Genomic DNA, 115,343 nt, shown 5'->3' with positions numbered 1-115,343 from the left:
GGTCTACCGGGCGGAGATGGGCTTCTCCCCGGTTCTCGCGCTCCGGGCGGGCGAGCTGGGCGGCACCGGGCGCGTCCAGTCGCTGCTGTACGCCGTCCAGGTGGGGCTCGCCGCGCTCTGGCGTTCCGCCGGTGTCCGGCCCTCGGCCGTGATCGGCCATTCGGTGGGGGAGATCGCCGCCGCCGTGGCCGCCGGGGTGCTCGACGCGGCGGACGGGGCCCGGCTGGTCTGCCGCCGCTCGCGGCTGCTGTCCCGGGTCGCCGGGCGCGGGGCGATGGCCATGGTCTCGCTGCCGTACGAGGAGGTGGGCCGCCGGGTGGCGGGCATCGGCGCGGTGTCGCCGGCCGTCGCCGCGTCGCCGTGCTCCACGGTGGTGGCCGGCACGCCGGAGGCGCTGGAACGGCTGGCAGCGTGCTGGGCGCGCGACGGCGTCGAGGTCCGGCGGATCGATTCCGACGTCGCCTTCCACAGCCCGCAGATGGACCCGCTCCGCGCCGATCTGCGCGCGGCGGTCGACGGCCTCCGCCCGGCGGACCCCGCCGTCCCGCTCTACACGACCGCGCTGCCCGACCCCCGCGACCCGGCCGCGCGCGACGCCTCCTACTGGGAGACCAACCTGCGCGACCCGGTGCTCTTCGCGAACGCCGTCCTCGCCGCGGCCGAGGACGGCCACCGGACGTTCCTGGAGGTCTCCGCGCACCCGGTGGTGTGCCACTCGATCGCCGAGACGCTCGAATTGGCGGGAGTCCGGGACGCCGTCGTGGCGCACAGCATCCGGCGCGACGAGGACGGGCCGCGCGGCATGGCGGGCAACATCGCCCTGCTGCACTGTCACGGCGTACCGGTGGACTGGCCCGCGCTCCAGGGGGAGGGCGAGCTCGTCGACCTTCCGGCGAACGCCTGGCTGCACGTACGCCACTGGGCCGAGCACGAGCCTCCCGGGACGGCCGGGAGGCCGCACGTCCCGGAGAGCCACACCCTGCTGGGGGCGCGGACGGTGGTGTGCGCCACCTCCCGGGCCGACGTGTGGCGGACGGCGCTGGACCACCCCACCCGGCCGTTCCCCGGCGCCCATCCCGTGCACGGTACGGAGATCGTGCCCGCCGCCGTGCTGCTGAACACCTTCCTCGCCGCGGCGAGGGCGGTCCGGGAGACCGGACAGGGGGCCGGGCGGGACGGGGCGGAGACCCTGCGCGAGGTGGAGATGCGGGTCCCCATCACCACGGCCGTGTCGCGCGAGCTCCAGGTCGTCCACCAGGACGGGACGCTCAGGCTCTCCTCCCGCCTCATCGCGGGTCGCGGGGAACACCCCGCGGAACCCGGCGCGGACCACGACCGCCGTGATCCCGGCGAGGGGTGGCTCACCCACTGCGTCGCCCTTCTCGGCGACGGGTCCGCGACGTTAGGCGACGTGGAGACGGCCGGACGGGGCGGCGCGACGGACGCCGGCCCGGGTGGCGGGCAGGTGAGCGCGCCGGGTGGTGAGCCGGACGGCGGACCGGAGGACAGGACGCACGGCGAGGCCGTCGATGCCGGCTGGGTGGTGGACACGCTCGCAGGGGCCGGCGTGGCGGCCATGGGCTTCCCCTGGCGGATCGAGGAACTGCGCCGCGGGCCGGGCACGCTGACGGCGCTGGTGGCGGCGGACCCGGCGGGCACCCTGCCCCGGCCGACCTGGGCGTCGATCCTGGACGCCGCGTTCTCGGCCGGGGGCGTCGCGGCCATCGCCCTGGCGGGCCGCGCCGAGCTGCGCATGCCGGTGCGGATCGCCGAGGCGACCCTGTCGCAGGACCCGCCGGAGGGGGGAAGGGCCCTGGTCGGCGTGGTCGCCGCCGGGCCGGACACGGTCGACATCCGCGTCGCCGCCCTCGACGGGCGGACGGCGGCCGTCCTGCGCGGGGTGCGCTACACCGCCCCGGAGCCCGAGCCGGACCCGGCGGCGGGAACGGGGGCGGACGGCCTCCTGCACGAGGTGATCTGGAAACCGCTCGGCCTGCCGGAGGAGGGGCCGTCCGGCGCGGTGCCGTACCGGGTGGTGCTGGTCGGAACGGGCACGAGCGCGGTGCCGCGCGACGGGAACGGCCTCGCGCACGTTCTCGGCGGCCTCCTGACGCAACGAGGCGTCCGGGTCGACACGGTCCCCGGACGTGACGGGCATGGCGCGTACGACGAACCTGGTGAGCGCGGTGAGCGCGGTGAGCGCGGTGGGCATGACGGGCACGACGCGCTCAGGGAGCTGCTTTTCGGGCTGACGGAAGACGACGCGGTCGTCCTGCTGCCGCCGGAACCGTCCGTGACGGACGTGACGGACGGCTCCGGCGAGGACGTCGCGGAGACCGCGACCCGGCTGGCCGCGCGCCTGGCCGAGACCGCGCGGCTGGTGGGTGAGGCGGGCCGGGCCCGGCTGTGGTGCGTCACCTCCTCGGCCAGGGAGCCGGAGGGTACGGCGGGGCTGGCGCAGACGGCGCTGTGGGGACTGGCGCGGGTGGCCGCCACGGAGTACTCCGAGGTGTGGGGCGGTCTCGTCGACCTGCCGGAGAAACCGGGCGACGACGACCTCTCGGTCCTGATCCGGCTGCTGGGAAGCCGGTGCCGGGAAGACGTCGTCGCCGTCGAGCACGGCGCAGCGAGCGGCTCCCGCCTGGTGCCCTGCCGTCCCGGCCCGGCGGAGCGGGCCACGGGGCCGCTCTGCCGGGCCGGGGCCACCTACCTGGTCACCGGAGGTCTGGGCGCTCTCGGCCTGCGCGTCGCGGGGTGGCTGGCCGACCGGGGGGCCCGCAGGCTCCTCCTGCTGGGCCGTACCGCCCTGCCCGCCAGGAACCGGTGGGACGCCGTCCGCGAGCCGGGGACGCGGCAGGCGATCGACGCGGTCAGGTCCCTGGAGGCGAGGGGCGTCACCGTGCGGACGGTCGCCGCGGACGTGGGGAACGCCGCCGGCCTCGCCCGGCTGGCCGACCCCGGCGCGCTCGGCATGCCGCCGGTGCGCGGGGTCGTGCACGCGGCGGGCGTGGTCGACAACCGGCTGCTGCGCTCGTACGACGAGGAGTCGCTGCGGGCGGTGATGCGGCCCAAGGTCGCCGGGGCGCTCGCGCTCCACGAGGTGTTCCCGCCGGGGACGCTGGACTTCCTGGTGCTCTTCTCCTCCGCCGGACAGCTTCTCGGCCTTCCCGGGCAGGCCTCGTACGCGGCGGCGAACGCCTTCCTGTCCGGTCTGGCCAGGCACCGGCGGGCCGGGGGAGACGACGCGGTCCTCTCCCTCGCCTGGACGAGCTGGCACGGCCTGGGCATGTCGGCCTCCTCGGAGGTCGTCGGCGCGGAGCTGCGCGCCCGGGGCACGGCGGACATCACCCCCGCGGAGGCGTTCCTGGCGTGGGAGTCGCTGGTCGCGGCGGGGCCGGCCGCCGGCGCCGACCTGGCGGTGCTGCGGGTCCTGCCCCTCACCCCCGGAATCCTCCGGCCGCCGCTGCTGCGCGACCTGGCCGGCGACCCCGGCCCGCCCCCGGCCCCCGGCGCGGACGAGGGCCCCGACTGGCGGAACCTGTCCGGCGCCCCCCTCACCGACCTGCTGCGGGGCGAGGTACGGCGAGCGGTCGCGGCCACCCTGCGTACCGACCCCGAGGCGGTGGACGTGCGGCGCCCGCTCGCGGAGATGGGCGTCGACTCGCTGCTGGCGGTCATGCTGCGCCGGACGCTCTCCGAGCGGTTGCGCGTGGGCCTGCCGACGGGTCTGCTGTGGAACCGCCCCACGGTCTCCGACATCACCGACTATCTGGCCGAGCAACGAAGGAGTGACGTATGACGGCGGACACCGAGGTGCGCCTGTTCGCGGAGGATCCCGTCGGGTTCTTCGGACCCTCGCGACGGCGGATGCACACGCTCGCCCCCGACCGGCTGGCCGCGCTGCAGCTCGCCGCGCTGCGGATGCGCTACGCCGAGCTTCGTGACCGGATCCCGGTGCTGCGCACCATCGCCGACGAGCAGCGCATCGGGGAGATCGGGACGCTGGACGACGCGGCGCCCCTGCTGTTCCCGCACACGGTCTACAAGTCGTATCCCGTCTCCCTGCTCCTGGACAACCGGTTCGACCAGCTGGCGACCTGGCTCGGCAGGCTCACCACCGTCGACCTCGGCGGCATCGACTTCTCCGGCTGCGACTCGATCGACGCGTGGCTGGACCTCCTCGACGCCCGGACCGACCTGCGGCCGGCCCACTCCTCCGGCACGTCCGGCACGATGTCGTTCGTCCCGCACACCCGCCAGGAGTACGAGGCCCTGTACCGCACGGTGCGCCTGGACGCGCTCCCCGACGGAGTGCCGTGGCGAGAACCCATGGACGTGGTCTGGCCGGGGTTTCGCGCCGGGCGGAGCGGGATCGACCGGCACGCGGGCGCGATGGCCGAGCAGATGGCGGAGACCCCCGGCCGCTTCCACGCCCTGCACCCCGGCTCGCTCAGCGCCGACGTCATGTTCCTCGCCGGACGGTTGCGCGCGGCGGCGGCCAGGGGCGAGGTCGACCGGCTGGAGATCCCGCCCGCGCTGAAGGCGCGCCGCGCGGAGTTCGAGGAGGCGCAACGGGCCACCGGCGCCGGGATGGCGCGGTTCGTCGAGGAGCTGGCCGACACGCTCGGCGGGCGCCGCGTGGCGTCGCTCGGCCTGTGGAGCGTCCACCACGCCATGGCGACCGCCGGGCTGGTCCGGGGCATCGAGGCCGTCTTCGCCCCGGACTCGTTCGTCTTCTCCGGCGGGGGAGCGAAGGGCACGGCGCTGCCGGCCGACTGGGCGGAGCCGGTCGGGCGCTTCTTCGGCGTGCGCCGGCCGCGGCTCTGCTACGCGATGACCGAGGTGATGGCGGTCAACCTGCTCTGCGAGGCGGAGCGCTACCACATCGAGCCCTGGGTGATCCTCTACGTCCTCGACCCGGAGACCGGGGCCCCGCTGCCGCGCGACGGGGTGCGGACGGGCCGGGCGGCCTTCCTCGACCTCATGGCCGACGTGCACTGGGGCGGTTTCGTCTCCGGCGACGAGGTCACGGTCGACTGGTCGGCGTGCCGGTGCGGACGCACCACGCCCGGCCTGTCCACCGCCATCGGCAGGTTCGGCGGCAGCGGCGGCGACGACAAGATCACGTGTGCCGCGACCCCCGAGGCGCTCACCGAGGCCCTCGACTTCCTCAACGGGGCGCTGGCATGAGCGCGAGATCTCCCCAAGGGGGCGCCGGCATGAACTCGAGATGGGACAAGACCCTCGCCGGGAACGACGGCCCGGTGCGGCGGGGGGCGCGGGCCGCGGACGATCGGGGACGGCAGGAGGCGCGAACCGGTGACGACCCGGTGCGCCGGGAGGCGCGGGCCGGGGACGACCGGGGACGGCAGGAGACCGCGGGAGCCGAGCTGACGATCCCCGCCTTCATCCGGGGCGAGACGGTCGCCACCGGCCTGGTCCCCTTCACCGGCCGGGGACAGGAGGCCTCCTTCCTCGCCCCCGACCCCGCGGGCCTGCTCGACCGGCTGCCGCTGGGCGACCCGGCGCGCATGCGGGACCTGAACGCCCTGCGCGTCGACGACGTCGTCGACTTCCTGGCCGAACTCGGGCCGCGCCTCGCGCTGTCGCGCAACACGCCGCTGAGGGAGGCCCTCGAACGGTCGGCCGCGTGGTCGGACATGACCCCGCCGCCGCTCGCCGCCTCGTACGAGCAGCTTCCCGGCCTGTTCCGCCCGGAGGCGGTGCGGGCGGTGGTGGAGCGGACCGTCGGGGCCGGGTACCTCGACGGGTGGCACGAGGTGCCCACCGCCGGCGGGGGCCGCGCGGCGGTCCGGGCGCTCGGCGCGCGGACCGTGCACATCATCGCCGGCAACAGCCCGGTCATCGCCGCGCTCACCGTGATCCGCAACGCCGTCACCCGCGGCGACGCCATCGTCAAGACGCCGTCGAACGACCCGCTGACCGCGCTCGCGATCGCGCGGACCATGGCCGAGATGGCCCCCGACCACCCGCTCACCCGCCATCTCTCGGTCGTCTACTGGAAGGGCGGCTCCGAGGCGTTCGAGCGGCGGCTCTACCAGCCGGCCCACGTCGAGAAGATCGTGGCCTGGGGCGGGCTGGCCTCCATCCGGCACGTCACCGGCTACGTCAGGCCCGGCCTGGAGCTGGTCTCCCTCGACCCGAAGCTGAGCGCCACCGTCATCGGTCCCGAGGCGTTCGCCGACGACGAGCGGATGGCCGAGACCGCCCGGCTGGCCGCGGTGGACGTCGGCGCCCTCAACCAGCTCGGCTGCTTCAACGCCCGCGTGGTCTACGCCGTCACCGACCCCGGCCGGGCCGCCCGCTGGGGCGGGTTGCTGTACGAGGAGATCCTCCGGCTTCCCGAGCAGGTCAGCACGGCGGCCAGGCGGTTCGATCCGGGGCTGCGCGCCGACCTGCTCGCGATCCGGGCGAGCGCCGACTGGTACGAGGTGATCGGCGGGCGCCGCGACGAGGGCGCGGTCATCGTCTCGCGGCTGCCCGAGCCGGTGGAGTTCCACCCCTCGCTGTCGGGCCGGGTGGTCAACGTGGTGCCCGTCGGCTCGGCCTGGGACGCGGTGCGCGGCATGAACGCCTACACGCAGACCGTGGGCGTCTACCCCGAGGCGCTCAAGCGGGAGCTGCGCGACGTCGTGCCCCTCTACGGCGCCCAGCGGCTGGTGTCCCTCGGCTACGCCACCCGCGTGCGGCCCGAGCTGCCGCAGGACGCCATCGAACCGCTGCGCCGGATGGTCAAGTGGATCGTGGACGAGACCTACGACCCCGCCGACGTCCATCCCCTCGGCCACCTGCACCCCGGGGCGCCCTCGTGGGACGCGCGATGAGCCCTCCTTACCTCGCGGCAGGCGTCTCCGGCTCCTGTACCCGACATTCGGTGATCTTCGACCACAGGGAGCGGCAGTGAGGGCGGAGCGGGAAGAGGACGTCGTCGAGCAGCTGATCTCCGATTTCGACCACCACCACCCGAGCTTCGACCCGGACCTGGCCTGCCTGGTCCACCGCGGCATCCGCGGCCGGTCGCGGGTCGCCTTCTCCCGCGCGTACGGCGGCCTGTGGATCCTGTCGCACTACCGCGACGTGGAGGCGGCGCTGCGCGACCACGAGACCTTCAGCTCGGCCTCGGGGGTCTTCTTCCCCCGAGCCGCGGGCACGCCGCCGTTCGCGCCGCTGGAGTACGACCCGCCCCGGCACACCGCGTTCCGCGCCCTGATGAGACCCCCGTTCTCCCCGGCGCGGGCACGAGAGCTCGAACCCGGGCTCCGCCGCCTGGTCGCGGACATGGTCGAGCCGATCGTCGCCCGGGGCTGCGGCGACCTCGTCGCCGAGCTCGCGGTGCCGCTGCCGCTCGCCGTGGTGTCGCTCGCGGTCGGCTTCACCGACGCGGCGCGGGACCGCATCCGCGACCTGACCAGCAACACCTGGGCGCGCATGCCGAGCGACGAGAGCGCGGAGGGCTTCTGGCCGCAGTTCGCGGAGCTGTTCCAGGGGGAGATCCGCCGGGCCAGGGAGCGGCCGGGCGACGACTACCTGTCCACGCTGGTCCGCGAGACGATCGACGGGCGGCCCGTCACCGACGAGGAGCTGCACGTCATGATGGTCGGCTTCGCCGTCGCCGGTCACGAGACCTCGATGAACGCCCTGTCGCACCTGCTGTGGCAGCTGGCCCGCGAACCCGGCCTGCAGGACCGGCTGCGCAAGCGGCCCGAGCTGATGCCCGCCGCCGTCGAGGAGACGCTGCGGCTCTGGACGCCGGTCGACCACGGCACCCGGCTCACCACCCGCGACGTCGAGATCGGCGGCGTCGTCATCCCCCGGGGATCGCGGGTCGTCCTGCTGGCCGGGGCCGCCAACCGCGACCCCGCCGAGTTCCCCGACCCGGAGCGGTTCCGGCTCGACCGGGGACAGGTCCACCACCTCGGTTTCGGGATGGGCGTGCACTTCTGCATCGGCGCCCAGCTCGCGCGTACCGAGTTCCTCGTGGTCCTGCGCGAGCTGGCCCGCCACCCCGGCTACGAGCTCATCGGCGAACCCCGCCGCTTCTACGAGAACGGCCGCCACATCTGCCTCGACCGGCTGCCCGTACGGTTCCGGACCTCGCTCGGCCCGCGCCGGTAGAGCGGCCGTCCGCGTCCCGGACATCACCGAACGAAAAGCCCGGCGGCACCGTCACAGCTGAACGACCGCCGGGCGGGCGTCGACCGGGCCGTAGGCCATGATGCGTCGCAGGGCGAGCCGGAGCTGGTCGATCACCTCGTCGTCGACTTCGAGGACCGCTTCGATCTCGGGGTCGTCAAGACCCAGCTCTTCCAGCGCGTGCGGAGCGATGACGACGCGAAGCACTCCATCGCGAAGGGTGATCTCGCTAACGGCCCCATATGCGGTCGCCTGGCCGGTGATGACCAAGCAGTGGCTGTCCGTCTCCGGCTCCTCGACGCCTTCCTCTTCGTCTTCTTCTCCCTCTTCGTCCTCAAACAGGCCGCACTGGAAGATCAGCTCCATGCCGTCGCCGTCGTCGCTCTTGGCGACACCGGCGGACAGGCATTCCAGATCGTGGTCTTCCGCCACTCCCGCGACCTGGGCCGTGAACCGAATAGTCATGCCGCGGAGCGTAACGGGCCGTTGCGACAATTCTGGCGTATTGACCACCGCTGGAGAGGTCAGCAGCGAGTTCGCCTTTTGAGGAGGTGTTCTCCGATCCCGCGCGCATCACTCTCGGGGACCCTGGGCTTCGGGGCCTGAATGCCTTTCCGATCTCCGGACCGGTCGAACCGCTATCGTGGTGCCGCCGGTTTCCTGGTGGGACGCGGGTAGGCGCCGGTCACGGCCGCCGCCACAGGACAGATCGACATGGCGGGGGTGTGATGGGGCAGGCCGTACCGTTTCTGCGACGCGTGAAGGTGGAGAACTACAGGAGCATCGCGTCGTGCGATGTCACCTTCACGCCCCTCCTGGTCCTGCTCGGTCCCAACGCGGCGGGGAAGAGTAATTTCCTCGACGTGCTCAGGTTCGTGGTGGACGCGCTGGAGACGACACCCGCCGATGCCCTGATGAGACGCGGTGGCCTGGACGAGGTGAGTCGACGGGGCCAGACGGACACGAAGGGTTTCGGTGTCCTGCTGGAGTTCTTCATCCAGCCGGACGAGGAGCCGTTGTCGGTCACGTACAGCTTCACCATCAGCGGGGATCCCGCCGGTCGCCGTCCGCTTCTGGTGCTCGGAGAGCAGTGTTTCGTCCGCGGCACCCAGCCGCGGTCGAGTTTCGAAGAAGTCAGCTTCGTCATGACCCATGGTTTCTTCAACCAGACAGGTGAGGGTGGTATCGAGCCGGATCGGCTCTATCTCCCGCTGGCCGCCACCCAGGGCGTTTTCAGCGAGGTCTACCGCAGCCTGCGCCGCATGCTCTTCTACCATCTGGACGCGGGCTTGATGCGGCAAATTCAGTCCAGGTCCGCCGGGGCCACCTTGGATGACGCGGGAAGGCGGCTGGGATCGGTGCTCGGGGCCCTCGCGCAGCGGTATCCGGCGTTCAAGGCACGAATCGACGACTACATGGGAGCCATCGTTCCCGGAGCCGTCAGTGTCGATCAGCGGCTTCTGGACACCTATTCCACCGTCGAGCTTCTTACTCATCACGCGGATCGGGAGCTGGTGTTCGGTCCCGAAGCGATGTCCGAGGGAACGCTGCGCGCGGCGGGGCTGCTGGCCGCGTTGTTCCAGCCCGCCGTACTCGAAGGCGAGGCGACCCTGCTGGGAATCGAGGAGCCGGAGACGTCGCTGCACCCGGCGGCCGCCGGGGTGCTGTTCGACGCGTTGAGCGAGGCGAGCGAGCACGTCCAGGTGGTGGTCACCACGCAGAGCGCGGACCTGCTCGACCGCGACGACTTCGATCCGGCGTCCGTACGCGTCGTGACCATGACGGGTGGGCTCACGACGATCGGTGAGATCGACGACGTGAGCCGTCGCCTCGTCGACGACCGGCGGGCCACCATCGGGGAGTTGATGCGCGGTAACCAGCTCGGGCCCGGCATCGGGGAGGCCGAATGACCGAGGCGGTCACCATCGCCGCCATCGTCGAGGGGGAGGGAGAGGTCGCCGCGCTTCCCGTCCTGCTCCGCAGGATCGCGCTGGAACTCTCGGTCTGGACGATACGGATTCCGACGCCGCGCCGGGTTCCGCGTTCCAAGCTGGTCGCTCCGGGAGGGATCGAGAGCGCCGTGCTTCAAGCCTCCTACCAGGTCGACGGGCGAGGCGGGATCCTGCTGCTGATCGACGCCGACGACGACTGTCCCGCGACGACCGGCCCCGCGCTCCTGGAGCGGGCCCGGCTGGCACGCGGTGACCGGGAGATCTCGACGGTCCTCGCCAACCGGGAGTTCGAGGCGTGGTTCCTCGCCGCCGCCCCGTCGCTCGCGGGCCAGAGGGGGTTGGCGAACTCTCTCGAACCACCCGTAGATCCCGAGGGGCCTCGCGACGCGAAGGGCTGGCTCTCGGCTCGTAAGATCGACGGCACCTCCTACCGCCCGACGGCTGATCAGGCGGCCCTGACCGCGATCTTCGACATGGCGCAGGCACGCAAGAACGCGCCCTCCTTCGACAAGTTCTGGCGAGACGTCGAACGCCTGATGCGGGCCGCCCGGGCGTGAGCGGTCAGCGGCGGTAGACCTCCTGGCCGTCGACGAAGGTCATGGCGACCTTGGTGCGCCAGATGTCGGCGGCCGGTTCGGTGAACGGGTCACGGTCCAGGACGACGAGGTCGGCGCGGTTGCCGGGGACGATGGTGCCCGCGTCGTCGTCGTGGTTGATCCGGGCCGAGCCCGCGGTGTAGGCCGTCAGGGCGGTGGCCAGGGTGAGGCTCTGGCCGGGCAGGAACGGGGTCTGCGCCGTCGGGTAGCCCGCGTGTATCGAGCCGCCGGGTTCGGTGCGGTTGACGGCCACGTGCATGCCCTGGATCGGGTCGGCGTCGGAGACCGGCCAGTCGCTGCCCGCGCAGAACAGGGTGCCGTTGCGCTGCAGGTCGGCGAAGGGGTACTGCCAGGCGGAGCGCTCCTCGCCCAGGAAGGGGAGGGTGAGCTCGTCCATCTGGGCGTGGTGGGTGGCCCACAGAGGCTGCAGGTTGGCGGTCACGCCGAGTCCGGCGAAGCGCGGCAGGTCGGACGGCTCGACGATCTGCAGGTGCGCGATGTGGTGCCGGTTGGCCGGGTCGGTCCCCTCGAAGCTGTCCAGCGCCTCGCGGACGGCCCGCTCGCCGATGGCGTGGAAGTGCACCTGGAAGCCGTGCCGGTCCAGCTCGGCGACGCACTCCTTCAGCAGCACGGGGTCGACGTACGACAGGCCGGTGCCGCCGCAGCGGCAGTAGGGCTCGATCACCGCGGCGGTGAAGTTCTCGGTGATGCCGTCCTGCATGATCTTCACCGAGCCGGCCCGGAACCGCTCCAGGCCCTCGGCGGAGCGGCGCCGTTCCAGCAGCTCGGGGATCTGCTCGGCGCCGCGCGCCCGGTCCCACCACAGGGCGCCCACGACGCGGGCCCGCAGCGCGCCGGAGGCCGCCGCCGAGACGTAGGTGGGCAGCTGGTCGTCGTAGCCCGCGTAGGAGCCGACGATGGCGTCCTGCCAGCCGGTGACGCCGAGGGAGAACAGGTGCCTCTGGGCGTCCATCAGCGCGTCGTCCAGGTCCTGGGCCGTGGGGCGGGGGGTGAGCAGGCCGACCAGGTCCATCGCGCCCTCGTGCAGCACGCCGCTCGGCGTGCCGTCGGCGTCGCGCTCGATCCTGCCGTCGGCGGGGTCGGGGGTGTCGCGGGTGATCCCGGCCACCTCCAGGGCCCGGCTGTTCACCCAGGCGGCGTGGTGGTCGCGCTGGATCAGGTAGACCGGGCGGTCGAAGACGTCGAGCTGGGAGCGGTGCGGCAGGCCGCCGGGGAAGGCCGACATGTCCCAGCCGCCGCCGTCGATCCACTCGTGGCCGGGGTGGGAGTCCGCGTAGGCGGTGATCCGCTCCAGATACTCCGGCAGGCCGTAGACCCCGGACAGGTCGCACCTGGCCCGCTCCAGGCCCGCCTGCACCGGGTGCATGTGGGCGTCGGTGAACCCGGGGGTGAGCAGCCCGCCGTCCAGGTCGACGGTGTCGTGGCCGGGGGCGGCCAGTCGCGCGACGTCGGACTCCGTGCCCACGGCGGCGACGCGGCCGTCCCGGACCAGTACCGCCTCGGCGAAGGCGTCGGCGGCGAGGAAGACCCTGCCGCCCCGGAAGAGCAGGTCGCTCACTGGTGCACCATCCTTCTGTCGGTGGCCCGGATGCCGCTGACGCCCCGGGGTGCCGCTTGATCACTTACATTGCACGCTCGACCGGTCGAGGTCCAGCGTGAGTTTCTCCCGGCGTCTCCCGGCGTCGGGCGTACGGTTGTCGTCCGGGCCCGTTTCCCCGGTGCCCGGCGTCCGGTGATCCCGGCGCTCAGCGGCCGGTGATGGAGTCGGCGACGCGGGCCAGCACCGAGGTGCGGCCGAGCCCGGCCTTCTCCCTGGCGTCGGCCCGGCGGTAGAGGTCGTACATGGTGTGCACGCCGATCCACCGCAGCGGTTCCATCTCCCAGCCCCGCACCTTGCGGTCCACCCAGGGCAGGGAGGCGAGCTCGGTGTCCTCGCGCAGGATCAGGTCGCGCAGGGTACGGCCGGCGAGGTTGGTCGTGGTCACCCCGTGGCCGGTGTAGCCGCCCGCCCAGCCGATGCCGGTGGTGTGGTCGACGTGCACGGTGGCGCACCAGTCGCGCGGCACGCCGAGCACCCCCGACCAGGCGTGCGCCACCCGGGAGGCCCGCAGCGCGGGGAACATCCCGGTCAGCAGCTCCCAGAGCGCCTCGATCGTCCACTCGTGGGTGTGGCCCCGGTCGTCCACGCGCGAGCCGAACAGGTAGGGCTTGCCGCGCCCGCCGAACGCGATCCGGCCGTCGGCGGTGCGCTGGGCGTACATGTAGTAGTGCGCCATGTCGCCGAGCAGCTCGTGGCCCGCCCAGCCGATCTCGTCCCACAGCGCGCCCAGCGGCTCGGTGACGATCATCGAGCTGTTCATCGGCAGCCACGCCCGGTGATACTGCTTCAGCTCGGCGGTGAAGCCCTCGGTGGCGCGGATGACGTACTCGGCGCGGACGGTCCCGTGCGGCGTGCGGGCCTCGCGCGGGGCGATCTCGGTGACCGGGGTGCGCTCGAAGATCTCCACCCCGAGGTTCCGCACGGTCTCGGCCAGGCCCCTGGCGAGCTTGGCGGGCTGGATCCTGGCGCAGTGCGGGCTCCAGATCGCGCTGATCGCGCCGTCCACCCGCAGGCGTTCCTCGCGCTCGGCGGGGTCGAGCAGCCGCACGTCCTCCTCGGTCCAGCCCCAGTGGCGCTCGTGGGCGAGCAGCTGGTGCAGCCGCCGGTCCTGGGCGGTGTTGGTGGCGACCGTGGTGACGCCGCCCTTGACGATGTCGGCGTCGATCTTCTCGTCCTCGGCGACCGCGACGACCTCGTCGATCGTCTCGAACATCACCCGCTGCAGCCGCCTGGCCGCGTCCGCCCCGTGCGTCCTGGCGTAGCGCTCGGGGGTGCCGGCCAGCTCGCCGACCAGCCAGCCGCCGTTGCGCCCGGAGGCGCCGTAGCCGGCGAACTCCTTCTCCAGCACGACGATCCGCAGGCCGGGGCTCGCCTTCTTGAGGTAGTAGGCGGTCCACAGGCCGGTGTATCCGGCGCCGACGATGGCCACGTCGGCGTCGAGGTCTCCGGCGAGGGGGGCGCCGGGGGTGGGGATGCCGAGGGAGCGATACCAGAAGGAGACGTCTCCGTTGACGAAGTCCCCGGTCAGGGGAACGCGCGTGCTCATGGCCTCATATCCTGCTATATCCGTCTATCGGGGTGTGCCTGCCAACGGAAACCGTTGCAGAAACGCCGTACTGCCGCGTAATGAGTGATCTTCCCAGACGTAACGATGGGCTCACTCATGTGTAGCAGTCCCGTAACAGTGCCAGGAAAGGCTATCCCCCAACAGAGGGAGCATTCTGATGGGGTTTCTGAGGATTCGTACGACCGTTGACGAGCGGCCCGGCCGGCTCGCCTCGCTGGCCGCCGCGCTCGCCGCCAAGGGCGGCAACATCCTGGGTCTGAGCGTGCAGACCGACGCGGACGGCACGGTCGACGAGTTCGTCACGGACATCCCCGCCGGGGCCGAGGCGGTGCGCGAGGCGCTGGAGGCCGCCGGGGGGCGCCGGGTCCAGGTCGTCACCGCCACCGCCCACGAGCTGACCGACGAGCCCACCCGCGTCCTGCTGCTCGCCTCCCGGCTGCGCATGACGCCCTGGCGCCTGCCCGAGCTGCTGGGAGAGCTGCTGCGCGCCGACGACTCCCGCTGGGTCTACGGTTCGGAGATGAGCGATCTTCCGGACCCGACCCTGCTGACCGTGCCCGTGGCCCCGCGCCGCGCGATCAGGATCCGCCGGGCCGAGCTGCCGTTCACCCTGACCGAGGCCGCCCGCGCGGCCTCCTTCGTCCGCCTGGCGCAGCCCGCCGTCGAGCAGTCCGGCGCCGAGCGCGACGTCACGCTCTCCGACGGCGTCGAGGTCAAGGTCCGCCCGCTCACCCGGCTCTACCGCGAGGCCGTACGCGACCTGCACGACCGCTGCTCGCCCGAGGCCCGCAGGTTCCGTTACTTCACCTCGATGCCGGTGCTGCCGCCGAAGGTTTTCGACCGGCTCTGCGACCGCACCCACGGTCAGTCGATCGTCGCCGGGCACGACGGCCAGGTCGTCGGGCTCGCCAACCTGATGTTCACCTCGGATCCGGGCATCGCCGAGATGGCGTTCCTGGTCGAGGACCGCTGGCAGGGCAGGGGGCTGGGCACCGCCCTGGCCGGGATGCTCGTCCACCAGGCCCGCGACCTGGGCTTCGCCGAGGTCAGGGCGACCCTGCTGTCCGACAACGTCCGGATGCGCAGGCTCCTGGTCTCGCTCGGCGCGACCCTGAGCTACACCGAGGACCCCGGCGTGGTGGAGGCCAGGCTGGCCGTGGGTGTGATGGCGACGGCATCCCCGAGCTGACCCCATCGCGTGGCCTCCCCGTTTCGAGATCGCTCAGGGGTCCCGAAGCGGGGAGGCCGCACTCTCCCGCGTCCCCGCCTCAGGAGGCCTGTCCCTCCTGGGGCGGGGGCGCGTCGTCGTTCTTCCGAGGGGCGGCGGTGTCGTCACCGTCCTGGCCGTCCTGGCTGTCCTGGCCGTTCTGCGGTGCGGTGGCGTCGTCACTCTGCGGGGCGGTGGCGTCGTCACGTGAGGCGTCGGCGGTGTCACGGGAGGTCTCGATGGCGTCCAGCCTGCGCTCGATCCGGTCCAGGCTCTCCTGGATGCGCTCCAGCCTGGCGGAGAACGCCGCCCCCGTGACGTGGAAGCCCTCCTCCGCCGTCGCCGCGCGCTCGGGGCCTCGCCGCCCGAGCAGCGCGATCACCTGGGCGCGTACGGCCTCGAGGCGCGCGCCCTGCCTCGTCAGCACCTGGGCGGCCACGCCCTCGCCCTCGCGGAGCAGGCCGAGCAGGATGTGCTCGGTGCCGATGTAGGTGTGGTGCAGGCCGAGCGCCTCGCGCAGGGACAGTTCGAGCACCTTCTTGGCGCGCTGGGTGAACGGGATGTGGCCACCGGGGCTCCTGTCGCCCCTGCCGATGATCTCCTCCACGTCGTTCCTGACGCGCTCGCCGCTGATGTCGAAGGCCCGCAGGGCGCGACCGGCGACACCGTCCTCCTCCAGGATCAGCCCGAGCAGGATGTGTTCGGTGCCGATGTGGCCGTGGCTGAGCCGCCTGGCCTCCTCCTGGGCTAGGACCACGACACGGCGGGCACGGTCGGTGAAGCGCTCGAACACGGGAAGCCTCCGTGAGGGGTGTCGAGGTGCTTGCCCCCACTATGCGCCAGACGGCCGTTCAGCGGGAGGAGATCTCCCCGGGCAATTCCCGCCCTCTTGTCGAAGGAATCTTACATTTTTGAGTTAGATTCATCGGAAATGGCTTTCGTGTCCGGGGGTGGCGTGCGTAGGGTCCCCGCATGACGACCGACGACTTCATCGACGCCCTGCCCAAGGTCGAGCTCCACGTCCACCTGATCGGCTCCGCCTCGGTCCCCACCGTGCTGGAACTCGCCCGCCGCCACCCCGACGGCGGCGTCCCCACGAACGAGGAGGAGCTGCGCGCCTTCTACAGGTTCACCGACTTCCCGCACTTCGCCCGGATCTACCAGGCGGTCAACGCCCTGGTCCGCGAGCCGGAGGACGTGGCGACCCTGGTGCTCGGCCTGGCCGCCGACCTCGCCCCGCAGAACGGCCGCTACGTCGAGCTGACCGTCACGCCGTACGCCCACCACGTCGTGGGCATGCCGATGCGTGAGGTCACCGAGGCGCTCGACCTGGCCGCCCGGCGCTCCCGCGAGGAGCACGGGGTGCGGATGGCGTACGTGTTCGACATCCCCGGCGAGTACGGGGCCGAGGCGGCCCGGGTCACCCTGGACCACGCGCTGCGGGAACCTCCCCAGGCGTTGGTAGGTTTCGGGCTGGCCGGGATCGAGCAGGAACGCCCGAGGTATCGCGACGTCTTTGCGGACGCCTTCCGGGCCGCCGTCGCCGCCGGGCTGCGCAGCCTGCCGCACGCGGGGGAGATGACCGGCCCCGAGACCATCTGGGAGGCCCTCGACCTGCTGGGCGCCGAGCGGATCGGCCACGGCACCTCCTGCGTGCAGGACCCCCGCCTCGTCGCCCGCCTGCGCGAGACCCAGATCCCCCTGGAGGTCTGCCCCACCTCCAACGTCTGCACCGGCCAGGTCGCCCGCGTCGAGGAGCACCCCCTGCCCCGCATGATCGAGGAGGGCCTGTTCGTCACCCTCAACAGCGACGACCCGCCCATGTTCGCCACCACCCTGAGCCGCGAGTATCACGTCGCCGCCGACCGGCTGGGCCTGGATCGCGAGACCCTCACCACCCTGGCCCGCAACGCGGTCGAGGCCTCGTCCATGGACCAGGCGGACAAGAAGGAGATCCAAGACGAGATCGACACCGTCGCCGCCCGGCACTCCGGGACGGTTTCCTGACGCTCACCGCGACCCGGTGGCCGTCAGGTCACGCCGATTCGCGATAGGCACGCTGTCGCCGCGCGGCCTCACGGAGCCGGGGTGCCTCGTCAGGCTCGTCGAGGGAGGCGACCAGCTCGTCGAACTGATCGGCGGGCATCGGCGTGACGTCAGGTGACATGAAGGTCATCCCCTCACCTCTCGGCGGTCGTGCGCCATCGTTCCGGATCGAAGGCCACGGTAACGGTAAGGGGCCGACCGCACAGCGTGATCGCGCCGGTCGGTGTGGATCGGAACCCGGCGACGGCGAGGGGCCGCCCTCAGACAGACCTCAGGGCGAGGAGATCCGGCCCAGGGACGAAGGGATCTTGGAGGCCGCCGCCCTGTCCAGCAGGAAGAGGGTGCGCTGGCGGCCTCTGGCGCCGGCGGCCGGGACCTGCATCGTTCCCGAGTCCGACAGGGCCAGCCGTACCGCTCCCGCCTTCTCCTCGCCGGCGGCGATCACCCACACGTCGCGGGAGTTCTGGATGACCGGCAGCGTGAGCGAGATGCGGGTGGGCGGGGGCTTGGGCGAGCCGTGCACCGCGACCACCGGGCGGGTGTCGTACAGGGCGGGCATGCCGGGGAACAGCGAGGCGATGTGGCCGTCGGGGCCCATGCCCAGCATCGTGAGGTCGAACGAGGGGGCCGGGCCGTGGTCCTCGGGGCGCGCGGCGCGGCGCAGCTCCTCGGCGTAGGCCTCTGCCGACTCCTCGGCGGTCATGCCGGAGTCGGGGCCGCGCATCACGTGGACCCGCTCGGGGTCGAGGTCGAGGTGGTCGAGCAGGGCCTTGCGGGCGCCGGTCTCGTTGCGCTCGGAGTCGCCGTCCGGCAGGAAACGCTCGTCACCCCACCAGATGTCCACCTTGCGCCAGTCGACGGCGTCCCTGGCGGGGGAGGCGGCGATCTCGGCGAGGGTGGCGATGCCGACGGTCCCGCCGGTCAGGACCAGGTGGGCCGAGCCCTTGGCCGACTGGGCGTCGACGGCTCGGACGATCACCCGCGCGGCGACGGCCTTGGCGAGCACGTCGGCGTCGCGATGGATGATCACAGTGGGAACGCTCACGGGACTTCTCTTTCGAAAGGAGGCACCCCGCGGCCACGGCCGCGGGGTGCCCACGGCTCAGGACTTGTGGGTCCGGGCGAGTCGCTGGATCGCGGCCGCGTAGATCTCGTCGGGGTCCAGCCGCCGCAGCTCCTCGGCGAGCAGCTCCGACGTCGGGCGACGGGTCAGGGCGACCCTGCGGTCCGGCTGGCCGGGACGCGACAGCATGGCTATGCGGCCGTCGCCCCGGGTGATGGTGATGTCGCCCTCGGCGGAGGTCAGCTTGACGGCGGTCAGGCCCGGCCCGGTGGACTCGGAGACCTTCACGGACGCGCCGAGGCGCTCGCTGAGCCAGGCCGCCAGCAGCAGGGCGCTGGCGTGGTCGGGCGCGGCCTCCACGGTGCCCCGCTTGACCTTGCCCACCGGCTGGTCGAACGCGGCGGCCAGCAGGCTCCGCCACGTCGTCAGCCGGGTCCAGGCCAGGTCGGTGTCACCGGGCACGTAACCGCGGGCCCGGCCGGTGATCGACTTGACCGAGTCGTCCGCCGACCGCGCGTCGATGATGCGACGCTGGGCCAGCATGCCGATCGGGTCCTTGGACGGGACGTCAGGACAGTCGCTGGGCCACCAGGCCACCACCGGGGTGTCGGTGAGCAGCAGCGGGCTGACCACCGAGTCGGCGTGCCTGGTCAGCTCCCCGTACAGGCGCAGCAGGATGACCTCGCCCGGGGTCGACTCGCCGAACCGGATCTCGGCGTCGAGCCGGTTGGGCTCCTCCGAGTCGCGGGGGATGACGACCAGGATCCGGGAGGGGTGCTCCCTGGCGGCCTCGGTCGCGGCCCGGACCGCGTCGTACTGGTCGCTCTCGCCGCAGACCACCACGAGGGTCAGCACCATGCCGACCGCCGGGGTGCCCATCTGGTGACGCAGGTGGGTGAGCTGCGAGGAGATCTTCGAGGCGGTCGTGCCGCTGAGCATGAAGCTGGTCATCTACAGCCGCCTCCAGACGCGCCCGTCGCGGGCCATCATCTCGTCGGCCGAGGCCGGCCCCCACGTGCCCGCGGGATACTCCTCCGGCGGGCCCTGGGAGCTCCAGAACTCCTCGATCGGGTCGAGGATCTTCCACGACAGCTCGACCTCGCGCTGGTGCGGGAAGAGCGGCGGGTCGCCGATCAGCACGTCCAGCAGCAGCCGCTCGTAGGCCTCGGGGGAGGACTCCATGAACGACTCGCCGTAGGCGAAGTCCATCGAGACGTCCCTGACCTCCATCGCGGTGCCGGGCACCTTGGAGCCGAACCGCACCGTGATGCCCTCGTCCGGCTGCACCCGGATGACCAGGGCGTTCTGCCCCAGGATCTCGGTGTCGTCCTTGCTGAAGGGCAGGTGCGGCGCCCGCTGGAACACCACGGCGACCTCGGTGACCCGGCGGCCGAGCCGCTTGCCGGTGCGCAGGTAGAACGGCACCCCGGCCCAGCGCCGGTTGGCGATCTCCACCTTGATGGCCGCGTACGTCTCGGTGATCGAGTCGGGCGGGATGCCCTCCTCCTGGGTGTAGCCGATCACCGGCTCGCCGCCCTGCCAGCCGGCACCGTAGCGGCCGCGCGCGGTGGCCTGCGACAGGTCCGACGGCAGCCGCAGCGCCTTGAGGACCTTCTCCTTCTCCCTGCGCAGCGAGTCGGCCCCGAACGACGTCGGGTCCTCCATGCCGACCAGGGCCAGCAGCTGCAGCAGGTGGTTCTGGATCACGTCGCGGGCCGCGCCGATGCCGTCGTAGTAACCCGCCCGGCCGCCGATGCCGATGTCCTCGGCCATCGTGATCTGCACGTGGTCGACGTAACCCCGGTTCCAGATCGGCTCGAACAGGTTGTTGGCGAACCGCAGCGCCAGGATGTTCTGGACGGTCTCCTTGCCCAGGTAGTGGTCGATGCGGAACACCGAGCTCTCCGGGAAGACCGCGCTGGTGATCGCGTTCAGCTCCTGGGCGCTCCGCAGGTCGTGCCCGAAGGGCTTCTCGATCACCACCCGGCGCCAGGACCCGGCGGGACCGTCGGCCAGGCCGGTCCGCTTCAGCTGCTGGACCACGACCGGGAAGAACTTCGGCGGCACCGACAGGTAGAAGCCGTAGTTGCCGCCGGTGCCCCGGGTCTGGTCGATCTCCTTGAGCATCATCGCCAGCGCGTCGAACGCGCCGTCGTCGGTGAACTCGCCCCGGCAGAAGAAGATGCCCTCCGCCAGCTGCTTCCAGACCTCCTCGCGGAACGGCGTGCGCGCGTGCTCCTTGACGGCGTCGTGGGTCAGCTGCGCGAAGTCCTGGTCCTTCCAGTCGCGGCGGGCGAAGCCGACCAGGGAGAAGCCCGGGGGCAGCAGCCCCCGGTTCGCCAGGTCGTAGATCGCCGGCAGCAGCTTCTTGCGCGCCAGGTCGCCGGTCACGCCGAACAGCACCAGCACGCACGGCCCCGCCACGCGCGGCAGGCGCTTGTCGCGCGGGTCGCGCAGCGGGTTGGCGTCGATCAGGGCCTCGGTGATGCCGGTGGTCGCGGCGGCGGTGGCCGTGGTGGCCGTGGGCGTCACCACTTTCCCGGTGAGCGCCGCCTCGGCGTTCGTGCTCTCCCCGGCGACCGCCGGGGAGTTGTCCTTGCTCATGCGAACCTCCAGCGGCCCATCAGACCTCCCGCGCGGCGGCGAGCAGGCGTGCGACTCCGGCGGCGCGGTCGGTCAGGTGCAACCGCACGGTGGGGCGCCCGCGGCTGGCCAGCGCGCCCTGGTCGCCCAGTGCCTGGGCGAGCTGGAGGCGGCCCAGGGTGTAGGGCTTGCCGGGGACCTCGACGTCGTCCTCGACGGCCCCGGTGATCTGCAGGAAGACCCCGTTCTGCGGGCCGCCCTTGTGGTACTGGCCGGTGGAGTGCAGGAAGCGGGGGCCCCAGCCGAAGGTGACCGGGCGTTCGGTGCGGAGCGCGAGCAGCCCGCGCAGCGTGGCCGGGTCGGCCCCGCTCCACACGTCCGTCATCTCCTCGAACGAGGCGCCCTCGGGGTAGGGGGCGTCGAAGGCCGCCTCACGGTCGAGGTAGGCCATCACCGCGAGGTAACCCCGCTCCGGGATCGCCTCGAGCAGCCCGGTGAGCACGTTCGACAGGTCCTTGGCGTCCTCGGAGCCGGGGAACTCGCCGTACACCTCCACCGGGCCGTCGACCAGGAGCGGCGTGCCGACCGGCAGCTCGGCCTGGTCGAGCAGCTTGGCGGTGTTCTCCTTGGACTCGGCCACGTTCGGCTGGTTGAACGGGTCGATGCCGAGGACGCGGCCCGCGATGGCCGTGGCGTACTCCCAGACGAGGAACTGCGCGCCCAGCGGGCCGACGACGGTCACGGTGGCGTCGGTGTCGATCCCGACGAGCAGCTCGTCGTCGGCGTCACCCGGGTCGGCGCCCACGACGGGCAGGATGCCCTTGCCGGACTTGCCGGTGGACTCGGCGACCAGCTGCTCGATCCAGTCGGGCAGGCCGTTGATCTCCGACAGGCCGTCCTCGAGCACGAGCTTGTCGCGCCCGGCCGCTGCGGCGGCGCCCAGGGCGGCGCCGAGGTCGAGGCCGGGGTTGCCCTCGGTCCGCGACAGCAGCGGCGCCACCTCGGCCGCGTCGTCGAGCAGCCGCTCGACGTCGGCGCCCGCCAGCGCGCTGGGCACCAGGCCGAACGCGGTCAGGGCGCTGTAGCGGCCGCCCACGTTCGGGTCGGCCAGGATCACCTGGTAACCCGCCTCGCGGGCGCTCAGCTCCAGGGGCGAGCCGGGGTCGGTGACGACGACGATCCTGCTCGCCGGGTCGATCCCGGCGTCGCGGAAGGCCTTCTCGTAGATCCGCCGGTGGCTGTCGGTCTCGACCGTGCCGCCGCTCTTGCTGGCGACGACCAGGATCGTGCTCTCCAGCCGGTCCTCCAGCGCGCGGCGCACCTGACCGGGGTCGGTGGTGTCGAGCACGGTCAGCGGCACGTCGGCGGAGGCGGTGATGACCTCCGGGGCGAGGGAGGAGCCGCCCATGCCCGCCAGGACCACGTGGTCCAGGCCCTCGGCGCGGGCCCGCTCCACCAGCGCGCCGATCTCGGGGAGCAGCTGCCTGCTCGTCCGCGGGAGGTCGAGCCAGCCGAGGCGGACGGCCGCCTCGGCCTGCGCCTCGGCGCCCCACAGCGTGGGATCGCCGGAGGCCAGGGCCTGGGGGACCCCCTCGGCGGCGAGCTGCCCGGCGGTCTCCCCGGCCTGCTCGGTGAGGTCGTCGTCGCCGAACGTTACGGACAATGACATGTGTTCCTCACGCCTTCTTCAGCTCGGAGGAGACGGTCTCCAGCAGCTCTTTCCAGGAGGCCTCGAACTTGTCCAGGCCGTCCCTTTCGAGGAAGCTCACGACGTCGTCGTAGTCGATGCCGGCCTCCTTGAGCGCGGCCATGGTGTTCCAGGCCTCCTCGTAGGAGGAGCGGACCGTGTCGCCGGTGATGTTCCCGTGGTCGGCCGTGGCCTGCAGGGTCTTCTCCGGCATCGTGTTGACCGTGCCGGAGGTGACCAGCTGGTCGACGTAGAGGGTGTCGGGGTAGTCGGGGTTCTTCGTGCCGGTGGAGGCCCACAGCGGGCGCTGCGGCCGGGCGCCGGCCGCGGCCAGCGCCTGCCAGCGCGAGGACTCGACGACCTCCTCGAAGGCGGCGAAGGCGAGGCGGGCGTTGGCGATCGCGGCCTTGCCCTTCAGCGCCAGCGCCTCGGGGGTGCCGATCTTGTCGAGGCGCTTGTCGATCTCGCCGTCCACCCGGCTGACGAAGAACGAGGCGACCGACTCGATGGCCGACAGGTCCAGGCCGCCTGCCTTCGCCTTCTCCAGGCCGGTGAGCCAGGCGTCCATCACGGCGCGGTAGCGCTCCAGGGAGAAGATCAGCGTGACGTTGACGCTGATGCCCTCGGAGATCGCCTGGGTGATCGCGGGCAGGCCCTCGACGGTGGCGGGGATCTTGATGAACAGGTTGGGCCGGTCGACCAGCCACCACAGCGCGCGCGCCTCGGCGATGGTCTTGTCGGTGTCCTTGGACAGGCGGGGGTCGACCTCGATCGACACGCGGCCGTCCACCTGGCCGGTGGCGTCGTAGACCGGCCTCAGCACGTCGGCGGCCCAGCGGATGTCGTAGGTGGTGATGGCCCGCACGGCCTCCTCGACGTCGACGCCGCGGATCTTCAGGTCGTGCAGCTGGCCGTCGTAGGCGTCGCCCTTGCTCAGCGCCGACGCGAAGATCGTCGGGTTGGAGGTGACGCCGACCACGTGGTTGTCGATCAGGGACTGCAGGTTGCCCGTACGCAGGCGCTCGCGGCTGATGTCGTCCAGCCAGATGGAGACGCCCTGCTCGGAGAGCTTCTTCAGGATCTCACTCATGCTCAGTTTCCCGTCGTCTCGCCCTTGTCGGCTCCGGTCTTGGCGAGGCTCGCCTTGGCTGCGGCGGCCACGCGCTCGGCGGTCAGGCCGAACTGCTCGTAGAGGGTCCGGTAGGGGGCCGAGGCACCGAAGTGCTCCAGGCCGACCACCACGCCCTCGTCTCCCACGAACTCCCGCCAGCCCAGCGAGATTCCCGCCTCCACCGCCACGCGGGCGCGCACCGAGGAGGGCACCACCGTCTGCCGGTAGGCCGCGTCCTGGGCCTGGAACCACTCCACGCACGGCATCGACACGACCCGGGTCGGGAAGCCCTGCGCCTCGAGGATCTCGCGGGCCTCGACGGCGATCTCGACCTCGGAGCCGGTGGCGATCAGGATCACCGAGGGCTGGCCGTCGGAGGCGTCCCGCAGGACGTAGCCGCCGCGGGCGACCTTCTCCGCGTCGCCGGTGCCCTCGAAGACCGGCAGGTTCTGGCGGGTCAGCGCCAGCGCGGCCGGGCGGTCGTTGTGCTCCAGCACGACCTGCCAGGCGGCGGCCGTCTCGTTGGCGTCGGCCGGGCGGACCACGTCGAGACCGGGGATCGCGCGCAGCGACCACAGGTGCTCGATGGGCTGGTGCGTCGGGCCGTCCTCGCCCAGGCCGATGGAGTCGTGCGTCCACACGTAGGTGACCGGCAGCTTCATCAGGGCCGCCAGCCGCACGGCCGGGCGCATGTAGTCGCTGAAGACCAGGAACGTGCCACCGTAGGGGCGGGTGCCGCCGTGCAGCGCGATGCCGTTGAGGATCGCCCCCATCCCGTGCTCGCGGATGCCGAAGTGCAGCGTGCGGCCGTAGGGGCCGCCGGGGAACGCCTTGGTCTGGAACTCCTCGGGGATGAAGGACGGCTCGCCCTTCATCGTGGTGTTGTTGGACTCGGCCAGGTCGGCCGAGCCGCCCCACAGCTCGGGCAGCACCGGAGCGAGGGCGCTGAGCACCTCGCCGGAGGCCTTGCGGGTGGCGACGGAGGAGCCGATCTCGAAGGACGGCAGCGCCTCGGCCCAGTCGGCCGGGAGCTTTCGCGCGGAGATGCGGTCGAACTCGGCGGCGCGCTCGGGGTTGGCCTCGCGCCAGCTCTCGTAGAGCTTGTCCCACTCGGCGCGCACGGCCCGGCCGCGCTTGACGACCTCGCGGGAGTGCTCCAGCACCTCGGCGGGGACCTCGAAGTTCTTCTGCGGGTCGAGGCCCATGACCTTCTTGGTCGCGGCGACCTCGTCGGCGCCCAGCGCCGAGCCGTGGATCTTGCCGGTGTTCTTCTTGTTGGGGGCGGGCCAGCCGATGATCGTGCGCAGCCGGATGAACGACGGCCTGCCGGTCTCGGCGCGGGCGGCCTCCAGGGCCTGGTGCAGCGCCTCGACGTCCTCGACGTAGTCGCCCGTCTGCGTCCAGTCGACGGTCTGGGTGTGCCAGCCGTACGCCTCGTAGCGGGCGACGACGTCCTCGCTCAGCGCGATCTGGGTGTCGTCCTCGATCGAGATGTGGTTGCTGTCGAAGACGACGGTCAGGTTGCCCAGCCTCTGGTGGGCCGCGAGCGAGCTCACCTCGTGGCTGATGCCCTCCTCGATGTCACCCTCGGAGGCGATGCACCAGATGTGGTGGTCGAACGGGCTCGCGCCCGCAGCGGCCTCCGGGTCGAACAGGCCGCGCTCGCGGCGGGCGGCCATCGCCATGCCGACCGCGTTGCCGATCCCCTGGCCGAGGGGGCCGGTGGTGGTCTCGACGCCGATGGTGTGGCCGTGCTCGGGGTGGGCCGGGGTCAGGCTCTCCCACTGGCGCAGCCCCTTGAGGTCCTCCAGGCTCAGGCCGTACCCCGACAGGAAGAGCTGGATGTAGAGGGTCAGGCTGCTGTGACCCGCGGAAAGGACGAACCGGTCACGGCCCGCCCAGGAGGGGTCTGACGGGTCATGCCGCATCACCTGCTGGAACAGCAGGTACGCGGCCGGCGCCAGGCTCATCGCGGTGCCGGGGTGACCCGACCCCGCCTTCTCTACGGCGTCCATGGCCAGGGCCCGTACGACGTCGACCGCGCGGCGGTCCAGGTCGCTCCATTCGAGGGCTGGCACGAGTTCACTGCTCAAGTGCTCGATCTCCGGATCTATATCGTGTGATGGTGGCGCCGGTCTGGTATTTCCCGCCCACACCGGACCCTAACGGTTTCGACCTGGCTACCGTGGCGTAGGCCGGACCGGGGCGGGTCCGCGGGATCCGCAGGCGGCGCGCGCGCCCCCCATCGCAGGAGCCCCCCTCGCGCCGCTTCCGCACCCCGTGCCGGGACCGGCCCCCCCTGCAACTACAGTGAGTCCTCAAGGCTGGCTGGTGCCCGCATTCACGGATCCGCTCTAATCAGAGGTTACGCGTTGACCCCGCACGTGCTGGAAGCGCCTTAGATGGTGCTCACCGACAAGCAATCGACGGCCCCGTCCGAGGCGGGCACGGTCCCCGAGACCGGGCCGCGTTCCTTCGGCGACGTCGTGAAGGCCTACGTCGCCCTCACGAAGCCGCGGATCATCGAGCTGCTGCTGATCACGACGCTGCCGGTGATGTTCCTGGCGGCCAAGGGCCTGCCGCCGCTGTGGATCGCCGTCAACACCCTGGTGTTCGGCACCCTGTCGGCCGGCAGCGCGAACGCGCTGAACTGCTACATCGACCGTGACATCGACGCGGCCATGCGCCGCACCCGGCGCCGCCCGCTGGCCCGCGACCTGGTGCCGCCGACGAACGCGCTGATCTTCGGGATCATCCTCGGCGTGCTGTCCACTCTTGGACTCGGCTTGACGGTGAATTGGCTGGCCGCGGGCCTGTCGCTGGGCGCGAACCTGTTCTACGTGCTCGTCTACTCGATGATCCTCAAGCGGCGGACCTCGCAGAACGTGGTGTGGGGCGGCATCGCCGGCTGCATGCCGGTGCTGATCGGCTGGGCGGGCGTCACCGGCAGCCTCGACTGGGCCCCCGTGGTGCTCTTCGGCGTGGTGTTCTTCTGGACACCGCCGCACACCTGGACCCTCGCCATGCGCTACAAGGAGGACTACGCGGCGGCGAAGGTCCCGATGCTCCCGGTGGTCGCCACCGAGCGCCGCGTGGTGCTGGAGAGCATCGTCTACACCTGGGCCACCGTGCTGTGCTCGCTGCTGCTGTGGCCGATCGCCGGGACCACGCTCATCTATCCGGTCGTGGCCGCAGTCCTGGGCGCCGCCTGCCTGTGGGAGGTCCACCGCCTCCTCGGCCGCGTCAACGCGGGCAAGACCGGTGTCGACCTGCGCCCGATGCGCTTCTTCCACTGGTCCAACGCCTATCTGGCGCTGCTGTTCCTGGCCGTCGCCATCGACTCGATGTTCGTCTGAGATATTCGTCTCGGATGTCGGTCCGATGTACGCCTGAGGCTCATCCGACACTCGTCTGAGTCATCTCACACGTACGGTCTCCTGCGGTGCGCCCGTTTCCGCGCCCCTGACCCGGGGGAGACGTCTCCCGGGGGAAGATGTTTTCTTGACCGGCCCGGGGTGGGACCGGTCGCAGGGAGGGTGATTCGTGGTTCTCGGCAGACCTTGGGAGCCGGATTCCGGCTCCGGCCGCGGGGGCGGCCCGTCACTCGGCCCGTCACTCGGCCCGTCACTCGGCCCGTCACTCGGCACGGTGTCGGAACTCACAAAGGCCGGACGCTCCGGACCGGGCCGCCGGTCGCGCGGGACCCGTGGGGTTCGCCGGGTCCCCGGTGTGACGTGGCCGCGGTCCGGGGGTGAGAGGCGGCCCGCGGGCGGGGCGTGGTCCGTCACCAGCGCGGGTTCCGTCAACCTCGAAGCGGTGATCTCCCGGTTCGGACCGTGGGGTGGGGATCAGCGGTTACGGTGGCCACATGGCCGGCCATGACCCCCGCTGGGTGCTCAGGGACCGTCCGTCGGTCACCCTGATCGTCGGGCTCGTCCTGGCGGGACTGTGCGCCCTGGTGTCGTTCTCCTTCGACGTGCTGAACGGCGACCCGGTCTACTTCTTCATCGCCCTGGGGCTCGCGCTGGCGCCGGTCCCGGTGCTGCTGGCCGCGGTGCTGGCGCTCGACCGCATCGAGCCCGAGCCGCGCGGCAACCTGCTCTTCGCGTTCGCCTGGGGCGCGGGCGTGGCGGTCCTGGTCGCCGGGGTGATCAACTCCTTCAACCTGATCTACATCGAGAACGCCGTCCAGCTGGGCTACGACTACGCGCGCAACCTCACCGCCACGTTCGGCGCCCCGGTGGTCGAGGAGACGATGAAGGGCCTGGTCCTGCTGGGCCTGCTCAAGTTCAAGCGCGCCGAGCTGGACGGGCCCACCGACGGCATCATCTACGCCAGCATGGTCGGCCTCGGCTTCGCCATGAGCGAGAACGTCAGCTACTACGTGGCCGCGCTCGACGAGCTGGGCGCGCAGGGCCTGGCGGTGACCGTCGTGCTGCGCGGGATCCTCTCGCCGTTCGCGCACCCGCTGTTCACCTCCATGATCGGTGTCGCGGTGGCGTACGCGGCGCAGCGCCGGGGGCCGGGGCGGATCTTCGTCATCGCCGCCGGCTGGGTCGGCGCGATGCTGCTGCACGGCATCTGGAACGGCTTCGCCACCTACGTCGGCATCGGCGGCCTGGCCATCGCCTACCTGCTGCTGATGACCGTGCTGTTCGTGCTGATCTGGATCATCTTCCGCGACCGCAAGCGCATCATCGCGCTCATCCAGACCTACCTGCCCGCCTACTGGGCGACGGGGCTGGTGTCCTCGCGCGACGTCGAGATGCTCTCCTCCCTGCCCGGCCGCCGCCAGGCCCGGCAGTGGGCCAGGAACCACGGGGGCAGGAGGGCCCTGCGGGCGATGAGCGACTACCAGCTCGCGGCCACCGAGCTCGGCCTGCTCCACGAGCGCGCCAGGGGTCACGTGATCGACGAGCGCACGTTCAACGAGGAGCAGCGGGCGCTGCTGGAGTGCATGGCCGGTGCCCGCGCCCTGTTCCCGGCGTTCCCGGCGTTCCCCGCGCCGCCGGCGACCGGGAGCGCCACTGCGGGCCACGCCCCGGCCCCCTACCCGCCCGACGGCCCCGGCCGCCCGCCGCAGGGCGGGTCGTTCCACGGGTGAGAGGGCTCCGGCCGTTCTTCGTGAGATGTGCCACGAGGGCGCCGGGGTCATCCCCGCCGGAGCGCGGTCTCCAGGGTGATCTCGCGCGGCCCGGGGAAGACGGGCGCCGAGTCGAGGAGCACGGAGTCGACGAGCCCCTTCGCCGAGGCGAGGAACTCGCGGGCGGCGAGGCCGTAGGTGGACACCCACCGCTTGGAGGAGTCGTCGCCCACGCCGAAGGTGTCGAGGCCCGCCGTGCGGCACAGGGCGACCGCCCTGGGCAGGTGGAACACCTGGGTGACCACGGTGACCTTGGTGGCGCCGAACACCGTGCGGGCCCGGACGCACGAGTCCCAGGTGTCGAAGCCCGCGTAGTCCAGGACCAGCGCCCCCGCCGGTACGCCGCTCGCCAGCAGGTAGTCGCGCATCACGGTCGGCTCGTCGTACTCCCTGCGGCTGTTGTCGCCGGAGAGCAGGATCGCCTCGACCCTGCCCGCCCGGTAGAGCTGCGCGGAGATGTCCAGCCGCCTGGCCAGCATGGGGGAGGGGGTGTTCCCGACGACGCCCGCCCCCAGCACCAGCGCCACCGGGGCCCGGGGAACCCCGGCCACCCAGCCGGGGGAGGAGTCGGCGACCGCCCGGTGGCCCGAGCTGGACAGCCAGGCCCAGGTGATCGGGGCGACGGCCAGGACGCTCAGCAGCACGACGCCCTGGTAGCAACGCCGCATGGTCGTGCGTGACAACGACATCCGATCATTGTCCAGCCATACCGGGACCGCGTCGAGCGCGAACGGTCTCCCGAGGCCGGCGCGGTTCCCGGAAGCGGTGCGGGTGGCGTCCGGGGGCCAGGGGCCGGGGGAAGCTCAGACGCGGACGGTGTCGAGCTCGCCGCCGACCGTCTCCGGGACCTCCCGAGGCCCGCGCGGGCCGGTCGCGAACAGCACCCGCAGCGCGCAGAGCCAGACCAGGGTCGCGCCGAGCACGTGCAGGTTGACCAGGGCCGCGGGCACGCCCAGGAAGTACTGGACGTATCCGACGACCCCCTGCGCCGCCTCCACGGCCAGCAGCGTCCACGCGGCCCGCCGGGCGTACCCGGGCGCGTCGGTGATGTGCAGCGCGAACGCCAGCGCGAAGGTGAGCCCGACCACCACGTAGGCGACGTCGGCGTGGATCCTCGCCACGGTCTCGATGTCGAAGCCGAACCGGGAGGCCATCTCGTCCCCGGAGTGCGGCCCGGTGCCGGTCACCACCACGCCCACGACGAGCAGGACGAACACGGCGGCGACGAGCGCGAAGGCGAGCGTGCGGACGTGGCGGTGGGTCCGCCGCCGTGGCCCGCCCTCGACCTGGCCCTCGACCTGGCCCTGGCCGCTGCGGGCGTACAGCGCGTACGCCGCGGCGATCATGCCGACGGAGACCAGGAAGTGCACGCTCACGGTCACCGGGTTGAGCGCGCTGCGCACGACCAGGCCGCCCCAGAGCCCCTGGAAGGCCACGCCGACCGGCTGCAGCCAGGCCAGCCTGACCAGGTCGGGGCGGCGGGACGACAGCCGCAGGGCGGCGACCAGGCAGGCTACGCCGACGGCCAGCACCAGGAAGGTCAGCATCCGGTTGCCGAACTCGATCGCCATGTTCACCGGTGAGATCTCGGCGTGGGCGACCGGGGTGAAGCTCTCCGGCGTGCACCGGGGCCAGGTGGGGCAGCCCAGGCCCGACCCGCTGACCCGTACCGCGGCGCCCGTCACCGTGATCCCGATGTTGACGGCGACCGCCGCCAGTGCCCAGCGGCGCAGCGTGAGGAGGGTCGGCGGCCCCACGATCCGCGCCGCCTTCGCGGCATGCCGGAGGGGCCGGTCAAGGAGGTGGTTCACGGCTCACATGCTAGGCGGCGAGGTGCGCGGTCCCGCCTCGGACCCCGGGTACCGGCCGGCGGCGCGGGCCGCCCGCCGCGGGACGGCGTGCCGTACGGGCCGGTGGGTAGGGGTGCGCTTGGGCCGGAGACAAGGGCGAATGTCCGTTTTGGTGCATTGATCCAGTAGAAGGTATGTGACATAGTACTGGCGGGCCCGAGGCGTGGGAGCGAGGTGGAACATGCCGGACGTCGTGGTCGTCGGCGCCGGGGTCGTCGGCGCTGCCTGCGCCTACTACGCCGCCCGCGCGGGGCTGGACGTGGTGGTCGTCGACCGGGGCGCGGTGGCGGGCGGTACGACGGGCGCGGGCGAGGGCAACATCCTGGTCTCCGACAAGGAGCCGGGACCCGAGCTCGACCTGGCGCTGCTCTCCAACCGGCTCTGGCGGGACCTGGCCGGGACCGGCGGGGCCCACGGATCGGGGGGCGGGACGGGGGTCCTCCCCACCGGTGGGCCCGGTGCCGGAAACGGGCCGGGTGATGGCGGGCCCGGGGCGGGTCTCGCCGGAGGGTTCGAGCCGGGCGGGGGGTTCGAGTTCGAGGCCAAGGGCGGCCTGGTGGTCGCCGAGACGGACGAGGTCCTGGCCGCGCTCACCGACCTGGCGGCCAAGCAGGGCGTCGAGCATGTCGCCGTCGACACGGGGGAGCTCGCCGGCTACGAGCCCCACCTGGCGAGAGGGTTCGCCGGGGGCGTGTTCTACCCGCAGGACGCCCAGGTGCAGCCCATGCTGGCGGCGGCCGGGCTCATCCGGAGGGGCGCCGAGCGGTTCGGCCACGGCGCCCTGATGCTGCGGACCGGCGTCACGGTGACCGGCTTCGTCCGCGACGGCGGCCGGGTCACCGGCGTCACCACCGACCACGGCGACATCCTCGCCGGAGCCGTCGTCAACGCCGCGGGCACCTGGGGCGGCGAGATCGCCGCGATGGCCGGCGTGCGCGTCCCGATCCTGCCCAGGCGCGGCTTCATCCTGGTCACCGAGCCCCTCGCCGGGCCGCTCGTCAGGCACAAGGTCTACACCGCCGCCTACGTCACCGCGGTGGCCAGCGACTCGGAGGGGCTGGAGACGTCGGCCGTCGTGGAGAGCACCCCGGCGGGGCCGGTGCTCATCGGCGCCAGCCGCGAGCGGGTCGGCTTCGACCGCACGGTCTCCGTCCCGGTGCTCGAACGTCTCGCCCGCCAGGCCGTGGAGCTGTTCCCCGCCCTGGCCGCGTACCGGGCGATCCGCGCCTACTGCGGGTTCCGCCCCTACTGCCCGGACCACCTCCCGGTGATCGGAGAGGATCCCCGGGCGCCCGGCCTCTACCACGCCTGCGGCCACGAGGGGGCGGGCATCGGCCTCGCCCCGGCCACCGGCCACCTGATCGCCCAGCTCCTGGCCGGTCTGCGCCCCGACCTGGACCTCGCCCCCTTCCGCCCTGACCGCTTCGCCGAGGAGGCGCCGTGACCTTCTCGGGCGGCCGGGGCCCTCGCGACGGAGGTGCCCGATGAGGGATCCGTACCGCCTGGTGAGGGCGCGGCCCGAGCCTGGGTTCGAGATCAGCGTGGACGGCGTCCCCGTCCCGGTGGTCCCCGGCCAGACCGTCGGCGCCGCCATGCACGGCGCGGGCGTCCGTTCCTGGCGCACCACCAGGTTCGGTGGGCGCCCGCGCGGGCTGTTCTGCGGCATCGGGGTCTGTTTCGACTGCCTGGTCACGGTGAACGGGACCCCGTCCCTGCGCGCCTGCCTGACCGAGGCCCTCCCGGGAGACCTGGTGACCACCGACGGCTCCCCGCCCCCGTCGCGGGACCCGGAGAACGGGGACGGGGCCGGTCTGGGGGAGCGCGAGCCCGGCGCCCCGGATGCCCACGCCTCCCGCGGCGATTCCGGCGGCGAGGGGGAGGGGTGAGCGGCCGATGACCCGGATCCACGACCTCGCCGTCGTCGGCGCGGGCCCCGCCGGGGTCGCGGGCGCGCTCACCGCCGCCCTGTCCGGGCTGGACGTCGTGCTGATCGACGGGGCCGCCAGGCCGGGAGGCCAGTACTTCCGGCACCCCGCCGAGGGTTTCCACGCCGCGCGGCCCGGGGCGCTGCACCATGGTCACCGGGGCCTCGACAGGTTCACCCGCCAGTGGGAGACGCTCCGCGAGCGCGCCGAGGTGCTCCTGCGCCACCGCGTCTGGGCGGTCGAGCGCGCGGACGGGGTGATCACCGTGCGGTGCCTGGAGGGAGATCGCCGGGAGCGGCCCCGCACGGTGGCCGCGCGCGGGCTGCTGATCGCCACCGGCGCGCACGACCGGCCGCTGCCGTTCCCCGGCTGGGACCTGCCGGGGGTGCTCACCGCGGGCGGCGCGCAGGCGCTGCTCAAGGGCGACCTGGTCCTCGCGGGGAGCGAGATCGTGGTCGCCGGTACCGGCCCGTTCCTGCTCCCCGTCGCCGCGGGCCTGGCCGACGCGGGGGCCCGGGTGCTCGGGGTGCACGAGGCCGGCGGCGGGTTCGGGCTCGCCCGCCATCCGCTGCTCGCCGCGGGACGGGCCGGGGAGGCCCTCGGGTACGGGGCGCGCCTGGCCCGCCACCGGATCCCGTACCGGCGCCGCGAGGCGGTGATCGCCGCGCACGGCGACACCGCGCTGACCCACGTCACCGTGGCGAGCCTGGACCGCGACTGGCGGCCGGTCTCGACGAGGACCGTCGAGTGCGACACCCTGGCCTGCGGCTACGGCTTCGTCCCCCAGCTCGACCTGCCGGTCCAGCTGGACTGCGACACCCGCCGCGACCCCGACGGCAGCCCGGTCGTCGCGGTGGACGCGGGCATGCGCACCAGCGTGCCCGGCGTCTACGCGGCGGGTGAGTCGACCGGCGTCGGCGGGGCCGCGCTCGCCGAGGTGGAGGGGCGCGTCGCCGGCCGGTCCGCCGCCGCCGACCTGGGCCGCCCCGTGCCGCCCGACCCGGCCCTGTCCCGGCGCGCGGCCCGGCTCGCCGCCTTCGCCCGCGCCCTGCAGGAGGCCTATCCGGTACGACCTGGCTGGCGGGAGTGGCTGCGCGACGACACGCTCGTCTGCCGCTGCGAGGAGGTGCCCCTGTCGGCCGTACGGGAGGCCCAGGCCATGGGGGCCGTCGACGCGCGTTCCGTCAAGCTCCTGGCCCGCCCGGGGATGGGGTGGTGCCAGGGCAGGATGTGCGGCTACGCGGTGGCCTGCCTCGCGGGCGAGGACCCCGCGCCGCCCCGGCGCCCGATCGCCCAGCCCATCAGGCTCGGCGACCTCGCCGCGCGGCCCCTGCCCTCCCCGGAACCGCCGGAGATCCCTCCGGCCCCGGACCCGGCCTCGCACCGGCCGGAAAACCCCTCGGAAGGATGAAGCATGACGACCCCCGCCAAGCCCTGGCACGGTGTGACCGTGGCCACCGCGTTGCCCCTGAACGCGGACCTGTCCGTCAACCTGGACGGCTACGCCGAGCACTGCCGGTGGCTGGTCGCCTCCGGGTGCGACGGCGTCGTGCCGAACGGGTCGCTGGGCGAGTACCAGACGCTGACCCCCGAGGAGCGGGCCGCGGTCGTGGAGACCGCGGCCGCGGCCGTCGGCGGTGACCGCGTCATGCCGGGGGTCGCCGCCTACGGCTCCCTGGAGGCCAGGCGCTGGGCCGAGCAGGCCGCCGAGGCCGGGTGCCGCGCGGTGATGCTGCTCCCGCCGAACGCCTACCGCGCCGACGACAGGACCGTGGTGGAGCACTACCGGGAGGTGGCCCGGGCCGGCCTGCCGGTGGTGGCCTACAACAACCCCTTCGACACCCGGGTGGACCTCACCCCCCGGCTGCTGGCCACCCTCCACGCCGAGGGCCTGATCGTCGGGGTCAAGGAGTTCAGCGGGGACGTCCGCCGCATCTACGAGATCGCCGAGCTCGCCCCCGGGCTGGACGTGCTGGCCGGGGCCGACGACGTGCTGCTGGAGCTGGTCACCGCCGGGGCGGTCGGCTGGGTGGCCGGATTCCCCAACGCGCTGCCCGAGTCGACCGTGGCCCTGTACCGCGCGGCCGCCTCGGGGGACACGGCCACCGCGCTGCCGCTCTACCGCGCGCTGCACCCGCTGCTTCGCTGGGACTCCAGGCCGGTGTTCGTCCAGGCCATCAAGCTCTCCATGGACCTGGCCGGGCGAGACGGCGGCCCGTGCCGCCCGCCCAGGCTCGGCCTCGTCCCAGAGCAGGAGGCCGCCGTGCGCGCCGCCACGGAGAAGGCCCTCGCCGAGGGCCTGCGGTAGACCCGCCCCGTACCTGTGAGGAGAGTCCTGTGAGGAGAGTCGGATGAGAACGAAGAGGGTCTTCCACGCGGTGGACTCCCACACCGAGGGCATGCCCACCCGGGTGATCACCGGGGGAGTGGGGGTCATCCCCGGCTCGACCATGGCCGAGCGGCGCGAGCACTTCCTGGCCGAGATGGATCACGTCCGTACCCTGCTCATGTACGAGCCGCGCGGCCACTCGGCGATGAGCGGAGCCGTCCTGCAGCCGCCCACCCGGCCCGACGCCGACTACGGCGTGCTCTACATCGAGGTGTCCGGCTGCCTGCCCATGTGCGGGCACGGCACCATCGGCGTCGCCACCGTCCTCGTCGAGACCGGGATGGTCGAGGTCGTCGAGCCGGTCACCACCATCCGGCTGGACACCCCGGCGGGCCTGGTCGTCGCCGAGGTCCGGGTCGAGGACGGCGCCGCCACGGAGGTGACCATCACCAACGTGCCCTCCTTCAGCGCGGGGCTGGAACGCGTGGTCAAGGTGCCCGGCGTCGGTGAGGTCTCCTACGACCTCGCCTACGGCGGCAACTACTACGCGATCCTGCCGATCGAGTCGGTGGGGCTGCCGTTCGAGCGGTCGCACAAGCAGGCGATCCTCGAGGCGGGCCTGGCGATCATGGCGGCGATCAACGAGTCGGACGAGCCGGTCCATCCGCTGGACCCCGGCATCCGGGGCTGCCACCACGTGCAGTTCACCGCGCCCGGTTCCGACGCCCGGCACTCGCGGCACGCGATGGCGATCCACCCCGGCTGGTTCGACCGCTCGCCGTGCGGCACCGGCACCAGCGCCCGGATGGCCCAGCTGCACGCCAGGGGCGAGCTTCCGCTGGACACCGCCTTCGTGAACGAGTCGTTCATCGGCACCCGCTTCGTCGGGCGGCTCACGGAGGAGACGGAGGTGGCGGGCCTGCCCGCGGTGGTCCCGGCCATCACCGGGCGAGCGTGGATCACCGGCACCGCCCAGTACTTCCTCGACCCCCGCGACCCGTTCCCCGCGGGTTTCCTCCTCTGACCGCTTCGAAAGCCCCGGCCGCCTCGAAAGCCCTGACAGCCCTGACCGTTTCGACAGCCCTGATGGCCCCGGCCCCTCTGGCCGCCTCGATCCGCCAAGCCCCGATCGCCGGGCGCCGGGTTCCCGCCGGCCGCCCGGGTCCCGGTGGTCCGGCCGGTGACGGCCCGGTTCGTGACGGCTCGTCAGGCCGCCGGTCGCCCGGTTCCGGGCCGGGCGGCCGGGACTGTTTCCCGTGAGGGGTCGTGACCGCAACCCCCGCACCGGAGGGTCCTCGCGGGGAGCAGCTCCCGGCGCCGCCCGTCCCTCTCCGAGCTGCGAACACGCCGCTCCTCCCGGGGGCGTTCCCGTTATGCGGCGACTTGCCGAAGAAACGGCGTCTTAACGCTAACGGTCTTGTTTCGGCCCTTGACGCGTACGTGCATTGCACGTGCAATATCACACACCACCGGACGTGAGGAGCCGCGCATGCGTGCCACCCCCCTGAAGTGCTTCACCTCGCTGGCCGTGCTCGGTCTCCTGGTCACCGGATGTGGCCAGGGACTGCTCGGTGACGGAGGCGGAGGCCAGACGGCCGCCGCGAAGGACGAGCCGATCGTCCTCGGCATGCTGATCCCGCAGTCGGGCAGCGAGGCCGCGATCGGTCCCTACATGAGCAACGCGGCGCAGCTCGCGATCGACGAGATCAACGCCAAGGGCGGTGTGCTCGGCCGGAAGCTGGAGCTGAAGACCGCCGACGACGCCTGTGACGCCCAGTCCGCGGCGGCGGGCGCCAACAAGCTGGTCACCGAGGGGATCGACGTCTCCGTGGGCGGCTACTGCTCCGGTGCGACGCTACCCACCCTGCCGATCTTCGGCAAGGCCGGGATCCCGATGATCATCCCGGCCGCCAACTCCCAGGAACTGGTCGACCAGAAGCTCAAGCACGTCTTCCTGATCAACGGCACGGGCTCCCAGCAGGCCGCGGCCGCGGAGAAGTGGATCGCCAAGCAGGGGTCCAAGAGCGTCGCGCTGATGCACGACAACACCAGCTACTCCAAGGACATCGCGCTGCGCACCCAGGCCCTCCTGGAGGCTCCCGACGGGGCCGAGGCCGTGATCACCGAGGCGGTCACCCCCAAGGAGAGCGACTACAGCGCCAACATCACCAACGTGCTGGACAAGAAGCCCGACTTCGTCTACTGGACCGGCTACTTCCAGGAGGGCGGCCTGATCGCGCGCCAGCTGCGGCAGGCCGGGTACAAGGGCTCCATCATGGTCGGCGACGGCTCGGTCTCCCCCAAGCTGGTCGAGATCGCCGGGGACGAGGCCGCCGAGGGGCTCTACGCCACGATGACCCAGACGCCCGACACCCTTGAGGGCGCCGAGGGCTGGATCGACGCGTACAAGAAGAAGTACTCCTCCGAGCCGGGCCCGTACTCCAACCAGGCCTACGACGCGGTGCGGCTGGCCGCCGAGGCGGTCACCAAGGCGGGCGCCACCGACGGCGAGAAGGTCATCGCGGCGCTCGAGGCGATCGACGGCTTCTCGATGTTCTCCGGGCCGCTGAAGTTCACCCCCGAGCACACCCTGGCCAACGGCGGCTTCCAGATCCTCGTCGTCAAGGGCGACAAGTTCGCCCTGCAGGACGCCCTCCAGTGACGCAGCTCGTCTGGAACGGACTGTTCGTCGGCTCGTTCTACGCTCTGGTGGCCCTGGGCTACAGCATGGTCTACGGGATCATCAAGCTGCTCAACTTCGCCCACGGTGACCTGTACATGCTGGGCGCGTTCGCCGGTTTCGCCATCCTCGGCGCGGTCGGCGGCGTGTCCTCCTCCATGGCCCTGCCGCTGCTGCTCGCGGTGCTCCTGGCGACCATGGTCGCCACCGGCCTGGCCGGGGTGGCGCTGGAGCGGATCGCCTACCGCCCGCTCCGCCGCGCCCCGCGGCTGTCCCTGCTGATCACCGCGGTCGGGGCCTCCTTCGCCCTGGAGTACGGGATGCGCGCGGTGGCCGGGGCCGACCCGCGGGTCTACCCGGTGCGGCTGGGCGGCACCTCGCTGGAGATCCTCGGGGCCCGGCTCACCGTGCAGCAGGTCGTCCTGGTCGGCGTGGCGGTGCTCCTCATGGCCGGGCTCAACCTGCTGGTCACCCGCACCCGCGAGGGCCGGGCCATGCGGGCCATCGCGCTGGACCCGCGCACCAGCGCGCTGATGGGCATCGACGTCAACGCGGTGATCTCCCGGACCTTCTTCATCGGCTCGGCGCTGGCGGGGGCCGCGGGCGTGATGGCCGGGGCCTACTACGGGAAGATCGACTTCATGATGGGCTTCCTGATCGGGCTCAAGGCCTTCACGGCGGCCGTCATCGGCGGCATCGGCAACATCCCCGGCACGATGCTCGGCGGCCTGCTGCTCGGGCTGCTGGAGTCGTTCGGCACGTTCTGGCTGGGCGGCGAGTGGCGCGACGTGTTCGCCTTCGGGGTGCTGATCCTGTTCCTGACGGTACGGCCCACCGGCCTGCTCGGCGAGCGCGTCACGGAGCGCGTGTGAACGACACCACCAAGCCCACCGGGCCCACCGGGGCCGCCGGGGTCAAGGTCCGCCGCCGCGGCACCGACAGGCCGCCCAGCCGGGCGTCGAGGCTGCTGCAGAACCGGTGGGCCGGGATCGCCGGGCTGCTGATCGCGCTGCTCGCCCCCTTCGTCAACGCCACGCCGTACGCGCTGTCGGTCATGACCAGCGCGGCCATCGCCGTGATGCTCGCCGCGGGACTGAACATCGTGGTCGGCTACTGCGGCCTGCTCGACCTGGGCTACGTCGCCTTCTTCGCGGTCGGCGCCTACACCAGCGGCGTGCTGGCCACCCGCTTCGACCTGCCGCTGCTCGCCACGGTGCCGGCCGTGCTCGTGGTCACGGTCATCGCCGGGATCGTCATCGGCGCCCCCACCCTGCGCCTGCGCAGCGACTACCTCGCCATCGTGACCCTCGGCTTCGGGGAGATCATCCGGATCACCGCCAACAACCTGGACGTCACCGGCGGTCCCTCCGGCATCTACGGCATCCCGCACCTGGTCGAGCATCCCGCGGCCTTCTACTACGTCACCGTGGCCGTCGTCTCGCTGGCCGTCCTCGGCGCGGCGCGGCTGGGCCGCTCCCGCCTGGGCCGGGCCTGGCGCTTCGTCCGGGAGGACGAGGACGCCGCCGAGGCGATGGGCGTGCACACCTACCGGGTCAAGCTCGCCGCCTACATCGCCGGGGCGGTCTGGGGCGGCCTGGCCGGGGTGCTGTTCGCCGCGCAGCTGTCTGCCATCTCACCGGGCAGCTTCACCTTCCTGTCTTCGGCGCTGGTGCTCATGGCCGTGGTCCTGGGCGGCATGGGCTCGGTGCCCGGCGTCGTCGTCGGCGCCGTCGTGATCAGCATCCTGCCGGAGATCCTGCGCGACCTCGCCGACTACCGGTTCTTCCTGTTCGGCGTGCTTCTCATCGTCTTCATGCTCCTGCGACCGCAGGGGATCTGGCCGGCCCGTTCCAAGGAGGTCCCGTGAGCCTGCTGAGCGTGGCCGACCTGCGCCTGACCTTCGGCGGGCTGGTGGCCATCGACGGCCTGTCGTTCTCGGTGGACGAGGCGGAGATCGTCTCCGTCATCGGGCCCAACGGGGCGGGCAAGACGTCGGCCTTCAACTGCGTGACCGGTTTCTACCGGCCGACCTCCGGCCGGATCACCCTGCGCGGCAAGGACCTGCCGGGGATGCGGCCCTCGGCCATCGCGGGCCTGGGGGTCGCGCGGACGTTCCAGAACCTGCGCCTGTTCGGCGAGCTGTCGGTCCTGGACAACGTGCGCGCCGGATCGCACCTGTGGCTGCGCCAGAGCGTCCTGGACGCCCTGCTGCACACTCCGCGCTACCGGCGCTCCGAGCGCGAGTGCACCGAGCAGGCCCACCACTGGCTGGACTTCGTCGGCCTGCGCGGCGACCGGTACGGGCAGGCCCGCCACCTCCCGTACGGCGAGCAGCGACGCACCGAGATCGCCCGCGCCCTGGCCCGCCGCCCCGACCTGCTGCTGCTGGACGAGCCCGCGGCCGGGCTCAACCACGGCGAGAAGGCCGAGATGCTCGACCTGATCCGGCGCATCCAGGCGCTGGGGGTGGCCATCGTGCTCATCGAGCACGACATGGGCCTGGTCATGGAGGTCTCCGAGCGTGTGGTCGTGCTCAACTTCGGCCGGGAGATCGCCGACGGCCGTCCCGAGGACGTCCGGCGCGACCCGGCCGTCATCGAGGCCTACCTCGGCGGCGACGCCACCGCCGCGAGGGACGAAGCCGACGGGACCGACGGGACCGCGACGGCCGGGAAGGACGGCGCCCGGGAAGACGGCGGCGCGGGAGAAAAGAGCGCGGGAGAAGAGAGCGCGGGAGAAGAGAGCGCGGGGAAAGCCGTCCCGGGGAGAAGACCCGCTGGGAAAGCGGGAGAAGCGGGAGAAGCGGGAGAAGACGGCGCGGCCGGGGGAGACGCCAATGCTTGACATCGACGGGCTGGACGTCCACTACGGCGGCGTGCACGCCCTGCGCGGCCTGTCGCTCGGCGTCGCCGAGGGGGAGATCGTCGCCCTGCTGGGCAACAACGGCGCGGGCAAGACCACCACGCTGTCCGCGGTCTCCGGGCTGCTGCGGCCCTCCGGCGGCACGGTGGTCTTCGACGGGAAGAAGATCACCAGGGAGAAGCCGCACCGGATCACCGCGCGCGGCCTGGTGCACGTCCCGGAGGGCCGCAGGATCTTCAGCACGCTCAGCGTGCACGAAAATCTCCAGCTGGGCGGCTACCTGGTCCGCGACCAGGCGGAGATCCGCACGCGGATCGAGCGCGTCTACGAGCTGCTGCCCCGCCTGGCGGAGCGGCGCGCCCAGCAGGGCGGCACGCTGTCGGGCGGCGAGCAGCAGATGCTCGCCATCGGCAGGGCGCTGGTCACCGGGCCCCGGCTGCTGCTGCTCGACGAGCCCTCCATGGGGCTGGCACCCCTGGTGGTCGCCTCGGTCATGGAGCTGATCGCGGGGATCAACGCCCAGGGCACCTCGGTGCTGCTCGTCGAGCAGAACGCTGTGGCCGCCCTGGGGATCGCCCACCGCGGCTACGTGATAGAGAACGGCGAGTGCGTCCTCGACGGTCCCGCCGCCGAGCTCCGCAGGGACCCCCGGGTGGTCGAGGCCTACCTCGGCGGGCTCCGGGGGAGCGGGCGGGAATGACCGGCGGGCCCGCCGGCGGCGCCCCGCCCTCCGGATCGGCCCCCGGGTGTGCGGAGACGCGCGGACGGCCTGGGAAGATGTGGAGGTGGCGGGTTCCGCCGATCAGGCGTGGACGCGAGCGACACGAGAGGCTCCGGTATGGCTTCTAGGGCGGACGGCCGGCTCGACCTGCCGGCCGTGAGCGAGCGGCAGAGCCTGCGGGAGCAGGTCGCCCACGCGCTCAGGGCGGCCCTCATCACCGGTGAGATGAGGCCCGGCATGGTCTACTCCGCCCCGGTCCTCGCCGCCCAGTTCGGGGTCTCGGCGACCCCGGTGCGCGAGGCCATGCTCGACCTGGCCAAGGAGGGCCTGGTCGAGGCGGTGCGCAACAAGGGCTTCCGGGTCACCGAGCTGTCCGACCGGGACCTGGACGAGCTGACCGAGATCCGCAGGCTCATCGAGGTGCCCACGGTGGCGCAGCTGGCCGACGCCGGGCGCGCGCCGAGCTTCGAGACGCTGCGCCCGCTGGCCCAGGCGATCGTCGACGCCGCCGAGCGCGGCGACCTGCTCGCGTACGTCGACGCCGACATCCGCTTCCACCTGGACCTGCTCGCCCTGGCGGGCAACTCCCACCTCGTGGAGGTGGTCCGCGACCTGCGCAACCGGGCCCGCCTGTACGGCCTGTCCGCCCTGCACCGGCGCGGCACCCTCGTCGACTCCGCCCGCGAGCACCTCACCCTGCTCGCGCTGCTCTCCGAGGGGGACGCGAGCGGCGCCGAGCGGCTGATGCGCGCCCACATCCGGCACGTCCGCGGCATCTGGGCCAGCCGGCCCGAGTGACGCGGCCCGGCGGCCGGGAGCCCGCTGACCCGCCTCGGGCCGGGGGCTCCCGGGGCGGGTCAGCCGGTGCCGCGGGTGGCGCCCACACTGGCGACGACCACGCAGCCGATGGCGGCCCACTCCCGCACCTGCAGGATCTCGCCCAGCACCACCAGCCCGACCAGCGCCGCCACCGCGGGCTCCAGGCTCATCAGGATGCCGAAGACCCGCTTGGGCATCCTGCGCAGCGCCTCCAGCTCGATCGAGTAGGGGATGACCGACGACAGCAGGCCCACCCCGAGCCCGATCAGCAGGAGCTCGGGCTGGAGCAGGTCGGCGCCGCCCGAGGCGATCCCGGCGGGGGCGACCAGCACGCAGGAGACGATCATCGCCAGGGAGAGGCCGGTGCTCCCGGGGAAGCGCCGGCCGACCGAGGCGGACAGCAGGATGTAGCCGGCCCAGCAGGCCGCCGCCACCAGGGCGAAGGCGATCCCGGCCCAGCTGATCCTGGACGCCGACGTGCCCCACGGTGCCAGCAGCACCACGCCCGACCCGGCGAGCGCGACCCAGAGCAGGTCGAGGCGGCGGCGCGAGGCCGCCACCGCGACGCCGAGCGGGCCGAGGAACTCGATCGCCACCGCGATGCCCATGGGCAGCCGGGCCAGCGCCTCGTAGAACGACAGGTTCATCACGCCCAGCGTCACGCCGAACGCCACCCCCGCCCCGATGTCCGCCCGGGACAGCCCGCGCAACCGGGGGCGGGCGATCGCGCCCATGATCAGCGCCCCCGCCGCGATCCGCAGGAACACCACGGCGCTCGGCGGCAGCTGGGAGAACAGATCCTTGGCGAAGCCGGCGCCCACCTGCACCGACAGGATGGCCAGTATCACCAGCCCGGACGGCGGGACGGCGTCGGAGGCCGCTTTCAGCAGCGCTCCGGGCCCGGGCAGGCCCTGCTTGTACGGCTCGGCGGGCCCCTGCCGGGCTTGGGCGGTCACGATTTTCTCCTGCCAGGCGCAAAGTGGTTATTGGCACCTTACTTATCGCGACTCTCGTTTTCAGTGACGTCCGCGATGCGAGACGCCTCGCGACGGACACCGGTGAGAGGTGACACCCCGTGAGAGGCGACGGCACGGTGAGAGGTGGCGGCCCGGCGGCGGGGACGGTCCGGCGGCGGGGCGGGCTATCCGGCGCCGGGCACCGGGTCGCGGCTGTAGAGCGCGACCGTCATACCGGGCACGCGGCCCGTCCGCCAGGCCTTGACCTGGACGAACCCCTCCTTGACCAGGGCGGTGACCCGGTCGAGGCGCGAGGCCGCCTCCGATCCGCCGCGCCAGATCACCCAGACCCGCTCACGTCCGGCCACGGCGGCGACCACGTCGGAACGCTCCGGATAGCCGAAGGAGTGCGGCAGGGGCCTGGGCCCGGCGAGCAGCACGTCGTCGGGCAGCCCCTGCCCGCCGTGCCGCGTTTTGTCGTAGTAGAGGAAGCCCTCACGCAGTGAGGAGCGTCCGTAGACGAGGGCGTCGCCCGGCCGGGACTCGCCCGCGAGGATCCGTACCGCCCGGGGGAAGTTCTCGTGGTGCCCGTCCTCGCGGCGGAAGTCCAGCTGGCCGGGGAGCCCGGCCGCCAGGACGCCCGCCAGCGCGAGCGCGGCGGGCAGGCGGGGCAGCGCGGTGAGCGCGAGCCCGGCCAGCAGCGCGTACGCGGGCACCGTCGCGAACAGGTAGCGGTCGACGTAGACCGGCGAGACCAGGTGGGACAGGGCGAACAGCAGCAGGGGCGGCAGGAGCGCCCAGGCGCCCAGCAGGACGACCCAGAGCCGTTCGGCGCCGTGCCGCCGCTGCAGGAACGGGGCCGCCGCCGCGAGGGCCAGCAGCGCGCACCCCGCCAGGGCGGTGCCGCCGGTCATCTTGGGCAGCGCCAGGAACACGTCGGGGCCCGGCAGGGTGATCCAGCTGATCGCGTGCCGTTCGGCGAAGCCGACCGCCGCCCAGACGGCCCCCGGGACGGACCCCAGGGCCATGCAGGCCAGCACCCTGGGCAGGACGCCCCGCCCGTACAGTGCGATCGCGAGCAGGTGCGCGGCCAGCACGAGCAGCGCGAACACCTGCGTGCAGCCCAGCAGCGCGACGGCGGCCGCGTACCTCCACCAGCCTCCGCGCCGTCCGGGCTCCTCGATCGCCCGGTACAGCGCCCAGGTGGCCAGGACCGCGGCGGCCGCGGCGAACGCGTAGGAGCGGATGTTCTGCCCGTGGTAGGAGACCGAGGGCAGGAAGACGTAGACGGCGGCGGCGGTCAGTCCGGCTGGCTGCGAGCTCAGCCGGCGTCCCAGGTCGGCGATGAGCGCGGTGGCCGCGCCCGTCGCGAGGGCCGAGGGCAGGCGCATCCACCACTCGGCCTGCCCGAACTCCAGCCACAGGTGCATGAACCCGTAGTAGGGCAGGAAGTGCCCGTCGATGTGCTGGGCCAGTTCCCAGAGTCCTCCGGCGCCGCGGCGGGCCGCGCTGAGGGTGGCGAGCTCGTCCGACGACTGGGAGACCGTGGACGAGCCTGCGACGGCGACGAGCGTGGCGACGATCCCCATGGCCAGACTTGGCCAGATTTGCCCCGTATGTCGTGTCGCCGGACGGGATGAAGATCGCGCTCCGGTAATGATCACCTGGAGGATGGTAGATCTTGGCGATCATCCTCGTTGATCTTTTATGGTGAAAAGTGGGGATATTTCTGATTAACCGGCTTTCGGGGTGCGGTTCCCGGCGAGGTCATTCCCAGCGGAAGGTCCGGGAGGTCAGGAGGAGCGACACCGCCGCCCACGCCGCGAGGATCGCCACGGCGGCGAGCGGGAGCCCCGCACCGTCGCTCAGGACCGCGCGGAGCCCTCCGGTCAGTGCCGAGATCGGCAGCAGCTCCAGCACCGGCCGTACCGCCTCGGGGAACTTCGCCAGCGGGAAGGCGACCCCGCCGCAGGCGAGCAGGAGCAGGTAGACGAGGTTCGCGGCGGCGAGCGTGGCCTCGGCCCGCAGCGTTCCCGCCATGAGCAGGCCGAGCCCGCTGAACGCGGCGGTGCCCAGCACGACCAGCAGCAGCGCCGCGAGCGGCGAGCCCGTGGGGCGCCAGCCCAGCGCGAGCGCCACCGCGCAGATGACAGCCACCTGGACGACCTCCACGGCGATCACCGCGAGCGTCTTGGACAGCATCAGCCCGGTCCGTGACAGCGGGGTGGCGCCCAGCCGCTTCAGCACGCCGTACCGGCGTTCGAAGCCCGTCGCGATGGCCTGCCCGGTGAAGGCGGTGGACATCACGGCCAGCGCGAGCACCCCGGGGGTCATGAAGCCGATCCGGGAACCGCCGCCCACGTCGATGATCGGGGCGGAGGAGAGGCCGACGAGCAGCAGCACCGGGATGATCATCGTGAGCAGCAGCTGCTCGCCGTTGCGGAGCATCGCCCGGATCTCCGCGCCCGTCTGGGCCGCCACCATCCGGCCCAGCGGCGCGGCTCCGGGGGCCGGCGTGAGGTCCAGGGTCGTCATGGGGCTCTCCTGCGGTCTTCTGGCCCGCGCCCCGGCCCGGGCCGCGTCCGGACGCGCGCGGGGCGGTGGCGGGGGGATTCGGAGGGCGCCGCCGGAGCGACGGGCTCCGGGGGCGTCGGTGAGGCGGGGAACGCGGGGGGCGCGGGGAACCCCGGGAGCGCCGCCGCGGCAGGGCGCCCGGGGAGCGCGGCCGGAACCGAGGACGGAAGGGGCGAAGGCGTCACCGGAGCTCACGTCCGGTGAGTTCCAGGAAGACGTCCTCCAGGGTGCGCCGCTCGATGCTGAGGTCGTCGGCGGTCACCCCCTCGGCGGCGCACCACGTCGTCACGGTGGCCAGGAGGCCGGGAGCGACCTGCCCCTCGATGATGTAGTGCCCCGCCGGCGACTCCTTGGCGGCGCTGCCGGGGGGCAGGGCGGCGAGCAGCTCGTCCAGGCACAGGCCGGGCCGGGCGCGAAAGCGCAGCTGCCGCTCGGCGCCGGTGAGGGAGGAGGGCGTGCCCTCGGCGACCACCCTGCCGCGGTCGATGATCACGATCTGGTCGGAGAGCTTCTCCGCCTCGTCCATGTGGTGGGTGGTGAGCACCACCGAGACCCCGCTCGCGCGCAGGTCCCGTACCAGCTCCCAGCAGGCGTGCCTGGCCTGCGGGTCCAGGCCCGCGGTCGGCTCGTCGAGGAAGACCAGCTCCGGGCGGCCGATGACCGCCCCCGCCAGCGACACGCGCTGCTGCTGGCCGCCGGAGAGCCTGCGGTACGGGGTGCGGGCGTGCTCGCTCAGCCCCAGCCGCTCCAGCAGCGCCGCCGGGTCGAGCGGGTGGGTGTGGAAGCGCGCCATCAGCCGCAGCCACTGCCCGCAGCGGGACGCCGGGGGAACGCCGCCCGCCTGGAGCATCACCCCGACCCTGGCCCGCAGTTCCGGTCGCGACGGGTCGAGCCCGAGCACCCTCACCGTGCCGCCGTCGGCCCGGCGGAACCCCTCGCAGATCTCCAGGGTGGAGGTCTTGCCGGCCCCGTTGGGGCCCAGCACCGCGGTGACCGCGCCTCGGGCGGCGTTGAAGGTCAGGCCGTCGATCGCGGTCGTCCCGCCGTATCTCTTGACCAGGTCGACGATCTCGACGGCTGGGGAGTCCATGGCCACGAGTTTAGGGACTGCGCTCGCCGGTCCCGCTCCCGGACCACGCGTCCGGAGCCGCCCCGGGCCCGTTTTCCGGCCGGTGCCGGACCCGCCCGGCTGGCGCTTGAAGGTTTTTCTGAGGAAATTTCCGAAATACAGGAATTCGGATGACCGTCTGTTGGTTGGGACGCTTCGGCCCCTGTGGGCCCGCCATCGCCCACGACCAGGGGGCGTGGCCCGCGACCGAGGCGGCCTGTGACCGGAGTGGTCCGAGACCGAAGCGGCCCGCGACCGGGTGGCCCACGACAAGTGGCCTGCGACCAAAAGGGGATACGGGTATGACCGCGGCCGTCGTCGAGCCGGAGGTGGCGCCGATCGCACGGCGCAGGACACTGCTACTGCTCATCCTGGGCGCGCTGTCGGCGGTCGGTCCCCTGTCGATCGACATGTACCTGCCCGCCTTCCCCTCCATCGCCGCGGACCTGGGCAGCGGGCAGGCGCAGGTGCAGCTCACCCTCACCGCCTGCCTCGTCGGGTTCTCCGTCGGGCAGGTCGTCGCGGGCCCGATCAGCGACACGCGCGGCCGTCGCGGCCCGCTGCTGATCGGCATCGCCGCCTACGCCGTCGCCTCCCTGCTGTGCGCCTTCTCTCCCTCGGTGTACGGGCTGGTGGGCTTCCGCCTGCTCCAGGGCATCGCGGGCGGCGCCGCGCTGGTGATCGTCCGCGCGGTCGTCCGCGACCTGTACGAGGGCGCGGCCATCGCCCGCATCTTCGCCACCCTCATGCTCGTGACCGGCCTCGCGCCCATCCTGGCCCCGATCGCGGGCGCTCAGCTGCTCGACCACACCTCCTGGCGGGGGGTGTTCGTCGCGCTGAGCGTCGCCGGGCTCCTGCTGCTGGTCTCCGCGCTGTCCGGGGTACGCGAGACGCTGCCCGCCGGGCGGCGCGAGAGCGGCGGGCTGCGCCACACCCTCGTCACCTTCTGGCACCTGCTGCGCGACCGCTCCTTCATGGCCGCCACCCTGGCCGGGGGGCTGGGCTTCGCGGCCATGTTCGCCTACATCTCCGGGTCGCCCTTCGTGCTCCAGGACGTCTACGACACCTCGGCGCAGACCTTCTCCCTGGTCTTCGGGCTGAACGCCCTCGGCCTGACCGTCACCGCGCAGATCGGCGGGCGCCTGGCCGGGCGCCTGGACCCGGCCAGGCTGATCCTCGCCGGGCTGTTCCTGAGCGTGGCCGGGGCCGCCGGGGTGCTCGTCGCGGCCCTGTTCCACCTGCCCCTGCCGGTGCTGGTCGCCGCGCTGTTAGTGATGATGTGCGGTGCGGGCTTCGTCCTGCCCGGCAGCGGCGCGCTCGCCCTGGCCGGTCAGCCCCAGCAGATCGCCGGCAGCGCGGCCGCGCTCACGGGCGTGCTGCAGTTCGCGCTCGGCGCGCTCGCCGCCCCGCTGGTGGGTCTGGGCGGCGAGGGATCGGCCCTGCCGATGGCCGTCGTCCTGGCCGGTTTCACCCTCGCCGCGCTCGTCGCCTTCGTCGGGCTGCGAGGGTCCTCGAGGAGCGTTTCCCCAGCTTAGGTAAGGCTTACCTGCGTGACGAACCACATTCGGTCGACCGAACATCGGGTTTGTAACTGGGGAAGCAATTACGGCACACTGATGTTGTGAAATACGTGACCGGGATGCAGGGCACCGAGGGAGCCGCCACCGCGCGGCTTTCCGGCGTGTCCGCCGAGCACAGCACGCGAGCGCGTGTCGCCCGGCTCATCCTGGAGCACGGCCCCATCACCGCCGCCGCCCTCGGCGAGCGGCTCGGCCTCACCCCCGCCGCCGTCCGCAGGCATCTCGACGCCCTGCTGGCCGAGGGGATGACCGAGGCCCGCACCGCCAGGCCGCGAGGCCAGCGCGGGCGCGGGCGACCGGCCAAGCTGTTCGCGATAACCGACGCGGGCCGCAGCGCCTTCGAGCACGCCTACGACGGCCTCGCCGGGAGCGCGCTGCGCTTCCTGGCCGAGCGCGTGGGCGAGGAGGCCGTGACGGAGTTCGCCCGGTCGCAGGTGGCCGGCCTGGTCGACCGCCTGAGGCCGAGGATGAGCGAGGTCCCCGCCGACCAGCGGGTCCGCGTCCTGGCCGAGGCGCTGTCGGCCGACGGCTACGCCGCCTCGGCGAGCAAGGCGAGCCTCGGCGGGGAGCAGCTGTGCCAGCACCACTGCCCGGTGGCGCACGTGGCCGCGGAGTTCCCGCAGCTGTGCGAGGCCGAGACGGAGGCGTTCGCGCGTCTCCTCGGCACCCCCGTGCAGCGGCTCGCGACCATCGCCCACGGCGACGGCGTGTGCACCACGCACGTGAGTCCCCACAGAACACCCGGGCCCGGTGCGAGAGAGCGCGCGCCGGGCTTGCCGATACCTGATCCGGCACCGCCGGCAATCCACGAAACGATCGACACATCGAGCAAGGAGACCGGAAGGTGACTGTCACCGACCGCCCGGAGCTGGAAGGCCTCGGGAATTACAAGTTCGGCTGGGCCGACTCGGACGCCGCGGGAGCGACGGCCCGGCGTGGCCTGTCCGAAGAGGTCGTCCGCAACATCTCCGCGCTGAAGAGCGAGCCGGAGTGGATGCTGGACCTTCGCCTGAAGGGGCTGCGCCTTTTCGGTAAGAAGCCCATGCCCAACTGGGGTTCCGACCTCAGCGGGATCGACTTCGACAACATCAAGTACTTCGTGCGTTCGACGGAGAAGCAGGCCGCCTCCTGGGAGGACCTGCCCGACGACATCAAGAACACCTACGACAAGCTCGGCATCCCCGAGGCGGAGAAGCAGCGCCTGGTCGCCGGCGTCGCCGCCCAGTACGAGTCCGAGGTGGTCTACCACAAGATCCGCGAGGACCTTGAGGAGAAGGGTGTCATCTTCGTCGACACCGACACCGCGCTCAAGGAGCACGAGGAGATCTTCAAGGAGTACTTCGGGACCGTGATCCCGGTCGGCGACAACAAGTTCGCCGCGCTGAACACGGCCACCTGGAGCGGCGGCAGCTTCATCTACGTGCCGCCGAACGTCAACGTGGAGATCCCGCTCCAGGCCTACTTCCGGATCAACACCGAGAACATGGGCCAGTTCGAGCGGACCCTGATCATCGTCGACGAGGGCTCCTACGTCCACTACGTCGAGGGCTGCACCGCGCCGATCTACTCCTCCGACTCGCTGCACAGCGCCGTCGTGGAGATCATCGTGAAGAAGAACGCGCGCTGCCGCTACACGACCATCCAGAACTGGTCGAACAACGTCTACAACCTGGTCACCAAGCGCGCCGTGGCGTACGAGGGCGCGACCATGGAGTGGGTCGACGGCAACATCGGCTCCAAGGTCACCATGAAGTACCCCGCCGTCTACCTCATGGGTGAGCACGCCAAGGGCGAGACCCTCAGCGTCGCCTTCGCCGGTGAGGGCCAGCACCAGGACGCCGGTGCCAAGATGGTGCACCTCGCGCCCAACACCAGCTCCTCGGTGATCTCCAAGTCCGTCGCCCGCGGCGGCGGCCGCACCTCCTACCGCGGCCTGGTCCAGATCGAGGAGGGCGCCCACGGCAGCGCCAGCACCGTCAAGTGCGACGCGCTCCTCGTCGACCAGATCAGCCGCTCCGACACCTACCCCTACGTGGACGTGCGCGAGGACGACGTCTCCATGGGGCACGAGGCCACCGTCTCCAAGGTCTCCGACGACCAGCTCTTCTACCTGATGAGCCGTGGTCTGGGCGAGGACGAGGCGATGGCGATGATCGTCCGGGGCTTCGTCGAGCCGATCGCCCGCGAGCTCCCCATGGAGTACGCCCTGGAGCTGAACCGCCTGATCGAGCTGCAGATGGAAGGAGCCGTCGGCTGATGGGTCTCGACACCGGAAAACCCCTGTCGACCCTCCACGAGAAGGCCTCGTACGACGTGGCCGACTTCGCGGTGCCGACCGGCCGGGAGGAGGAGTGGCGCTTCACCCCGCTCTCCCGGCTCAAGGGCCTGCACGAGGGCGTCGCGGCCTCCGCGAACGTGGTCGTGCACGTCGACGCCGCCCCCGAGGTCACCGTGGAGACCGTCGGACGCGACGACCAGCGGGTCGGCAAGGCCTACGTGCCCGCCGACCGGGTCAGCGCCCAGGCCTACGCCTCCTTCGAGAAGGCCACCGTGGTCACGGTCGCGCGCGAGGCCGTCGCCTCCAAGCCGACCGTGATCACCTTCACCGGGTCCGGCCAGGGCGCCGCGTACGGCCACACGGTCGTGAAGCTGGAGCCGATGGCCGAGGCCGTGGTCGTCCTCGACCACCAGGGCAGCGCCGTCTACGCCGACAACGTCGAGTTCGTCGTGGGCGAGGGCGCCACGCTCAAGGTCGTCAGCCTGCAGGACTGGGCCGACGACGCCGTGCACGTCTCCCACCACCACGCCCTGCTGGCCAAGGACGCGACCTTCCGCGGCTTCGTGGTCACCCTCGGCGGCGACCTGGTCAGGCTGTCGCCGTCGGTCGCCTACGACGGCCCCGGCGGCGACGCCGAGCTGAACGGCCTCTACTTCGTCGACGCCGGCCAGCACCTGGAGCACCGCCTGCTCGTCGACCACTCCAGGCCCGGCTGCCGCAGCAACGTCGACTACCGAGGCGCGCTGCAGGGCCAGGACGCCCACGCGGTCTGGATCGGCGACGTCATCATCCGCGTCGAGGCCGAGGGCACCGACACCTACGAGCTCAACCGCAACCTGCTGCTCACCGACGGCGCCCGCGCCGACTCGGTGCCCAACCTGGAGATCCTCACCGGCGAGGTCGCCGGGGCGGGTCACGCCAGCGCCTCGGGCCGTCTCGACGACGAGCACATCTTCTACCTCCAGGCCCGCGGCATCCCCTTCGAGGACGCACGCCGCCTCGTCATCAGGGGCTTCTTCGCGCAGCTGCTGGAGAAGATCGAGGTTCCCGAGCTTCGCGAGCGGGTGCTCGCCCGGGTCGAGGCGGAGCTTGAGAAGTGACGTTCGAGAAGGTCTGCAAGCTCGCGGACATCCCCGACGAGGGTGTGATCGGCCTCGAGGTCGGCGACACCCCCGTCGCCCTGGTCCGCCAGGGCGATGAGGTCCACGCGCTGCACGACGTGTGCTCCCACGCCGAGGTGAAGCTCAGCGAGGGTGAGGTCTACGACGGCACCCTGGAGTGCTGGCTGCACGGCTCGTGCTTCGACCTGCGTTCGGGCAAGCCCACCGGCCCGCCCGCCAACAAGCCCGTCCCCGTATACCGAGTAAAGATCGATGGCGACGACGTGCTCGTCTCGCTCTCGAAGGAGTCATAAAGTGTCTGACACCAGCCGAGCCTCCTCGGGCACCACCCTGGAGATCCGCGACCTGCACGTCACCGTCGCCGACAAGGAGATCCTGCGCGGCGTCAACCTGACCGTGCGCGCCGGTGAGACCCACGCCATCATGGGCCCCAACGGCTCGGGCAAGTCGACGCTCGCGTACGCGATCGCGGGCCACCCCAAGTACACCATCACCAGTGGCCAGGTCCTGCTCGACGGGGTCGACCTGCTGGAGCTCACGGTCGACGAGCGCGCCCGCGCCGGCCTGTTCCTCGCCATGCAGTACCCGGTCGAGGTCCCCGGCGTCAGCGTCTCCAACTTCCTGCGCACCGCCGTCACCTCCGTCCGCGGCGAGGCTCCCAAGCTCCGCGAGTTCGCCAAGGACCTCAAGTCCGGCATGGACGCCCTGTCCATCGACGCGGCCTTCGCCCAGCGCAACGTCAACGAGGGCTTCTCCGGCGGTGAGAAGAAGCGCCACGAGATCCTCCAGCTGGAGCTCCTCAAGCCGAAGATCGCCGTCCTCGACGAGACCGACTCCGGCCTCGACGTCGACGCGCTGCGCGTGGTCTCCGAGGGCATCAACCGCTTCCGCTCCGGCGAGACCGGCGTGCTGCTCATCACCCACTACACCCGCATCCTGCGCTACGTGAAGCCGGACTTCGTCCACGTCTTCTCCGCCGGGCGGATCGTGGAGCAGGGCGGCCCCGAGCTCGCCGAGAAGCTCGAGGCGGAGGGCTACGAGGCCTACACGAAGGCGTCGGCCTGATGGAGACCGGCCTTGACGTGGAGAGGATCAGGAAGGACTTCCCGGTCCTGTCCCGCGAGCTTTCCGGCGGCAGGCCGCTCGTCTACCTCGACTCCGGCAACTCCTCGCAGAAGCCCACCCAGGTGGTCGAGGTGATGCGCGAGCACATGGCGATGCACTACAGCAACGTCGGCCGCGCCATGCACGTGCTGGGCGCGGAGTCCACCGAGGCGTACGAGGACGCCCGCGACAAGGTCGCCGCCTTCATCGGCGCGCCCGGCCGCGACGAGATCGTCTTCACCAAGAACGCCTCCGAGGCGCTCAACCTGGTGGCGTACGCCTTCGGCAACCCCATCGGCACCGACCCCCGCTTCCGGCTCGGGCCGGGTGACGAGATCGTCATCTCCGAGATGGAGCACCATTCCAACATCGTGCCCTGGCAGATGCTGGCGCAGCGCACCGGCGCGACGCTGCGGTGGTTCTCCGTCACCGACGAGGGGCGCCTGGACCTGTCGAACCTCGGCGAGCTCGTCAACGAGCGCACGAGGATCGTCTCGATCGTGCACCAGTCGAACGTGCTGGGCACGGTCAACCCGGTCGCCCCGGTGCTCGCCAGGGTCCGCGAGGTCGGCGCGCTGATGATGCTCGACGCCTCCCAGTCGGTGCCCCACCAGCAGGTGGACGTGGCCGCGCTGGGCGTCGACTTCCTCGCCTTCACCGGCCACAAGCTCCTCGGCCCGTCGGGGATCGGCGTGCTGTGGGCCCGCGCGGAACTGCTGGAGGCGATGCCCCCGTTCATGGGCGGCGGCGAGATGATCGAGGCGGTCTGGATGGACCACTCGACCTACGCGCCCGCGCCGCACAAGTTCGAGGCGGGCACCCCGCCGATCGTCGAGGCCATCGGCCTCGGCGCCGCGATCGACTACCTGTCCGAGATCGGGATGGACGCCGTCGTGCGCCACGAGCACGAGCTCACCGCGTACGCGCTCGACGCCCTGGGGGAGATCCCGGGGCTGCGGGTGATCGGCCCGCTGGACCTGGCCGACCGGGGGGGCACGGTCTCCTTCACCCTGGAGGGGATTCACCCGCACGACGTCGGGCAGATCCTGGATGACAACTTCGGGGTGGCCGTGCGCGTGGGACACCACTGCGCCCGCCCGCTCCACCTGAGGTTCGGGATTCCCGCCACCACGCGGGCGTCCTTCTACCTCTACAACACACCGGCCGAGATCGACGCCCTGGTCCGCGGCCTCCACCACGTGCGGAAGGTGTTCGCCTAGCCATGCCCGAGCAGTCGAGCCGGCGGACGGGCGGACGGCGGGCGCGAGGCGCCCGCCGCACGGCGCCCGGCGACGCGCGAGCGCACGGCGCAGCGAACGAGAAGGTGAGCACGACCCTATGATCGCCGAGTCCATGTACCAGGAGCTGATCCTGGAGCACTACAAGCACCCGCAGGGGAGGGGGCTCCGCGATCCGTACGACGCCGAGGTCCACCATGTGAACCCGACGTGCGGTGACGAGATCACCATGCGTGTGAAGCTGGGCGACGGAGGAAAGGTCGAGGACGTCTCCTACGACGGGCAGGGCTGTTCCATCAGCCAGGCCGCGGCCTCCGTGCTGCACGAGCTGGCCACCGGCTCGACCGTCGACGACACCCTCGGCGTCGTGGACGAGTTCACCCGGCTCATGCAGGGCAGGGGCAAGGTGGAGGCGGACGAGGACGTGCTGGGCGACGCCGTCGCCTTCGCCGGGGTCGCCAAGTTCCCCGCCCGGGTGAAGTGCGCGCTACTGGCGTGGATGGCCTACAAGGACGCGGTCGTGAGGAGCACCGAATGAGCAAGGCTGTAGAGACCCCCACCACGGCCTACGACGGGGACACCACCCATGACGAGGTCATGGAGGCTCTCAAGGACGTCGTGGACCCCGAACTCGGCATCAACGTCGTCGACCTGGGCCTGATCTACGGGCTCCACCTCGACGCCGCCGAGGCCGGTGCCGAGAACGCCGAGGGCGGCGGTGCCACCCTGCCGGTCGCCACCATCGACATGACGCTGACCAGCGCGGCCTGCCCGCTGACCGACGTCATCGAGGACCAGGCGCACTCGGCCCTGGAGGGCATGGTCTCCGATGTGAAGATCAACTGGGTGTGGCTCCCGCCGTGGGGCCCGGACAAGATCACCGACGAGGGGCGTGAGCAGCTCCGGATGCTGGGGTTCAACGTCTGAGAAGTGCCTTTGGGCGCGGCTCGCACCCCCCGGGGTTCGGGTCGTGCCCAATTGTGTGAGAGGATTTCGGAGGCCGGGAAGAAAAGCCCGGCCAGGAGTGTTGACTCCAACCGACGGACAAGCGACCGGCCGATGCCGGACGCCCCGACCGAACCCGGCACTGCGAACGCCGGGTATGCTTGATCGTGGTTTGACTGCGTGCGGGTAAGCTAGACCCGCCCCGTGCGGTGCGCCTCGACTTGCACCGCACTACCGCCCCCATGTGGGCGTTGATCCAGCGCGGCCTCAGGCCGTGCGTTCCAGGCTCGTCCTTTCGCAGAAGTGACGTGCCCCGTTCTTCTATCGAAAGGCACGAGTCTTCGTGACCATGCTTGACGCTGTTCTGCCCGAAATCACCGACATCACCGAGATCCCCCAGGCTCCCGCAGGCGTGTCCGAGTTCACCCTCCTCGGTCTGCCGAAGCCGCTGGTGGCCGGTCTCTCCCGTTCGGGCATCGACAGTCCCTTCCCCATCCAGCGGGCCACGATCCCCGACATTCTCGCCGGTCACGACGTTCTCGGCCGCGGCCAGACCGGCTCCGGCAAGACGCTCGCCTTCGGCCTTCCGATGATGACCCGCATCGCCGGCGCCAAGGCCCGTCCCGGCCACCCCCTGGCCGTCGTCCTGGTCCCGACCCGCGAGCTCGCCATGCAGGTGACCGACGCGCTCGAGCCGCTCGGCCGCGGCCTGTCGCTGCGGATGAAGACCGTCGTGGGCGGCATGTCCATGGGCCGCCAGATCGAGGCGCTGCGCCGCGGCGTCGAGGTCGTCGTGGCCACCCCCGGCCGCCTGACCGACCTCATGCAGCAGGGCGAGTGCATGCTGGACGAGGTCCAGGTGACGATCCTCGACGAGGCCGACCACATGTGCGACCTCGGCTTCTTCCCGGTCGTCAGCGCGATCCTGCAGCAGACCCCGGCCGACAGCCAGCGCCTGCTGTTCTCCGCCACCCTCGACGGCGACGTCGACAAGCTCGTCCGCCGCTTCCTCACCAACCCGGTGACCCACTCGATGGCCCCGGCCGCCTCCTCGGTCGACACCATGGAGCACCACGTGCTGGAGGTGCACCGCGACGACAAGTTCCCGGTGACCGCCGAGATCGCCAACCGCGAGGGCCGGACCATCATCTTCGTGCGCACCCAGCACGGGGTGGACCGGCTGTGCAAGCAGCTCGCCCAGGTCGGCATCCGGGCCGGCGGCCTGCACGGCGGCAAGCGCCAGAACCAGCGCACCCGCATCCTGGCGGAGTTCAAGGAAGGCACGATCAACGTCCTGGTCTGCACGGACGTCGCGGCCCGCGGCATCCACGTCGACAACATCAGCCTCGTGCTGCACGTCGACCCGCCCCAGGACCACAAGAGCTACCTGCACCGCGGTGGCCGTACCGCCCGCGCCGGGGAGAAGGGCACCGTCATGACGCTGGTGCTCCCCAACGAGCGTCGCTCCACCGACTCGATGACCCGCCGCGCGGGCATCAAGCCGTTCCGCATCAAGGCCACCCCGGGCCACCCGCGCCTGGAGGAGGTCGCCGGAGCGCGTACGCCCACCGGTGAGCCGATCCCGGTCTGGGAGCCCTCGGCGCCGGCCGCCAAGCAGCGTCAGGGCCGCGGCGGTTTCGGCGGCAACGGCGGCGGCGGGCGTGGCCCGCGCCGCTTCCGCTCCGACCGTCCCGCCCACGGCGAGGGCCAGCAGCCCCGCGAGCGTTCCTTCGGTGACGACAACCGCGGCACCGGCGCCACCGGCGGCGGCCAGTACCGCTCCGAGCGCCCGGCCGGCGGCGGTTACCGCTCCGAGCGCCCGGCGGGCGGCGGCTTCCGCTCCGAGCGTCCCACCGGCGGCTACCGCGGCGGCGAGCGGCGTGAGCCGTTCCGCGCCGACCGCCCGGCCCCGGCCGGCGGCGGTTACCGTTCCGAGCGTCCCGCGGGCGAGCGCGAGCCGTTCCGCGGCGACCGCCAGGGCGGCGGCTTCCGCGGCGGCGAGTTCCGCGCCGACGGTCGCGGCTCCGCCCCGCGCGGTGGCGGCAGCCGTTACAGCCGCTGACTCACCTCGTAGGACCTGAGGGTCCTACCGCGACACCCCGAAGGGCCGGTACGGCATCCGCCGTACCGGCCCTTCGGCTTTCGCGGCCGGGTGCCGGGACACGGTTGACCATCTAGATCCAGTCGTCATGATGGGCTTCATATCCCGCTTTTTCCCATCAGCTCTGAGCGGCCCGGGGAGAACGAGACCTTCCGCCGGGTGGCCTCCGCGACCAACCGATGCATGTGGAATCTCCGAGATAAGAGGATAAATGCGCCTTTCATGGTTCAGCCTCCGTGTTCTCGCCCGTCTTCCCCTCGTCGTCCTGCTGGCCACGGCCGGGACCGTCGCCGCCGTTCCCGCCGCGTCCGCCGCCGCTCCTTCCGCGTCCGTCGCCGTTCCCGCCGAGTCCGTCGTCGCTCCTTCCGCGTCCTCCGTCGTTCCTGCCGCGTCCGCCGCGCAGAGTTACCGTGTCCTGCAGCTCAACCTCTGCCACAGCGGCGTCAACACCTCCTGCTTCAACGGGGCCGCTGTCATCCAGGAGGCGCGCGACATCATCGGCGCCAGGCAGCCGCAGGCCGTCACGCTCAACGAGATCTGCCGCGACGACCTGGCCCAGCTGGCCCCCTCGATGGGGAACGGCCACCGGGTGTTCGCCCCGGCGCTGCGGCCCGACGGCACGCCGGTGCGCTGCGTCAACGGGGACGAGTACGGCAACGGCCTGCTCTTCCGCGCCACGGGGGCGACGAACTTCTCCGGCGTCTACGCCACCCAGGACGGCGGGAGCGAGAGGCGCGTCTACGTGTGCGCCGAGTTCTCCGACCTGACCGGCTGCGCCACCCACCTGTCGACCACGGGGAACGTCGCCATGGCGCAGTGCAAGGCGGCCGTCGCCATGCTGCGCGACCGGGGCGCGGCGACCAGGCCGACCTTCCTGGGGGGTGACTTCAACATGAGGTACGCGCCGCTGTTCGGGCAGAACGTCCAGAACTGCAACTCCGCTCCCTTCTTCAGGAAGGGGGACGGGGACGTGCAGCACGTCTTCGCGGCGAGCATGGGCTTCGAGCGCACCGACGTCATCTCCATGAGGTACACCGACCACCCCGCGCTGCTGGTGACCCTCACCAAGCCCTGAGCCGGACTCCAGGGGCTTCTCCCGGCCAGGGGGATTGTAACTGAACCGGTCCATATGGCTATTGACAGTGCAGACACATTCACTTTACGGTCACGTTACTTATCCGGTTCAGCAAGCGCATGAGGTCGCGTTTAAATCGGTTGGGAGCGCTCCCATGCAGGAGAGGAGACTGTCGATGCGGATTCGACGGAGGTTCGCGATCCTCGGGGCGGCGGCCTGTCTGGTCACGGCCGGATGCACCGGAGGGTCCACGACGCCCTCCGCCCCGAGCGGGGCGCCGCAGGGCTCCGGCGCGGCGGCCCCCTCGGCCGGAGCGGGCGGGGCGGGTGACGCGAACGCCGCGTTCCCCCGCAACGAGACCCTGTACACCAGCGGCACCCAGTGGGGTCCCCCGGTCAACTGGAACCCGCTGCGGACCTGGGACTCGGCCACCGGCACCAAGGGGCTCGTCTACGAGACCCTGTTCCTGTACGACCCCCAGACGGACAAGTTCACCCCCTGGCTGGCCGAGAGCGGCACCTGGACGGACGACAAGACCTACGACCTCAAGCTCAGGCAGGGGGTCACCTGGTCCGACGGCAAGCCCTTCACCGCCGACGACGTGGTCTTCACGGTCGAGCTCGGCAAGATGAAGACCGTCCCCTACGCCAACCTGTGGGACTGGCTGGAGAAGGTCGAGGCGGTCGACCCGGGCACGGTCAGGTTCACCTTCTCCAAGGCCAACTACCAGCAGTGGGCCAACTGGGTCTACGGCAACGCGATCGTCCCCAAGCACATCTGGGAGGGCCTCTCCGAGGAGGAGGTGCTGAACGGCGTCAACGAGAAACCGGTCGGCACCGGGCCGTACGCCTACCACAGCCACGACCAGGACCGGATGGCCTGGGTCAAGCGCGACGGCTGGTGGGCCACGGCGGCGCTGGGCAAGGAGGTCAAGCCCAAGTACCTGGTCGACATCGTCAACTCCAGCAACGAGGTCGCGATGGGCCTGCTGCTGCAGAAGGGCCTGGACCTCAGCAACAACTTCCTGCCCGGGGTGGCCAACCTCGTCAAGGGCAACTTCGGCGTCCAGACCTACTATCCCGAACCGCCCTACATGCTCTCGGCCAACACCGCCTTCCTGGTGCCCAACACCACGAAGAAGCCGATGAACGACCCCGCCTTCCGCAAGGCGCTCGCCAACTCCATCGACACCAAGAAGATCGTCGAGGGCGTCTACGGCAACCTGGTCAAGGCGGCCGGCCCGACCGGCCTGCTGCCGCAGTGGGACAAGTACGTCGACCAGGCCGTGGTGAGCGAGAAGGGCTTCGCGTTCGACACCGCGAAGGCGAAGAAGCTCCTGGCCGACGCCGGGTACAAGGACGGCGACGGCGACGGGTTCGTGGAGAACAAGGACGGCTCCAAGGCCTCGCTGAAGGTCATCGTCCCGGCCGGGTGGACCGACTGGATGGAGGCGAGCCGGGTCATCGCCGAGGGCGCCAAGGCCGCCGGGATCGACCTCACCCCCGAGTTCCCCGACTACAACGCGCTGGTCGACCAGCGCACCTCCGGCAAGTTCGACCTGCTGCTCAACAACGAGCGGCAGCTGTCCAACACCCCCTGGATGTACTACGACTACATGTTCCGGCTGCCGGTCAACAAACAGCAGAACACCGTCAACTTCGGCCGCTACGAGAACAAGAAGGTCTGGGACCTGGTCCAGGACCTCGACGGCAGGAAGGTCGACGACGTCGAGGGGATGAAGCAGGTCGCCTCGGAGATCCAGAGGATCCAGCTGGACGAGCTGCCGGTGATCCCGCTCTGGTACAACGGCCTGTGGGCGCAGACCAGCAACACGGTCTGGACCAACTGGCCCTCCTCGGCCGCGGGCACCCCCAAGACCCCGCCGACCATGTGGCGCAACTGGCTCGAGCTGGGCGGGGTGCTGACCCTCACCGAGCTGAAGCCCGCCGGAGGCTGACCCGCGATCCTCGCCCCCTGCCCGCGCGCCGCCCGGACCCGTTCCGGCGCGCGCGGGGAGGGGCTCATCTCGCCGATTCTGGAGGATCGCGTGCGACGTTACTTCGGCCGGAAGCTGCTCGTGTACGGGCTCACCTTCCTCGTGGCCGTCACGATCAACTGGATGATCCCGCGCTTCATGCCGGGCGACCCGGTCCAGAGCATGCTGGCCAGGGCCAACGTGTCACAGCCCGCCGCGGTGGAGGCGATGCGCGCCCACTACACGAACCTGTTCGGGCTGGACCTGCCGCTCTGGCGGCAGTACGCCAACTTCTGGGCCGCGCTGTTCCGGGGCGACCTGGGGACCAGCATCTGGCTGTTCCCCACCCCGGTGACCGACGTCATCGTGCGGGCGGTGCCGTACACGCTGGCGCTGCTGGTTCCGTCCATCCTGCTCAGCTGGTGGGCGGGCAACAGGTTCGGCGCCTTCGCGGCCAGGCGCAAGTGGCTGGACAACACGGTGCTGCCGATCGGGTACGTGCTCACCGCCACGCCCTACATGTGGCTCGCCATCCTGATGGCCTGGGGGCTGGGCATCGTGGCCGGGATCTTCCCGGTCTCCGGCGGCTACAGCTTCTCCATGCGGCCCAACTGGTCGTGGGAGTTCGCCGGGAACCTGGCGCTGCACTGGTTCCTGCCGTTCGCCTCGCTCTTCCTCGTCGCGTTCGGCGGCTGGGCGATCGGCATGCGCAACATGATCATCTATGAGCTGGAGGCCGACTACTCGACCTACCTGTCCTCGCTCGGGGCCTCGCGGCGGCTCATCCGGCGCTACGCGTTCAGGAACGCGGTCCTGCCGCAGATCACCGGCTTGGCCCTGCAGCTCGGCGTGCTCGTGGCCGGAGCCCTGGTCACCGAGATCGTCTTCTCCTATCCGGGACTGGGCCACCTGATCCTCATGGCGATCCAGAACCAGGACTTCTTCCTGCTGCAGGGGGCCTTCCTGTTCATCGTCGTGGGCGTGCTGATCGCCAACTTCATCATCGACATCGTCTACGTCCTGGTCGACCCGCGTACCAGGATCGGGATGGGAGGGGAGGCGGCATGACCGCCGTGCCCGCCGTGCCCGCGGAACCGGGCCCGAAGAGGGTCACCGGACGCCGCGAAGGGCTGTACTTCGCGGTACGCAACGGAAAGCTCCTGGCGGGGCTGGTCGTGCTGATTCCGCTGCTCGTCCTCGCCGTCGCCGCCCCGGTGATCGCCGGGGGAGACCCGAACGCCTACGTCTCCACCCCCGCCTCGCCGCCCTCGGCCGAGCACTGGCTCGGCACCACCATGTTCGGCCAGGACATCTTCGCCCAGTTCGTCCACGGCCTGAGCGTCACCTTCCAGGTGGGGGCGCTCGGCGGCGGGCTGGCCGCGGTCATCGGCATGGCGATCGGCTTCACCGCCGGGTACCGGGGCGGGCTGGTCGACGAGGTGCTGAACATGCTCACCAACATCATTCTGGTCCTGCCCGCGCTGGCGGTGCTGCTGATCGTCAACGCCTACCTCGGGGTCCGCAGCGTCGGCGTGCAGGCGCTCTTCATCGGGCTCACCTCCTGGCCCTGGGCGGCCAGGGCCATCAGGGCCCAGACGTTCTCGCTGCGCTCGCGCGACTTCGTGGACCTGGCCCGGCTCAGCGGCGTGCGCACCTGGAAGATCATCGCCAGGGAGATCGCGCCCAACATGAGCTCGTACCTCTTCATGACCTTCATCCTGCTGTTCGGCGGGTCGGTGCTGATCGCGGCCTCGCTCGACTTCATCGGGCTCGGTCCCAGCGAGGGCGTCTCGCTCGGCCTGATGCTCAACAACGCGGCCCGCTGGAGCGCCCTGCACCTGGGCATGTGGTGGTGGTTCGTCCCGCCGGGGGCCGGGATCACCGCCATCGTCGGCGCCCTCTACGTGATGAACGTCGGCCTCGACGAGGTGTTCAACCCGAAACTGCGGGAGCTTTAGATGACTCTGCGCGTGAACGACCTGCGGGTCCACTACCGGACCCTGCGCGGCGAGGTGCGGGCGCTCGACGGGGTCGGCTTCGACGTCGGCGACGGCGAGATCCTCGGCCTGGCGGGCGAGTCCGGCTGCGGCAAGACGACCCTCGGCAAGAGCCTCATCAGGATGGACGGCCGGATGCGGCTGGCCGGGGGCACCGTCGAGCTGGACGGCGAGGAGCTGCCGATCGGCGACGACCGCCGGATGAACGCCTTCCGCTTCAGCCGGGTCTCCCTCATCCCGCAGTACTCCATGAGCGCGCTGAACCCCACCCGCAAGATCGGCCGGATGGTCGCCGAGCTGCTCGCCTCCCGGGGCGAGCGCCTCGACGTCGCCGAGCTGGAACGCCGCCTCGACCTGGTCGAGCTGCCGCGCGACGTGCTGGGGCGCTACCCGATCGAGCTGTCGGGCGGGATGAAGCAGCGGATGGTGATGGTCGTCTCCACCCTGCTCGACCCGTCCCTGCTCATCGCCGACGAGATCACCTCCGCGCTCGACGTGTCGACCCAGAAGGCCGTGGCCAGGACGCTGACGGAGTTCAGGGACCGGGGCTTCGTGCGCAGCATGATCTTCATCACCCACGACATCTCGCTGACCTACCAGATCGCCGACACGATCATGATCATGTACGCGGGGAGGCTGGCCGAGAAGGCCCCGGCGGACGTGATCGTCAACGAGCCGCGCCACCCGTACACGCGGATGCTGATCTCCTCGCTGCCCGAGGTCGGCGTCCGCCACGCCGAGCGCAGGCTGTCGGGCATTCCCGGCAGGCCGCCCTCGCTGCTCGACCCGCCCTCCGGCTGCCGCTTCAGGGACCGCTGCCCGCTCGCCTTCGGCAGGTGCGCCGAGGACCCTCCGCCGGTCGAGGTCGCCCCCGGCCACCACGTCGCCTGCTGGAAGGCCTGAAGGGATTTCTTGACGATGTTGAGTCTCGAAGGGGTCACCAAGACCTACCGGGTGGGTGCCTTCGGCACCGCGACCCTCACCGCCGTCGACGACGTGAGCCTCGACCTGGCGCCGGGGGAGGTGGTCTCCCTCATCGGCGAGAGCGGCAGCGGCAAGACGACCCTGGGCAAGACCGTCCTCGGGCTGCTCCGCCCGACGCGGGGCACGATCACCCTCGACGGGGCCCCCGCACGGCCGGGCAAGGCGTACTACCGGCACGTGCAGGGTGTCTTCCAGGACCCGTTCAGCTGCTACAACCCGGTCTTCAAGGCCGACCGGGTGCTTCGGATGATCAAGGACGAGTACTTCCCCGGCGTCGCGGACTCCGAGTGGGACGGCAGGATCGACGCCTCCCTCAAGGACGTCGGCCTCGACCCCGGGCAGATCCTGGGCCGCTACCCCCACCAGCTCAGCGGCGGCCAGCTGCAGCGCCTGCTGATCGCCAGGGCGCTCCTGCTCGACCTGCGGTACCTCGTCGCCGACGAGATCACCAGCATGCTCGACGCGTCCACCAGGATCGACGTCCTCAACCTGCTCGCCGACCTGAAGTCGCGCGGCCTGGGGGTGCTGTTCGTCACCCACGACCTGTCGCTGGGCAACTACATCAGCGAGCGGGCCGTGGTGCTGTACCGGGGCCGGGTGGTCGAGTCAGGTCCCACCGGCATGGTGTTCGGCAACCCCCTGCACCCGTACACGGCCAGGCTGCTGTCGTCGGTGCCCAGGCTCACCGCCCGGTGGGACGGCGAGCCCGCCGCCCCTGCCGGAGTTCTGCGAGAAGGACCCTCCACACTGGTGGAGGCCGAACCAGGTCACTTCGTCCGGCGGGACGACACCACATCCACGGGGAGTGTGAATTGAGGGCGCTACACGACGGCTGGACCCTTCACCAGGTGGGCGGGGGCCTCTCGCGCGTCCCGGCCACGGTGCCGGGGTGCGTGCACACCGACCTGCTGGCCGCCGGCCTCATCGAGGACCCCTACCTGGACGACAACGAGGACCGGCTGACCTGGATCGGCCGCTCGGACTGGGAGTACGAGACGGCCTTCACCTGGCACGCCGACGGCCACGAGCGCACCGACCTGGTCTGCGAGGGCCTGGACACCGTCGCCGACGTCGAGCTCAACGGCGTCCGGGTCGCCACCGTCGCCAACCAGCACCGCTCCTACCGCTTCCCGGTACGCGAGCTGCTGCGCGAGGGGGAGAACACGCTGCGGGTGCGCTTCGCCTCCCCCGTCGAGTACGCCGAGGCGCGGCGGGCCGAGCTGGGGGACCGGCCGGGCAGCTACGAGGCGCCGTACCAGTTCATCCGCAAGATGGCCTGCAACTTCGGCTGGGACTGGGGCCCGTCGGTGGTCACCTCCGGCATCTGGCGGCCCATCGGGCTGCACTCGTGGAGCGAGGCCCGGATCGCGTCGGTACGGCCGCTGGTGAGCCTCGACGGGCCCGACGGGCTCGTCGAGGCGCACGTCACCGTCGAGCGCGCCGGCCAGGCGCCCCTGACGGTGAGCGCGCGGGTGGCCGGGGTGGTGGCGGAGACGGTGCTGGCCGCGGGCGAGTGCGAGGCCGTGCTGAGGCTGCGGGTGCCCGAGCCCCGGCGGTGGTGGCCGCGCGGGTACGGCGCCCCGGACCGCTACGAGCTGACCGTGGGTCTGTCCGGACAGGCCGATGAGGACACCTGGACGGGGCGGATCGGTTTTCGCGACGTGCGCCTGGAGCGGACGGACGGGGCCTTCACCGTCGTCGTCAACGACACCCCGGTGTTCGTGCGCGGCGTGAACTGGATCCCCGACGACTGCTTCCCGGCCCGCCTCACCCGCGAACGCCTGGCCGGGCGTTTCGGCCAGGCCGTCGGCGCGAACGTCAACCTGCTGCGGGTGTGGGGCGGCGGCCTGTACGAGAGCGAGGACTTCTACGACCTGGCCGACGAACTGGGCCTGATGGTCTGGCAGGACTTCCCGTTCGCGTGCGCGGCCTACCCCGAGGAGGAGCCCTTCGCGAGTGAGGTCGAGGCCGAGGCCCGCGAGAACCTCACCCGCCTGTCGTGGCGGCCCTCGCTGGTGCTGTGGTGCGGCAACAACGAGAACCTCGAAGGCCACGCCGACTGGGGCTGGCAGGACACCCTGGAGGGGCGCACCTGGGGCGCGGGCTTCTACCACGACCTGCTGCCCGCGCTGGTGGCCGAACTCGACCCCACCCGCCCCTACTGGCCCGGCAGCCCCTATTCGGGCCACCCCGACCAGCCGCCCAACGACCCCGCCCACGGCACCGTCCACATCTGGGACGTGTGGAACCGCGAGGACTACACCCACTACGCCACCTACACCCCCCGCTTCGTCGCCGAGTTCGGCTTCCAGGGCCCGCCCGCCCACACCACCCTGCGCGACGCCGTCAGCGGCGAACTGAGCCCGGACGCCCCCCTGGTGCTGCATCACCAGAAGGCCCACGAGGGCAACGCCAAACTCCTGCGCGGCCTGGGCGAGCACCTGCCGGTCCCCGGCGGCTTCGACGACTGGCACTACCTGACCCAGCTCAACCAGGCCCGAGCCCTCACCTTCGGCATCGAACGCTTCCGCGCGCTGGCCCCCTACTGCGCCGGCACCGTCGTCTGGCAGCTCAACGACTGCTGGCCGGTCACCTCGTGGGCCGCCGTCGACGGCGCCGGCCGGCGCAAACCCCTGTGGTACGCACTGCGCCGCGTCTACGCCGACCGCCTCCTGAGCGTCCAGGACAACGCCGTCGCCGTGATCAACGACAGCCCCGGCCCCTGGACCGGCGAGCTGGACCTGCGACGCCTCACCCTGGACGGGCGACCCCTGGCCAAGGAGAGCGTCCAGGTCACGGTGGCGCCCCGCTCCGTGGCGAGCGTCCCGCTCCCCGACGCGGTGGCCACCCCGGCGGAGCCGTCGGCCGAAGTGCTGTCGGTCCGGCTGGGCGGGCACCGCACCCTGCACTTCTTCGCCGAGGACACCCACCTCGCCCTGCCCGCCGCCGCCTACGACACCGACGTCACCCCGGCCGGGGACGGCGGGGTGGAGGTCACCGTCACCGCCCGCACCCTCCTGCGCGACCTGGCCCTGTTCCCCGACCGCCTCGACCCGCACTCCAGCGTCGACGACATGCTCCACACCCTGCTGCCCGGCGAGAGCGTCACCTTCCACGTCACCGGCTCACCCGACCCCGCCGCTCTCGTCACCCGCCCCGTACTGCGCTGCGTCAACGACTGAGCCGCTCCCGGGAGATCCCGTGCCGTCCGGGGAGAACCGTCCGTAAAGAAGGGGGCGAGGAGCGGGCGGCGGGCGTCCCAGAGCGTGGACCCGCACACGCCGGGGCCGGATGGCCCGTTAGTCTTGACGGGCACATCCGACGACGCCGAGAGAGATCATGAAGACCTTCGAAGAGCTGTACGCCGAGCTGTCCGACAAGGCGCGCACCCGGCCCGAGGGCTCGGGCACCGTGGCCGCGCTGGACGCCGGGGTCCATGCCATCGGCAAGAAGGTCGTGGAGGAGGCCGCCGAGAGCTGGATGGCGGCCGAGCACGAGTCGAACGAGCGGACGGCCGAGGAGATCTCCCAGCTCCTCTACCACGTGCAGGTCCTCATGATCGCCAAGGGGATCGGGCTGGACGAGGTCTACAAGCATCTGTGAGCCGGTGCGCCCGGCTCCCGGTCCCGTAGGCAGTTCGTCCACACGTAAGGAACCCAGCCATGCTGCGTCTCGCCGTACCCAACAAGGGCGCCCTCACCGAGGGGGCCCAGACGATCCTCAAGGAAGCCGGATACCGCGTCCGCAAGGACAGCAAGGAGCTCGTGGTCGCCGACCCGGAGAACTCCTGCGAGCTGTTCTTCCTGCGGCCCAAGGACATCGCCGTCTACGTCGGTGAGGGCACCCTGGACGCCGGGATCACCGGCCGCGACATGCTCCACGACTCCGGCGCGCGGGTCGAGGAGATCATCCCGCTCGGCTTCGGCCGCTCCACCTTCCGCTTCGCCGCCAACCCCGGCGACTTCGACTCCGTCGCCGACCTCAAGGGCAGGCGCGTCGCCACCGCCTACGCGGGGCTGCTGGAGTCCTACCTCGCCGAGCAGGGCGTCGAGGCACGGGTGATCAAGCTGGACGGCGCGGTCGAGACCGCCATCCGGCTGGGCGTGGCCGACGCCGTGGCCGACGTCGTGGAGACCGGCACCACGCTGCGCAACATCGGCCTGGAGGTGTTCGGCGAGCCGATCACCCACTCCGAGGGCGTGCTGATCAAGGGGATCGGCGCCGGGGAGACCCCGGGCCTGCGGCAGCTCATCCGCCGCCTGCAGGGCGTGCTGGTGGCGCGCGACTACGTGATGATGGACTACGACATCCGCGCCGAGCGGATCGAGGAGGCCATCGCCCTCACCCCCGGCATGGAGGGGCCGACGGTCTCCCCGCTGCACCGGGAGGGCTGGGTCGCGGTCCGTGCCATGGTCCCGCGCAAGGGGCACCAGCAGATCATGGACCAGCTCTGGGAGATGGGCGCCAAGGCCATCCTGGTCACCGCCATCTTCGCCTGCCGCCTCTGAGAGCGGTGAGCTCGTGCCCGAGCTCACCGCCCGGGAGACGGTCGACTTCGTCCGGCGGCTCCACCCCGAACCGCTCGGCCTGGAGGAGATCCTGCGGACGGCCGACCGCACCGGCCCGGCGCGCCCGTAGCCAGGGCCGGCTCCGACCGCGCCGGTTCCGGCTTCGACCGTGCCGGCGCCGGCCTGGCCGGGCGGGATCTCGTCCCGGTCCCGGATGACGCGGGGGGTCAGCGGGGGGTCAGGAGGAGAGCGTCGCGGCCTCCTCGGCCTCGATCCGCTCGTTCCACTCGCGCTTGGAGGAGCGCCACGCCTCGTCGTCGCGGCCCAGGCGCCAGTAGCCCGAGATGGAGAGTCTCGCCAGCGGGATGCCGCGCTCGGCGCGCAGGTGGCGCCGCAGGTCGCGCACGAAGCCCGCCTCGCCGTGGACGAAGGCGTGCACGTCGCCGTCGGGGAAGTCGAGCTCGCGGACCGCCCTGACCAGCAGCTCGCCGTACGGGGCGTCCCCGCGGTGCAGCCAGACGATCCGCGCGTCGCCGGGGGAGTCGATCTTCTGCTCCTCCTCGGGGCCCTCGACCTCGATGAAGGCCCAGGCCGGTGCCCCGGCGGGGAGGTTCTCCAGGGAGGCGGCGATGGCGGGCAGCGCGCTCTCGTCCCCCGCGAACAGGTGCCAGCCGGCCTCGGGGTCGGGCGCGTACGCGCCGCCGGGGCCGAAGAAGTGGAGCTCCTCGCCCGGCTGGACCCGGTCGGCCCACGGCCCGGCCAGGCCGCTGTCCCCGTGGACGACGAAGTCGATCGTCAGCTCGCCCGCCTCGGCGTCCCAGCGCCGGACGGTGTAGGTGCGGGTGGTGGGCCACTGCTCGCGGGGCAGGTCGCGGCGGATCGCCTCCGCGTCGAACGGCTGGGGGTAGCTCACCCCGGCGGGGGCGAACAGCAGCTTGACGTAATGGTCGGTGTACTCGTCCGCGCGGAAACCGGCCAGGCCCTCGCCGCCGAGCACCACCCGGATCATGTGGGGGGTGAGCCGCTCCACCCGCTGGACCAGGCCGCTCCTCAACTTCGGTGTGCGGCGCTCGCCTTTGTCCTCTGCTGCCATGTGTCACTCCGTGTGGTCCAAGTTAGGTAAGCCTAACTCGTACCATACGTCACCTGAGGGCGGCCACGGCCCGCACCGCCTGGTCCACCTGCTCCGGGGTGGTGACGATCCCGGTACCGAAGCGCAGGTAGACGTCCTGGTAGGGGGTGGCGCTGGTGATGATCCGATGGTCCCGGCGGAGCCTGCCCACCGCGGTGGGGGCGTCCATGCCGTCGACCACGCAGCAGACCAGCCCGGCCGACAGCTCCGCGGAGACCGGGGTGATCAGCCGCACGTTGGGCAGTTTCGCGAGCCCCGCCTTGAGCCGGGTGGCCTGCTCGGTGATCCTGGCCGCCACCCGCTCCTTGCCGATCGCCCGGTGGAAGGCGAACGCCTCGCTCAGCGCCCAGCGGTGCTCGAAGCTGTGGTAGCCGCCGGGGGTGTGCAGGAGCCCACCGGGGCCGTACGGCTCGTCGCCGGTGCCCGGGTCGACGGTCACGCTGGAGAAGCTCGCGATCACCGGCAGCAGCGCCCGCCAGGCCTGGCCCCTGCCCCACAGGATGCCGGTGCCCCGGGGGCCGAACAGCCACTTGTGGGTGCCGCTGGCCAGGAAGTCGCAGCCCAGCTCCTCCACCCCGTCGGCCATCGCGCCGAAGCCGTGCACCCCGTCCACGCACAGCAGCGCCCGGTCCTCGGCGTCCCTGGAGCGGTTGGCCTCGGCGACCATGTCGGCGATCGCCCTGACCGGCATCCGCACCCCGGTGCCCGAGTGCACCCAGGTGATCGCCACCACCCGGGTCCTCGGCGTGAGCGCGGCCTTCAGCCGGGAGACGATCTCGTCGGCGGAGGCCTTGGCCGGGTCGTCGTACAGGCCGACCCTGCGGACCTTCGCGCCGGTCCTGGCGGCGAGCAGCCGCAGGCTCTCGTGGGTGGCGAAGAAGTCGTGCTCGGTGGTGAGCACGTCCTGGCCGGGGAGCAGCCGCATGCCGCTGTAGAGCAGGCCCAGGCCCATCGTGGTGCTGTCGGTGAGGGCGACGTCGGGGGCGTCGGCGCCCAGGTAGGCCGCGGCGGCCTCGCGCACCGCCCCCTCCCTGTCCTCGCCGTGCAGGTAGGCGTCGGTGTCGGTGTCGAGGCCGCGCCGGTGCTCCTCGATCGCCCGCCGCACCTGGGCGGGGTGGGAGGCGAGGACGTAGGCGGCGAACTGCGCGTAGGAGGGGTCGAGCGGGAACTGGGCCCGCACCGACTCCCAGCTGGCGGGGTCGAACGGGGGAGGCCGCGAAGGAGCCGGGGCGGCGGGCGTGTCGCCGGGGGTGCAACCGGACAGCGCGGCCCCGGCCCCGGCCAGGAGTCCCGCGCCGAGCAGCCCGCGCCGCCCGACCCGAGATCCGCGATCGTCCATCCGTGCCCTCGCCGCCCCTCGCCGTCGTCCCGCCCCCTGAGCCCTTCCTACCGTGATCATGCGCGCCTGCCAAGGGGTACGGGGGCGGGCGCGGCGGATATTCGAATCTACAACGTAAAGGCGCCAGGGCCGGAACGGCGAAAAGGACCGTTCCCCCGACGCGCGGAGAAGGGCTCAGCGCTGCATGGCGGCGACCTGGCGGATCAGGTCGGCGATCCGGACGATGCCCATGCAGCGGCCCACCTCGTCGGTGACGACCAGGTCGTCGTAGACGCGCTCGGCGTCGCGGCCCGCGACCTGCATGGCCGCTATGGCGGGGGTGGTCTTGGGCACCGTGCGCACGGGGTCGGCCAGCCGCCCGGCGGCCTTCTTGCCGTGCAGGGCGTGGCCGAAGCGCCCGGCGATCGACAGCAGGAAGCGGCTGCGGTCGAGGCTGCCCCGGGGACGCTGGTACTCGTCGACGAGGATCACGCTGGTGATGGACGGCTCGCTGCCGAAGGCGTCGATCACGGCCTCGGCGGTGGCCTCGTAGGGGAGGGTCACCGCGGGCAGCAGGAACTCGTGGACGCGGGGGCCGAGCGTGAGCCGCGAGGGCTCCGGCTCGACGACCGGGAGCGGCACGTGCACCCGTCCCGACGGGCCGGGGATCAGCAGCGGGCCCTGGGCCAGCCGCACCCCCCAGCCGCGGATCGCGGCGAGCTGCGCCTCCTCCTTCACCCCCGGGGCCAGCACGTGCGCCCCGGTCCCCCGCGCGAGCCGCGCCAGGCCCTCGCCGATCGCGGCGCGGCGCGGGTCGCGGGGCACCTGGTCGATCAGGTCACGCGAGATGACCGCCAGGTACGGTGCCGCGTCGGCGATCAGGTCCAGCGGGAAGTGCCCGGTGCCCAGGTCGCCGATCGCGATCAGGTAGCCGATGGCGCGCAGGCCGTCCAGCCCGGTGAGCAGGGAGCGGCGCTCGAACTGGGCGAAGTCGCCTCGTACGGTGAGGATCACCTCGCCGGGTCGCCGGCCCGAGGCGCGCAGGGCCTCGTGCAGCGGGGCGAGCGCGGCCGAGCCGCCGATCACCGCGGACGTCGGCAGGGTGAGCACCAGGGGGAGCAGGACCTCGCTCGCGGCGACGTCGCGCGCCGTCTGGACGGTGGAGGAGATGTTCCCGAGGCCCTCGCCGGTCGCCTGGAAGGCGATGACGCCGCCGGTGTCGAGGTCGACGACGGGCGTGACACCCGCACCTGCCGTGGAGGCCCGCGGGACGGTTCGCGCTCTGGTCGTCACATTCCGAGAATGGACCATTCTCTACCGTCACAGCGGCAACGAGCGGTGATGTTCACCGATATTTCGCCATTCGTTGGACTTGACCAGCGAGATCGTGTGCCCGGCGAGGTCAGCCGGTAGTGTCGCGTTCCATGACGTCGCGACCGGCCAAGGGGGGAGGCCGCTGGGTCTCCGTGGCGCCCGAGCGCCTGAACCGCTGGATCGACGGCTTCGTCGACCGGCACGGCCCGCCGGGCGTGACGGCCTCGGACTCCGTCGTACGCCTCGACGGCGCGGACGGCGCGGTCGCCGAGTGCCAGGTGCCGTTCCCGCCGCTGGCCTCCTCGGGGGGCGGCCCGATGGCACGCCTGGTCACCCACGTGCGCACCGAGCGCAGGATCGGCGTGCTGCTGGTACGGCTGGGCGGCCACGCGGCGGGGATCTTCCAGGGGGAGGAGCTGCTCTCCTCCAAGGTGGGCTCGCGGCAGGTCCACGGGCGCAGCGCGGCGGGCGGCTGGTCGCAGCGGCGCTTCGCCCGGCGCAGGGAGAAGCAGGTGGACCAGGCGCACGAGGCGGCGGCCGAGGTGGCGCTGCGGATCCTCGTCCCGCACGTGGGCGAGCTGGAGGCGGTCGTGCTGGGCGGCGACCGGCGCGCGATCGACGCGCTGCGGCCTGACCGCAGGCTCGCGCCGCTCTTCGCCCTGGAGGCGGAGCCCTTCCTGACGGTCCCCGACCCGCGGCTGGTGATCCTCAAGGACACCCCCGCCCAGTTCCGCGCGATCCGCATCAGGGTGAGCGACCCCGGCTGAGCGGGGTCCGCGGCTCGCGGGACGGGGCTCCGGCGCGGGAATTCCGGGTGGGCGCGGTCCGGGGGAGCGGGGCTCGGGGAACGCGGTCATGGGGGGCGGGGCGCGAAGGGACGGGGCTCAGGGGAGCGGGGCTCGCCAAAACGTGGAGAAGCCGCTCGGTGTCGCGCCGTACACTGATCGGTATGCGCACTCCCGATTGACCGTCGTCCCGATGAAGGCGAGACGGCCGAGCCGAGAGCCGGGAGACACAGGGCGCGGCGGGTTCGGCCACAGTGAAGTGAGCCTGTGTATTTCCTGCTGGGAGTGTTCTCCAACCATGATCGTAGCTTCTGACATCGAACTGCGGGCCGGGGCCCGATTGCTCATCGAGGGTGCGTCCTTCCGGGTGAACCCCGGCGACAAGATCGGGCTCGTCGGCCGCAACGGGGCCGGGAAGACCACGCTGACCCGCGTGCTCGCGGGAGAGGGGTCGGCCGCCTCCGGCACGGTCTCCATCAGCGGCGAGGTCGGCTACCTGCCGCAGGACCCGCGCACCGGCGACCTGCACGTGCTCGCCCGCGACCGCATCCTGTCGGCCCGCGGGCTCGACCAGGTGCTGCGCGAGCTGCGCGAGGCCGAGGCGGGCATGTCCTCGGCCGACGACCGCACGAGAGACCGCGCGGTCCGCGCCTACGGGCGCCTGGAGGACCGGCTGCACGTCCTGGGCGGGTACGCCGCCGAGTCGGAGGCCGCCTCCATCGCCTCCAGCCTGGGACTGCCCGACCGGGTGCTCGGCCAGCCGCTGGAGACCCTCTCCGGAGGGCAGCGCAGGCGGGTGGAGCTGGCCCGGATCCTCTTCAGCGGGGCGGAGACTCTCCTTCTTGACGAGCCGACAAACCACCTAGATGCGGACTCAATCGGGTGGCTTCGTGATTTTTTACGATCTCACCAGGGCGGCTTGATCATTATTAGCCACGACGTCTCGCTTCTTGAAGCGACGGTAAACCGCGTCCTGCACCTCGACGCCAACCGTGCGGTGATCGACACCTACAACGTCGGCTGGAAGGCCTACCTGGCCCAGCGCGAGACCGACGAGAAGCGCAGGAGGCGCGAGCGCGCCAACGCCGAGAAGCAGGCCTCGGCCCTGATGTCGCAGGCCGACAAGATGCGCGCCAAGGCCACCAAGGCCAAGGCCGCGCAGGACATGCAGCGCCGCGCCGAGCGCCTGCTGTCCGGCCTGGAGGTGGAGCGGCGCGGCGACAAGGTCGCCAAGCTGCGCTTCCCCCAGCCCGCCCCGTGCGGGCGCACCCCGATCATGGCGGAGGGGCTGTCGAAGTCGTACGGCTCCCTGGAGGTCTTCACCGACGTCGACGCCGCCGTCGACAGGGGGAGCAGGGTCGTCATCCTGGGCCTGAACGGCGCGGGCAAGACCACTCTCCTGCGCATCCTCGGCGGCATCGAGGAGCCCGACACCGGCGCGGTCAAGCCGGGACACGGGCTCAAGCTCGGCTACTACGCGCAGGAGCACGAGACGATCGACCCCGAGCGCACGGTGCTGGAGAACATGCGCTCGGCCGGGGGAGAGCTCCCCGACGTGGAGCTGCGCAAGGTCCTGGGCTCGTTCCTGTTCACCGGCGACGACGTGGACAAGCCCGCGGGGGTGCTGTCGGGCGGGGAGAAGACGCGGCTGGCGCTGGCCACGCTGGTGCTGTCCGCGGCCAACGTCCTGCTCCTGGACGAGCCCACGAACAACCTCGACCCGGCCAGCAGAGAGCAGGTTCTTTCGGCGCTAACGTCCTATTCTGGGGCGATTGTGCTTGTCACGCATGATGAGGGTGCTGTAGAGGCGCTACGACCCGATAGGGTGATCTTGCTGCCTGACGGAGTTGAAGACGCGTGGAGCGACGAATTTTCCGATCTTGTGGCACTTGCCTGATCTTAATTTGAGCGGGTACGGATCTTTTCCCGTGGAGTAGGTAGCCGATCTCGCTGAAATGACTGATCATGGCGTGTGTAACGCTGCGGAAGTCTGGCACTACAGGAGGTACTCGTGGCCGAGACTCTGAAGAAGGGCACCCGGGTTACCGGGGCCGATCGTGAAAAACTGGCCTCCGATCTCAAGAAGCGCTACAGCGCGGGTGAGAGCATCCGCGCCCTGGCCGCTTCGACCGGCAGGTCGTACGGGTTCATCCACCGCATCCTGAGCGAGTCCGGCGTGACTCTGCGCGGGCGCGGTGGCGCCACCCGAGGCAAGTCCAAGCGCTGACCCCGCCTCGGAACGCGCGACCGCAGCCGCTCGTCCCCCACTCTGAAGCCGTCCCCGCCCGAACCTGTAGAACCTCATTCTGGAGAGTCGATAGGCTCGGGCGAGGCGGACACCGAGGGTGGGAGAACAGGCGATGGCGGAAGTGACGTTCGGGGGGAGTGCGGAGGAGATCTCTCTCAAGGAGGTCGGTCTGCGCTATGAGGTGGACGGCGAGATCGCGACGATCACGCTGGACCGTCCGGAGAAGCGGAACGCTCAGACGTTCGCTACCTGGTCGGCTCTGGCTCATATCGGTGACGGCCTGCCGCAGCAGGTGAGGGTCGTCGTGATCAGGGGTGAGGGGCCGTCCTTCTCGGCTGGGATCGATCTGAGGATGTTCACCCCGGAGGGGGTTCCAGGGCAGGGGTCGTTCGCGTCCTCCGCGACACTCGACCAGGCGGACTTCGCCGGGCGGGTGGCGCGGGCCCAGCGGGGCTTTCTCTGGCTGAGGCGTCCCGACATCGTCTCCGTGGCGGCCGTTCAGGGCCACGCGGTCGGTGCGGGGTTCCAGCTGGCGCTCGCCTGTGACCTGCGGGTCCTGGCGGACGACGCCAAACTGTGCATGAAGGAGCCGGCCCTCGGGCTGGTTCCCGACCTGACCGGCACCAAGCCGCTGGTCGACCTGGTGGGCCTGTCCAGGGCCATCGAGATCTGCCTGACCGCCCGCGTCGTGGGGGCGCAGGAGGCGGCCAGGATCGGCCTGGCCGAGCTGGTCGTCGCGCCACAGGAGCTGACGCAGGCCGTACGCGACCTGACCGACGCGCTGCTGGCGACCAACCGCGACGCCGCGACGGCGACCAAGCGGCTGCTTCAGGGTGCTTCGGGGCGCACGCTGGAGGAGCAGTGCGCGGCCGAGGCACACGAGCAGGCGGGGCGCGTCAAGGCGCTCTTCGGGTAGGTCGTCCCGCTCGTGGTCCGTGATCCGTGGAGGGCCGTCACCCGGTTCGTCCAGGTGGCACTCCGGCGCTGTTCGCCCGGAGCTGACAGGGGAATCATCGTGCCTCTCCCGGTGCTCGCATCGGGAGAGGAGGCCGTATGGCGATGATGGGTGGAGGGCTCGGCCCCCAGGCGATGATGTCGTTCCGGCGGGACAGGTCGGTGACCAAGCAGCGGCTCGCGCCGGGCACGGTCAGGCGCATCGCCCGCTACGCGAGGCCCTTCTCGCGGCACATCGCCGCCTTCCTCGCGCTGGTGGTGGTCAGCTCGGTCGTCGTGATCGCCAACCCGCTGCTGATGAAGGCGATCATCGACGACGGCGTCATCGCCAAGCGGCAGGGAGTGGTGATCGCCCTCGCGCTGGTCATCGCGGGGCTGGCGGTCGTCGACGGCGCGCTCACCCTGACCCAGCGCTGGTTCTCCTCGCGGATCGGCGAGGGCCTCATCTACAACCTGCGCACCGAGGTCTTCGACCACGTCCAGCGCATGCCGGTGGCCTTCTTCACCCGCACCCAGACCGGCGCCCTGATCTCCCGGCTCAACACCGACGTCATCGGCGCCCAGCGCGCCCTGACCAGCACCCTGTCGTCGGTCGTGGCCAACGTGGTGATGCTGGTGCTGGTCCTCGGCGCCATGCTGGTGCTCTCGTGGCAGATCACCGTCGTCGCCCTCGTGCTGTTGCCGATCTTCATCCTCCCCGCGAAGTGGGTCGGCAGGAAGATGTCCGGGCTCACCCGCGAGCAGATGGAGCTCGACGCCGAGATGAGCACCATGATGACCGAGCGGTTCAACGTCGCCGGGGCCATGGTCGCCAAGCTGTACGGCCGCCCGGCCGACGAGACCGCCGCCTTCGGCGAGAAGGCGGGGCGGGTGCGCGACGTCGGCGTCACCGTCGGCATGTACGGGACGGTCTTCCGCGTCGCGCTCGGCCTGGTCGCGGCGCTGGCCACCGCCCTGGTGTACGGCGTGGGCGGCGTGCTGGCCGTCTCCGACGTCTTCGAGCTCGGCACCCTGGTGGCCCTCGCCGCCCTCCTGATGCGCCTGTACGGCCCGCTGACGAGCCTGTCGAACGTGCACGTGGACGTGATGACCGCGCTGGTGAGCTTCGACCGGGTCTTCGAGGTCCTCGACCTGCGGCCCATGATCGCCGAGAAGCCCGACGCCAGGCCCCTCCCGGACGGGCCGGTCACCGTGGAGTTCGACGACGTCCGGTTCAGATACCCCTCGGCCTCTGAGGTGTCGCTGGCCTCGCTGGAGGCGGTGGCCCGCCCCGACACCGGGCCCGGCCACGAGGTGCTGCGCGGCGTGACCTTCACCGCCCGCCCCGGCGAGATGGTCGCCCTGGTCGGCCCCTCGGGCGCGGGGAAGACCACCATCACCGGCCTGGTCTCCCGTCTCTACGACGTCGGCGAGGGCGCGGTCCGCGTCAACGGCCTGGACGTGCGCGACGCCACCCTGGCCTCCCTGCGCGACACCGTGGGAGTCGTCACGCAGGACGCCCACCTGTTCCACGACACCATCGGGGCCAACCTCCGCTACGCCAGGCCGGGGGCCGGCGACGAGGAGATCTGGGACGCCCTGCGGGCCGCCCAGATCTCCGACCTGGTCCTGGACCTCCCCGAGGGCCTGGAGACCGTGGTGGGCGACCGGGGCCACCGGCTGTCCGGCGGCGAGAAGCAGCGGCTGGCCCTGGCGAGGCTGCTGCTCAAGGCGCCCCGCGTGGTCGTCCTCGACGAGGCCACCGCACACCTCGACTCCGAGTCCGAGGCCGCCGTCCAGCAGGCGCTGAAGGTCGCGCTGGCCGGACGCACCTCGCTGGTCATCGCCCACCGGCTCTCCACGGTCCGCGAGGCCGACCAGATCCTGGTGGTCCAGGACGGCCGGGTGGTCGAGCGGGGCCGCCACGAGGAGCTGCTGGCCAGGGGAGAGGTCTACGCCGAGCTCTACCGGACCCAGTTCAGCCAGGCCTCCTGACGGTCCCGAGCCACCAAGTGGATCTTCCGGTCCCAATGGTGTTAGATCATGGTGAGGTGGACGACCGGCTGAAACGCGACGACCTGACCGACGACGAGTGGGGGCGGCTGGCGCCGTCGCTGCCCGCTCACGCCCGGCGGGGGAACCGGTGGGCCGATCACCGCACGATCATCGACGGGGTGTTCTTCCGCACCAGGAGCGGCTGTCCCTGGCGCAAGCTGCCGGAGACGTACGGCAACTGGAAGACCGTCTACAACCGGCACCGCCGGTGGTCGGCGGACGGCACCTGGGAGACGATCCTGGGTACGCTGCGGACCGGCGAGGATCCGGCTCCCGGTTCCGGGACGGCTCCTCCGGGGGACATCCGGCCCGGTGCGACGTTCGAGGTCCCGAACTGGTGACCGCGCCGCCCAGGCCCGGCTCCCGCTGTGCCGGCGGCCGGGCTCGCGCGGACCGGGCAGGGGAGAGGCGACCGCCGCGTCCCCCGAAGCGAGACGCCCGGCGGGGAACGCGGACCGGTGTGAGGGTGACGGGGCCGGCGTGGGCCGTGAGGGGGACGCGGACCTGCGTCAGGGTGACGCGTAGCCCAGGCGGGCGAGCTCCTCGCGGGCGACCTTGGCCACCAGCTCGGCGTCCTGCCCGCGCAGGCGGGTGCGCCAGACGCCCACCCTCGGCACGTTCCTGCCCAGCAGGGCGATCTTGGGAACTCGCGTCTCCAGGAAGCGGGAGAGCCCGTCCAGGGCCTCGGCGGGGGAGGAGACCAGGTCCTCGTAGCGCAGGGTGAGCAACTGCTCGCGGGGCAGGTCCTGGTGGAGGGAGGCCGACAGCCGCACCGCGCTGCGCCAGCGCAGCGCGCACTTGCCCGCCGTGGGCATCGCCTTCCAGCGCTCGCGGTGCTCGCCGGAGTTGACGCCGAGGAACGGGTTGGGAAACTCCGTCTCGTCGCTCAGCATGGCCGGCTTGAACCACGTCAGGGACGTGGGGTCGGCCAGCATGTCGGCGGCCACGTCGCGGCCGTCCCTGATGAGCTGGACGAAGCGGGCGTCGGGGAAGGCCTGCAGCAGTACCGAGGCGCTGTAGATCAGGTCGGGGCTGGCGTCGCCGAAGCGGGTCACCGAGCCCGAGGCCACGCAGGGCCCGGCTCCGGTCACGCCGCCCGCCTCCCGGCACGGGGCGGGGCACTCCTCGCAGGCGCCGGGGACGATCTGCCAGGACTCGGCCATGGCGTCGCGGAGCACGCGGGTCGCGCCCATGCCCCGTCCCGCGATCGAGGGCCGCCGGGCGAAGGCGTAGACGACGTGCGCCACCGCCGCCCGCCCCATGGTGACGTGGAATCCGGGGGAGCGTTTCAGGGCGCGGGCCAGCAGATCCGCGCCGGAGTGCGGGGCGGCGAGCACGAACACCGGCCTGCGGACCTTGATGCCGTTGACCACCAGGATGTGGGGCGGAGGTCGCATATGAAAGCCCAGTGTGGCACCGTTTGCGGAGTGAACGAACCGGCCGCCGGGATACCGGTACCGCCTCCGCCGCGCCCGGGCGACACGGTGGCGGTGGTCGCCCCGTCCGGACCTCCCGATCCCGAGCGGCTGGCGCGCGGCATCCGCGTCCTGGAAGGGCTCGGGTTGAAGGTCGTCGTCGGCGCCCACGTCCTCGACAGGGACCGCTACCTGGCGGGCCCGGACGCCGCCCGCGCGGCCGATCTGCAGGACGCCTGGTGCGACCCCGCGGTGAGCGCGGTGTTCTGCGCCCGCGGCGGCTACGGCGCCACCCGCCTCCTCGGCCACCTCGACTGGGACGCCATGCGGGCCGCCGGGCCCAAGGCGCTGGTCGGCTCCAGCGACGTCACCGCCCTGCACAGCGCGTTCGCCGTGGAGCTGGGCGTCGCCTCCTGGTTCGGGCCGATGCCGGCCTGCTCCACGATCAGCGATCCCGAGGGGCCCGAGCCGCGCACCTTCGAGAACTTCACGGCCGCCCTCGCCGGGGCCCCGCCGACGGTCACCGGCGACCGGGTGATCGTTCCCGGCGAGGTCACGGCGCCGGTCACCGGCGGTAACCTCACCCTGCTGGCCGCGCTCTGCGGCACGCCGTACGCGTTGTCGGCGCGGGGCCGGATCGTCCTGCTGGAGGACGTCACCGAGGCGCCGTACCGGATCGACAGGATGCTCACCCAGCTGCTGCAGGCGGGGGCGCTCGACGGGGCCGCCGGGTTCGTCCTGGGGTCCTGGGTCGGCTGCGGCGACCCCTACCCGGTGCTGGAGGAGCTGCTCGCGCCGCTCGGCGTGCCGGTCATCGGGGGGCTTCCGGTAGGGCATGGAAAGCCACAGTTTTCGCTATTGCTCGGGGCACTTGGTGCTATTGATGCAGAATCGTGCTCTCTGGCCTACTCAACAGGGGGCGCCGACAAGGCACGCTAGGTGCGAACCTAGGAGGAAACCGGCAGAGGGGGCGCACGCGTGAGATTGTTCCGGCGGCACCGTGACCGGCGGACCGAGACGCCGCCGCGTCCGGTCGAAGAGGTCGATCTCGACTCCCTGCTCGCCCTGGTCGCCGACAATCTCGGCTACGCCTGCGCCTTCGATCCCGGCGGCGCGACCCTGACGCTCACCGGCCCGCGCCGGGTCGTGGTACGGCTCACCGGGCTGCGCGCCGAGGCGCTCCGGCGCTCCCGCGAGGACTGGCCCGTGCTCGTCTCCGGGCACCTGTCCCACACCCTGGCCACGGCGGACGAGCCGTTCGACGCCTGCGAGCTGGAGCAGGTACGCCCGATGCTGCGGACCCGCATCCAGCTGGAGGACGACCTCGACCCGGCCCGCGTGGTCGGGCGCCACCTCACCGCCGACCTGGTCGAGGTGCTCGCCGTCGGCGACGCCGCCACCGGGCGCCCGGTCCGCCCCGAGGAGGTCGGCTGCTGGCCGATCACCGCGGGCCAGGCGCTCGACCTGGCCCTGGAGAACACCCACCGGGAGGAGCGGCTCTCGGTCACCGAGGGTGACCTCGGGGGCGTGGCGGTCCGCAGGCTGACCGGCCCCACCGAGGGGGCCGCCGCCCACCTGCGCAGGCTGGGCGACTACCTGCCGGTCCCCTCCGACGGGGTCCTCGTCGCCCTGCCCGACCCGGCGACGCTGATCGTCCACCCGGTCGAGGGCATCGGCGTGGTCCGCGCGATCGAGCGGCTGCGCCTGTTCGCCCAGCGGGAGTTCGACAAGCGCGCCGGAGCCCTCAGCCCGCAGGTCTACTGGTGGCACGGCGGCCGCCTCTCCCTGATCAGGGCCGACCTGGTCAGGCAGGACGGCCAGACCCGGCTGGTGGTCGCGCCCCCGCCGGACTTCGCCCGGGTCCTCGCCGCCCTGGCCCTCCGCCCCGACGGCGCCACCGGCGGCTGACCCGCCCCCGGCCCCTGGAGGGCCGGCTTTTCCCCGTACCGCTTCCCCCGTACCGCGGAATCGTGAGCCGTGGAGGCGGTACCGGCGCGGGCGCGAGATGATGAGGACGCTCCCGCGCCCGTCCCGGCGATCGCCGACGTCCAGGGTCATGGATCGGTCCCGGCGTTCCGGCCCGTGCCCCGGCCGCGGTCGCCGGATGCGGGATGATGGGTCCTGATCTACGAGGAGTGGACATGGCGCAGTGGTGCCTCGGTGTCGATCTGGGGACGAGTTTCTCCGCCGGGGTGATGGCGGCGGAAGGGCGCTTCGACGTCCTGGAGGTCGAGGGGGAGCGGCGCATCCCCTCCGCCGTCATGCTGGACGAGCGGGGCGAGCTCGTGGCGGGCAGGATCGCCCAGCGGGGCATCGCGATCAGTCCCGAGCGTGTCGAGCGCAACCCCAAGCGCTACGTCGGCCGGGGCCGGATGCTGCTCGGCGGCGTCCCGGTGGACGTGGCCGACGCCCTGGCGGCGCTGCTGGAGCCGTTCGTCAGCGAGGGGCGGCGGCGCTTCGACGGCGCCGACCCCGACTGCATCGCGCTGACCCACCCGGTGGCCTGGGGCGCCGACCGCAAGGCGGTGCTGCTGGCGGCGGCGAGGAAGGTCGTCAGCGGGGTGCGGATCGCGCTCATCGACGAGCCCGTGGCCTCGGCCCGCTACTACGCCTCGGCGGGGCGGGCGACCGGCGGTGGGTCGCGGCTCGCCGTCTACGACCTCGGCGGCGGCACGTTCGACGCGGCCGTGCTCACCGTGGACGGCGGCGACTTCGCGGTCGTCGGCGAGCCGGGAGGCAGCGACGAGATCGGCGGGGAGGGGTTCGACGAGCAGGTCTTCGCGTTCCTCGGCGCCCAGATCGAGCGGCTCGACGCCGACTGGTGGCTGCAGGTGACCACCAACCCCGAGCGCCGCTACGTCAGCTACGCCGCCGACCTGCTCAAGATGGCCAGGGAGGCCAAGGAGACGCTGTCGAAGTTCGACACCTCCTCCCACTACGTGGTGGGCATCAACGAGGACGTCCACATCACCAGGGCCGACCTGGAGGACCTCATCGGCGAGGAGATCACCAGGACGGTCGACATCCTCGACGAGACGATCAGGGGCGCGGGGGTCGAGTCGGACGAGCTGGCCGCGGTGTTCATGACCGGCGGGCCCAGCAGGATGCCGCTGGTCCAGAAGGCCGTACGCGAGCGCTTCGGCGAGCGCGTCAGGACCTACGACGACCCGAAGATCGTGGTCGCCTACGGCGCCGCGCAGCTGGCCTGGAAGCTCAAGGTCGAGCACCGCGAGCCCGGCAGGGGACCCGCCACCGGCGGCCACCCGGTGCCCAGCGGCGCTCCCGGCGCTCCCGGTACTCCCGGTGCTCCCGGCATCGGGCAGGTCTCCGGTCCCGGGCCGCGGGCCTTCACCGGCCCGGCGACGGACTCCCCGCCCCCGGCGGGCGGCCCGGCCGGGGGCCACCGGCCGCCCGGCGCGCCGATCGCGGGCCCGATGGCCGGTCCGGCCGCGGGTCCGGTGGCCGGTTCGATCGCGGGCCCTGTCGCGGGTCCGGTCGCGGGGCAGCGGGCCTTCACCGGCCCGGCGGGCGGCGCCACCGGGGACCACCGGGTGCTCACCGGTCCCGAGGACGGCGCCACCGGCGGCCACCGGGCCCCCACCGGCCCGCCGGGAGGACCGGGAGGCCTAGGAGGACCGGGAAGGCCGGTAGGCCCGGGGGGTGCCGGAGGCGCGGCGGGCGGGCCCACGGTCCAGGGGATCGAGAAGGTCGTGGACGCCGTGCTGGAGGCGCGGGCCGAGGCGGGCCGGGTCTTCGTCCACCAGGCCTTCGACAACGGCCACCTCCTGCGCAGGCTCGACGGGGTCGGGGGCCGCCACGACCGGGAGCTGCGCTTCGGCAGGCTCGTGGAGTGGGCCGCCTCCGGGGAGGGCGTCGTGGCCGTGGAGCAGGTGGGGCCCGCGCAGGTGCTGGTCCGCACCCTCACCCCCGACCTGGCCATCCGCGCCACCCACCCGATGCAGATGTGGGGCGACCCGACCGTGATCGCCCACGGCCGTACGGCGTGGGTCTTCTTCCACCCCCGGCAGGCCGTCCCGGTCGACACCACGATGGGCCTGCCCTGGGGCGAGACCGGCCACCTGGCCATGATCGAGCTCGACCTGGCCGGGACCTTCGCCTTCCAGGCCCCCCAGCCGCGCGAGCTGGGCCCGTACGCCCAGTGGTTCCTCAACGAGGACAACAGGCTGCGCCGGCTGCTCGACCAGGAGGCCCCCGGCGGCACCGAGCCCTCGCCCTCGGTGGGCGCGCCGGGCTGCACCGTGGTGCTCGGGCAGTTCGGCAGCAACAAGCCGATGTTCCAGAACCGGCACCAGGACTTCCGGCCGTGGCAGGTGTTGTGCCTGGTCGACCCCGGCGGCGTCGTGCGCCCGACGGTGCGCGAGCCGGGGCGCGGCTGGCTGCACCAGGTGGTCCTGCACCGGGGCAGGTGGTTCACCTCCGGCTCCGCGGGGCTGGAGGCCGGCACCGCGGACGGCGGGACCAGGCTGGTCATGCCGCGCCCCCGGGGCGGCGCGCTGCGCTGGGTCCCGGCGGGCGGCCAGATCTACGCGGTCGGCGTCGACCAGGTGAGCCCGGCCAGGGGCTGGTCGGTCGGGATCTTCGACCAGCGCTCCCAGACGCTGGAGTTCCTGATGGGCAAGCAGTCGGCGACGCTGGCCGGTCACCTCACCTCGCGGCACCGCTGGGAGCGCCCCAGGTTCGTCGCCGACGGCGACTCGATGTGGATGACCATGCGGGACGCGGGCCGCAGCAGGCTGCTGCACGTCACCCCCGGCGGGGCGCGGGAGGTGCACCGCACGCCGGGGACGTTCGAGCCGGTGGTCCGGGTCCCCACCGGCCTGCTCTGCCTGCACCGCCCCGCCGACGCGGACGGCACCGCCCGCGACCAGCCCGCCACCCTGGTGCACCTGCCGCTCTGACCGGTCGGGCCACCGCCGGGGGCGGGGGCCCGAACGGCTTCACGGGCGTGTCACGTCTCTGTCCCGGCCTCTGGTTCTCCACCGGAACGGCGACCGACGAGCGGTGACAAGGGACGAGCGGTGACGGTCGCGCGGCCGGTCACCGCGGGCTCGTCGTCACATCCGGTCGTCACATCCGGCCGTCACACCCGGTCAGGTCGTCACGGCGGGCGCCGGTCGTTCCGCGCCCAGGGCGGCGACCGCGGTGGCGAGTTCCCCGCGGAGCTCCTGGCCCCGGGTGGTGAGGGTGGCGATCGCGGCGATGCGGTCCTCGCCCGACTTGCGGGCCTTGAGACGGTCGGCGGCCGAGCGGGCGGAGGCGGACTTCAGCTCGGCGCGCCTGGTCTCCAGCTCCCTGCGGCGCCGGGCCAGGCTGTCGTCGGCGGCCTGCTCGACGCCCACCCGCCAGGTCGCCACCATCCGCTCCAGGTCGAGCGTCATCTCCCTGGCGACCACCGAGAACTGGTCGCGCAGCGCCCCCCTGATCGCCGCCTGGCTGCGCTGCACCTTCTCCATCGAGCGGCGTCCCATGAAGATGGCCGCCCCGATGGCCGGGGCGACCAGGATGAAGCCCACCGGGCCGAGCAGGGCCGTGGCGAAGCCGCCCAGGGACAGCCCGATCGAGGCCGAGGGCAGCACGTCCCTGATCAGGTCCACGCTGCCCGGGTCGTCCGCCGCCATGTCGCCCTTGACCTGGACCTGCGTCAGGTTGGGCATCGCGCGGCCGTCGGTGGCCAGGTCGACCGGGTCGAGGCCGAGGTCGCGGGCGAAGGCGTCCAGGGTGGTCCTGGCCAGCTTCTCCACGTCGTAGACGATCTGCGACCACGCCGCCTCCAGGGAGCGCTGCACGCTCTCCGGCAGCTCCGCCATGTACTGGTCGAGCTGGGCCTGCTTCTTCAGCGTGGCGATCGTGTTCTCGTACGGCTGGCGGATCTCCGACACCCGCGCCGCCACGATGCCCGCCACCTCGCGCCCGAGGAAGGTGTTGGCCACCGCGCCCGCCCTGCGCCGGCCCGCCAGCTCCGCGAGCTCCGCCAGGCCGGCGTCCACCTCGGCGAGCCGTGCGGTGACGTCGCCCTCGTCGTCGGAGCCCACGGCGACGTCGTCCTTCGCGCCGGTGGCCAGCGAGCCCAGCACCGACAGCGCGGCGGCGACCACCGTGGCGCCCCGCGCGGAGTCCCTGCCCTCGGCGAAGCCGCGCAGGTGCCGTTCCAGCGCGTCCATGCCGCTGCGCGCCCGCAGGGTATCGGCGCGCTCGGCGCGTCCCTCGCGCCGCTTGACCTCGGCGGCCTCGGCGAGCTTGGCGCTCACCGGGATCCACGGCGCCGAAAGGAGCGGGGCCAGCGTCGCCGCCCTGCCGGGGCTCGCCGCGATCGCCTCGGTGACGAAGGTCCGCAGGCGGGCCTTGTTCTCCTCCTGCAGGGCGCGCCAGTTGGCCGAGTCCTCCACCTTCGTCAGGACGAACGCAATCGCCTGGACCCGCTCCGCGGCCTCGGCGAGGAACTCCAGCTCGTGCCTGAGCACCGGCTGGTCCTGGGCGCTGAGCGTGAACAGCAGCGCGTCGGCCCGCTGCAGCATGGCCACCGTCACCTGCCGGTGGCCGACCGTCAGGCTGTCCACGCCGGGGGTGTCGAGCAGCCGCAGGCCGTCGAGCAGGGGGTTGTCGAGGGTGATGTCCACGCTGACGACGTCGCGGCGCTTGCCCGCGTCGCCGCGCATCGAGGCGTAGTCGGGGATCGACTCGACGGTGATCGGCGTCTGGACCGGTCCCGCGTCGGTGCTCCGGTGCACGACGGCGGCGAGCCGGGGGCCGCGCCGCAGCGACAGGAAGCAGTTGGTGGCGACGTCGGCGTCGACGGGGAGCAGGTCGGGGTGGGCCACCAGCGTGTTGAGCAGCCGGCTCTTGCCGCGCTTCTGCGCCCCGGCGACCACGATGTCGGTGCACTCGTCCTTCCAGCGGCCCGCGCACGCGGCCAGCACCTCCGCCAGGTCCTTCCTGCCGCACTGCCCGGCCAGCGCGTGGACCTCGTTGGCGTAGCGCAGCAACCTGGCCACGGGGCCGGTCGGGTCGGGGGTCGTCATGAGCTTCTTCTCCTGTCGGGGATGGTTCGGGGGCCGTGAAAGGGGGTCAGGAGTAGTGCGCCCAGATGGTCTCGTACGCCTCGCACAGGGTCTCGGCCGCCCGCCGCTGCCGCAGGGAGAGCGGCCGGTGGGTGAGGGTGCGGAACCGGGCGCCCAGGGCGGCGGCGTAGCCCGCGACCTCGGCGCGCGGCGCCCCGGGCGGCGCTCCGAGCTGGGTGGCCAGCTCCGATCCCGCGAGCAGGAGTTCCAGCGCCCGCCGGTCGTCGGCGGGGACCATGGGGGAGGCCCGCAGCGCCTCGATCGCGGCGGGGTCCACCCGGACCGGGGGGAGCGGTTCGCCGCCGCCGGTGCCCGCCGTGGACGCCCGCGCGGCCCCGTTCGACGCCGCCTCCTCCAGGGCCACCTCGTCCAGCGCGGCCGAGACGAGGTCCTCCAGGACGGTGAGCACGTCCCTGGCCCGGTGCCCGCCGGTCCTGCCCTCGCTCATCATGGCGAGGGTGCGCCAGCGCATCGACGCCGCCGTGGCGGCGGCGGCGATCTCCGCGGGTGAGGCCCCGGCGGGCAGGCCGAGCTGTTCGGCGGGCTCGTCGTGGCGGGCCAGGCGCAGCAGCTCCTCGGTCATCTCCTCGTCCAGCACGAGCGTGCCGCGGCCGAGCGCCTCGGCGGCGGTGAAGATCCGCAGGCCGCCCAGGGCGGTCGCGATCGGCCGGTTCTCGTCGAGCTGGGCCGCCAGCGAGTCCAGGGTGGCGCGGTCGGCCCCCAGCGCGGGCGTGCGGGCGATCGCGCGCAGCCGGGTCAGCGCGTCGAGCGCCTTCAGCTGGTCGGCGCGGCGGGCGAAGTGGGCGATGCCCGCGGCCACCGAGCCGGTCGCGGCCCGGCCCGCGGAGGCGTAGCCCGACCGCTCCAGCAGGTGGGCGGCGAGCATCGCGGGGTCGGCCGTCCCGGCCGCGCGCACCGCCTCCACCGCGCTGGTGACGCCGTAGCGGTGCAGCCGCTCCACCAGCCGGTGCCGCACCTCGGCCGGTACGGGCAGCTCGGGCGCCGAGCGGAAGTCGTCCAGGTCCAGGAGGTAGTCCTCCAGGTCGTCCTCGTCGAGCCCGGCCAGCGCCGCCAGGCCCGCCGCGTCCTCGGCGTCCAGCGGGCGGGCCCGCGCGGTCTCGGCGAGCAGGCCGATCACCGGGACCACGTCGAAGACGGAGGTGCGCAGGTCCGCGTACCCCTTGGCGGCGAGCCGCCTGGCGGTCGGCCACGGGTCGCCCTCGTCGCCGCGCCGGTCGACCTGGCCGAGCACGGCGAGGGTGTTGACGCAGCTCATGCCGCAGGCGTCGGTCAGCCCGCGGAACTCGGCGAGGGTGGTGTCGTCGAACTTCTGGACGTAGCGCAGCACGTAGATCATCGCCTGGGCGCGGTCGTCCTCGTCGCCCGAGCCGAACAGCATGCTCCTGGCCGCCCGCTCGTTGGCGACCGTCACCGTGTTCATGCCGGGGGTGTCGACGATGGTGATCGTGCGCAGCGACGGCAGGTCGAGCGTGACCCGCAGGCGCCGGATCCTGGCCACGTCGACGCCGAACTCGGTGGGGAGCCGGTGGCCGGGCAGCAGCCGGGAGTGGGCCGTCCCGCCGTCGGTGAGCTCGACCGTGATGTGGCCGTCGTCCTCGCCGTACTCGTACTGGGTGACCACGAAGGTGCACTCGCCCGCGTCCACCGGGGCGACGGGCAGCCCGAGCAGCGCGTTGACCAGCGTCGACTTGCCGCTGCTCACCGCGCCCGCCACCGCGACCCGCAGCGGCGCGTCGAGCCCGGCGCGCACCTGCCGCACCCGCTCGCGAAGCTCCGCGCCGGAGAGCCTGGCCGCGGTGGTGTCGCACAGGCGGCGCAGCAGGTCCGCGGGCCCGGCGTTCACGTGTCACCGTCCCGGCCGTCCGGTACGGGCGTCTGAGCGGGCATGTCGGGATCGTCTCCTGGGTCGGTACGGCGGGCGGAAGGGTGGCGCGACGGGAGAGGGGGTCTCACCGCCCGGTCCCCGGGGCCGGCGGCGAGCCGTGGCGGTAGACGACGACCTGCGGCACGCGGATCACGCGCTCGCCGTCGGCGTACCCCCACCTGACGGTCTCGGCGACGATGTCGTGCAGCTCGGGGTGCCCGGCCGCCTCGGTGCCGGACGCCTCGTGCAGGCGCGGGTCGAAGCGCTGCCCGTCGGCGACGATCTCCCGGACGCCCGCCCGGTTCAGCGCCTCCAGCAGCGTCCCGGCCAGCCGGGGGTGCCGTTCGGCGAGCTGGTCGCGGTAGCCGACGCAGGCCGTCACCAGCGCCTCGCGCCCCGGGTGGCCTCCGGCCAGGAGCCGTTCCACCTGCTGGGCGAGCGCGGCGCTGACCCCGCTGCCCGCGACCTCGGCCAGCGCCCCGGCCAGCGGGTCCGCCGGCAGGCCGTCCGGTGACACGGACGACGGCGCTGGTGGCGCCGACGGAGGTACGGGCGGCGGCGCGGCGCGGTCCGTGCCGGAAGGTCCCGGCGCCCGCCCCGCCGCACCCGCGGGGAACGGGGGCATCACGGTGGGTGCGGGAGCCGCCTGCCAGGTGCCGGGAAGGGGCGCCGGAGGGGCGGGGCGGCGGCCGCGGTGCCACAGGTACAGGCCCGCGACCACCAGGGCCAGGGCGCCCGCCGCCACCGCGAGCACCAGGGGCGGCGGGAGGAACCCGAACGGTGTGCCCGCCGTGACGGATTCCGCCTCCCCGGGACGCAGGGAGCGCACGCCGCCGTCCCGCGGCGCCGGCGGCGCGCCGGACGCCTCCCCTCCGAACCCGGCGACCACGCCGCAGCCGGTCAGCGCCGGCCAGGCCAGGAACAGGGGAAGGAACGCGCGCCGGTCCCTCATCGCAAGCCTTTCGTCGGCGGCCCGTGCAACCCGGATCCGGGTCCCCCCTCGGTGGAGTCAGGTGGAGTCACACGGGCTCGTGCCGGTCTCGCCGGATCAGACGGTCGGGAAGGGGCCCGCGGTCTCGGTGTAGTCGGAGACCCCGTCGCCGTTCAGGTCGACCCGGGTCTCGTCGATGTAGCCGTCGCCGTCGTGGTCGAGGTAGACGACGTCGGTGACGCCGTCGCCGTCGGTGTCGTAGCGCTCCTCGTCGGCGAGACCGTCACCGTCGATGTCGATCAGCTGGGCGTCGGTGCCCCCGTCGCCGTCGTAGTCGACCAGGTCCGTGGTGGTCACGTCGAAATCGCTCATTGGTTCGTTCCTTTCCGGTGCTGTTACGTCAGATGAGAGTGACGATCGCACCGGATTGTTGCAGCCCAATCCCATATTTCTTAGCGAATTTCCGAAAAGCCGACCGAGTCTCGTCCCTTATCCCGATAAAAAGGGATGAAAGGCGACAAAGGGGCTTGGACGTCTCCGTCTCAGCTGAGCGCGCGGGCGGTGTGGATCAGCGGAACGTGGCTGAACGCCTGCGGGAAGTTGCCGACCATCCGGCCGTAGCGGGGGTCGTACTCCTCGGCGAGCAGGCCGACGTCGTTGCGGAGCGACAGCAGGCGCTCGAACAGCTCGACGGCCTCGTCCTTGCGGCCGATCATCGCCAGCGCCTCGGCCAGCCAGAAGCTGCACGCCAGGAACGCGCCCTCGCCGCCGGGCAGGCCGTCCACGTCGTTGTCGGGGGAGACGGGGTAGCGCAGCACGAAGCCGTCGACCATCAGCTCGCGCTGGATCGCCTCCACCGTCCCGACCACGCGGGGGTCCTCCGGCGGCAGGAAGCCGACGATCGGGATCAGCAGCAGGGCCGCGTCCAGCTCCTGCGAGCCGTACGACTGGGTGAAGGTGCCGCGCACCGGGTCGAAGCCCTTGTCGCAGATCTCGGCGTGGATGCGGTCGCGCAGCTCCTTCCAGCGCGCCAGCGGGGCGGGCTTGCCGAAGGCCTCCACCTGCTTGACGGCCCGATCGACGGCGACCCAGCACATGACCTTGGAGTGCACGAAGTGCCGGCGCGGGCCGCGGACCTCCCACAGGCCCTCGTCGGCGTCGCCCCAGTGCTCCTCGACGTAGGAGATCAGCTCGAACTGCAGGGTCCAGGCCCGGTGGTCGGCCTGCAGGCCCGAGACGCGCGACAGGTGCAGGGAGTTCATGACCTCGCCGTAGACGTCCAGCTGGAGCTGGTCGACCGCGCCGTTGCCGATCCTGACCGGCCGGGAGTTCTCGTATCCGGGCAGCCAGTCGAGCTCCAGCTCCGTCAGCCTGCGCTCCCCGGCGACGCCGTACATGATCTGCAGGTCCTGGGCGCGGCCCGCGATGGCCCGCAGCAGCCAGGACCGCCACGCGCCCGCCTCCTCCAGGTATCCGGCGCCGATCAGGGCGTCCAGGGTCATGGTGGCGTCGCGCAGCCAGCAGTAGCGGTAGTCCCAGTTGCGCACGCCGCCGAGGTCCTCGGGCAGCGAGGTGGTCGGGGCGGCGACGATGCCGCCGGTGGGGGCGTAGGTGAGCGCCTTGAGCGTGATGAGCGAGCGGACCACGGCGTCACGCCACGGCCCCCGGTAGGTGCACTGCTCGACCCACTCGGCCCACAGCGCCTCGGTCTCGGCCAGCTGCTCGTACGGGTCGATCTCGACGGGCCTGGGCTCGTGCGAGGGGTGCCAGGTGAAGACGAACGCCAGGCTGTCGCCCTCGGACACCTCGAACCTGGCCCGGTGGGCGTAGTCGCTCCCCTCCAGCGGGACGGGGGAGTGCAGCCACACCGAGTCGGGCCCGCCGACGGCCTGCAGCAGGCCGTCGCTGCGGCGCACCCAGGGCACGATGCGGCCGTAGTCGAAGCGGATGCGGATCTCGGTGGCCATCTCGACCGTGCCGGACACGCCCTCCACGATCCTCACCAGGTCGGGGTTGGTGTGCCGGGTGGGCATGAAGTCGGTCACCCTGACCGTGCCGGTCGGGGTGTCCCACTCGCTCTCCAGGATGAGGGTCTCGCCCCGGTAGCGGCGCCGGGTGGCGTGCGGACGCTCGGCGTGCGCGGGACCGATCCACCACTGGCCGTTCTTCTTGTCGCCGAGCAGCGCCCCGAAGCAGGAGGGCGAGTCGAAGCGCGGCAGGCAGAGCCAGTCGATGGAGCCGTTCCGGCCGACCAGGGCCGCCGACTGCATGTCGCCGATGAGAGCGTAGTCCTCGATCCACATGCCTCGAAGTTAACGCCTTCACGCGGTCCGCGGTGGCCTCCGGAGGAACTGGGCGCCCGGCCGGGTCCTGGGCATGAAGAACTGGCTCAGCGGCCCGATCGCGAGGGCGAACACCAGCGTCCCCACCCCCACCGTCCCGCCCAGCAGCCAGCCCGCGGCGAGCACGGTGACCTCGATGACGGTGCGCGCCGAGCGGATGGACAGGCCCAGGCGGTTCAGGCCGGTCATCAGGCCGTCGCGCGGCCCGGGACCGAGCCCCGCGCCGATGTACAGGCCGGTCGCCGCCCCGGTGACCACGACGCCGAGCAGCAGGTACGCCCAGCGCGCGGCGAGCGCGTCCGGGGTCGGGAGCAGCCACATGGCCGCGTCGGCGAACAGCCCGAGGAAGACGACGTTGCTGAGGGTGCCCACCCCGGGCCTCTGCCGCAGCGGGATCCACAGCAGCATGACCAGGGCGCCCACGATGATGATCCAGGTGCCGATCGACAGTCCCATGTGGATGGAGAGCCCCTGGTGGAACACGTCCCAGGGGCTGCCGCCCAGCTGCGACTCGATCTGCAGGGCCACGCCGACGCCGTAGAGGGCCAGGCCCGCGTACAGGCGGGTGAGCCGGTTGGGGAGGGAGGCGAGGGTGGGCAGGGAGAGTTCGCTCATAATGGCTTCCATCGTCAGGGCCATAGGGACGGACCAAAAGGGCCAATCGCGATAAGTGGCCTTACGATGGCCGCCATGGACCGGTATCTGAGCGGCCCCCAGCTCGCCCGCCTGCTGTCGATCGACCCCAAGGCCAGGCCGTACTACCGGGTCCTGGCCAGGAGCGTGCGGTCGCTGGTCCTCGACGGGCGGCTGCCCGTGCGGGTGCGGATGCCCGCCGAGCGGCACCTGGCCGCGGCCCTGGGCGTCAGCCGCACCACCGTGACCTCGGCCTACGACCTGCTCCGCGAGCAGGGGTACCTGGAGAGCAGGCAGGGCGCGGGAAGCTGGACCGCGCTGCCCGACGCGGGCTCGCTGGGCACCGACAACCCCTGGCTCGCCGCCGGGGACGACGGGCTGCTGCCGCTGCACGCCGCGGCCCCGAGCGCGATCTCGACGCTGCCCGAGGCGATCGCCGCCGCAACCGACCGCTATCCCCGCTACACGCTCGGCATGGGCTACGACCCGGTCGGGATCGCCCCGCTGCGCCAGGCGATCGCGGCCCGCTACACCGCGCGCGGGGTGGCCACCCGCCCCGAGCAGATCCTCGTCACCACCGGGGCCCAGCAGGCCATCCACCTGGTGACCACGATGCTGCTCTCCCGGGGCGACCCGATGCTGGTGGAGTCGCCCACCTACCCGCACGTCCTGGACCTGGCCAGGACGCGCGGCGCCAGGATCGTCCCGGTCGGCGTCCCCGACGAGGGCTGGCACGACCTGGAACTGCTGACCTGCGCGATGCGCCAGTCCGCCGCCCGCCTGGTGTACGTCATCCCCGACTTCCAGAACCCGACCGGTCACCTGATGGACGACACGGCGCGGGCGGCCCTGGCCGCCGCGGCGAGGCGGTACGGCACCACGCTGGTGGCCGACGAGAGCTGGTGCGAGCTGGCGATCGACGAGGGGGAGCGGGCCACGCCGCTGGCCGCGTTCGACACCGACGGCAGGGTGATCACCATCGGCTCGGCGTCCAAGCTGTGGTGGGGCGGGCTGCGCATCGGCTGGATCCGCACCACCGCCGCGACGGTCCGCCGCCTGGCCATTCTCCGCGCCTCCGTGGACATCGCCAGCCCGCTCTTCGAGCAGCTGGTGGTGGCGGCGCTGTTCGAGGGCATCGAGGGGGCCAGGGCCGAGCGGGCCCGCCTCCTGCGCGCCTCCAGGGACGTCCTGACGACCGAGCTGGCGGCGCGCATGCCCGACTGGAGCTTCCTGACGCCCCGGGGCGGCGGCTCGCTCTGGGTGCGGCTGTCCGGCCCCTCGGCCGTCGCGCTGGTCGACGCGGCGGCCTGCCAGGGGGTCCGCCTGGCCCCCGGGCAGTGGTTCGGCGTGGACGGCACCCTGGAGGGGCGGCTCCGCCTCCCCTTCACCCAGCCGCCGCGGGTCCTCGTCGAGGCCGTGCGGCGCATCGCCGAGGCCAGGCGCAGGGGCGCGTACGGCATCCGCCCCGCCGAACCCCTCACCCCGAGCCTGTGAGCTCGTGTCTCAGTCGGCGGTGACGCCCCTGGCCAGCGGGGCCCGCAGCTTCAGGCGCACGGCGGCCATCCGCAGCCCGAAGATGAGGAGCGCGGCGGCCAGCGTGGCCGGCCAGCCGTGCAGCTCCAGGGTGTAGAGCAGCGCCATCAGCCCCGCGCCGAGCATGGCGGGCACCGCGTAGAACTGGCGGTCGTACAGCAGGGCGGGGATCTGCCCGGAGAGGACGTCGCGCAGCATGCCGCCGCCGACTCCGGTGGTGACCCCGAGCAGGGCCGCGTGCAGCGGGGAGAGGCCGAAGGACATCGCCTTCCCGGTGCCGACCGCGCAGAACAGGCCGAGCCCGGCGGCGTCGAACACGTTCATCGCGGGCGTCACCCGCTCGACCTGAGGGTGCCAGAAGAACACGATCACCGTGGCCAGCACCGGCACGACCACGTAGCCGACGCTGGAGAAGGCCGCGGGCCGCACGTTCAGGATCAGGTCGCGCAGGATGCCGCCGCCCAGCGCGGTCATCTCGGCCAGCACGGTCATGCCCACCACGTCGAGCCGCCTGCGCACGCCGACGAGGGCGCCCGAGAGGGCGAAGACGAAGATCCCGACGAGATCGAGCACATGATTCACTGCTGAATTATGCCATAACCGGACATATGTACTTTCCGTAAAGTCGGCGAGACGATCAGGGCGAGGGAGGTGCGCCCGGCGTGCTCGGCGCGTCCGGCGCCCGGTGCTCGCGCATCATCGCATGCAGCCGTCCCGAGAACGCGAGCAGCACCAGCGAGGCCGCGATGGAGATCGCGGCCAGGGTGAGGAAGTACGCGGGCTCCGACATGTAGTTCCTCAGCCGCCCCGTCTGCCCGCCCACCGCGTCGCCCACCGAGAAGGACAGGAACCACAACCCGAGCATCTGACTCTTGAACGCCTCGGGGGCGAGCTTGGTGGTGACCGAGAGCCCGACCGGGCTCAGCGCCAGCTCCCCGAAGACCTGGACGAGGTAGACCAGCACCAGCCACCACACCGAGATCCTCCCGGTCGCGGCCAGCGTGGCGGCGAGCGCCATGATCATGAAGCTCAGCCCGTTGACGAACAGTCCCACCGAGAACTTGTGCGGTGCGGTCACCCGGTTGCCCAGCCGGACCCACAGCGCCGCGAAGACCGGCACGAAGATCATGATGAACAGCGGGTTGAACGCCTGCGTGGTCGCCGGGGTGATCCGCAGGCCGAACAGCGACAGGTCCGTGTTGTTCTGGGCGAAGAACAGCAGCACGGTCGGCGCCAGGTCGTAGACCATCCAGAAGATGGCCGCCGCTATGAACAGCCAGACGTAGGCCTTCATCCGGGAGCGCTCGTCGTCGGTCAGGTTGTGGCTGCCCAGCAGGATGTAGCCGAAGTAGAGCACCGGCACCGCCACGATGAGCAGCGTCATCACCAGGGCGAAGGTGTCGAGGCCGAAGGTGCCGGTGGCCGCCCACACGGCCAGCGCGGCGCCCGCCACGACGACGGCCGCGACGGCGGCGAGGGTGAAGTGCCGGCGCTCGCGCGGGGTCATCCGGTGGCCCGGCCGCTCGCCCACCCCCTTCAGGTGGCGCCTGCCCAGCACGTACTGGGTCAGCCCGAGGGCCATGCCGACCGCCGCCGCGCCGAAGCCCAGGTGCCAGCGGTCGCCCTCGGCGAGCCGGCCGACGACGATGGGGGCGATGAAGGCGCCGATGTTGATGCCGAGGTAGAAGATCGAGAAACCCGCGTCCCTGCGCGCGTCGTCGTCGCGCGGGTAGAGCTTGCCGACCATCGTGGAGATGTTGGGCTTCAGCAGCCCGGTCCCGGCGATGATGAGGAGCAGCCCGAGCGCGACGAAGGCGCCGGTCCTGACCGGGATGGCCATGCTGATGTGGCCGAACATGATGACGACGCCGCCCCACAGCACCGCCCTGCGGGCCCCGAGCACCCGGTCGGCGATCCAGCCGCCGGGCAGCGCGACGAGATAGATGAGGGCGCCGTAGATGCCGATGATCGCCTGGGCGGTCTGCTCGGTCAGCCCGAGGCCGCCCGTGGCGGGGGAGGCGGCCATGAAGGTGGCGAGGATGGCCCGCAGGCCGTACCAGCTGAAGCGCTCCCACATCTCGGTGCCGAACAGCGTGGCGAGGCCGCGCGGATGCCCGAAGAAGGTCCTGCCGCGAGCCCGTGTTCCCGATGGCATGCGTCCCCCCGAACGTCATCGCGTGATCAGAGGCTAACTCTACGTACGCCTCCTGCCGGGCCGGGAAAGCCGGTTGTGCAATGTGGCGTTTCTTCTCCCTTTCAGGGGCTTGTCCAAGGGGAACGGCGTGTGGTGCGATGCATGCCACTCGTGCAAGTGAGCACTTTCTGGAGGCGCGTCATGGCCGGTGTCCTTGAGGAGCGGGCGGCGATCGAGAGGGAGATCGCGGGCCGTACGGTCTGCGGTCAGCTGAAGGAGGCGGCCGACAGCAATCCGGACGCGCCCGCCTACTCCGACCCGGTCGAGGGGGGCTGGTCCACGCTGACCTACTCCCAGGCCAGGCAGCGGGTCCTGGAGATCGCCGCCGGTTTCGCCGCGCTCGGGCTGGAGCCCGGCGAGGCGGTCGCGCTCATGATGGTCAACCGCAGCGAGCACGTCCTGGCGGACCTGGGAGCGGTGCACGCCGGCGCCGTGTCCTGCTCGGTCTACTCGACCTTCGCCCCCGAGCAGGTGGCCTTCGTGGCCGGTGACGTCGGGGCGAGGATCGCGGTGCTCGGCGGGGCGGCCGACCTGGCCAGGTGGGAGCCGGTCCTGGACGACCTTCCCGGGCTTCGCAAGGTCATCGTGCTGGAGGGCGCCCCGGCTGGCGACCGGTTCGTCTCCTGGGACGACTTCCTCGCCCTCGGCCGCGAGGCGCTCGCCGCCGACCCCGCCGCCGTCGACGCCCGCTGGCAGGCGGTGACCGCCGACGACGTCCTCACCGTCCTGTACACCTCCGGCACCACCGGCAACCCCAAGGGCGTGCCGCTCACCCACGCCAACGTGTTCTTCGAGGTCGTGGCGACCAACCGGATGGCCGAGCTGCCCAGCAACGGCACCCAGATCTCCTACCTCACCTACGCGCACATCGCCGAGCGGGTGCTCAGCCTCTACCTGCCGCTCTTCAAGTTCTCCCACACCCACTTCTGCACCGACCTCGCCCAGCTCGGCGCCACCCTCGGCCAGGTCAAGCCGGTGCTGTTCTTCGGGGTGCCGCGCGTGTGGGAGAAGATGATGGCCCGGCTGCAGGCGCTGCTGGCCACCCAGCCGGACGAGCAGCAGGAGGGCGTGCGCCAGGCCATGGCCGCCGGGCTCGCCTACGTCGAGGCCAACCAGTACGGGCGCACCCCCTCGCCCGAGGTCGCGGCGGCCTACGAGCAGGCCGACGCCGCGCTGCTGTCGATCATCCGGTCGATGATCGGCTTCGACAACGCGGGCTGGCTCGCCACCGCCGCCGCGCCCATGCCGCTGGAGGTCCAGCGCTTCTTCGCCGGCCTCGGCCTGCGGGTCCTCGACGTGTACGGCATGACCGAGACGACCGGCGCGTTCACCGCCAACGCCCCCGACCGCTACAAGCTCGGCACGGTCGGCCAGGCGGGCCCAGGCGTCGAGGTCAGGATCGCCGAGGACGGCGAGATCATCACCCGCAGCCCGGCCAACACCCGCGGCTACCTCAACCGGCCCGAGGCCACCGCCGAGCTGCTCGACGACGACGGCTGGCTGCACACCGGCGACGTGGGCTCCGTCGACGAGGACGGCTTCGTCAGCATCGTCGACCGCAAGAAGGAGATCATCATCACCTCCGGGGGCGAGAACATCTCCCCGGCCAACATCGAGAACTACCTCAAGGAGCACCCGCTCATCGGCCAGGCCCTCGCCTACGGCGACGGCAGGCCGTACCCGGTGGCGATCCTCACCCTCGACGGCGAGGTGGCCCCCGGCTGGGCGCAGGCCAACGGCGTCTCCTTCACCACCCTGGCCGACCTCGCCGAGCACCCCGACGTCCTCAAGACCGTCGAGGGCGCGATCTCCGTCGCCAACGAGAAGCTGGCCCGCGTCCAGCAGATCAAGCGCTGGCGCCTGCTGCCGGTGGAGTGGACGGCCGAGAGCGCGGAGCTCACCCCGAGCCTGAAGCTCAAGCGCCGCGTCATCCACGCCAAGTACTCGGAGATCATCGACGGCATGTACGAGGGCTGACCGTGACGCCGGGTACGAGAACCGAACGCGCGGGTACGTGCGAGGGCTGACCGGGAGGGCATGTACGAGAGCCGACCGGGGCGGTACGGACGAGAGCCGGCCGCACCGGTCGCGCACGAGAGCCGGCCGGGCCGGTCACGCGCGTGAGCCGGCCGCGCCGGCCATGTGAGAGAGCCGGCCCGCGGGCCGGGTGAGAGACACGTACGAGAGCTGACCACGAGGAGACCTCGGGCCGCCCACGAGCCGCCCGGCGCCCGCCGTCGCCGGGCGCCGGGTTCTCCTTTCCCGGTGCCCGCGTCCCCGCGCCCGCACTCGCGTCCCCCGCCCGCACCACCGCATCCCTGCGCGCCCGCGTCCCTGCGCGCCCGCGTCCCTGCGCGCCCGCGTCCCTGCGCGCCCGCGTCCCTGCGCGCCCGCGTCCCTGCGCCCCCGCGTCCCCCGCACCCCTGTGCCCGCTTCCCCGCACCCCTGTGCCCGCGTCCCCGCGCCCGTGCCCGCACCCCCGCGCCGTGCCCGCGTCCTCCGGTTTCCCGTGTGCCCCGCTTTCCCGGTTCCTGACCCGGCGTTTCCGCCCGGCCCCACGCCTGTCCGGATCCGAAATATTTCGAAATCCCGAGGCACGCCGCGCCGGACAATTTAGGACCGTGACAATGGTGAGAAATACCTTTCCGCCCACCGGTCCGTTGACAGCTCTCTTGACTCGCCTCTACTGGCCGCTTATATTTCCGCAATATTAATAGACTGAATAGAAAGTTTCAGCCCCACGATTCCGATACTTTCTGGCCGACAGCGTGAGGTGACGCCGTCGCCGGCCGAAGGGGTGGCATGAGCGAACAGGCGGTCCACCGGCGACGCCCGCGCCCGCCGGCGCGCGTCCACCGGCCGGCACCGGAGCCGCGGGGATGAGCACGACAGGAACGGTCGGCGTGTCGTCCGGCACCCGGGACGTCCACGAGGCGAGACCCGCCCCCGGCGCAGGGAGGCGCCCTTCCGGCCGCACCTGGCGCCAGGCGCTGCGCCGCGACTGGCAGCTGTACTCGCTGGCGATCCTCCCGCTGCTGTTCTTCGCGGTGTTCCGCTACCTGCCGATGCTCGGCAACGTGATCGCCTTCCGGAAGTTCGAGCCCGGCGGCAGCGTGCTGGGCGAGGAGTGGGTGGGCCTGCGCTACGTGCGGATGTTCCTCAACGACCCGACGTTCTGGCAGGTGTTCACCAACACGCTCGTGCTGGGCGCGCTGACCCTGCTGTTCTGCTTCCCCATGCCGATCGTGCTCGCGCTGCTGATCAACGAGGTCCGCCACCGGCGCCTCAGGCGGATCGTCCAGTCGGTGTCCTACCTGCCGCACTTCCTGTCGATCGTGGTCGTGGCAGGTCTCGTCATCGAGCTGCTGTCGGCCGACGGGCCGGTGAACCAGATCATGCGGGTGGCGGGCGGCGATCCCGTCTCGTTCCTGCAGCAGCCGGAGTGGTTCCGTACGATCTACGTCTCCTCGGAGATGTGGCAGACCGTCGGGTGGGGGACGATCCTCTATCTCGCCGCGCTCACCACCATCGACGACCAGCTGTACGAGGCGGCCAGGATCGACGGCGCGGGCCGGTGGCGGCAGACCTGGCACGTGACCCTCCCCGGCATCCGGCCGACCGCGGTCACCCTGCTGATCCTGAACATCGGCGCGTTCATGGCGGTCGGGTTCGAGAAGGTCCTGCTGCTCTACAACCCGCTGACGTACCCCACGGCGGACGTGATCTCCACGTACCTGTACCGGATGGGCGTGGTGTCCAACAACTTCAGCTACGCCACGGCGATCGGCCTGTTCGAGGCGCTGATCGGGCTGGCCCTGGTGCTGTCGGCGAACCTGATCTCCCGGCGCACGGTGGGGACGAGCCTGTGGTGAGCGCGGACAGGACCCGGGGCCACCGCGTGTTCCAGGCGGTCAACGCGGTCGTGCTCACCGGCGTCGTGATCGTGACCCTGTACCCCTTCGTCAACGTCGTCGCCCGCTCGCTGAGCGACGAGAACGCCATCCGCTCGGGCCAGGTCAACCTCATCCCGCGCGGGTTCACCCTGTCGACGTACGAGTACGTCATCTCCGACCCGACGTTCTGGACGAACTACCGCAACACAGTGGTCTACACGGTCGTCGCCACGGCGATCGCGATGTTCATGACCACCTGTTACGCCTACGTGCTGTCCAAGAGGCATCTCAAGGGCCGCACGTTCCTGATCGGGATCGCCGTCTTCACCATGTTCTTCTCCGGCGGCATCATCCCCAACTACGTCCTGATCACCAGCCTCGGGCTGAAGGACAGCATCTGGGCGATCGTCCTGCCGAACGCCGTCAGCGTCTTCAACCTCCTGGTCATGAAGGCGTTCTTCGAGGGGCTGCCGGTCGAGTTGGAGGAGGCCGCCGCGATCGACGGCATGAGCACCTACGGCATCCTGCTGCGGATCGTGCTGCCTTTGTCGAAGGCGGTGATCGCCACGATGGTGCTCTTCTACGCCGTCGCGTTCTGGAACTCGTGGTTCGCCGCGTTCCTCTACATGAGCCAGTCCGATCTCTTCCCGGTGACCGTCTTCCTGCGAAACCTGATCGCCGGCGCCACCGGCGCGTCGTCCGTCGGCGCCGACGCGATGAACCTGACGGTGGCCGCCAACATCAAGGCGGTGACGACGGTGCTCACCATCCTCCCCATTCTGGGGATCTACCCCTTCGTCCAGCGCTACTTCGTCACCGGCGTCACGCTCGGCGCGGTCAAGGGATAGCCCGGCCGCCCCCACCCACCCCGTTCCCGAAGAGGAGTGCCATGTACCAGATGAACCGGCGTCAGGCGATGGTCGCGATGGGCACCTTCGCCGTGCTCGCCGGCTGCGGCGGTGACGACTCCAAGAAGCCGGCCGACGACCTCTCGGCGAACCGGGACGGCGCGATGCCCGGCTACGGCCCCGGCACCCCGTTCAAGGCCGCCGCGCCGATCTCGTTCACCGTGCTCTACAACAACCACCCGTTCTACCCGATCAAGAACGACTGGTTGTTCTGGTCGGAACTCGGCAAGCGGACCAACGTGACGTTCCAGCCGAGCGTGGTGCCGCTCAGCGACTACGAGAACAAGCGCAGCCTGGTGATCGGCGCCGGTGACGCCCCGCTCATCATCCCGAAGACCTATCCCGCCCAGGAGACCCCCTTCGTCGCCTCCGGCGCCATCCTGCCGGTCAGCGACTACCTCGACCTGATGCCGAACTTCAAGGAGAAGGTCGCCAAGTGGAACCTCCAGGCCGACCTGGACACGCTCCGGCAGTCGGACGGCCGCTTCTACCTCCTGCCCGGCCTCCACCAGGACCACTGGGTGGACTACTCTCTGGCGGTCCGCGCGGACATCCTCGAGGAGCTCGGGCTGGAGATCCCCGGGACCTGGGAGGACCTGCGCACCGTGCTGAAGGCGATGAAGGAGAAGTACCCCGGCTCCTATCCCTTCTCCGACCGCTGGGGAACCCTCACACCCGGCGCCAACCTGCTGAACATCATCGGCATCTCCTACGGCGCCCCCGGCGGCTGGGGGTACGCGGAAGGGGTGGTGTGGGACCCCACCGCCCAGAAGTTCGCCTTCACCGGCGCCATGGAGCAGTACCGGCAGATGCTGGAGTATCTCCACACGCTGGTGAAGGAGAAGCTGCTCGACCCGGAGAGCTTCACCCAGACCGACGACCTGGCGATCCAGAAACTGGTGTCCGGCAAGTCCTTCGTGATCGGCACGAACGCGCAGACGCTGGTCAACGAGTACCGCCCGCCGCTGAGGAAGGCCAACCCCGACGCCAGGCTCGTCAAGATCCCCCTGCCCGTCGGGCCGCTCGGGCCGATCAAGTACGGGGCGGGCAACACCCGCCTGGAGAACGGCGTCATGATCTCCAAGAAGGCCCGCGACAGCAAGAACTTCGTCGCCATGATGCAGTTCGTCGACTGGCTCTGGTACTCCGACGCGGGCCAGGCGTTCGCCAAGTGGGGCGTCGAGGGGGTCACCCACACCAAGGACGCGTCCGGGAAGTACAAGCTCGCCCCCGATGTCGACTTCGTCGGGCTCAACCCCAAGGCGCCCAAGCACCTGCAGAAGGACTTCGGCTTCTCCAACGGCGTCTTCGCCTACGGCGGGGCCACCGAACTCCTCCAGTCGACCTTCTCCGACGAGGAGGTGGCCTTCCAGAAGGAGATGAACTCCAGGAAGCCCCTGCCGGTGCCGCCCCCGCACCCGCTCACCGACGAGGAGCGCGAGCAGGTCACGCTGTGGCAGACGCCGCTGAAGGACCACGTCACCCAGAACACGCTCAAGTTCGTCCTCGGCAAGCGCGACTTCGGCGAGTGGGGCGCCTACGTCAAGGAACTGGAGGCGAACAACATGCTCTCCTTCGTCGACATGGTGAACGGCGCCCACGAGCGTTTCAAGCAGAAGCACGGTTGACGTGGAGTTCCCCCGATGACCGGCACGACGGCCGGGCCCCGCTTCGGCGCGGGCCCCCTCGCGCGCGCCTGCGCGCTCGTCTACACCCTGCTCGTGGTCGAGCTGCTGTTCCTGCTCACCACCGCGCCGGGCCTGGCCGGGCTCGTGCTGCTCGGCCGGGAGGCCGGCAACATCGCGCCTGCCGCGTGCTGCCTGATCCCCGTCGGCCCGGCGCTCTCGGCCGCGCTGTACGCGCTGCGCCACCGCCGCCTGGACCTCACCGACCTGCACCCCGGGGCGGCCTTTTGGCGCGGCTACCTGGCCAACCTCCGAGGGGTGCTGAAGCTCTGGATCCCGTGGCTGCTGTGGATGGCCGTCATCGGGTCGAACCTGGCCACCGGCGGGGCCCGGGGATGGTGGGCCGCGCCGTCGGTCCTCATCGCCGTGGCGGCGACGCTCTGGATCGCCAACGCGCTGGTGATCACCTCCCTGTTCGCGTTCCGCGCGCGGGACGTCGCCCGCCTGGCCGCGTACTTCCTCACCCGTTCCCCCCGGGCCTCGCTGGGCAACGCCGGCCTGCTGGTCCTTGCGGCGGGGCTCACGCTGGTCGCCTCCGAGGCGCTGCCGGTGCTGCTGGCCTCGGTGTTCGCGTCGGCGCTCCTGCTGAACAGCCGCCCGATGGCCGCCGAGGTGCGGGAGAGGTTCACGGCCGGCGCGGCGACGCCGACACGGGAGCCCACATGAAGAACACGGCGAACACGGCGAACACGACGAACACGCGGATGGGCGGCCTCGGGAAACGCCTCGGCGGCCTGGCGTCTGGCGGGAGGACGCGCGGCTCATGAGGCGGCGGTGGCTCGGAACCGCTTCGGCGACGTCCCCGCCCACGTCGAGCGCGCGGTACGCGAGGACGCGGGGCACGAGTGTCTCTTCCCGCTCGACCACGACGCCGGGCGCACCGCGGGCTTTTCCCGCCGGGCGCCTCGCGCTTTGCCCAACGGGGCGTGTGTCCTCTACCTGCTTGTTACCGGCGGCCTCCTAGCGTCCTGATCATGACGATGAGAGTCCTTCTCGCATCCCTGGCGGCCGGGGCAGTGACCCTGCCGGTACCGGCCGGAGCACCGGCCGCGGCCGTCGAGGACCTGACGATCCGTTCGGTGACCCTGCGCCCCGCGAGCCCCGTGGTCGGGCCCGCCGACTCCGTACGCATGGTGATAGAGGTGGTGGCCCGGGGCGTCACCGTCCCCGGAGGGGTGAGGATCAGGGTCGAGCCCGGCGCGCCTCCCGCCTCGGGCACGTCCTTCCCCGTCACCGCGCCGCGCCGCGAGGCGCCCGCCCAGCCGAAGCCCGGACGGGGACCGGCCCTCGCCCCCGGCCCGGCACCCGGCCCGATCGTGGCCGCCCGCCTCGCTCACGGCACGGCCGGGACGGCGGAGGCAAGGATCGTCTCCCTGCCCGGGGAGGGCTGGGTGACCTGGCGGTTCGCCCCGGAGAGGAGCCTGAGCCGCTGGTACCCGGCGGGACCCTGGACGGTCTCGGTGACCGCCAAGGGCGCGGACGGCGCCGAGGTCACCGGGCACACGGGCTTCCTGCTGAAGCGCCTGACCAGGTTCGGCGGCGTGGAGGCGGTCAGGGGCGGCTCGGGCGTGCGGGTGACGGGCGTGCTGAACAGGGTCGATCCGCAGGGGGACCTCGACTACGCGCCCTTCGCCGGCCAGCCCGTCGAGATCCTGCACCGGCCGGGGGAGAAGGCCGGGTGGACGAAGGTGGCCGGGGCCACGACCGACTCCCACGGCCGTTTCGCCCGGACCGTGGGCGACCGCACGGGCGGCGAGTGGCGGATCCGCTTCCAGGGCACGAACCACTACGCCCCCAGGCTGGGCATCGTCCACCAGGTCTCGCGCTAGACGCGCCGCCCGCGGACGCCGGTGACCGCGACCCCCCGGGAGCACGGCCCGGCCGGAGACGACCGGAGCCGGGAACGCCTGAGCCTGCCCCGGAGGCCCGTTCCCGGCCGGGAACGGGCCTCCGGGGCAGGCCGGAAGGAGCACGGACCGGCGGCCGGGGACACTTCCTGGCAGGGAACGGGCCTCCGGGTCAGGCCAGGGCGTGCACCGCCGCGCCGAACAGGGCGGGCATCCGCCGGGCGGCCGGGACGATCAGCCGCCCCGCCGTCCGGTACCGCCGGGTGCCCACCAGCGCGCCGGTGAGCAGCCGGTGCCGCCGGGACAGCCGCAGCCAGGCGGCCTCGTACGACCCGGGGGTACCGGCCCGCAGGCAGTCGACCAGCAGCCGCGCGGACGTCAGCGCGAGCGACACCCCCTCCCCGGTGAGCGCGTCGACGTAGCCGGCCGCGTCGCCGACCAGCAGCACCCGCCCGGCCACCCGGGCGCGCACCCGCTGGCGCAGCGGCCCCGCCCCGCGCACCGGGGTCGCCGCAGGGCCCTCCAGCCGTTCCAGGAGCGCGGGGAAGTCCGCCAGGTGCTCCGGGTAGCCGCGCCGCCGCGAGCTCAGCACGGCGACGCCCACCAGGTTCTCGCCCACCGGCGTCACGTACGCCTCGCCGTCCGCGGCCCAGTGCACCTCGACGAAGTCCGTCCACGGCGCGACCGGGTAGTGCCGCCGCAGCCCGTACCTGCGCGGCCCGCGCCCCGGCAGCTCCAGCCCGAGCAGGGCGCGCAGCGGGGAGTGCAGGCCGTCCGCGGCCACCAGCCAGCGGGCCCGCAGGCCCGCCGCCTCGACCCCGCGGCCGTCCTGCCGCACCCCGTCCACCTTGCCGGGTACGACCTGCACGCCCAGCTCCCGCGCCCGCCGGGCCAGCGCGGCGTGCAGCGCGGTCCGCCGCACCCCCAGGCCCGACCCGTCGCGGAACGCCGCCTCCACGGCGTACCGGCGGTCCAGGTAGCGGATGCCGCGCAGCGGCCTGCCCTCCACCCGCACCCCCAGCGACCCCAGGGCGGCGGTCCCGCTGGGCATCAGCCCCTCGCCGCACGCCTTGTCCACCGGTACGGCCCTGGGTTCGACGACGACGGCCTCCATCCCGGCCAGGGCGGCGTGGATGGCGGTGGCCAGTCCCGCCGGGCCCCCGCCCGCGATCAGAACGTCGATCACGCCGACGCCCCGCCGGTGGACGGCGGTGGCCCGTCGGCGGGCGGCGCGGTGACGGGCGGCGCGGAGGCGGGCGGAGCCGTGGCGAGCGAGGCCAGGGCGTCCTCCTCGCAGCGGATCCGCACCACCATCAGCACGGCGTTGAGCACGGTGAACACCAGCGCGGTGACCCACGCGGTGTGCACCAGGGGCAGCGCCACCCCCTCGACGGCCACCGCGACGTAGTTGGGGTGGCGCAGCCAGCGCAGCCGGTAGGGGCCGCGCTCCACCAGCGGCAGGCCCGGCACGACGATGACCTGGGTGTTCCACTGCGGGCCCAGCGCGGTGATGCACCACCAGCGCAGTCCCTGCGCGGCGACCGCCAGCGCGAGCATCGGCCAGCCGAGCGCGGGCACGAAGGGCCGGTCGGCCAGGCCCGCCTCGGCCAGGCACCCGGCCAGCAGGCCGGTGTGCAGGAGGACCATCCACGGGTAGTGGCCCTGCCCGGACAGCACCCCGCCGCGTGCCATGCTCCAGCGCGCGTTGCGGCGCGCGACGACCAGCTCGGCGACACGCTCCAGGCCGACGAGCAGCACGAGGAGCAGGTACCAGGACGACAGATGCCAGGACATCGGGCTCCTACCAGCGCAGCAGTACGAGTTCGGAGCAGAAGCCCGGCCCCATCGCGAGGAGGAGTCCCGGCGTGCCCGGCGGTGGTGGCCGCAGGGCGAGCGTATCCCGCAGGACGTGCAGGACGGAGGACGAGGACAGGTTCCCGATCGCCGCGAGCGAGCGCCAGGTGAGGTCCAGCGCGCCCTCGGGAAGCCGCAGCGTCTCCGCCACCGCCTCCAGGACCTTCGGGCCGCCCGGGTGACAGACCCACGCCGTCACGTCCTCGACGCGCAGGCCGTGGTCGCCGAGGAAGCCGTGCACGTCGTCCGCCAGGTAGGTGCGCACCACCTCGGGGACGCTCGCGTCGAGCACCACGCGGAAGCCGGTGTCGCCGACGTGCCAGCCCATCACGTGCTCGGATCCGGGATACAGGTGGCTGCGCGAGGCCACCACCGTCGGCCCCGTCATCGCGGCGGGCGGCTCGGGGATCCCGTACGCCTCCGCCCGCTCGGGAAGCGGCCGGTGCGTCACGGGAGCGCCGGTCGCGGGGGAGGACCTCGCGAATCCCGAAGACGCGGAGGACGGTGAAGCCGAGGAAGGAGAGGAAGCCGAAGCAGGCGCGGAGGGGCCGGGGAGGGGGAGCCGGTGTCGCGTCGCGGGCGCGCCGTTCGGCGGGGAGGACCCGGCGGGTCCCGCGGTCGGCGCCGTCGGCGCCGTCGCGAACGCGCCGCTCGCCCCGGTGGCACGGAAAGCCCCGGAGGCCCCGGAGGCCCCGGAGGCCCCGGAGGCCCCGGAGGCCCCGGAGGCCCCGGAGGCCCCGGAGGCCCCGGAGGCCCCGGAGGCCCCGGAGGCCCCGGAGGCCCCGGAGGCCTCAGAGGAGCCGGGGGAGCCGGTACGCCGGGGCCGCCACTCGTCGCCGCAGGCCACCACCGCCGTCGCCCCGTCGCCGAACAGGGCGCTCGCGACCATGTTGGCGACGGAGGCGTCACCGCGCTGCAGGGTGAGGGAGCACAGCTCGACCGAGAGCAGCACCGCCAAATGGTCCGGCCAGCCGCGCAGGTAGTCGTGGAGGCGGGCGATCCCGGCCGCTCCCGCGACACAGCCCAGTCCGAAGACCGGTATCCGCTTGACGTCCGGGCGCAGCCCGAGCCGCCCGGCCAGCCTGGCGTCCACCGAGGGCGCCGCGACACCGGTCACCGAGGTGAAGAGAATCATGTCCACGTCCTCGGGAAGAACCCCCGCGTCCTCCAGCGCCCCGCCCACCGCCTCGACGCCCAGCTCCACGGCCGTCTCCACGAAGGCGTCGTTGGCCGCGCCGAAGCCGTCCAGCTTGGCGTACCGTTCGAGCGGCAGCGTCAGGTGCCGTGACTCGACCCGCGCGGAGGCGTGCAGCCTGTCGAGCAGCCCGCGGCTGGCCCCTTCGGGAAGGCACGCTCGCGCGAACGCTTCGGTGATCTCTGCCTGGGAGTGGTGGTTCGGCGGGAGTGCGCCGCGGACAGCGACGATTCGCGTCATCTATTAACCCCCGGCTCGCAAACAGCGGACACCTCCCTTTTGCCCATCTGCGTGTGTGGCATGCGTCACGAAGTCCTCCGTGCCCGCCTCCCACGGCATTCCGGTCCACGGGGAGGTCGCGCCCGACCTCTTCAAGCCCGGGAGAAAGTCGTCCCCGCCTCCGCGACGCGAGCGGCCGCAGAGCCGAGGAACCGTAAGGGAGGAAACCGTGAAGCAGAGAACCGTGAAGCGGATGACCGGAGAGCGGGCGACCGGCGATCGAGGGCCGCGTTCCGGTCCGCGGGGTGCCCGCGCCCGGCGGGGTTCCCGCCTACGATCGACCTGTGACGACGAGTCGGCCATCGCGCCTGGGCCCCGAGCCGTCGTTCCGGGCCCTGCGGGGGCTGCTGCTGGCCTGTCACCCGGGGCCGACCGTGGCGGTCACCGCCCTGGTGACCGCGCTGGCCGTCGCGAGCGGGCGCGACGCGGCCGGGTGCGCCCTGGTGGCCGCCGCGGTGCTGACGGGGCAGCTATCGGTCGGCTGGTGCAACGACGCGGTGGACGCCGCGCGCGACGCCGCCGCGGGACGCGCCGCCAAGCCCGTCGCCTCCGGCGCGGTGGGCGTCCGTACGGTGTGGGCCGCCGCGCTCGCGGCCCTGGCGTTGTGCGTGCCGCTCTCCCTGGCCTCCGGTCCCGCCGCCGGTGCCGTCCACCTGGCCGGCGTCGCCGCGGCGTGGGCCTACGACCTCGGGATCAAGGCGACCGCGCTGTCCTGGCTGCCGTACGCGGTGGGGTTCGGCTCGCTGCCGGGGTTCGTGACCCTGGGCCTGCCGGGACACCCGTGGCCCGCCTGGTGGGCGGTGACGGCCGCCGCGCTGCTCGGCTGCGGGGCGCATCTGGCGAACGTGCTTCCCGACATCCCCGCGGACCTCGCGGGCGGGGTCCGCGGCTGGCCGCAGCGGCTCGGCACCGCCCGCGTCCGCGTCCTGATCCCGCTGCCGCTGCTGGCCGCGACGGCCCTGCTCGTCTTCGGCCCCCCGGAGCCGCCGGGCGCGGGAGGCTGGATCGCGCTGGCGGCGGCGGGGGCGTTCACCGCCGGAGGGCTGGCACTGGGCCGGGGCTCGTCGCGCGTCCCCTTCGCCATGGCGATCGCCGTCGCCGCGGTCGACGTCGTCCTGCTCCTCGCCCGCGGCACCGCCATCACCGCCCTGTGACCCCCGCTCCCGTCCGGCCACCGATCCACGCCCCGGCGGCTCACCTCCGACCGGCTCGCGCTCCGCCCCGCTCCCGCCCCGCTCCTGTCCGGCCTCGACCGGCTCGCCGGCCGGTGCGGACGCCCGTGTCTCAGCGAGAGGCCGACGGCACCGCGGACACCCGGTCGTCCCAGGAGATCCGGTAGTCGTGTATCCAGGCCAGCGCGTCCCTCCTGTCCACCTGCCGCATGACGACGGGAAGCATGAGGTCGCGGAGGAAGGCTCCGACGGCTCCCGGCGCCTTGCCGCTCCCGCTGCGCCTGCCGTGCGCCACGACCCGCTCCACCCGGTCGCGCCGCAGCCTCTCGAAGGCGGCGAACGCGTCCGAGGTGCCGGGGACGTCACGCAGGCACTTGGCCAGCACCACCGCGTCCTCGATCGCCATGGAGGCCCCCTGGCCCGACGAGGGGGAGGTCGCGTGCGCGGCGTCGCCCAGGATCACCATGCGCTCGTTGGACCACTTCGGCACGGTCGGGAAGTCGTAGGTGTTCCATCCGGCGGGAATGTCGCCGGTCGCGCGGATGATGTCGAGCATCGGCCCGGTGTCGTCCCCGAACAGCTCCATCAGCGTGGCGCGCCATTCCTCCGAGGTGACCGCCGCGAGCTCCTCCGGAGCCGGCTCCTTCGGGCTCGGCGGGTTGGCGAACCACCACACCTGCCCGTCCGGATGGACCAGGTAGCCGAAGAAGGCCCGCTTCCCGAAGACGAAGTGGTACGTCCCCGGCTCGCCCGGCACCTTCACACCGTCCGCGAAACCACCGGTGTTCAGCAGCCCGACGTGCCGGGCGCGGGGCGCGCCGGGGTCGATGATCGTGCGCGTGCGCGAGTGGAGCCCGTCGGCGCCGACCAGCAGATCACCCTCGGCCGTGCCGCCGCCGGCGAAGACCGCGCGTACCCCGTCCGCGGTGATCGAGGCGTCGGTGAGGCGCCTGCCGTAGTGGATCCGCACCCCGCGCCGCACGGCCTCGTCGCGCAGCGCCAGGTAGAGGTCGGCGCGCCTCAGCGTCCGGCTGGGCTGACGGGTGGAGGCGAGCGCCCTGCCCCGGCCGTTGAGCATCAGCATCACCGAGGAGTCCATGCCCAGGTCGTGGACGAGGTCGTGCAGGCCGAGGGGGCGCAGGGCCTCGATCCCGTTGACCGCGAGCGTGAGGAAGACACCCACGCCCTCCGAACCGCGGTCGTACGCCTCGAAGACCTCGCAGTCCACGCCCGCGTGCCGCAGGGCCATGGCCGTCACCGGACCGGCGATGCCCCCGCCGATGATCAGCGCTTTTTTAGTCATAAGATGACTATACATAGAATGACTAACAAATGGCGGGCCCTACGATGTTCGCCATGTCTACGAGGCGATCTCCTCTGGCCATGGCGTTGCTCTCGCTGGTCGCCGAGGCGCCGATGCACGCGTACCGGATGCAGCGGCTGATCGAGGAGCGGCACAAGGACGACGTGGTCAACGTCGCGCAGCGCAACAGCGTGTACCAGACCATCGAGCGGCTGCTGCGCGACGGGCTCATCGCGGTCCGCGAGACCTCGCGCGAGGAGAACCGCCCGGAGCGGACCGTCTACGAACCCACCGAGGCGGGCCGCGAGACGCTGCGGCAGTGGATGCGGACGATGCTCTCCGCGCGGGCCCGCGAGTTCCCCGAGTTCCCCGCCGCGCTCGCCTTCATGCCCGTCCTGCCGCCCGGCGAGGTCCGTGCCGCGCTGGAGGAGCGCCTCGCCTCGCTGGAGGCGCGGCTGGCGGAGCTGGACACCGACCTGACCGAGGGCGGGAGGTTCCTGCCCCGCGTCTTCCTGGTGGAGTCGGAGTACCAGCGGGCCGTGCTCGGGGCCGAACTCGACTACGTCCGCGGCCTCGCCGGAGACCTGCGCACGGGCCTGCTCGACTGGGACTACCGCGTCTGACGTCCGCCGTCGCGCTGTCCACAACAGGTCATCCCGTTGCCACCAGGGAAAGGCGGTGAAAGTGTCATATTTCCCCCGGCACACGTAATTGGGAGATCACCATGAGTCACACCACCCACGCGACCCCCAAGCAGACGCGGATGGAGGCCGTGCAGGCGGCGATCGCCAAGACGAAGATGACCACGGCCAAGCTGTGGAATCCCTGGCCGCAGCTGCTGGACGAGGACGTCGTCATCAAGCAGCTGAAGATCGCGGCCGGTGGTGGGAACGTTCCAGAGATCATTCCCGACGGCCAGCAGTTCTCCGACCTCAAGACCGTGCGCCTGCCGGCGATCGGCAGGGAGGCGGGGCTCGACGGGCCGGTGACCCAGTCCACGTTCGCCGAGGCCCGCGAGAAGATCAAGGGCAAGTACGTCGCGACCGGGCGGGCCAACTACCGCGGCCTCGCCAGCGCCAACTGCACGCTCTTCGCCTGCTGCGTCATCGGGATGCTCGCCGACCAGCCCAAGCTGCTCGGCTCGGGCGTCAAGGTGGAGCTGGTCAACTTCCGCGACACCACCGGGGGAGCGGGGCACGCCTACGTCGTCGTGGGGCGCGAGGAGGGCGACGTGGGAGACATCAAGACCTACGGTCCCGACTGCTTCTTCGTCGACCAGTGGTACGCCCGCCACAAGAGCGGCACACCGGGTGTCCAGGGGGTCAAGGACGCCGTCCCGGGCGAGTCCCCCAACCCCTTCTGGGACCTCGATTTCTACGCCTTCATGAGCGACGAGACCTCTCCCGTCGTGAAGCTCACCTTCACCAGCGACGAGCTGTCCAAGCTCGGGCTCTGAGTTTCCCGGGGTCCTCCCGGGCGCGTCCCGCCGTCCCCGTCACCGGTCGAGGCCGGCGGGCGCGGCCGTCCGGTCCCTCGCCGGGCCACCCGGTGTCCCGTGTGCGGCCGTGACCCGATGATTATCGAGTTGCGGGACGGCCGGCCTTTCTGGCCTTATTGATCACGTTCGGGATGTGGCAGGGAGGAGGCGATGTGGGGATGTCGTACAACGAGGTGGTGGGCGGGCGTGCGCCGATCCGCATGTGGGCCGACCCGGCCGAGGTCGAGCCGAACGTGATGCAGCAGCTGCGCAATGTGGCGAACCTGCCGTGGGTGCAGGGAGTCGCGGTGATGCCGGACGTGCATCACGGGATGGGCGCGACGGTGGGGTCGGTCATCGCGATGCGCGACGCGGTCTCGCCCGCGGCGGTCGGGGTCGACATCGGGTGCGGGATGACCGCGGTGAAGACCTCGTTCAGGGTGGAGAACCTTCCCGACAACCTGCCGTACCTGCGCTCGAAGCTGGAGCAGGCGATCCCCGTCGGGTTCGGGCACCACAAGCGGCCGGTCGACCCCACCAAGCTGCACGGGCTCAAGACCGCCGACTGGGCGGGGTTCTGGAAGGACTTCGACACGCTGGCCCCGGCGGTGCGCCCGAGGCGGGAGCGCGCCGAGGTGCAGATGGGCACCCTGGGCGGGGGCAACCACTTCCTGGAGGTGTGCGCCGACGACGAGGGCACGGTCTGGGTGGTGCTGCACTCCGGGTCGCGCAACATCGGCAAGGAGCTGGCCGAGCACCACATCGGCCAGGCCCAGCACCTGCCGCACAACCAGGACCTGCCCGACCGTAACCTGGCGGTGTTCGTCGGGGGCACCCCGCAGATGGACGCCTACCGGCGTGACCTGTTCTGGGCGCAGGACTACGCGCGGCGCAACCGGGCGGTCATGATGGCCCTGGTCTGCGACGTGCTCCGGCGCCACCTGGCGGGCATCACCTTCGAGCGGCCGATCTCCTGCCACCACAACTACGTGGCGGAGGAGCGCTATGACGGCGTGGACGTGCTCGTCACCCGCAAGGGCGCGATCCGGGCGGGGTCCGGCGAGTTCGGGATCATCCCCGGGTCGATGGCGACCGGCACCTACATCGTGAAGGGCCTGGGCAACACGGCCGCGTTCAACTCGGCCTCGCACGGCGCGGGGCGCCGGATGAGCCGGAGCAAGGCGAAGAAGACCTTCACCCTGGCCGACCTCGAGGAGCAGACCGCCGGTGTCGAGTGCCGCAAGGACACCGGGGTGATCGACGAGATCCCCGGCGCGTACAAGGACATCCGGTCGGTCATGGCGGCGCAGGCCGACCTGGTCGAGGTCGTCGCCCACCTGCGGCAACTGGTCTGCGTCAAGGGCTGACGGCAGGAATCGGGGCGTGCGACGACATCTCCCCAGGAATCAACCATCTCGTGGTGATGTTGAAACAGTGAGGCCTGTCTAGGGCCGGGCGGGGGGCTGGCCGTAGGCTGGCCCCCTGTTCCAACAGGTGATCAATTGGGAGGTGGCGTCCCGTGCTGCAGGACTCGTTCGGTCGCGTGGCGACTGATCTGCGGGTGTCCCTCACAGATCGCTGCAACCTGCGCTGCTCCTACTGCATGCCACCGGAAGGCCTCGAATGGCTGCCGAAACCCGAGCTGCTGACCGCCGACGAGATCGTCAGGCTGGTCACCGTCGGGGTGGAGCGGCTCGGCATCACCGAGGTCCGCTACACCGGCGGTGAGCCCCTGCTCCGCCGCGAGCTGGTCGACATCGTGACCCGTACCACCGCGCTCGACCCCGTCCCGCAGGTCTCGCTGACCACCAACGGGATCGGGCTGAGCCGGATGGCCGCCTCCCTGGCCGCCGCGGGCCTGCACCGGGTCAACGTCTCCCTCGACACCCTCGATCGCGAGACCTTCAAGAGGCTCGCCCACCGCGACCGCCTGGCCGACGTCCTCGAAGGGCTGGAGGCGGCCGACGCCGCGGGACTGCGCCCGGTCAAGGTCAACGCGGTGCTGATGCGCGGGATCAACGACCACGAGGCCGTGCCGCTGCTCCGCTACTGCCTGGAACGGGGCTACGAGCTCCGGTTCATCGAGCAGATGCCGCTGGACGCCCAGCACGGCTGGCGCCGGGAGAACATGATCACGGCTGACGAGATCCTCGCCATGCTCAAGGCCGACTTCGACCTGGTCGACGCCGACGCGGCGGAGCGCGGCAGCGCCCCGGCCGAGCTGTTCCTCGTCGAGGGCGGTCCGGCCAGGGTGGGGGTCATCGGCTCGGTCACCCGGCCGTTCTGCGGCGCGTGCGACCGGGTACGGCTCACCGCCGACGGCCAGATCCGCAACTGCCTGTTCGCCACCGACGAGTCCGACCTGAGGGCCGCGATGCGCGCGGGTGCCGACGACGACGAGATCGCCGAGCGCTGGCGGTCCGCGGTCCGGATCAAGAAGGCCGGTCACGGCATCGACGACCCGACCTTCCTGCAGCCGTCCCGCCCGATGTCCGCCATCGGCGGCTGACGTCCCCGCCCGGAGTCCCGGAGACACGGAGGTGCGCGATGATCGTCCGCCACGACGCCTGCATCCTGGCGGGCGGTCTCGCGCGAAGGCTCGGCGGGCGCGACAAGCCCGGCCTGCACGTCTCCGGCCGCCCGCTGGTCGAGTCGGTGGCCGCCGCCGTGCCCGGCGCGACGCGGCTGATCGTCGTCGGGCCGTCCCGCCCCGGGCTGTCGCGCGCGATCTTCCGTCGTGAGGACCCGCCCGGGGGCGGGCCCGTCCCGGCGCTGCGGGCGGGCCTGGCCGAGGTGACCGCGCCGTGGGTGGCACTGCTCGCCGCCGATCTCCCGTTCCTGACCGCCGAGCACGTGGACGCGCTGCTGGCCGCCGCGGGGGCGGGGGAGGGGCGGGACACGACGCCGTGCACCCGGGCGGGGGAGGGGCGGGACACGACGTCGTGCACCGGGGCGGGGGAGGGGCGGAAGACGGCGCCGTACGCGGGAACAGGGCCGCCTCCGGGCGGGGCCGGGACGCGTGCGGGGGAGGGGGGCGGGCCCAGGGCCGGAGCGGTGCTCCTCGATGACGGCGGGCGCGAGCAGTGGCTCGCCGGGGTGTGGCACGCGGAGAGCCTGACGCGGGCGCTCGCCCGCTACGAGGGGCGGTCGCTGCACGGACTGCTGGCCCCGCTCGACCCGGTCACGCTTCATCTCACCGGGCGGCCGTGGTTCGATTGCGACACCATGGACGATCTACAGCGGGCCCGGACGGTGGAGCCGGGCTCCGAGGGCGGAGGCGTGGGTTCCGGCGAGGGTCGCGAGAGCGGCGACGGCACGGAACGGGCGCGGCCGCGGACAAGGAGCGAGAGATGAACGTGCTGGCGGAGTGGACCGCGCTGGTCTGCCGGGAGCTGGGTGTCGATCCCGCGCTGGTGGATCGCGACGAGGTGCTGGACCTGACCAAGGAGGTCGCGCACGGGGTGGCCCGGCCGGCCGCGCCGCTCACGGCCTATCTGCTCGGCCTGGCCCAGGGGGCGGGCACGGCGCCGCCGGACGTCGTGGAGAGGCTGACCGCGCTGGCGCGCAACTGGGAGCAGGCGACGACCGAGACACTGGGCGACAAATAATGCCAAAGGCAAAACGTTTTATTGTGAAAGTCTGAGAAAAGGGCGACGCCGGGTGGTTACGGGGGCAAACCACCCGGCGTCGCTTCATCGGCGTTCCGACGGGGGCCCGGAACGCCGGCAACAGTGCCCCGACGGGGGACCAGGGCACTTGGCTAAAGCGTACACCTACTACCCTTGGGGTGCGTCAAGACTTAGTCACGACCCGATCTCGCGTCGGTGGCGTGGAATCTCACTTTGTCCAGAATCTTCCACGTCAGGGGCACGCGGAACTCCGCGCGGCGGCGCGTTGGCCCCGATCACGGCAAGGTATGGTAAAAAGATCGCCCCGGCGAAGAGTAGCAGCCGCACGGGCATCGGAGCGGGCACCGTGAACGCGAGGACCAGGCAGATCAGCCGGATCCCCATCTTGATGAAGTAACTCTTCTCGCGCTTGCCTATGTCGGCGCTCAGCGAGGGCTGGGCATCCGTCACCTGGTGGACTACCGGACGCTTACCCCATACCTTCACAACTCCCAATCTAGGCCTCATATCGGCTGGGTGTGAACGGTCATGTAATCGTGGCTTTCCGGGAAGGAGCAGGAGATGACAGATCGAACGTATCGGGTGACCGAGATAGTCGGCACTTCGGGGGAGAGTATCGAGGCCGCCGTCCGCAACGGGGTCCGCCGCGCCTCCCAGACCCTGCGCCATCTCGACTGGTTCGAGGTGACCGAGATCAGAGGGCACATCGAGGAGGGGGAGATCGGCCACTTCCAGGTCGGCATGAAGATCGGATTCCGCCTGGAGGACGACTGAGTAGCCCTGTGTCAAGCTGCCGCCGATTGATCTTGTTTGAGTAGGGTCTGGAGGGCTCCGTGTTTGGCGG

97 protein-coding genes and 1 pseudogene (1 of these 98 running past the window's edge) are annotated in these 115,343 nt (G+C 72.1%); 64 read left to right on the top strand and 34 right to left on the bottom strand.

Annotated elements, in window-relative coordinates:
- The 4 genes from AC5L38_RS35485 to AC5L38_RS35470 all read left to right on the top strand — a co-directional run.
- Positions 1–3,799: the 3' portion of a type I polyketide synthase gene (locus AC5L38_RS35485; RefSeq protein WP_495247180.1), read on the top strand. 1,901 nt of this gene lie to the left of the window's left edge; 3,799 of the gene's 5,700 nt are visible here — the last part of the coding sequence; its start codon lies beyond the left edge, outside the window; it ends in the stop codon at positions 3,797–3,799.
- Entirely contained in the window at positions 3,796–5,190 is a 1,395-nt protein-coding gene (locus tag AC5L38_RS35480; protein ID WP_495247179.1) for a hypothetical protein, read from the top strand. Before AC5L38_RS35485 ends, AC5L38_RS35480 begins: the two co-directional genes overlap by 4 nt.
- A 29-nt stretch (positions 5,191–5,219) precedes the next feature.
- Positions 5,220–6,845 carry an acyl-CoA reductase gene (locus AC5L38_RS35475; protein WP_495247178.1) on the top strand — a complete coding sequence of 542 codons (1,626 nt, stop codon included), beginning with the start codon at positions 5,220–5,222 and terminating at the stop codon, positions 6,843–6,845.
- Positions 6,846–6,921: 76 nt separating this feature from the next.
- Positions 6,922–8,136, top strand: coding sequence for a cytochrome P450 (locus tag AC5L38_RS35470; RefSeq protein ID WP_495247177.1), 1,215 nt, complete (start codon positions 6,922–6,924; stop codon positions 8,134–8,136).
- Positions 8,137–8,187: 51 nt separating this feature from the next.
- On the opposite strand, the gene AC5L38_RS35465 is transcribed toward AC5L38_RS35470, so the two are convergent.
- Positions 8,188–8,619 carry an Imm10 family immunity protein gene (locus AC5L38_RS35465; protein WP_495247176.1) on the bottom strand — a complete coding sequence of 144 codons (432 nt, stop codon included), beginning with the start codon at positions 8,617–8,619 and terminating at the stop codon, positions 8,188–8,190.
- Between the two features lie 263 nt (positions 8,620–8,882).
- Between AC5L38_RS35465 and AC5L38_RS35460 the strand changes: the two genes are divergently transcribed.
- Positions 8,883–10,064: an AAA family ATPase gene (locus tag AC5L38_RS35460; protein ID WP_495247175.1), complete on the top strand. Its 1,182-nt coding sequence runs from the start codon at positions 8,883–8,885 to the stop codon at positions 10,062–10,064.
- Positions 10,061–10,663: a DUF4276 family protein gene (locus AC5L38_RS35455; RefSeq protein ID WP_495247174.1), complete on the top strand. Its 603-nt coding sequence runs from the start codon at positions 10,061–10,063 to the stop codon at positions 10,661–10,663. Before AC5L38_RS35460 ends, AC5L38_RS35455 begins: the two co-directional genes overlap by 4 nt.
- Before the next feature lie 4 nt (positions 10,664–10,667).
- Here AC5L38_RS35455 and AC5L38_RS35450 read toward each other — a convergent pair whose 3' ends face one another.
- Positions 10,668–12,281, bottom strand: coding sequence for an amidohydrolase (locus AC5L38_RS35450; RefSeq protein ID WP_495247173.1), 1,614 nt, complete (start codon positions 12,279–12,281; stop codon positions 10,668–10,670).
- Positions 12,282–12,468: 187 nt separating this feature from the next.
- Entirely contained in the window at positions 12,469–13,869 is a 1,401-nt protein-coding gene (locus AC5L38_RS35445; RefSeq protein ID WP_495247172.1) for an NAD(P)/FAD-dependent oxidoreductase, read from the bottom strand.
- 178 nt (positions 13,870–14,047) lie between these two features.
- Here AC5L38_RS35445 and AC5L38_RS35440 point away from each other — a divergent pair, with 178 nt between their 5' ends.
- The gene (locus AC5L38_RS35440; RefSeq protein WP_495247171.1) at positions 14,048–15,079 is read left to right on the top strand and encodes a GNAT family N-acetyltransferase; all 1,032 of its coding nucleotides are present in this window, start codon (positions 14,048–14,050) and stop codon (positions 15,077–15,079) included.
- A gap of 355 nt (positions 15,080–15,434) precedes the next feature.
- On the opposite strand, the pseudogene AC5L38_RS35435 reads toward AC5L38_RS35440, so the two are convergent.
- Positions 15,435–15,890, bottom strand: a pseudogene (locus AC5L38_RS35435) (Clp protease N-terminal domain-containing protein); the annotation flags it as partial.
- 179 nt (positions 15,891–16,069) lie between these two features.
- Between AC5L38_RS35435 and add the strand changes: the two are divergent.
- Positions 16,070–17,104, top strand: coding sequence for an adenosine deaminase (add, locus tag AC5L38_RS35430; RefSeq protein WP_495247170.1), 1,035 nt, complete (start codon positions 16,070–16,072; stop codon positions 17,102–17,104).
- A 28-nt stretch (positions 17,105–17,132) separates the two neighbouring features.
- Here add and AC5L38_RS35425 read toward each other — a convergent pair whose 3' ends face one another.
- The 7 genes from AC5L38_RS35425 to tkt all read right to left on the bottom strand — a co-directional run bounded on the left by AC5L38_RS35425 (position 17,133) and on the right by tkt (position 25,602).
- On the bottom strand, positions 17,133–17,264 hold the full coding sequence (locus AC5L38_RS35425) for a hypothetical protein (RefSeq protein ID WP_495247169.1): 132 nt from the start codon (positions 17,262–17,264) through the stop codon (positions 17,133–17,135).
- A gap of 150 nt (positions 17,265–17,414) precedes the next feature.
- Positions 17,415–18,188: a 6-phosphogluconolactonase gene (gene pgl / locus AC5L38_RS35420; protein ID WP_495247168.1), complete on the bottom strand. Its 774-nt coding sequence runs from the start codon at positions 18,186–18,188 to the stop codon at positions 17,415–17,417.
- A 57-nt stretch (positions 18,189–18,245) separates the two neighbouring features.
- A complete protein-coding gene (locus tag AC5L38_RS35415) occupies positions 18,246–19,157 on the bottom strand; it encodes a glucose-6-phosphate dehydrogenase assembly protein OpcA (protein WP_495247167.1) in 912 nt (303 codons plus the stop codon).
- A complete protein-coding gene (gene zwf, locus AC5L38_RS35410) occupies positions 19,158–20,810 on the bottom strand; it encodes a glucose-6-phosphate dehydrogenase (protein WP_495247166.1) in 1,653 nt (550 codons plus the stop codon).
- Positions 20,811–20,829: 19 nt separating this feature from the next.
- Positions 20,830–22,458: a phosphoglucose isomerase-related protein gene (locus AC5L38_RS35405; RefSeq protein WP_495247165.1), complete on the bottom strand. Its 1,629-nt coding sequence runs from the start codon at positions 22,456–22,458 to the stop codon at positions 20,830–20,832.
- A 7-nt stretch (positions 22,459–22,465) separates the two neighbouring features.
- Positions 22,466–23,566 (bottom strand): transaldolase, encoded by a 1,101-nt coding sequence (gene tal, locus AC5L38_RS35400; protein ID WP_495247164.1) that lies wholly within the window; start codon positions 23,564–23,566, stop codon positions 22,466–22,468.
- Positions 23,567–23,568: 2 nt separating this feature from the next.
- Complete coding sequence (tkt, locus tag AC5L38_RS35395; RefSeq protein WP_495247216.1) at positions 23,569–25,602, bottom strand: transketolase; 2,034 nt, start codon at positions 25,600–25,602, stop codon at positions 23,569–23,571.
- A 387-nt stretch (positions 25,603–25,989) separates the two neighbouring features.
- On the opposite strand from tkt, the gene AC5L38_RS35390 reads away from it, so the two are divergent.
- A complete protein-coding gene (locus tag AC5L38_RS35390; protein WP_495247163.1) occupies positions 25,990–26,943 on the top strand; it encodes a heme o synthase in 954 nt (317 codons plus the stop codon).
- 512 nt (positions 26,944–27,455) lie between these two features.
- The gene (locus tag AC5L38_RS35385) at positions 27,456–28,691 is read left to right on the top strand and encodes a PrsW family intramembrane metalloprotease (RefSeq protein ID WP_495247162.1); all 1,236 of its coding nucleotides are present in this window, start codon (positions 27,456–27,458) and stop codon (positions 28,689–28,691) included.
- A 47-nt stretch (positions 28,692–28,738) separates the two neighbouring features.
- On the opposite strand, the gene AC5L38_RS35380 is transcribed toward AC5L38_RS35385, so the two are convergent.
- Together AC5L38_RS35380 and AC5L38_RS35375 are read right to left on the bottom strand one after the other, a co-directional pair.
- Entirely contained in the window at positions 28,739–29,419 is a 681-nt protein-coding gene (locus AC5L38_RS35380) for a SanA/YdcF family protein (RefSeq protein ID WP_495247161.1), read from the bottom strand.
- A 114-nt stretch (positions 29,420–29,533) separates the two neighbouring features.
- Positions 29,534–30,541 (bottom strand): COX15/CtaA family protein, encoded by a 1,008-nt coding sequence (locus tag AC5L38_RS35375; protein WP_495247160.1) that lies wholly within the window; start codon positions 30,539–30,541, stop codon positions 29,534–29,536.
- 220 nt (positions 30,542–30,761) lie between these two features.
- Between AC5L38_RS35375 and AC5L38_RS35370 the strand changes: the two genes are divergently transcribed.
- The 11 genes from AC5L38_RS35370 to AC5L38_RS35320 all read left to right on the top strand — a co-directional run bounded on the left by AC5L38_RS35370 (position 30,762) and on the right by AC5L38_RS35320 (position 41,895).
- Complete coding sequence (locus AC5L38_RS35370; RefSeq protein ID WP_495247159.1) at positions 30,762–32,024, top strand: NAD(P)/FAD-dependent oxidoreductase; 1,263 nt, start codon at positions 30,762–30,764, stop codon at positions 32,022–32,024.
- Between the two features lie 40 nt (positions 32,025–32,064).
- Positions 32,065–32,466 (top strand): (2Fe-2S)-binding protein, encoded by a 402-nt coding sequence (locus AC5L38_RS35365; RefSeq protein ID WP_495247158.1) that lies wholly within the window; start codon positions 32,065–32,067, stop codon positions 32,464–32,466.
- Positions 32,467–32,473: 7 nt separating this feature from the next.
- Complete coding sequence (locus AC5L38_RS35360; protein ID WP_495247157.1) at positions 32,474–33,916, top strand: FAD-dependent oxidoreductase; 1,443 nt, start codon at positions 32,474–32,476, stop codon at positions 33,914–33,916.
- Positions 33,917–33,919: 3 nt separating this feature from the next.
- Positions 33,920–34,813, top strand: coding sequence for a dihydrodipicolinate synthase family protein (locus AC5L38_RS35355; protein ID WP_495247156.1), 894 nt, complete (start codon positions 33,920–33,922; stop codon positions 34,811–34,813).
- Between the two features lie 43 nt (positions 34,814–34,856).
- Entirely contained in the window at positions 34,857–35,858 is a 1,002-nt protein-coding gene (locus AC5L38_RS35350) for a proline racemase family protein (protein WP_495247155.1), read from the top strand.
- 465 nt (positions 35,859–36,323) lie between these two features.
- Entirely contained in the window at positions 36,324–37,496 is a 1,173-nt protein-coding gene (locus AC5L38_RS35345) for a branched-chain amino acid ABC transporter substrate-binding protein (protein WP_495247154.1), read from the top strand.
- Positions 37,493–38,386, top strand: coding sequence for a branched-chain amino acid ABC transporter permease (locus AC5L38_RS35340; protein WP_362871058.1), 894 nt, complete (start codon positions 37,493–37,495; stop codon positions 38,384–38,386). Before AC5L38_RS35345 ends, AC5L38_RS35340 begins: the two co-directional genes overlap by 4 nt.
- On the top strand, positions 38,383–39,381 hold the full coding sequence (locus AC5L38_RS35335; RefSeq protein ID WP_495247153.1) for a branched-chain amino acid ABC transporter permease: 999 nt from the start codon (positions 38,383–38,385) through the stop codon (positions 39,379–39,381). The genes AC5L38_RS35340 and AC5L38_RS35335 overlap by 4 nt, the downstream gene beginning before the upstream one ends.
- Positions 39,378–40,358, top strand: coding sequence for an ABC transporter ATP-binding protein (locus AC5L38_RS35330; RefSeq protein WP_495247152.1), 981 nt, complete (start codon positions 39,378–39,380; stop codon positions 40,356–40,358). The genes AC5L38_RS35335 and AC5L38_RS35330 overlap by 4 nt, the downstream gene beginning before the upstream one ends.
- Positions 40,351–41,076 carry an ABC transporter ATP-binding protein gene (locus tag AC5L38_RS35325; RefSeq protein WP_495247151.1) on the top strand — a complete coding sequence of 242 codons (726 nt, stop codon included), beginning with the start codon at positions 40,351–40,353 and terminating at the stop codon, positions 41,074–41,076. The genes AC5L38_RS35330 and AC5L38_RS35325 overlap by 8 nt, the downstream gene beginning before the upstream one ends.
- 138 nt (positions 41,077–41,214) lie before the next feature.
- Positions 41,215–41,895, top strand: a complete 681-nt coding sequence (locus AC5L38_RS35320) for a GntR family transcriptional regulator (protein WP_495247150.1) — start codon at positions 41,215–41,217, stop codon at positions 41,893–41,895.
- Positions 41,896–41,954: 59 nt separating this feature from the next.
- Here AC5L38_RS35320 and AC5L38_RS35315 read toward each other — a convergent pair whose 3' ends face one another.
- The 4 genes from AC5L38_RS35315 to AC5L38_RS35300 form a co-directional block, all read right to left on the bottom strand.
- Positions 41,955–42,872, bottom strand: a complete 918-nt coding sequence (locus AC5L38_RS35315; RefSeq protein ID WP_495247149.1) for an EamA family transporter — start codon at positions 42,870–42,872, stop codon at positions 41,955–41,957.
- Positions 42,873–43,057: 185 nt separating this feature from the next.
- Positions 43,058–44,461 carry a glycosyltransferase family 39 protein gene (locus AC5L38_RS35310; protein WP_495247148.1) on the bottom strand — a complete coding sequence of 468 codons (1,404 nt, stop codon included), beginning with the start codon at positions 44,459–44,461 and terminating at the stop codon, positions 43,058–43,060.
- A 178-nt stretch (positions 44,462–44,639) separates the two neighbouring features.
- On the bottom strand, positions 44,640–45,407 hold the full coding sequence (locus AC5L38_RS35305) for an ABC transporter permease (protein ID WP_495247147.1): 768 nt from the start codon (positions 45,405–45,407) through the stop codon (positions 44,640–44,642).
- 220 nt (positions 45,408–45,627) lie between these two features.
- Positions 45,628–46,536, bottom strand: a complete 909-nt coding sequence (locus AC5L38_RS35300) for an ABC transporter ATP-binding protein (protein WP_495247146.1) — start codon at positions 46,534–46,536, stop codon at positions 45,628–45,630.
- A gap of 320 nt (positions 46,537–46,856) precedes the next feature.
- Between AC5L38_RS35300 and AC5L38_RS35295 the strand changes: the two genes are divergently transcribed.
- The 19 genes from AC5L38_RS35295 to hisG all read left to right on the top strand — a co-directional run bounded on the left by AC5L38_RS35295 (position 46,857) and on the right by hisG (position 67,460).
- Complete coding sequence (locus AC5L38_RS35295) at positions 46,857–48,089, top strand: multidrug effflux MFS transporter (RefSeq protein ID WP_495247145.1); 1,233 nt, start codon at positions 46,857–46,859, stop codon at positions 48,087–48,089.
- A 104-nt stretch (positions 48,090–48,193) separates the two neighbouring features.
- A complete protein-coding gene (locus AC5L38_RS35290) occupies positions 48,194–48,982 on the top strand; it encodes a helix-turn-helix transcriptional regulator (protein ID WP_495247215.1) in 789 nt (262 codons plus the stop codon).
- Entirely contained in the window at positions 48,979–50,391 is a 1,413-nt protein-coding gene (gene sufB / locus AC5L38_RS35285; protein ID WP_389913374.1) for a Fe-S cluster assembly protein SufB, read from the top strand. The genes AC5L38_RS35290 and sufB overlap by 4 nt, the downstream gene beginning before the upstream one ends.
- Entirely contained in the window at positions 50,391–51,512 is a 1,122-nt protein-coding gene (gene sufD, locus AC5L38_RS35280) for a Fe-S cluster assembly protein SufD (protein ID WP_495247144.1), read from the top strand. Before sufB ends, sufD begins: the two co-directional genes overlap by 1 nt.
- Positions 51,509–51,826 (top strand): Rieske (2Fe-2S) protein, encoded by a 318-nt coding sequence (locus AC5L38_RS35275; RefSeq protein WP_495247143.1) that lies wholly within the window; start codon positions 51,509–51,511, stop codon positions 51,824–51,826. Before sufD ends, AC5L38_RS35275 begins: the two co-directional genes overlap by 4 nt.
- A gap of 1 nt (position 51,827) precedes the next feature.
- A complete protein-coding gene (sufC, locus tag AC5L38_RS35270) occupies positions 51,828–52,598 on the top strand; it encodes a Fe-S cluster assembly ATPase SufC (protein WP_389913367.1) in 771 nt (256 codons plus the stop codon).
- Positions 52,598–53,857 carry a cysteine desulfurase gene (locus AC5L38_RS35265; RefSeq protein ID WP_495247142.1) on the top strand — a complete coding sequence of 420 codons (1,260 nt, stop codon included), beginning with the start codon at positions 52,598–52,600 and terminating at the stop codon, positions 53,855–53,857. The genes sufC and AC5L38_RS35265 overlap by 1 nt, the downstream gene beginning before the upstream one ends.
- A gap of 118 nt (positions 53,858–53,975) precedes the next feature.
- Positions 53,976–54,413, top strand: a complete 438-nt coding sequence (gene sufU, locus AC5L38_RS35260) for a Fe-S cluster assembly sulfur transfer protein SufU (RefSeq protein ID WP_495247141.1) — start codon at positions 53,976–53,978, stop codon at positions 54,411–54,413.
- The gene (locus AC5L38_RS35255) at positions 54,410–54,802 is read left to right on the top strand and encodes a metal-sulfur cluster assembly factor (protein ID WP_495247140.1); all 393 of its coding nucleotides are present in this window, start codon (positions 54,410–54,412) and stop codon (positions 54,800–54,802) included. The genes sufU and AC5L38_RS35255 overlap by 4 nt, the downstream gene beginning before the upstream one ends.
- Positions 54,803–55,169: 367 nt before the next feature.
- Positions 55,170–56,882 carry a DEAD/DEAH box helicase gene (locus AC5L38_RS35250; protein WP_495247139.1) on the top strand — a complete coding sequence of 571 codons (1,713 nt, stop codon included), beginning with the start codon at positions 55,170–55,172 and terminating at the stop codon, positions 56,880–56,882.
- Positions 56,883–57,132: 250 nt separating this feature from the next.
- Positions 57,133–57,996, top strand: coding sequence for a hypothetical protein (locus tag AC5L38_RS35245; protein ID WP_495247138.1), 864 nt, complete (start codon positions 57,133–57,135; stop codon positions 57,994–57,996).
- Between the two features lie 175 nt (positions 57,997–58,171).
- Positions 58,172–59,953 carry an ABC transporter substrate-binding protein gene (locus tag AC5L38_RS35240; protein ID WP_495247137.1) on the top strand — a complete coding sequence of 594 codons (1,782 nt, stop codon included), beginning with the start codon at positions 58,172–58,174 and terminating at the stop codon, positions 59,951–59,953.
- A gap of 90 nt (positions 59,954–60,043) precedes the next feature.
- Positions 60,044–61,039, top strand: coding sequence for an ABC transporter permease (locus AC5L38_RS35235; RefSeq protein WP_495247136.1), 996 nt, complete (start codon positions 60,044–60,046; stop codon positions 61,037–61,039).
- On the top strand, positions 61,036–61,929 hold the full coding sequence (locus AC5L38_RS35230; protein WP_495247135.1) for an ABC transporter permease: 894 nt from the start codon (positions 61,036–61,038) through the stop codon (positions 61,927–61,929). Before AC5L38_RS35235 ends, AC5L38_RS35230 begins: the two co-directional genes overlap by 4 nt.
- Positions 61,930–62,871, top strand: a complete 942-nt coding sequence (locus AC5L38_RS35225; protein ID WP_495247134.1) for an ABC transporter ATP-binding protein — start codon at positions 61,930–61,932, stop codon at positions 62,869–62,871.
- A gap of 15 nt (positions 62,872–62,886) precedes the next feature.
- A complete protein-coding gene (locus AC5L38_RS35220) occupies positions 62,887–63,768 on the top strand; it encodes an ATP-binding cassette domain-containing protein (protein ID WP_495247133.1) in 882 nt (293 codons plus the stop codon).
- A complete protein-coding gene (locus tag AC5L38_RS35215; RefSeq protein WP_495247132.1) occupies positions 63,765–66,134 on the top strand; it encodes a glycoside hydrolase family 2 protein in 2,370 nt (789 codons plus the stop codon). Before AC5L38_RS35220 ends, AC5L38_RS35215 begins: the two co-directional genes overlap by 4 nt.
- A gap of 157 nt (positions 66,135–66,291) precedes the next feature.
- On the top strand, positions 66,292–66,555 hold the full coding sequence (locus AC5L38_RS35210) for a phosphoribosyl-ATP diphosphatase (RefSeq protein ID WP_350947730.1): 264 nt from the start codon (positions 66,292–66,294) through the stop codon (positions 66,553–66,555).
- A gap of 59 nt (positions 66,556–66,614) precedes the next feature.
- Positions 66,615–67,460, top strand: coding sequence for an ATP phosphoribosyltransferase (hisG, locus tag AC5L38_RS35205; RefSeq protein ID WP_495247131.1), 846 nt, complete (start codon positions 66,615–66,617; stop codon positions 67,458–67,460).
- A gap of 238 nt (positions 67,461–67,698) precedes the next feature.
- Here the strand turns inward: hisG and AC5L38_RS35200 are convergent, their stop codons facing one another.
- The 3 genes from AC5L38_RS35200 to AC5L38_RS35190 form a co-directional block, all read right to left on the bottom strand.
- The gene (locus AC5L38_RS35200; protein WP_495247130.1) at positions 67,699–68,553 is read right to left on the bottom strand and encodes a siderophore-interacting protein; all 855 of its coding nucleotides are present in this window, start codon (positions 68,551–68,553) and stop codon (positions 67,699–67,701) included.
- Between the two features lie 49 nt (positions 68,554–68,602).
- On the bottom strand, positions 68,603–69,931 hold the full coding sequence (locus tag AC5L38_RS35195) for an aminotransferase class V-fold PLP-dependent enzyme (protein WP_495247129.1): 1,329 nt from the start codon (positions 69,929–69,931) through the stop codon (positions 68,603–68,605).
- A 174-nt stretch (positions 69,932–70,105) separates the two neighbouring features.
- Entirely contained in the window at positions 70,106–71,203 is a 1,098-nt protein-coding gene (locus tag AC5L38_RS35190; RefSeq protein ID WP_495247128.1) for an EAL domain-containing protein, read from the bottom strand.
- Positions 71,204–71,334: 131 nt separating this feature from the next.
- Here AC5L38_RS35190 and AC5L38_RS35185 point away from each other — a divergent pair, with 131 nt between their 5' ends.
- The 6 genes from AC5L38_RS35185 to AC5L38_RS35160 all read left to right on the top strand — a co-directional run bounded on the left by AC5L38_RS35185 (position 71,335) and on the right by AC5L38_RS35160 (position 77,586).
- Positions 71,335–71,991, top strand: a complete 657-nt coding sequence (locus tag AC5L38_RS35185; protein WP_495247127.1) for an acVLRF1 family peptidyl-tRNA hydrolase — start codon at positions 71,335–71,337, stop codon at positions 71,989–71,991.
- Positions 71,992–72,307: 316 nt separating this feature from the next.
- Positions 72,308–73,906: an ABC-F family ATP-binding cassette domain-containing protein gene (locus tag AC5L38_RS35180; RefSeq protein ID WP_495247126.1), complete on the top strand. Its 1,599-nt coding sequence runs from the start codon at positions 72,308–72,310 to the stop codon at positions 73,904–73,906.
- A 114-nt stretch (positions 73,907–74,020) separates the two neighbouring features.
- Positions 74,021–74,236 (top strand): helix-turn-helix domain-containing protein, encoded by a 216-nt coding sequence (locus tag AC5L38_RS35175; protein ID WP_030904785.1) that lies wholly within the window; start codon positions 74,021–74,023, stop codon positions 74,234–74,236.
- Positions 74,237–74,369: 133 nt separating this feature from the next.
- Entirely contained in the window at positions 74,370–75,173 is an 804-nt protein-coding gene (locus AC5L38_RS35170; protein WP_495247125.1) for an enoyl-CoA hydratase/isomerase family protein, read from the top strand.
- Between the two features lie 137 nt (positions 75,174–75,310).
- Complete coding sequence (locus tag AC5L38_RS35165; protein ID WP_495247124.1) at positions 75,311–77,185, top strand: ABC transporter ATP-binding protein; 1,875 nt, start codon at positions 75,311–75,313, stop codon at positions 77,183–77,185.
- Between the two features lie 56 nt (positions 77,186–77,241).
- Positions 77,242–77,586 carry a transposase gene (locus AC5L38_RS35160; RefSeq protein WP_495247123.1) on the top strand — a complete coding sequence of 115 codons (345 nt, stop codon included), beginning with the start codon at positions 77,242–77,244 and terminating at the stop codon, positions 77,584–77,586.
- A gap of 168 nt (positions 77,587–77,754) precedes the next feature.
- On the opposite strand, the gene AC5L38_RS35155 is transcribed toward AC5L38_RS35160, so the two are convergent.
- Positions 77,755–78,642 carry a sulfotransferase family protein gene (locus AC5L38_RS35155; RefSeq protein ID WP_495247122.1) on the bottom strand — a complete coding sequence of 296 codons (888 nt, stop codon included), beginning with the start codon at positions 78,640–78,642 and terminating at the stop codon, positions 77,755–77,757.
- A 30-nt stretch (positions 78,643–78,672) separates the two neighbouring features.
- Here AC5L38_RS35155 and AC5L38_RS35150 point away from each other — a divergent pair, with 30 nt between their 5' ends.
- The 3 genes from AC5L38_RS35150 to AC5L38_RS35140 all read left to right on the top strand — a co-directional run bounded on the left by AC5L38_RS35150 (position 78,673) and on the right by AC5L38_RS35140 (position 83,579).
- Entirely contained in the window at positions 78,673–79,599 is a 927-nt protein-coding gene (locus AC5L38_RS35150; RefSeq protein ID WP_495247121.1) for a S66 peptidase family protein, read from the top strand.
- Between the two features lie 39 nt (positions 79,600–79,638).
- Positions 79,639–80,568, top strand: a complete 930-nt coding sequence (locus AC5L38_RS35145; RefSeq protein WP_495247120.1) for a hypothetical protein — start codon at positions 79,639–79,641, stop codon at positions 80,566–80,568.
- 233 nt (positions 80,569–80,801) lie between these two features.
- On the top strand, positions 80,802–83,579 hold the full coding sequence (locus tag AC5L38_RS35140; protein WP_495247119.1) for an Hsp70 family protein: 2,778 nt from the start codon (positions 80,802–80,804) through the stop codon (positions 83,577–83,579).
- A 192-nt stretch (positions 83,580–83,771) separates the two neighbouring features.
- Here the strand turns inward: AC5L38_RS35140 and AC5L38_RS35135 are convergent, their stop codons facing one another.
- The 6 genes from AC5L38_RS35135 to yczE all read right to left on the bottom strand — a co-directional run bounded on the left by AC5L38_RS35135 (position 83,772) and on the right by yczE (position 91,512).
- Positions 83,772–85,700 carry a dynamin family protein gene (locus tag AC5L38_RS35135; protein WP_495247118.1) on the bottom strand — a complete coding sequence of 643 codons (1,929 nt, stop codon included), beginning with the start codon at positions 85,698–85,700 and terminating at the stop codon, positions 83,772–83,774.
- A 46-nt stretch (positions 85,701–85,746) separates the two neighbouring features.
- Entirely contained in the window at positions 85,747–87,603 is a 1,857-nt protein-coding gene (locus AC5L38_RS35130; protein WP_495247117.1) for a dynamin family protein, read from the bottom strand.
- Between the two features lie 106 nt (positions 87,604–87,709).
- A complete protein-coding gene (locus AC5L38_RS35125) occupies positions 87,710–88,576 on the bottom strand; it encodes a nucleotide exchange factor GrpE (protein ID WP_495247116.1) in 867 nt (288 codons plus the stop codon).
- Between the two features lie 96 nt (positions 88,577–88,672).
- The gene (locus AC5L38_RS35120; RefSeq protein ID WP_495247115.1) at positions 88,673–88,927 is read right to left on the bottom strand and encodes a hypothetical protein; all 255 of its coding nucleotides are present in this window, start codon (positions 88,925–88,927) and stop codon (positions 88,673–88,675) included.
- Positions 88,928–89,097: 170 nt separating this feature from the next.
- Complete coding sequence (locus AC5L38_RS35115) at positions 89,098–90,858, bottom strand: glycoside hydrolase family 15 protein (protein WP_495247114.1); 1,761 nt, start codon at positions 90,856–90,858, stop codon at positions 89,098–89,100.
- Positions 90,859–90,876: 18 nt separating this feature from the next.
- Positions 90,877–91,512 carry a membrane protein YczE gene (gene yczE / locus AC5L38_RS35110; protein WP_495247113.1) on the bottom strand — a complete coding sequence of 212 codons (636 nt, stop codon included), beginning with the start codon at positions 91,510–91,512 and terminating at the stop codon, positions 90,877–90,879.
- 75 nt (positions 91,513–91,587) lie between these two features.
- On the opposite strand from yczE, the gene yczR reads away from it, so the two are divergent.
- Entirely contained in the window at positions 91,588–93,024 is a 1,437-nt protein-coding gene (gene yczR / locus AC5L38_RS35105) for a MocR-like transcription factor YczR (RefSeq protein ID WP_495247112.1), read from the top strand.
- Positions 93,025–93,033: 9 nt separating this feature from the next.
- On the opposite strand, the gene AC5L38_RS35100 is transcribed toward yczR, so the two are convergent.
- Together AC5L38_RS35100 and AC5L38_RS35095 are read right to left on the bottom strand one after the other, a co-directional pair.
- Positions 93,034–93,645, bottom strand: coding sequence for a trimeric intracellular cation channel family protein (locus tag AC5L38_RS35100; RefSeq protein WP_495247111.1), 612 nt, complete (start codon positions 93,643–93,645; stop codon positions 93,034–93,036).
- 55 nt (positions 93,646–93,700) lie between these two features.
- Positions 93,701–95,218, bottom strand: a complete 1,518-nt coding sequence (locus tag AC5L38_RS35095) for a peptide MFS transporter (RefSeq protein WP_495247110.1) — start codon at positions 95,216–95,218, stop codon at positions 93,701–93,703.
- A gap of 180 nt (positions 95,219–95,398) precedes the next feature.
- On the opposite strand from AC5L38_RS35095, the gene AC5L38_RS35090 reads away from it, so the two are divergent.
- From AC5L38_RS35090 to AC5L38_RS35065, 6 genes are all read left to right on the top strand, one after another.
- Positions 95,399–97,234: an AMP-dependent synthetase/ligase gene (locus AC5L38_RS35090; protein ID WP_495247214.1), complete on the top strand. Its 1,836-nt coding sequence runs from the start codon at positions 95,399–95,401 to the stop codon at positions 97,232–97,234.
- A 902-nt stretch (positions 97,235–98,136) separates the two neighbouring features.
- Positions 98,137–99,129 carry an ABC transporter permease gene (locus AC5L38_RS35085; protein ID WP_495247109.1) on the top strand — a complete coding sequence of 331 codons (993 nt, stop codon included), beginning with the start codon at positions 98,137–98,139 and terminating at the stop codon, positions 99,127–99,129.
- The gene (locus AC5L38_RS35080) at positions 99,126–99,998 is read left to right on the top strand and encodes a carbohydrate ABC transporter permease (RefSeq protein WP_495247108.1); all 873 of its coding nucleotides are present in this window, start codon (positions 99,126–99,128) and stop codon (positions 99,996–99,998) included. Before AC5L38_RS35085 ends, AC5L38_RS35080 begins: the two co-directional genes overlap by 4 nt.
- 41 nt (positions 99,999–100,039) lie before the next feature.
- Positions 100,040–101,686: an ABC transporter substrate-binding protein gene (locus tag AC5L38_RS35075; RefSeq protein WP_495247107.1), complete on the top strand. Its 1,647-nt coding sequence runs from the start codon at positions 100,040–100,042 to the stop codon at positions 101,684–101,686.
- 15 nt (positions 101,687–101,701) lie between these two features.
- Positions 101,702–102,409, top strand: coding sequence for a YesL family protein (locus AC5L38_RS35070; protein ID WP_495247106.1), 708 nt, complete (start codon positions 101,702–101,704; stop codon positions 102,407–102,409).
- A 308-nt stretch (positions 102,410–102,717) separates the two neighbouring features.
- Positions 102,718–103,572 (top strand): hypothetical protein, encoded by an 855-nt coding sequence (locus tag AC5L38_RS35065; RefSeq protein ID WP_495247105.1) that lies wholly within the window; start codon positions 102,718–102,720, stop codon positions 103,570–103,572.
- Positions 103,573–103,762: 190 nt separating this feature from the next.
- On the opposite strand, the gene AC5L38_RS35060 is transcribed toward AC5L38_RS35065, so the two are convergent.
- The 3 genes from AC5L38_RS35060 to AC5L38_RS35050 are packed head-to-tail and all read right to left on the bottom strand — an operon-like array spanning position 103,763 to position 106,879.
- On the bottom strand, positions 103,763–104,776 hold the full coding sequence (locus AC5L38_RS35060) for an NAD(P)/FAD-dependent oxidoreductase (RefSeq protein WP_495247104.1): 1,014 nt from the start codon (positions 104,774–104,776) through the stop codon (positions 103,763–103,765).
- Positions 104,773–105,384, bottom strand: a complete 612-nt coding sequence (locus tag AC5L38_RS35055; RefSeq protein WP_495247103.1) for an isoprenylcysteine carboxyl methyltransferase family protein — start codon at positions 105,382–105,384, stop codon at positions 104,773–104,775. Before AC5L38_RS35055 ends, AC5L38_RS35060 begins: the two co-directional genes overlap by 4 nt.
- 7 nt (positions 105,385–105,391) lie before the next feature.
- Positions 105,392–106,879, bottom strand: a complete 1,488-nt coding sequence (locus AC5L38_RS35050) for a type III polyketide synthase (protein WP_495247102.1) — start codon at positions 106,877–106,879, stop codon at positions 105,392–105,394.
- A 323-nt stretch (positions 106,880–107,202) separates the two neighbouring features.
- Here AC5L38_RS35050 and AC5L38_RS35045 point away from each other — a divergent pair, with 323 nt between their 5' ends.
- Positions 107,203–108,072: a UbiA family prenyltransferase gene (locus AC5L38_RS35045; protein ID WP_495247101.1), complete on the top strand. Its 870-nt coding sequence runs from the start codon at positions 107,203–107,205 to the stop codon at positions 108,070–108,072.
- A gap of 130 nt (positions 108,073–108,202) precedes the next feature.
- On the opposite strand, the gene AC5L38_RS35040 is transcribed toward AC5L38_RS35045, so the two are convergent.
- Positions 108,203–109,393: an FAD-dependent oxidoreductase gene (locus AC5L38_RS35040; RefSeq protein ID WP_495247100.1), complete on the bottom strand. Its 1,191-nt coding sequence runs from the start codon at positions 109,391–109,393 to the stop codon at positions 108,203–108,205.
- 53 nt (positions 109,394–109,446) lie between these two features.
- Between AC5L38_RS35040 and AC5L38_RS35035 the strand changes: the two genes are divergently transcribed.
- The 6 genes from AC5L38_RS35035 (at position 109,447) to AC5L38_RS35010 (ending at position 114,478) form a co-directional block, all read left to right on the top strand.
- A complete protein-coding gene (locus AC5L38_RS35035) occupies positions 109,447–110,016 on the top strand; it encodes a PadR family transcriptional regulator (protein ID WP_495247099.1) in 570 nt (189 codons plus the stop codon).
- Positions 110,017–110,117: 101 nt separating this feature from the next.
- Complete coding sequence (locus AC5L38_RS35030) at positions 110,118–110,849, top strand: hypothetical protein (protein ID WP_495247098.1); 732 nt, start codon at positions 110,118–110,120, stop codon at positions 110,847–110,849.
- Between the two features lie 200 nt (positions 110,850–111,049).
- Positions 111,050–112,237: an RtcB family protein gene (locus tag AC5L38_RS35025; RefSeq protein ID WP_495247097.1), complete on the top strand. Its 1,188-nt coding sequence runs from the start codon at positions 111,050–111,052 to the stop codon at positions 112,235–112,237.
- A 152-nt stretch (positions 112,238–112,389) separates the two neighbouring features.
- A complete protein-coding gene (moaA, locus tag AC5L38_RS35020; RefSeq protein WP_495247096.1) occupies positions 112,390–113,379 on the top strand; it encodes a GTP 3',8-cyclase MoaA in 990 nt (329 codons plus the stop codon).
- Positions 113,380–113,417: 38 nt separating this feature from the next.
- Entirely contained in the window at positions 113,418–114,224 is an 807-nt protein-coding gene (gene mobA / locus AC5L38_RS35015) for a molybdenum cofactor guanylyltransferase (RefSeq protein ID WP_495247095.1), read from the top strand.
- Positions 114,221–114,478 (top strand): DUF6457 domain-containing protein, encoded by a 258-nt coding sequence (locus AC5L38_RS35010; protein ID WP_495247094.1) that lies wholly within the window; start codon positions 114,221–114,223, stop codon positions 114,476–114,478. Before mobA ends, AC5L38_RS35010 begins: the two co-directional genes overlap by 4 nt.
- A 195-nt stretch (positions 114,479–114,673) precedes the next feature.
- Here the strand turns inward: AC5L38_RS35010 and AC5L38_RS35005 are convergent, their stop codons facing one another.
- A complete protein-coding gene (locus AC5L38_RS35005) occupies positions 114,674–114,949 on the bottom strand; it encodes a DUF3099 domain-containing protein (protein ID WP_495247093.1) in 276 nt (91 codons plus the stop codon).
- 111 nt (positions 114,950–115,060) lie between these two features.
- On the opposite strand from AC5L38_RS35005, the gene AC5L38_RS35000 reads away from it, so the two are divergent.
- Complete coding sequence (locus tag AC5L38_RS35000) at positions 115,061–115,273, top strand: dodecin (RefSeq protein ID WP_495247092.1); 213 nt, start codon at positions 115,061–115,063, stop codon at positions 115,271–115,273.
- Positions 115,274–115,343: the final 70 nt, after the last annotated feature.

The sequence above is a fragment of the Streptosporangium nanhuense genome, assembly GCF_059358815.1.
This window is presented reverse-complemented; position numbering and strand designations above follow the sequence as displayed.

Coding starts and splice junctions, on each gene's coding strand:
- AC5L38_RS35300 (WP_495247146.1), bottom strand. CDS start 46,536: ATGGACTCCCCAGCCGTCGAGATCGTCGACCTGGTCAAGAGATACGGC.
- AC5L38_RS35225 (WP_495247134.1), top strand. CDS start 61,930: ATGACTCTGCGCGTGAACGACCTGCGGGTCCACTACCGGACCCTGCGC.
- AC5L38_RS35000 (WP_495247092.1), top strand. CDS start 115,061: ATGACAGATCGAACGTATCGGGTGACCGAGATAGTCGGCACTTCGGGG.
- zwf (WP_495247166.1), bottom strand. CDS start 20,810: ATGAGCAAGGACAACTCCCCGGCGGTCGCCGGGGAGAGCACGAACGCC.
- sufU (WP_495247141.1), top strand. CDS start 53,976: ATGATCGCCGAGTCCATGTACCAGGAGCTGATCCTGGAGCACTACAAG.
- AC5L38_RS35355 (WP_495247156.1), top strand. CDS start 33,920: ATGACGACCCCCGCCAAGCCCTGGCACGGTGTGACCGTGGCCACCGCG.
- AC5L38_RS35195 (WP_495247129.1), bottom strand. CDS start 69,931: ATGGACGATCGCGGATCTCGGGTCGGGCGGCGCGGGCTGCTCGGCGCG.
- AC5L38_RS35210 (WP_350947730.1), top strand. CDS start 66,292: ATGAAGACCTTCGAAGAGCTGTACGCCGAGCTGTCCGACAAGGCGCGC.
- AC5L38_RS35390 (WP_495247163.1), top strand. CDS start 25,990: ATGGTGCTCACCGACAAGCAATCGACGGCCCCGTCCGAGGCGGGCACG.
- AC5L38_RS35135 (WP_495247118.1), bottom strand. CDS start 85,700: ATGACGACCCCCGACCCGACCGGCCCCGTGGCCAGGTTGCTGCGCTAC.
- AC5L38_RS35465 (WP_495247176.1), bottom strand. CDS start 8,619: ATGACTATTCGGTTCACGGCCCAGGTCGCGGGAGTGGCGGAAGACCAC.
- tal (WP_495247164.1), bottom strand. CDS start 23,566: ATGAGTGAGATCCTGAAGAAGCTCTCCGAGCAGGGCGTCTCCATCTGG.
- AC5L38_RS35385 (WP_495247162.1), top strand. CDS start 27,456: ATGGCCGGCCATGACCCCCGCTGGGTGCTCAGGGACCGTCCGTCGGTC.
- AC5L38_RS35115 (WP_495247114.1), bottom strand. CDS start 90,858: ATGTGGATCGAGGACTACGCTCTCATCGGCGACATGCAGTCGGCGGCC.
- add (WP_495247170.1), top strand. CDS start 16,070: ATGACGACCGACGACTTCATCGACGCCCTGCCCAAGGTCGAGCTCCAC.
- AC5L38_RS35240 (WP_495247137.1), top strand. CDS start 58,172: ATGCGGATTCGACGGAGGTTCGCGATCCTCGGGGCGGCGGCCTGTCTG.
- AC5L38_RS35475 (WP_495247178.1), top strand. CDS start 5,220: ATGAACTCGAGATGGGACAAGACCCTCGCCGGGAACGACGGCCCGGTG.
- AC5L38_RS35050 (WP_495247102.1), bottom strand. CDS start 106,879: ATGACGCGAATCGTCGCTGTCCGCGGCGCACTCCCGCCGAACCACCAC.
- AC5L38_RS35325 (WP_495247151.1), top strand. CDS start 40,351: ATGCTTGACATCGACGGGCTGGACGTCCACTACGGCGGCGTGCACGCC.
- AC5L38_RS35095 (WP_495247110.1), bottom strand. CDS start 95,218: ATGCCATCGGGAACACGGGCTCGCGGCAGGACCTTCTTCGGGCATCCG.
- AC5L38_RS35305 (WP_495247147.1), bottom strand. CDS start 45,407: ATGACGACCCTGGACCTCACGCCGGCCCCCGGAGCCGCGCCGCTGGGC.
- AC5L38_RS35200 (WP_495247130.1), bottom strand. CDS start 68,553: ATGGCAGCAGAGGACAAAGGCGAGCGCCGCACACCGAAGTTGAGGAGC.
- AC5L38_RS35255 (WP_495247140.1), top strand. CDS start 54,410: ATGAGCAAGGCTGTAGAGACCCCCACCACGGCCTACGACGGGGACACC.
- AC5L38_RS35295 (WP_495247145.1), top strand. CDS start 46,857: ATGACCGCGGCCGTCGTCGAGCCGGAGGTGGCGCCGATCGCACGGCGC.
- AC5L38_RS35405 (WP_495247165.1), bottom strand. CDS start 22,458: ATGTCATTGTCCGTAACGTTCGGCGACGACGACCTCACCGAGCAGGCC.
- AC5L38_RS35440 (WP_495247171.1), top strand. CDS start 14,048: ATGGGGTTTCTGAGGATTCGTACGACCGTTGACGAGCGGCCCGGCCGG.
- AC5L38_RS35170 (WP_495247125.1), top strand. CDS start 74,370: ATGGCGGAAGTGACGTTCGGGGGGAGTGCGGAGGAGATCTCTCTCAAG.
- AC5L38_RS35345 (WP_495247154.1), top strand. CDS start 36,324: ATGCGTGCCACCCCCCTGAAGTGCTTCACCTCGCTGGCCGTGCTCGGT.
- AC5L38_RS35480 (WP_495247179.1), top strand. CDS start 3,796: ATGACGGCGGACACCGAGGTGCGCCTGTTCGCGGAGGATCCCGTCGGG.
- AC5L38_RS35070 (WP_495247106.1), top strand. CDS start 101,702: ATGACCGGCACGACGGCCGGGCCCCGCTTCGGCGCGGGCCCCCTCGCG.
- AC5L38_RS35425 (WP_495247169.1), bottom strand. CDS start 17,264: ATGTCACCTGACGTCACGCCGATGCCCGCCGATCAGTTCGACGAGCTG.
- AC5L38_RS35350 (WP_495247155.1), top strand. CDS start 34,857: ATGAGAACGAAGAGGGTCTTCCACGCGGTGGACTCCCACACCGAGGGC.
- AC5L38_RS35180 (WP_495247126.1), top strand. CDS start 72,308: ATGATCGTAGCTTCTGACATCGAACTGCGGGCCGGGGCCCGATTGCTC.
- AC5L38_RS35025 (WP_495247097.1), top strand. CDS start 111,050: ATGTCGTACAACGAGGTGGTGGGCGGGCGTGCGCCGATCCGCATGTGG.
- AC5L38_RS35360 (WP_495247157.1), top strand. CDS start 32,474: ATGACCCGGATCCACGACCTCGCCGTCGTCGGCGCGGGCCCCGCCGGG.
- AC5L38_RS35415 (WP_495247167.1), bottom strand. CDS start 19,157: ATGACCAGCTTCATGCTCAGCGGCACGACCGCCTCGAAGATCTCCTCG.
- hisG (WP_495247131.1), top strand. CDS start 66,615: ATGCTGCGTCTCGCCGTACCCAACAAGGGCGCCCTCACCGAGGGGGCC.
- AC5L38_RS35250 (WP_495247139.1), top strand. CDS start 55,170: ATGCTTGACGCTGTTCTGCCCGAAATCACCGACATCACCGAGATCCCC.
- yczE (WP_495247113.1), bottom strand. CDS start 91,512: ATGAGCGAACTCTCCCTGCCCACCCTCGCCTCCCTCCCCAACCGGCTC.
- AC5L38_RS35185 (WP_495247127.1), top strand. CDS start 71,335: ATGACGTCGCGACCGGCCAAGGGGGGAGGCCGCTGGGTCTCCGTGGCG.
- AC5L38_RS35085 (WP_495247109.1), top strand. CDS start 98,137: ATGAGCACGACAGGAACGGTCGGCGTGTCGTCCGGCACCCGGGACGTC.
- AC5L38_RS35445 (WP_495247172.1), bottom strand. CDS start 13,869: ATGAGCACGCGCGTTCCCCTGACCGGGGACTTCGTCAACGGAGACGTC.
- yczR (WP_495247112.1), top strand. CDS start 91,588: ATGGACCGGTATCTGAGCGGCCCCCAGCTCGCCCGCCTGCTGTCGATC.
- AC5L38_RS35455 (WP_495247174.1), top strand. CDS start 10,061: ATGACCGAGGCGGTCACCATCGCCGCCATCGTCGAGGGGGAGGGAGAG.
- AC5L38_RS35040 (WP_495247100.1), bottom strand. CDS start 109,393: ATGACTAAAAAAGCGCTGATCATCGGCGGGGGCATCGCCGGTCCGGTG.
- AC5L38_RS35120 (WP_495247115.1), bottom strand. CDS start 88,927: ATGAGCGATTTCGACGTGACCACCACGGACCTGGTCGACTACGACGGC.
- AC5L38_RS35290 (WP_495247215.1), top strand. CDS start 48,194: ATGCAGGGCACCGAGGGAGCCGCCACCGCGCGGCTTTCCGGCGTGTCC.
- AC5L38_RS35310 (WP_495247148.1), bottom strand. CDS start 44,461: ATGGGGATCGTCGCCACGCTCGTCGCCGTCGCAGGCTCGTCCACGGTC.
- AC5L38_RS35230 (WP_495247135.1), top strand. CDS start 61,036: ATGACCGCCGTGCCCGCCGTGCCCGCGGAACCGGGCCCGAAGAGGGTC.
- AC5L38_RS35035 (WP_495247099.1), top strand. CDS start 109,447: ATGTCTACGAGGCGATCTCCTCTGGCCATGGCGTTGCTCTCGCTGGTC.
- AC5L38_RS35460 (WP_495247175.1), top strand. CDS start 8,883: ATGGGGCAGGCCGTACCGTTTCTGCGACGCGTGAAGGTGGAGAACTAC.
- sufD (WP_495247144.1), top strand. CDS start 50,391: ATGGGTCTCGACACCGGAAAACCCCTGTCGACCCTCCACGAGAAGGCC.
- AC5L38_RS35010 (WP_495247094.1), top strand. CDS start 114,221: ATGAACGTGCTGGCGGAGTGGACCGCGCTGGTCTGCCGGGAGCTGGGT.
- AC5L38_RS35245 (WP_495247138.1), top strand. CDS start 57,133: ATGCGCCTTTCATGGTTCAGCCTCCGTGTTCTCGCCCGTCTTCCCCTC.
- AC5L38_RS35220 (WP_495247133.1), top strand. CDS start 62,887: ATGTTGAGTCTCGAAGGGGTCACCAAGACCTACCGGGTGGGTGCCTTC.
- AC5L38_RS35140 (WP_495247119.1), top strand. CDS start 80,802: ATGGCGCAGTGGTGCCTCGGTGTCGATCTGGGGACGAGTTTCTCCGCC.
- AC5L38_RS35265 (WP_495247142.1), top strand. CDS start 52,598: ATGGAGACCGGCCTTGACGTGGAGAGGATCAGGAAGGACTTCCCGGTC.
- AC5L38_RS35165 (WP_495247124.1), top strand. CDS start 75,311: ATGGCGATGATGGGTGGAGGGCTCGGCCCCCAGGCGATGATGTCGTTC.
- AC5L38_RS35155 (WP_495247122.1), bottom strand. CDS start 78,642: ATGCGACCTCCGCCCCACATCCTGGTGGTCAACGGCATCAAGGTCCGC.
- AC5L38_RS35365 (WP_495247158.1), top strand. CDS start 32,065: ATGAGGGATCCGTACCGCCTGGTGAGGGCGCGGCCCGAGCCTGGGTTC.
- tkt (WP_495247216.1), bottom strand. CDS start 25,602: ATGGACGCCGTAGAGAAGGCGGGGTCGGGTCACCCCGGCACCGCGATG.
- AC5L38_RS35090 (WP_495247214.1), top strand. CDS start 95,399: ATGGCCGGTGTCCTTGAGGAGCGGGCGGCGATCGAGAGGGAGATCGCG.
- mobA (WP_495247095.1), top strand. CDS start 113,418: ATGATCGTCCGCCACGACGCCTGCATCCTGGCGGGCGGTCTCGCGCGA.
- AC5L38_RS35065 (WP_495247105.1), top strand. CDS start 102,718: ATGACGATGAGAGTCCTTCTCGCATCCCTGGCGGCCGGGGCAGTGACC.
- AC5L38_RS35125 (WP_495247116.1), bottom strand. CDS start 88,576: ATGAGGGACCGGCGCGCGTTCCTTCCCCTGTTCCTGGCCTGGCCGGCG.
- AC5L38_RS35370 (WP_495247159.1), top strand. CDS start 30,762: ATGCCGGACGTCGTGGTCGTCGGCGCCGGGGTCGTCGGCGCTGCCTGC.
- AC5L38_RS35075 (WP_495247107.1), top strand. CDS start 100,040: ATGTACCAGATGAACCGGCGTCAGGCGATGGTCGCGATGGGCACCTTC.
- AC5L38_RS35380 (WP_495247161.1), bottom strand. CDS start 29,419: ATGTCGTTGTCACGCACGACCATGCGGCGTTGCTACCAGGGCGTCGTG.
- AC5L38_RS35320 (WP_495247150.1), top strand. CDS start 41,215: ATGGCTTCTAGGGCGGACGGCCGGCTCGACCTGCCGGCCGTGAGCGAG.
- AC5L38_RS35055 (WP_495247103.1), bottom strand. CDS start 105,384: ATGTCCTGGCATCTGTCGTCCTGGTACCTGCTCCTCGTGCTGCTCGTC.
- AC5L38_RS35030 (WP_495247098.1), top strand. CDS start 110,118: ATGAGTCACACCACCCACGCGACCCCCAAGCAGACGCGGATGGAGGCC.